Here is a 112,696-nt window from a genome sequence, read left to right on the forward strand (position 1 = left end):
TGGGGGGTCTCTAACCCACCCCCTCCCCGCGCTCCTCTCCGCGGCTCCCCGCGCTTCGGGGAGTCCCCCACCCCGCCCAGTATTGCCCCGCCCCCGCGAGGTAGTGGACTGGTCCACTACCTCGCGGGGGTCTGGGCTACCTCGCGGGGGTGAGGCCGTCGACGAAGGCGACGGCGGCCGCGGAGATCTGCGCGCGGGCGTCGTCGTGGGAGATGGTCGGGGTGCCGTCGCCGGGCTGCGGGCCGTAGTCCCCGAAGAACGCGTGCCCGGCGCCCTCGACGACGGTGAAGACCGCGTCGGCGGGCAGGTCGGCCCGCGAGGCGTCGATCTTCGCCGGCGTCGCGAGGCCGTCCTCGCTGCCGGAGACGGACGCGACGGCGGCCGTGAGCGTCCCGCTCATGTCGTCCGCCGGGTAGGAGGCGAACAGCAGCAGCCCGGCCGCGGGCGCCTCGGCGTCGTCGTCCGCGGCGTCCGCCGCCATGGCCGCGACGGTGCCGCCGAGCGAGTGGCCGCCCACGACCCAGCGGTCCGCGTCCAACGCCGCGCGGGCGTCGTCGAACGCCCCCGTGGCGAGGAAGGCGATGCCGAGCGGCTGCTTCGCGACGACGACGGTGTGCCCCGCCTCGGCCAGCGGCCGCAGCACCGCCGCGTACGCGCGGGCGTCGACCCGCGCGCCCGGCTGAAAGAACACGGCCGTGCCGTCCCCGCCGTCCGCCGGGGCCAGCGTGTACCGGGTGGCGCCCTCGGTCACCGTCACCGTGTCGTCCGAGCGCATCGCCGCGAGCGCCGGCTCGACCGCGCCGAAGGGGCGCAGCCACGCGACCAGCACGACCCCCACGGCCCCGAGGACGAGCAGCGCCACCCGTCCCGCGCGCCGCCAGCCGGGTCGCGAGGGGCGACGGCGCAGCGCCCGCACCCCGACGCCGACCGCGCCGACCAGGGTCAGTGCCAGCAGCACCGCGTACGCCGGGTGCCCGTGCACCACCGCCCCCCACGCCGTCGCGCACGCCCACACGACGACGACCGTGGCGGCAGCCGCGACGGCGAGCGTCGTGACGCGCAGCCAGGCGGGGGCGGGATCCGGGGTGTTCGGCACGTGAGGAGTCTGGCATCCGCGCGGGGCTCCGCAGGTATCGTCTGACCGCCACCTGCAACGTTGGAGGATTCCCCCGTGACCGACCTGTCCGCGACCACGCCCGACCTCGCCCTCGACGCCGTCGTCGACCTCGACGTCCCCGGCCCCACGATCAGCCGCCACCTGTACGGCCACTTCGCCGAGCACCTCGGCCGGTGCGTCTACGAGGGCTTCTGGGTGGGCGAGGACTCCGACATCCCGAACGTCGGCGGCATCCGCACCGACGTGGTGGAGGCGCTGCGCGAGCTGGCGATCCCGAACCTGCGCTGGCCCGGCGGCTGCTTCGCCGACACGTACCACTGGCGCGACGGCGTGGGCCCGGCGGCCGACCGCCCCCGCATCGTCAACACGCACTGGGGCGACGTCGTCGAGGACAACGCGTTCGGCACGCACGAGTTCATGGCGCTGTGCGACCTGCTGGGCACGGCCCCGTACATCTCGGGGAACGTCGGCTCCGGCACGGTGCAGGAGACGGCGGACTGGGTCGAGTACCTGACCCGCGGCGACGACTCGCCGATGGCACGCCTGCGCCGCGAGCACGGTCGTGACGAGCCGTGGGGCGTGTCGTTCTTCGGCATCGGCAACGAGCCGTGGGGCTGCGGCGGCAACCTGCGCGCCGACCAGTTCGCGTCGCTCGCCCGCCAGCACGCGACGTACGCCCGCGACCACGGCGGCAACCGCCTCGTGCGGGTGGCGGCGGGCGCGTCGGACGACGACTACGCGTGGACCGAGACGCTCATGCAGCAGGTGGCGAAGCTCGGCGACGCGGAGCCGCGCGACCTGTGGCAGATGGTCTCGTTCCACTTCTACACGTTCGCCGGGACGTGGGGGGACAAGGGCGCCGCCACCGAGTTCACGCGCGACGAGTACTGGGCCACGATGCGCAAGGCGCTCGACGTGCGCCGCATCATCGCCGGCCACTCGGCCGTGATGGACGCCTACGACCCGGAGGCCAGGCTCGGGCTCGCGCTCGACGAGTGGGGCACCTGGTGGAACGTGGAGCGGGACACCAACCCCGGCTTCCTGTACCAGCAGAACGCCATGCGCGACGCCCTCGTCGCGTCGGTGCACTTCGACGCCTTCCACGACCACGCCCGCCGGCTGCGCCTGGCGAACATCGCCCAGACGGTCAACGTGCTGCAGTCCATGCTCCTCACGGACGGCGCGAAGATGATCAAGACGCCCACGTTCCACGCCTTCGCGATGAGCGCGGGCCACCACGACGCCGCGAGCCTCCCGGTGCGCGAGCGCGTCGCGCGCGCCACGCACGACGTCGACGGCACACCCGTCGGCACGGTGTCGGCCTCGGCGTCCACGAAGGACGGCGCGGTGCTGGTCTCGCTGACCAACCTCGACCCGGACGCCCCGGCCACGGTGCGCGTCGACCTGCGCGGGCGGGCGGTGAGCGACCCCGTCGCCACCGTGCTCGCCGCCGACGACCCGGCCGCGCACAACACCTTCGACGCGCCCGACGCCGTCGCGCCGCGCCCGCTCGACGGGGTGACGGTGACCGACGGCGTGCTCACGGCGGAGCTGCCGCCGGCGGCGTTCGCGACGGTGCGCCTCACGCTCGCGTCGTAGCGCGTGCCACTATCTGAGACAGACGGTCCCACTGACCGGACGCCGGGTGTAGACCTGGGGCATGACCAGCCCTGACGTCGAGGACCCCGCCGTCGCCGACCCCGAGCACCGGTACTGGCGGCGCAACCTCGCCGTCGGCACGGTCGGGTCGTTCACCACGCTCGTGGCGATGACCCTGCTGGTGCCGTTCCTGCCGGAGTACGTGCGGCAGCTCGGCGTGGACGACCCGGCCGCCGTCGTGCGCTGGTCGGGGGTCGCGTACGGGGCCACGTTCCTCACGGCGGCGCTCACCGCGCCGCTGTGGGGAGCGCTCGGCGACCGGTTCGGCCGCAAGTCGATGCTGGTGCGCGCCAGCCTGGGGATGGCGGTCGCGATGACGCTGCTCGGGTTCGTGCAGAGCGTCGAGCAGCTCGTCGCGGTCCGGCTGCTGGTGGGCCTGCTCGGCGGCTACTCCTCGGGGGCGACCATCCTCGTGGCCGCGCAGACGCCGAAGGACCGCAGCGCGTGGGCGCTCGGGGTGCTGTCGTCCGGCATCCTCGCGGGCAACGTCGTCGGGCCGCTGGTCGGCGGCTTCGTGCCCGCCTGGGTGGGCATCCGGGCGACGTTCGTCGTGTGCGGGGCGGTGATCTTCCTGGCGTTCCTCGCCACGACGCTCCTGCTCCGCGAGCCGCGGACCGGGCCGCGGCCGCCCCGGGCCGCCGCACGGCGTCGCGGCGTGTGGTCGCAGGTGCAGCGCCCGGGCGCGGTCGTCGCCCTGCTGGCGACGTCGAGCCTGCTGCTGTTCTCGACGATGTCGATCGAGCCGATCGTCACGGTGTACGTGGAGGACCTGGGCCAGCTCTCGCACGCCGCGGGCGTCGCGGGGATCCTCGTCGCGCTGACCGCCCTGGGCAGCGTCGTCGCGGCGCCGCGGGTCGGCCGGCTCGCCGACCGGGTCGGGCACACGCGCGTGGTCGTCGCCTGTCTCGCCGCAGCGGGCGTGCTGGCGCTGGCGCAGGCGCTCGTGACGAACGTCTGGCAGCTCGGCGTGCTGCGCGTGCTGCTCGGCCTCAGCCTCGGCGGCCTGCTGCCGTCGATCACGGCGGCGGTGCGCCACCTCGCCCCGCCGGACGCCGTCGGCCGGGTGCTGGGGCTCGGCGTCTCCGCGCAGTACGTGGGGCAGGTCGCGGGGCCCGTGCTCGGCGGCCTGGTGGCCGCCCAGGCCGGCCTGCGCGCCGTCTTCGTCGCCACCGCCGTCGTCCTGCTCGCCGCGGCGGCGCTCAACCTCGTCGTGCTGCGCCGCGGCGCGCGAAATCCGTCGACCGAGGCGCGGGAGGCCGTGACACTCGGGGCATGACGATCACGCGGCTCGACCCCGCCGGCCTGCACGCGACCCCGGGCTACCACCACGTCACGGTCGTCGAGGCGGGGCGGACGGCGTACCTGGCGGGCCAGTGCCCGCTGGACGCCGACGGCCGGCTGGTGGGGCCCGGCGACCTGGCGGCCCAGGTCGACCAGGTGGTCGCCAACGCGCTCCTCGCGCTCGACGGCGCGGGCGCCGCGCCCGGCGACGTCGTGCGGTCCGTCGTCTACGTCCGCAGCGCCGACCGGGCGGATCTCGCGGCGGCCTGGCAGCGCCTGCTCGACTCGCCGCTGGCCCCCGCGTTCACCACCGCCAGCACGCTGCTCGGGGTGGCCCAGCTCGGCTTTTCCGGCCAGCTCGTCGAGGTGGACCTGACCGCCGCGCTCCCGCCCGCGGTCTGAACTCGATACCCCAGTCGTCCGATGAATCCTTCCAATCGACGATTGAATCGTGCTAATTTCCCGTGGCATGACCACATCGGCCGCAATGACGCGGCGCACGTTCGGGAAGCTGGCCGGGTTCACCGCAACAGCGTTGCTGCCGTGGGCGCAGGCCCCACGCGCCGCCGCCTCGGGCCCGCCTGAGGTCGTCGAGACGGACACGCACGTCGTGGTGGACAACGGCCTCGTCCGCCTGACCGTCGACAAGTCGAATGGTCGGACCACCTCGCTCGTCTACGACGGCGTGAACCTGGTCGGCCGCGGGAACTACGACATGAACACCGTCCGCGAGGGCGGGGGCCTGCCGCTCCCGCCGGCGGACAACCACCTCACCGTCCGGGTCGAGCAGGACTTCGTCGACGTCGCCTACCACCACAGCCCGTCGGGCGACATGCCGTGCTGGCTCGTGCGGCACCACGTCGTGCGCTCCGGCGAGGCCGGCATCCACCTGGCCTACAGCTACGACCACCCGGCGGAGCTGCACGGCTTCCGCACCGACCAGCACCGGTACGTCTTCTACACCGCGGGCGGCGTCTTCACGCACGCCTCCGTGCCCGACGAGGCCGACGCGGTCCCGTGGCGCGAGGCCGCGGCGCGCATGCCCACCGGGGCCGAGATCTCGCGGGCCGAGATGGTGATGGACGCGACCTACGACCTCGAGGGCACCGGCTCCACCTACCCCCGCCGCTACTACACGAAGTACGACTGGGCCGTGTCCATGAAGGACCACAGCCTGCACGGGCTGTACGGCAGCGGCTACGGCATGTGGGCCGCCCTGCCGAACCTCGAGGGGTTCAGCGGCGGCCCGGTGCGCCAGGACCTGATCCTGCACCAGACCGGCGACACCCCCGTGCTGCTCGTGGAGCCGCAGGCCACCCACTACGGCGCGCCGCCGGTGCGCGTCGCCGCCGGGCAGGCCTGGCAGAAGACCTACGGCCCGTACTTCGTCTACCTCAACAAGGGCGACGACCCGCGGGCCCTGCGCCGCGACGCCGCCCGCCAGGCGCGGTTCGAGTCGCACGCCGAGTTCTACGACCGCCTGGCGATCGAGGGCTGGACGCCCACCACCGAGCGGTCGCGCGTGCGCGGCACGGTCCGGGTCCCCGGGGTGCCGAAGCTGGACGGCGCCGTCGTCGTGCTGTCGGACAACGGCACGCCCATGCAGGACTCCGTGCTCGGGCACAACTACTGGGCCGACGCCGGGCCGGGCGGCCAGTTCACGCTCGACCACGTGCGCCCCGGCACCTACCGCCTCACGGTCTACGGCGGCGGCCTGTGGGGCGAGTACGTGATCGACGACGTCGAGGTCGGCGCCGGCCAGGAGGTCACGCTGGGCCGCATGCTGTGGGAGCCCACGAGCCACGGGCGAACGGTGTTCCAGCTCGGCACGCCCAGCCGCGACTCGGGCGAGTTCCGCCACGGCCGGGAGTTCCGGCGCTACGGCCTGTTCGAGTCGTTCCACGACGACTTCCCCGACGGCGTCACCTTCACGGTCGGCAAGAGCACCCCGCAGGACTGGAACTACATCCAGTACCAGCGGTCGTACCCGGTGCAGGCGCCGGAGGGCACGGTGCTCCCCGAGGACGCCGACGGCGTCTGGCTGTTCGACTTCGGCACCGCGTCCAGCCCCGTCGCCGCCGGGTACCAGCGGGTCGCGCAGAACACGCTGTACTCCGCCGGGGCGGGCTTCGGCCTCGACCGTACGGTCGACTCCCGGGACCGAGGGTCGGACGGAGACCTGCAGCGCGACTTCGTCGTCGGCTCCGGCTACACGTTCGCGGTGGACCTGCCCGACGGCGAGTACGAGGTCACCGTGCTCTCCGGCGACGACATCGCGGCCAACAAGACGCAGGTCTCGTTCGGCGGCGGCGCGCCGGTGGCCCTCGACTCGGGCCGCGGCGAGTACGCCGTGCACACCGCGACGGTGACCGTTACCGGGGGCCGGCTCGACCTGCTCGCCGGCGGCGACGGCCGCCTCAACGCCGTCGAGATCCTCGCGGCGGACGCCGCGCTCCCCGTGCTCGGGAGCCTCGAGGTCGACGGCGCGGACCTGGTGCCGGGCTTCAGCACGTTCCGCTCCGACTTCGCCGCCGACCTGCCCTGGGACCAGGAGTCGGTGACGGTCCGGGCCACCGGCCGGGGCGGCGCACGCGTGACGATCGCGGGCGACGTCGTGCCCGAGGCCGGGCTCGCCGTGCCCCTGCACGCGCAGCGCACCGTGCTCGAGGTCGTGGTGAACGACGACGACGCCGGGTCGACGGCGCCGACGACGTACCGGCTGCACGTCACCCGGCAGGAGAGCCCGTGGCGCATCCTGTTCGACCTCGGTCGCGCGCCGGCGGCGGGCGCGCGGGCCACCCTGACGGTCGCGCTGGCGGCGTGGGCCATGGGCTCCGCGCTGCCCGTGCCGCCGGAGAACAGCAACCTCACGATCAGGGTCAACGGAGAGCCGTTCGTCTGGACCTTCGGGCCCGAGGACGCGAAGGGGGCCACGTACCGCAGCGCACGGGGCGGGCGGAGCTACACCCGCGAGATCGCCTTCGACGCGGCCCTGCTCAAGCCGGCCGGGAACGAGATCACGCTGCAGATCAACGCCGGCGCCGAGCACCTGTGGAACGAGGCGGCCTACGACGCCGTCCGGCTCGAGATCGCCTGAGCCGAGTGCGGTCCTCCGGTGCGAGATCGGTCGACATCCCGACCGATCTCGCACCGGAGGACTGAGCTCAGGGCCCCGCCGTCAGCGGTCCAGCACCCCCCGGGTGGCGACGTCGGGCCGCAGGTCCAGCCGTCGCAGCAGCTGCGCGTTGAGCGCCACCACCACGGTGGACAGCGACATCAGCAGCGCGCCGACGGACATCGGTAGCACGAACCCGACGGGGGCGAGCACGCCCGCCGCCAGCGGCACGGACAGCAGGTTGTAGCCCGCCGCCCACCACAGGTTCTGCTTCATCTTGCGGTAGCTGGCCCGCGACAGCTCGATCACGGACAGCACGGACCGGGGGTCGTCGCTGGCGAGGATGACGCCCGCCGACGCGATGGCGACGTCCGTGCCGGCGCCGATCGCGATGCCGACGTCCGCCTGCGCGAGCGCGGGGGCGTCGTTGACGCCGTCGCCGACCATCGCGACCCGGTGGCCCTCGGCCTGCAGCCCGGCCACGCGCGCCGACTTGTCCTCCGGCCGCACGCCGGCGAAGTACCGGTCGACGCCGAGCTCGTCGGCGACCGAGCGGGCCACCGCCTCGGCATCTCCCGTGATCATCACGACCTGCACGCCCCGCCGGTGCAGGGCCGCGACCGCCTCGGCGGACTCCGGCCGCACCTCGTCCGCGAGCTTCAGCCCGCCGACGACGGCGCCGTCGCGCAGCACGTGCAGGATGATCGCGCCGTCCGCGCGCCAGGCGTCCGCCTGCGGGACCTCGCCGGCGCCCTGCTCCCCGAGCTGCTCCTCGAGGAGGCGCGGGCCCCCGACGCACACCTCGTGCCCGTCGACCGTCGCGACCACGCCGACGGCGGGCGACGACGCGAAGTCCGTCGCGCGCGGGACGTCGAGGCCGCGGGCCCCGGCCGCCCGGACGATCGCCCGGGCGAGCGGGTGCTCGCTGTCCGCCTCGGCGGACGCCGCGAGCGCGAGGACCGTGTCGGCGTCCACGTCGCCGACCGCCGCGACGTCCGCGACCGTCGGCTCGCCCTTGGTCAGCGTGCCGGTCTTGTCGAACAGGACGGCGTCCACGGTGCGCATGCTCTCCAGCGCCAGGCGGTCCTTGACGAGCACGCCCCCGCGGGCGGCCCGCTCGGTCGCGATGGAGACCACCAGCGGGATGGCCAGGCCCAGCGCGTGGGGGCAGGCGATGACGAGGACGGTGATGGTGCGGACCACGGCGTCGTCCGGCAGCCCGAGAGCCGTCCAGGCGAGGGCGGTGACGACCGCGGCGCCCAGCGCGAACCAGAAGAGCCAGCCCGCCGCGCGGTCGGCGAGCCGCTGGGCCCGCGACGACGACGCCTGCGCCTCGGCCACCAGCCGCTGGATGCCGGCGAGCGCGGTGTCGTCGCCGGTCGCGGTGACCTCGACGCGCAGGCCGGAGTCGGTCGCGACCGTGCCGGCGGTGACGGCGTCGCCCACGGTGCGGCCCACGGTGCGCGACTCGCCCGTCACCATCGACTCGTCCATCTCGGCGCGGCCGTCGACCACGCGACCGTCGGCGGGGACGCTGCCGCCCGGCCGCACCAGGACGACGTCGCCCACGCGGAGGTCCGACGGCGACACCGTGACGACCTGCTCGCCCGCCGTGCCCTGCTCGACGCGCTCCGCCTCGTCCGGCAGCAGCGCCGCCAGCGAGTCGAGCGCGGAGGTGGTCTGCGCCAGGGACCGCATCTCGATCCAGTGGCCCAGCAGCATGATGACGACCAGCAGCGCGAGCTCCCACCAGAAGTCGAGCTGGTGGTCGAGCACGCCGACGCTGGCGCCCAGCGACGCGACGAAGGCGACCGTGATCGCCAGGCCGATGAGCAGCATCATCCCGGGCTTGCGGGCCCTGAGCTCCGACACCGCGCCCGTGAGGAACGGCCGACCGCCCCACACGTAGATCACCGTGCCGAGCACCGGCGAGACCCAGTCGACCCACGCCGCGTCCGGGAGCTCGTAGCCGAGCACCATCGCGAACATCGGCGACAGTGCGACGGTCGGCACCGCCAGCGCCAGCATGATCCAGAACAGCCGGCGGAACTGGCCCACGTGATCGCCGTGGCCCGCGTGGCCGCCGTGGCCGGACATGTCATGGCCAGACATGTCGTGGCCAGACATGTCGTGGCCAGACATGTCGTGGCCGGACATGTCGTGGCCCTCGTGCGCGTGGTGGTCGTGCTCCAGGACGCGTGCGGCGTCGGGGCCCCGGTGCCCCGTGTGCTGGTCGTGAGAGGAGTGGTCCACAGCTCGATCCTTGCCTCGGACGGACGGGTTCGCGATCTCGACTGATACCCCCTAGGGGTACTGTCCTGCCGCCAACCATATACCCCCCGCCCGTATTCCGCGACCCCTGACGAGCCGACGTCGCCCCTCCGACCTGCACCGTCACCCTTGCGGCGCTTCTACAACGATGGAAACATTCCCCGGGCACGCGAACGCTCACTGAGATCCCTCGACGAAGAGGAGCACCATGAACGCCCGCACCGCCTGGACCAGGCTCGCCGCCAGCGCGACCACCGCCGTCACCGCGGCCGCGCTGGTGTTCGGATCCGCCGCCGTCACCACGACCGCCGCCGCCGCCGACTATCCCGGCCCCGGCGTCGTCACCGGCGACACCGGGGTGCACGACCCCGACGTCGTGCGGAAGCCCGACGGCACCTACCTCGTCGCCAGCACCGGCGAGGGCGTCCGCCTCAAGACGTCCACGGACCGCACGCGCTGGACTGAGGTCGGCGCCGCGTTCCCCGGCGGCACGCCCTGGGCCGACCCGTACACCGGCGGCGGCACGCACCTGTGGGCGCCGGAGATCCACCACGCGAACGGGCAGTACTACCTCTGGTACTCGGCGTCGTCGTTCGGCGTGAACCGGTCCGCGATCTTCCTGGCCACGAGCCCCACCGGCGACCCGGGCACCTGGACGCACCGCGGCAAGGTCGTCGAGTCGAGCACCTCCGACGACTTCAACGCGATCGACCCCGCGCTCGTCGTGGACGGCGACGGCCGGTGGTGGCTGAGCTTCGGCTCGTTCTGGTCGGGCATCAAGATGATCCGCCTCGACCCGGAGTCGGGCCTGCGCTCGGGCTCCGCGTTCCACGCGCTCGCCGGACGCGGCGGCGGCGCGATCGAGGCGCCCACCATCCACCGCCGCGGCGACCACTACTACCTCTACGTGTCGTTCGACGCGTGCTGCCAGGGCGCCGACTCCACCTACCGCGTCATGGTCGGGCGCTCGACGTCGGTCACCGGCCCGTACGTCGACCGCGCCGGCGTCCCCATGACCCAGGGTGGCGGCACGCAGGTGCTCGCCGGGCACGGGTCGATCCACGGGCCCGGCCACCAGACCGTCTTCTCCGACGTCGACGCCGACGTGCTGATGTACCACTACTACGCCGACTCGGGAGCGTCGTTCCTCGGCATCAACCTGCTCGGCTACGACGACGCCGGGTGGCCGTACGTCTACTGACAGCGCCGCCCTCCCCTGCCGAACAGGCCGTTGCGCACGTTCTGACGCCTGAGAACGTGCGCAACCGCCTGTTCGGCGCTGCGGTTCGGGCGCGCGGGGAACAATCGCGGGAGGCGGCGCGTTGGGGCAGGGCCCCGTACACCGTACGAAAGAGGTCTCGTGCCCCAGCCCGCCACCCCGTACCCCTCCGTCACCACCGTCGATGCCAGCTCCGACACGACCTCCGACACGACCTCCGCCACGACCTCCGACGCCGTCGACGACGCCGTCGCGGGCGCGCTCGAGGAGGAGCAGGCCGCCCTCGACGCCGCATGGTCACGACGCGCCACGGTGCTCGACGAGCTGGAGGTCACGCTGACGGCCGCGCGCCCCGAGGACGCCGCCGCCCGCGCCCGGGTCGCGCGGCTGCGGGCGCGGCGCGCGGAGCTCCGGGCGGCGGACCACGGCCTGGTCTTCGGCCGGCTCGACGGCGACGACGGCTCGGTGCGGCGGCTCGGCCGCGTCGGGCTGCCCGGAGCCACCGAGGACGACGAGCCGCTGGTCGTGGACTGGCGCGCCGCCGTCTCCCGGCCGTTCTACACGGCGACGCCGGTGGACCCGCAGGGCGTGCGCCGCCGCCGGCACGTGCGCACGCGCGGGCCGGAGGTGGTCGGCGTCGACGACGAGCCCCTCGACGGCGGGCTGGACGACTCCGGCCTGGTCGGCGAGGGAGCGCTGCTCGCCGCGCTGGACGAGCGGCGCACCGGCCGGATGGGCACCGCCGTCGCCACCCTGCAGCGCGAGCAGGACGACGTCGTGCGCGCCGATGCCCGCACCCCGCTGGTGGTGCAGGGCGGCCCGGGCACGGGCAAGACGGTCGTGGCGCTGCACCGCGTCGCCTACCTGCTGTTCGCGCAGCCGCACCTGGCGGAGCGCGGCGTGCTCGTGCTGGGGCCGTCGACGCGCTTCCTCGACTACATCGCCCAGGTGCTCCCGGCGCTCGGGGAGACGGCGGTCGTCTCCGCCACGTGCGACACGCTGGTGCCGGGCGTGCGGCCCACGCGCGCCGAGGGGCGCGACGTCGCGGAGCTCAAGGGTCGGTCGTCGTGGCTCCCCGCGTTGCGCCGGTTCGTCGCGTCGCTCGAGCCGGACGACGGGCCGCTCGCGCTGGCGCTCGACGGCGAGGAGCACGTGCTGTCCGCGGCGCAGCTGGCGGCCGCGCGCCGCGGTGCGGTGGGTGCGGGCTCGTACCACCAGGCCCGCGAGCGCGTGACCGAGCGGGTGCACGAGCTCCTCGTCGACGCCGTCGCCGACCGCCAGGCCGAGCTGCTCGCCCGCGCCGAGGAGGGCTTCGAGGACGTGCTGGGCCAGCTCGACGCCCGCCTGGCCGCCGCCGACGACCGGGCCGTGCCCACCGGTGCGACCGGTTCCGACGTCGACGGCGTGCTGTCCGAGTCCGACCTCGAGGCGCTGCGGGTGCGCGCCGCGGCCGACCGCGGCGTCGCCGCGGCGCTCGACGCGTGGTGGCCGCGCCGCGACCTGGCCGCCGAGCTCGCCCGCCTGCTGCACGACGCCGACCTCCTGGCCGCGCACGCCACCGACCTCACCGCCGCGGACGTCGCCCGCGTGGTCGCCGAGCCGGCCGGCGGCGAGGACGGCTGGTCGAGCAGCGACGTGCCGCTCCTCGACGCCCTCGCCGACCTGCTCGGCGACCCGCTCGACGGCGCCGGCGACGAGACCGGCGAGGACACCCGCGACGGCGTGTTCGTCGCCGCGCGCGCCGCCGCCCGCCGCGACTGGGCGTACGGCCACGTGGTGGTGGACGAGGCGCAGGAGCTGTCCGGCATGCAGTGGCACATGGTGGTGCGCCGCTGCCCCACCCGGTCCGTCACCGCCGTCGGCGACATCGACCAGGCCTCGTCCGCGCACCGGCAGACCGACTGGGCCGAGGCCGTCGGAGACGCCCTCGGCGACCGCTGGCGGCGGGCCGACCTGACGATCTGCTACCGCACCCCGCGCGAGGTCATGGAGCTGACCGTCCCGGTGCTGCGCCGCGCGGGGAGCCGCAACGCCCCGCCGCGCGCCGTCCGCTCCGCCCCGGTCGCGCCCTGGCGGGCCGAGACCGACGAGCGCACGTGGCCGGCGGTCGTCTCCGACGCCGTCGCCGGGATGGCCGGGCGCTACGCGGGGGGCACGGTCGGCGTCGTCGCGCCCACGACCCGGCTCGCCGCGCTGCGCGACACGCTGCCGGACGGCGTGCCCGTGCTGTCCGCGACCGACGCGAAGGGCCTCGAGTGGGACGCCGCCGTCGTGGTCGACCCGGACGGCATCACGGCCGAGCCGCGCGGCTGGAACGGGCTCTACGTGGCGCTCACCCGGTGCACGCAGGAGCTGGGCCAGATCGCCGTGCTGTGACGGTTCGATGCCGGTTTGCACCCTCTGACCTTCCTCAAATCGCCTGCGTGCGCCCGCGCCCGGCCACGAGGATGACGACGCGACATCAACCGCCGTGAGCCGTGAAGCGAGGAACCCCCATGCGCGTCCTGGTGACCGGAGGCGCCGGGTACGTCGGGTCTCACACGGTGCTCCGGCTGCTCGGGGCCGGGCACGACGTCGTCGTGGTGGACGACTTCTCCCGGGGTGTCCCGGCGGCGCTGGAGCGGGTCGAGATCCTCGCGGGCCGGCCCGTGCCGGTGCACGTCTTCGACGGGGCGGACATCGACGCCCTCGAGCGCCTCTTCGACACCGAGGGCTTCGACGCCGTGCTGCACCTCGCGGGCATCAAGAGCCCGAGCGCCCGCGGCGTCCGCCCGCTGGACAGCTACGAGACCAACCTCGGCACCACCTTCACGCTGCTGCGCTGCATGGCCTGGTACGGCGTCGACCGCCTCGTCGTGTCGTCGTCGGCCGCCGTGTACGGCGAAGGTCGCGACCTGCCGCACGCCGAGGACGCGCCGCTCTCCCCCACCGGCCCGGTCGGCCGCAGCCACGCGATGAACGAGCAGATCCTGCGCGACGTCGTGGCCGACGCCGGCCCCGCCCTGCGCGTGGGCGTCGTGCGGCACTTCTCCGCGGCGGGCGCGCACCCCTCGGGGTCGCTCGGGCCCGACCGGACGGGGGCGTCGGCGAGCCTGCTCACCGCCGTCGCGGAGGCCGCGGCCGGGCTGCGCGACGGGCTCGAGGTGCACGGCGTCGACCACCCGACCCCCGACGGCACGGCCATGCGCGACTACGTGCACGTGGACGACCTCGCCGCCGGGCACGTCGCCGCCCTGGCGGCGCTCGGCGACGCCGAGGAGCAGCTGTCCACCTGGAACCTCGGCAGCGGTCGCCCCACCAGCGTGCTCGAGCTGGTCCGGGCCTTCGAGGCCGCCACCGGCCGCACCGTGCCGTACCGCGTCGCCGCCCGCCGGGAGGGCGACGTCTCCGTGTCGTACGCCGACCCCGCCCGCGCGGAGGCCGAGCTCGGCTGGCGTGCCACCCGCGGCGTCGAGGACATCTGCCTCGACCTGTGGCGGTGGCACCAGCGCAACCCCACCGGGTACCCGACGTCCCTCGCGCCGTCCGCCCCGTGGCGCGGCGGCGTCGGCCACCGCCTGCGGCTCGTCTCCGCCGTGCCGGCCGCCGCGGCCTGGTAGCCGTCAGTCCTTCGTGTCGCGGTAGTACCGCAGCGCGCCGGGGTGCAGCTCGACCGGGTCGGTGAAGATCGCCCGCACCCGGTCGAGGTTCGCCGCCGACGGCACCTGCGCCGCGATCTGCGCCCGCGCGTCGAACAGCGTGGACACCAGGGTCTGCGCCTCGGCGTCGGGCATGTCGGCGCGCACCATGAGGAAGTTCGGCACCGCGAGCGTCTCGACCACCCGCGACGACCCGTACATGCCCTCGGGGACGATGCCGTGCCGGTAGCCGCTGCCGTACCGGGAGCGCACCTCCTCGACCAGGTCGCCCAGAGGCACGAGCCGCACCGGCACGTCGTCGGCGAGCGCCGTCAGGCCCGGGGTCCGCAGCCCGCCCGACCAGAAGAACGCGTCGATCTCGCCCGCGCGCAGCGCCTCGATCGAGCCGTCGAGGCCGAGCCTCGCGTCGGTGAGGTCCTCGGTGGGCACGTCCGCCGCCGCGAGCAGCCGGTGGGCGATGAGGGCCGTGCCCGACTGCGGCGCCCCGAGGGAGACGTCCTTGCCCCGGAGGTCGTCGATGCTGCGGATCCGGGAGCTCGCCGGCACCACGAGGTGCAGGAAGTCGTCGTACACGCGGGCCAGGGCACGGACGTCGAGCGGCTCGTCGAACTCGCCCCCGCCCGCGACGGCGTCCCGCGCGGCGTCGGCGGCGCTGAACGCCACCTGCGCCGTGCCGGCGTCGAGGCTCTCGAGGTTCTCCACCGACCCGCCCGACTCGTCGACCGCGACCGGCACGTCGTAACGGTCCTCGAGCACCTGCGCCAGCGCCGTGCCGTACGCGTGGTAGATGCCGGTCGAGCCGCCGGTCGCCACGGTGAGCGCGTCGGGGCGCTGCCCGTCCCAGGGGTCGCCGGCGGTGTCGTCGCCCACGCACCCGGCGAGCACCGGCAGCGCCACCAGCGCCGCGACGACCAGCGCCACGAGGCGCGCCGCCGGGGAACGCCCCGCCCTCACGACGTCACCTCCGCGTCGACGGGCGCGCCGCCGACCGCCGTCAGCGCGGGCACGCGCAGCCGCACCTCCAGGCCCCCACCGTCCGGCAGGCCCAGCCGCAGCCCGCCGCCGCCCGTGGCGAGCAGCTCCGACGCGATGGCGAGGCCCAGCCCCGAGCCGCGCACCGTGCTGTGACCGGGCGAGCGCCAGAACCGTTCGGCGAGGCGGTCCAGCTCCTCGGGCGGCACGCCCGCGCCGTGGTCGCGCACCACCACCTCGACGGCCCCGCCGCCCGGCGCCCCGCCGGTCACCGTGACCTCGACGCGGCCGCCGTCGGGCGAGAACTTCACCGCGTTGTCCAGGACGGCGTCGAACGCGCACTCGAGCACGATCGGGTTCAGCTCGGCCCACGCGCCGTCACCCGGGTCGTCGAAGGTCAGCTCGCGCCCGACGGCGAGCAGCCGCCAGCTGTCCACGCGCCGCGCGACGAGGTCGGCGACGTCCAGCGGGTGGGCGCCCGCGGCCAGGTTCGCGTCGTCGGCCAGGAGCAGCAGGGCGTCGAGGATGTGCGCCATGCGGACCGCCTCCGCACGCACGTGCGCCACCTCGGTGGCGTGCTCGGGCGGCGTGGACAGGGCGAGGTCCTCGACGCGCAGCATCAGCGCGTTGAGGGGGTTGCGCAGCTCGTGCGACGCGTTCGAGACGAACTCCTGCTGGCGGTGCATGGAGTGCTCCACCTGGGCGGCCATCGCGTTGAACCGGGTGATCACCTCGCGCAGCTCGGGCGGCCCGGTGGACGGCGGGATGCGGGCGTCGAGCCGCCCCCGGCCGATCTCGCCCATCGCGGTGTCGACGGCGCGCACCGGCCGCAGCACCCAGCCCGCGGTGCGGTGCGCGATGACGACCGCCAGCACGCACATGGCCAGCCCGGCCGCGACGAGGATGCCCCAGCTCGACCAGATGCTGCGGGAGATCTCCTCCGCGTCGGACACGGTGACGACGGCGCCCACGAGGTCACCGCCGTCGTACACGGGCTCGGCCACCACCACCCGGTCGGCCTTCCACGGCAGCGAGCTGAGGTCCGCCTCGCCGCGGCGGCCCGCGAGCGCCGCCTGCCGCTCGTCCACCTCCTGCAGGTCGAGCCCGTTGCTGGCCCACGTGGCGCCCGACTGGTCCACGACCGCGGCCGCCACCCCGTACACCTCGCGGTAGCGGTCCAGGTCGCCCTCGACGATCGTCGGGTCGTCGGCGGTCAGCGACTGCCGGGCCGTGATGACCAGGTAGCCCGCGTCCGCGAGCCGGTCGAGGTAGACCTCCTGCTGGTTCGCCCGCGCGACGTTGCCCGCGTACGCGGTGCCGAGCAGCGCCAGCACCAGCACGCAGGGCACGAACAGGATGATCGCCAGGCGGGTCCGCATCGGCCTCTACGCCCCCGTGCCCGCGGGCCCACCGCCGTCGGGCGCCGCCACCCGGTAGCCCACGCCGCGCACGGTCTCCACGACGTCGGGCTCGCCGAGCTTGCGGCGCAGCGACGCGACGTGCACCTCGAGGGTGCGGCCGAGACCCTTCCAGCTGGAGCCCCACACGTCGCGCAGGATCCGTTCGCGCGTGAGCACCGAGCCCTGCTGGCGCACCAGCAGCGCGAGCAGGTCGAACTCCTTGCGGGTCAGCTCGACGACGGTGCCCACGGCCTCGCCCACCCGGTCGCCCACCGCGCCGGCCGTGCGCCGCACCTCGCGCCGCGCGAGGTCCACCACCAGGCCGCGGACGCGCACGCGCGCGTCGGCGGCCTCGGCGCGGGCGCCGTCCCACTCGCGGCCGCGGCCGCGGCGCATGACGGCGTCGATGCGGGCGAGCACCTCGCGCACGTCGTACGGCTTGGTCACGTAGTCGTCCGCGCCGAGCTCGAGGCCGCGGATGCGCGCGTCGAGCCGGGTGCGCGCCGTGACCATGATGATCGGGGTGTCCGAGACGCGGCGGATGCGACGGCAGACCTCGAAGCCGTCGATGTCGGGCAGCGACAGGTCGAGCAGCACCATGTCGGTGCGCGGGCTCAGCTCGCGCAGGGCGGAGGCGCCGTCGCGGGCGCGGACCACCTCGTAGCCGTGCCGTCCGAGCACGGACACGAGCGCGCCGGCGACATGGTCGTCGTCCTCGACCACGAGCAGCTGCACGGGACCGTCCCTCCGTCGGGCGCCTGGAGCGCACAGGGTAGCGGAGCACCCGCCGGTCGGTCAGAGCCAGCCCACGCGACGGAAGACGCGGTAGAGCACCACGCAACCGACGGCCATGAGCACGAGCGCGAACGGGTAGCCGAGCAGCCAGTGCAGCTCCGGCATGTGGCGGAAGTTCATGCCGTAGATCCCGGCGACCACCGTGGGGTACACGAGGATCGCCGCCCACGCCGAGATCTTGCGCATGTCCTCGTTCTGCCGCACCGACACCTGGGACAGGTGCACCTGCAGCATGTCGGAGAGCAGGTCGTCGTGCGCGTCGAGGTGCCGGTCGATGCGCTCGACCGTCGACGCCACCCGCTCCAGCGTGCGCCGGTCGGCGACGACGCGGCGCTCGTCGGTGGTGAGCTCCGGCAGCTCCGCCGACACGGGCAGCAGCGCCCGCCGCGCCTCGGTGATCTCCCGCTTGAGGTCGTAGAGGCGCTGCACCGGGTCCGCCGTCGTGCGGTCGAAGACGACGCGCTCGGTGTCCGCGACGGCGTCCCCGAGCGCCACCTCCACCTCGGACGCCACGCCCACCAGGCCCAGCACGACGGCGAGCGCCACCCGCTGCGCGCCCGACCCGTGCGTGGGGCCCGGCCCGCGGAGCCGGTCCATCGCGTGCTCGCGCACGCCCGCGCCACCCGCCTCGAACGTCAGCACCGCGTCCGGGCCGGCGAGCACGCCCAGCTCGCCCGTGTGCACCTGCCGGTCGTCCTCCGTGAACCAGACCGTCGGGGTCAGCACCGCCACCCAGTCGTCGTCGAGCCAGCGCACCGCGGCCGCCGGCCGCCTCGGCACGTCCCTCGCGACCACGTGCACCTGCGCGAGCCGCTCCCGCAGCGCCGGGTCGATCTCCTGCGCCGCGGCGAGGAACGCCTCCTTGTCCGTGACGTGCAGCCAGCGCGCCGGGTGGTCGTCGTCCGCGGTCGTCACCGGCGCGCCGTGCGTCCCGACGAACCACTCGCCCGCCCGCGTCCCCTCGTCCGTCACACCCGCATTCTCGGACGAACCGGCCCGAAGGGCGCGGTGGGCGCGTGCCCGGGGCGATCCACGGGCCGCCGACCCGATCGTCAGGCGGCGGCGGGGACCCCGTCGTCGACCGGACGGGCGGCAGCGGCTCGCGACGCGACGAGCGCCGCGCCGGCTCCGGCGGCGACGAAGATCGCGCCCAGCGCGAGCCAGCCGGGGGTGCCGAACCGGATGGGCAGCGCGGTGACGACGACGGGCGCGGCCATGCCGGCGAGCGCGTAGCCGGTCTGCGACAGGCCCTGGTAGGCGCCGGCGCGGCGCGGGTCGGCGAGCTCGAACGCCATGCCCCAGCCGCCGGCCTCGGACAGCACCTCGCCGAGCGAGTGCGCGACGGCGGCGAGCAGCAGCAGCGCGGTCGCGGCGACGAGGCTGCCGTGCCCGGCCGCCGCGTACAGCACGCAGGCGCCGGCCAGCAGGAGGGTGCCGCGACGCACGGCCCGGCCGGCCGCCCGCACCTCGTGCGTGCCGCGGGACGCGCGGACCTGCAGCAGGGCCACCAGCGCCGTGTTGACCACCAGCAGCGCGGACACGACGGCGGTCGGGGCGTCGGTGGTCGCGACCCACAGCGGCACGCCCACGGTCATGACGCCGAACTGCATGGCCACGACGGCGTTGAGCACGACGCTGGCCACGTACGTGCGGTCGCGCAGCGGGTGCATCCCGGGCGCGGCCCGGTGCACGGGGTCGGCGGCCGCGGCGGCGTCCGGGGTGCCGGCGACGGGCGGGTCGGCGAGCATCCGCGCGGCCAGCTCGGGCACGCGGCGCGGCAGCCGGACGAGCGGCACGACGGCGCCGAGCAGCAGCACCGCCGTCGCGACCATCGCGGTGCGGTACGCGGCCGCGGTGTCCACCAGGAGCGCGACGGCGGCGGCGAGCGTGCCGAGCCCGATGAGCACGTTCGTCACGACGCGCAGCCGCGCGCGGACGTCGACGCGCTCGGGGCCGGTGAACCACCGGGCCAGCAGCGCCTGCCGGGCGGTGGACTGCACCCCGCGTCCGGCGCTGACGACGACGGCGACGACGGTGAAGCTCACCGCGTCGGAGGTGAACGAGTACGCCGCCAGCGCCAGCGCCTGTGCGAGCAGGCCCCACACCTGCACGCGGTGCGCGCCGCGCCGGTCCGACCAGCGCCCGGCGAGGTACGACCCGAGCACGCCCGCGCCGCCGGCGATGCCGAGGCCCAGCCCGACGGTGGTCGCGGGCAGCCCGACCACGCGCGTGAAGTACAGGACGGAGACGGTGTAGAAGATCCCCGTCGACGCGGCGAACGCCATGGTCGAGACGGTGAGGGCGCGCGCCACGGGGTCCCGCGGCAGGAGGGTCTGGATCACGGCACCAGTAGGGACCCGTCCGTCCGTACCCGGAACGGATGTAGCGCTGGCCTACATCTATGCTCACACCGTGGGACGGAGCCGCTGATGGGCTGGATGCACTACGAGCTGGCGGGCATGGACCTCGCCGACGTCCGGTTCGCCGTCTCCCCGCTGAACGAGCTGGTGCTGTCGCTGCGCGCGTGGCGCGACCCCGGCCGCTTCCCCGTGCACCTGCCGTGGCTGCGCCGCGTGCAGGAGGCCCGGCCGACCCTCGACGGCGAGATGCTGCTCGCGCTGACCAACGAGGTGATGTGGACGCCGGACTTCCTCACGCCGCGCCCGGGCAGCCCGCTCACCCGCCTCGACGACGAGCTCGCCGGCGTGGCCGGCGTCGACGACGCCGTGGTCGCGCACGACCTCGCCGCGGTGCACCCGGGCGGCCTGCCCGCTCCGCTGCGCGGCCCGCTCCCCCGCGTGCGGCGCCGGATGCTCGACGCGCTCACAGGCTACTGGGACGCCTGCTTCGCGCCCGTCTGGCCGCGGATGCGTGCCGTGCTGCAGGCCGACGTCGTGCACCGCGGCACCGTGATCTCGGCGCGCGGCGCGGGCGCGATGTTCGCCGACCTCTCCCCTCGGGTCTCGTTCGCCGAGGGCGTGGTGAGCGTCCGCCTGGGGACGCTCAGCGGCGAGCACCGCCGCTCCACCACCGGGGCGGGGCTCACGCTCGTGCCCACGCTGTTCACCCGGGCGGCGTCCGCTCCGATCTCGCCGGCCGAGCCACCGATGATCATGTACGGCGCGCGCGGCACGGGCACGCTGTGGCAGGCGGAGCGGCACGTGGCGGACCGCGCCCTCGTCGCCGTCCTGGGCCGCGCGCGGGCGGGCCTGCTCACCGCGCTGGAGCACCCGGCGTCGTCCACCGAGCTGGCCCGCCGCCTCGACGTAACGACCAGCGCCGTCAACCAGCACCTGCGCGTCCTGCGCGACGCCGGCCTGCTGACGTCGGCCCGCGCCGGCCGCTCCGTGCTGTACCTGCGCTCCGAGGTGGGCGACGCCCTGGCGGGCGGCGGCCGCGAGGCCCGGTGACCCACCCCACAGCCTGAGCTCCCGCATCCCGACAGTTTCCCGACGCCGCGTTGGTATCGTTCCCGACATGACGTCGGCAACTGGTGCCGGCGCGGAAGGGAGCACGATGTTTCTGGCGTGGCGCGAGCTGGTGTTCGCGCGGGCACGGTTCGGCCTGATGGGGGGTGTCGTCGCCCTCGTCGCGATCCTCGTCGTCATCCTCTCGGGGCTCTCCTCGGGGCTGGTGAACGACGGCGTCTCCGGGCTCAAGAAGCTGCCCGTGACGGCGTTCGCCTTCGACGAGGGCACCCCCGTCGACTCGGCGTTCTCCCGCAGCACGGTGGAGCGGGACCAGGCCGCACGGTGGGCCGAGGAGGACGGCGTCGCCGACGCCGCGCTGTTCGGCAACCAGCTCGTCAACGCGGAGGGCCCGGACGGCGAGGCGGTCGACCTGGCCCTCTTCGGCGTCGACCCCGACTCGTTCCTCGCGCCCGCGCCCGACCTCGTCACGCAGGGCGAGGGTCTCGCGCAGGACGACGGGATCGTCGTCAGCGAGACCGTCACCGACCTCGGGCTCGGGGTGGGCGACACGGTGACGGTCGACCGGCTCGGCACCGAGCTGACGATCGTCGGCGTGCTCGACGGCCAGCACACCTACGGGCACGTGGACGTCGCGTACGTCCCCCTCGCCACCTGGCAGGAGATCCACGCCGGCGCCGGACCCGGCGACGAGGTGCGCCCCGAGGCCTACGACGAGGCGACCGCCGTCGCGCTCGCGGAGTCCGACGGGGCGGACCTCGACCTCGCGGCCGCCGGTGCCGGCACCGGGACCGCCGCCGTGCCCCTCGAGGACTCGTTCGAGGGCTCGCCGGGGTACGCGGCCGAGACCCTCACGCTCGACCTCATCCAGACGTTCCTGTACGCCATCTCCGCCCTCGTGGTCGGCGCGTTCTTCACGGTGTGGACCATCCAGCGCCGGCACGAGATCGCCGTCGCGCGCGCCATGGGCGCCCGCTCGGGCTACCTGGTGCGCGACGCCCTGGGGCAGGCCGCGGTCGTCCTCGTCGGCTCGACCGCGGTGGGCGTCGCCGTCGGCGTCGGGTTCGGCGCGCTCCTGACGTCCACCCCCATGCCGTTCTCGCTCGAGCCCGTGCCGGTGGCGGCCGCCGCCGCGCTGCTGGTCGTGCTCGGCCTCCTCGGCGCGGCCGCCGCCGTCGGCCGCATCGCCCGCGTCGACCCGCTCACCGCCCTCGGAGGACAGCGATGACCCAGCCCGCACCCACCACGACGACCACCGCCACCGCGCGGCCCTCCGCCGCAGGCGACGGCCTCCGCCTGACCGACGTCGTGCTCACCCTCGGCGACGGCGACACCACCGTCGTCGCGCTCGACCACGTCGACCTCGCCGTCCCGGCGGGCGAGCTGCTCGCCGTCGTCGGCCCGTCCGGCGCCGGGAAGTCGAGCCTGCTCGCCGTCGCCGGGGCGCTGACCCGGCCCGACTCCGGCACCGTCCAGGTGGACGGCGTGGACGTCGGCCCCCTCTCCGGCTCCGGTCAGGCCCGGCTGCGGCGCGAGCGGATCGGCTTCGTGTTCCAGTCCGGCAACCTCCTGCCCGCGCTCACCGCCGTCGACCAGCTGCGGTTCGCCCTGCACGCCACGGGGCGCAAGGTCGCAGGCTCCGCGCGGTCGCCGCTCGAGCTCCTGGAGCAGGTCGGCATGGCGCACAAGGCCGGCCGCCGGCCGCACGAGCTGTCCGGCGGCGAGCGCCAGCGCGTCGGCATCGCCCGCGCGCTGGTGACGGCCCCGGCCCTCCTCCTCGTCGACGAGCCGACCGCGGCGCTCGACCGGGCGCGCAGCCACGACGTCGTCGAGCTCCTCGCGGCCGAGACGCACGACCACGGCGTCGCAACCGTGATGGTCACCCACGACCACGACGTCCTGGAGCACTGCGACCGGGTGGTGCGGATGGAGGATGGGAGACTGGTCGACTGACCGTCACGCCCCGGGCCCGCGGGCCCGGGGCACCCGCGAGGAGGAGTGCCCGTGCCGCGCATCAGCGCCCCCACCGTCGTCGAGCACCGCGCGGCGCAGCAGCGGGCGCTCCTCGACGCCGCGCGCGCCCTCCTCGCCGAGACCGGCCGCCCGCCCACGTTCGCGGCGCTCGCCGAGCGCTCCGGCCTCGCGCGGCCGAGCATCTACCAGTACTTCCGCTCCGCCGACGACCTCCTGCGCGCGATGGTGGAGGACGTCTTCCCCCGCTGGGCGGCGACGGTCGCGAGGGCCATGGACGACGCCGACGACGACGCCGGCCGGGTCCTCGCCTACGCGCGGACCAACCTCGAGCTCGTGGCCGAGGGCGAGCACGCGCTCGCGACCGCCCTGGCGAGCGCCGGCCCCGCCCCCGCGGTGGCGCAGGGCACGAAGGCCATGCACGGCGAGCTCCTGCGCCCCCTGGTCGACACCCTGCACGCGCTCGAGGTGCCGCACCCCGGCCGCACCGCCGAGCTGGTCAACGCCGTCGTCAACGCCGCGTCGCGGATGCTCGAGTCCGGCGCCCCGTTCGACGAGGTCTGGGGCAGCGTCGAGGAGCTCCTGACGCCGTTCGTCGCCCGGCACGGGCACGGTGGCGCCGCGACCTCCTGAGCCTCAGCCGGTCACGCGCGCCAGGTGCGCGTCGAGCACGTCGAGCGCCCAGCCGGCGTCGGCGTCGGGCTCCTGGCGCACGACGTGCAGCGCGAGGCCGTCGACGAGCGCGTGCAGCTCGCGCACCTCGACGTCGGACGGCGGGCCCCCGGCGAGGGTGGCGAGCGCCCGCGCGCACACGTCGCGGATAGCGTCCTGCGCGGCGCGGTGCCCGTCGCGCAGGGCGGGGTCGGTCATGGCCGCGGTCCCGAGGGCCAGGTAGGCCTCCATCTCGGTGCGCCGCTCGGCGTCGAGCGGGAGGAGCTGCGCGAGCACCGCGCGCGACCAGCCGTCGCCCTCCTCGACGGCGTCCACCCGCTCCTGCAACCGTTCCAGCACCAGCGCGACGGCGCGCTCGCGCACGCTGGCCACGGTGGGGAACGTGTAGCGCAGGGAGCTCTGCGGCAGGCCGGCCTCGGCGGCCACGTTGCGGACGGAGAGGGCCTCGAGGCCGTCGCGTACGAGGACGCGCCACGCGGCCTCGGACACCTGGCGGCGGCGTTCGTCACGGTCGAGCTTCTGGGGCACCCGCCCATGTTCGCACAGTCGTGCGAAGTGTGCTAGAACTGTCTTCGCACGATCGTGCGACAACCTTCCAGCAGATCCCGACCGAGGGGAAGTGAGAGCCGTGGACTGGCTGATCCTCATCGCCGCCGGCGTGATGGAGGCCGTGTGGGCGACCGCGCTGGCCGCGTCGCGCGGCTTCAAGCGCCCGGTGCCGACGACGGTGTTCGTCGTCGGACTGGCCCTGAGCATGTGGGGCCTCGCGCACGCGATGCTCACGATCCCGGTGGGCACCGCCTACGCGGTGTGGGTGGGCATCGGCGCGGTGCTCACGGTGCTGGTCGCCATCGTGCGCGGCGACGAGCGGCTGACGGTCGCGCGCGCCCTGCTGCTGGTCGGCCTGGTCGGGTCGGTCGTGGGACTCAAGGTGGTGAGCTGACATGAGCGCGAAGAACACGAGCACCATCGCCTGGGGCGTGCTGCTGGCCAGCGCCGTCCTCGAGGCGGTCTGGGCCACCGCCCTGCACGCCAGCCGCGGGTTCACCGTGCCCGCCGACACGATCGTCTTCGTCGTCGCCCTGTCGCTGAGCATGCTCGGCCTGGGCTACGCCGCGAAGCACATCCCGATCGGCACCGCCTACGCCATCTGGACGGGCGTCGGCGCCGCGCTGACCGTCGCGTGGGCGATGGTCAGCGGCACGGAGACCGCGTCGCTGCTCAAGGCGCTGTTCCTCGTCGGCATCATCGGCTGCGCCATCGGCCTCAAGGTGGTCGGGCACGACGACGAGGGCGCGGAGGAGCGCGAGGTCAGCGCCGGTGGACCACCTGAGCCGCGGCCTGGTCGCGGGGCATGAGCAGCACCTGGTCGACGTTGACGTGCGCCGGGCGGGTGGCGATCCACGCCACCGTCTCGGCGACGTCCTCGGCCGTGAGCGGCTCGACCCCGGCGTAGACGGCGTCGGCCTTCTCCTGGTCGCCCTTGAAGCGGACCAGGGAGAAGTCGGTGTGCACCATGCCGGGGTCGATCTCGCTGACGCGCACCGGCTGGCCCAGCAGCTCCAGGCGCAGCACCCGGGTCAGCGCGGCCTCGGCGTGCTTGGCCGCGTTGTACCCGGCGCCGCCCTTGTAGGGCTCGCGCCCCGCGATGGAGCCGATGGTGATGACCTGCCCGTCGCCGCTGGCGACCAGGCTCGGCAGCAGCGCCTTCGTGACGCGGACGGTGCCGAGCACGTTGATGTCGTACATGCGCTGCCAGTCGGCGAGGTCGGCGTCGGCCACCGACTCCGTCCCCAGCGCGCCGCCCGCGTTGTTGACGAGCAGGTCGCAGCGTCCGAGGCGCTCGTCGACGGTGGCGGCGAACGCCGCGACGGACGCGTCGTCCGTCACGTCGAGCGGGATCGCCGTGCCGCCGGTCTCGGCCGCCACCTGCTCGAGCCGGTCCATGCGGCGGGCGCCGAGGACCACGTGGAAGCCCGCCGCCGCGAGGGCGCGGGCGCTGGCGGCGCCGATCCCGCTGCTGGCTCCGGTGACGACGGCGACGCGGGTGGGGACAGGCATGAGGGAGTCTCCTCGGAGCGGGGATGCCGGTCGGCACGGCGTCGACCTCGGGCTCCCCCGATCGTAGTGGCCGACGCCGTGCCGTTCCGTGCCGCGAGCGGACGTCTCAGCCGTTGAACGCAGCCGGGTGCGGCCCGGTGCGACCGTCGCGCTCCAGCCCGTCGATGGCGGCGAGCTCGGCGTCCGTCAGGTCGAAGCCGAAGACGTCGAGGTTCGCGGCGATGCGCGCGGGTGTCACGGACTTGGGGATGACGACACGCCCCTGCTGCAGGTGCCAGCGCAGCACCACCTGGGCGGGCGTCACGCCGTGCGCGCGGGCGGCGTCGACCACGGGCGCGTCGCCCAGGACGGCGCCCTGCGCCAGCGGGCTCCACGCCTCGGTCACCGCGCCGTGGCGGGCGTTCGCGGCGACGGTCGCGCGGTTCTGCAGCGCGGGGTGCAGCTCCACCTGGTTCACGACCGGGGTGCTGCCGCCCAGCGCGGCCACGCGGTCGAGGTGCTCGGGCAGGAAGTTGGAGACCCCGATCGACGTCGTGAGGCCGGCGTCGCGCAGGTCCTCCAGGCCCTGCCAGGCGTCGAGGTAGTCGTCCGTGGCGGGGGTGGGCCAGTGGACGAGGTACAGGTCCACGTGGTCGAGGCCGAGCTTCTCGAGGCTCTCCTCGAGGCCCTCGCGGGCCGCAGCGCGGCCGAGCCTGTCGATCCACAGCTTGGTGGTGACGAACAGCTCGTCGCGGGCGACGCCCGATTCGGCCAGGGCGCGGCCCACGCCGCGCTCGTTGCCGTAGACGGCGGCCGTGTCGATGCTGCGGTAGCCCGCCTGGAGCGCGGCGCTCACCGCGGCCGTGGTCTCGGCGTCGGGCACCTGGAAGACGCCGAAGCCGAGCTGGGGCATGGTGCGGCCGTCGGAGAGCGTGACGGTGGGGACTTTCGCGGTCATGGGAGAGGTCCTTCCGGTGGTGCGGGGCTGAGGTTCAGGAGGGTGGGTCAGACGGCGGCGGGCGCGAGCTCGCGGTCGGCGTCGCGCGCCGGGGCGAGCTCGCCGCCCCGGGTGCGCACGGCGACCAGGAGGACGCCGAGCCCGGCGACCGTGACGACCGCGCCCACCCAGAGGGGCGAGGTGTAGCCGGCGCCGGCGGCGAGGGCGAGGCCCGCGGCCCACGCGCCGAACGCGTTGCCGACGTTGAACGCGGCGATGTTGGCGCCGGATCCGAGCGTCGGCGCCGCGTCCGTGTACCGCATGATGCGCGTCTGCAGCGCGGGCACGGTGGCGAAGCCGAAGCCGCCCATGAGCAGCAGGCCGACGACGGTCGCGACCTGGCTCTGCGCCGTGAGCGCGAAGAGGACGAGGACGACGGCGAGCACGGCGATGACGGTGACGAGCGACCGGACGAGGTTGCGGTCGGCGGCCCGGCCGCCCAGCACGTTGCCCGTGACGGTGCCGACGCCGAAGACGACGAGAAGCCACGGGACGGCGGCGCTGCTGAAGCCGCTCACCCCCGTGAGCGTGAACGCGATGTAGCTGAAGGCGCCGAACATGCCGCCGTAGCCGAGCACCGTCACCGCCATGGACAGCCAGACCTGGCGGCCGCGGAAGATGCGGAACTCCGTGAGGACCGACCCGGTGGAGCGGTGCTCCGTGCGCGGCACGAGCACGGCGATGCCGATCAGACCGAGCACGCCGACCGCGGTGACGGCCCAGAACGTGGCCCGCCAGCCCGCCGCCTGGCCGAGAAACGTGCCGAGCGGCACCCCGGCGACGTTCGCGACGGTGAGACCGGCGAACATGATCGAGATGGCGGCCGCGCGACGGTTCGCGGGCACGAGGTCGGCCGCGACGACCGCGCCGATCCCGAAGAACGCGCCGTGGCACAGTGCCGCGACGACCCGGCCGACCATCGTCATGCCGTACGTGGGGGCGACGGCGCACAGCAGGTTGCCGACGATGAACAGGACCATGAGCAGCAGGAGGGCCCGCTTGCGCGGCGTGCGGGACAGCGCCGCGGTCATGGCGATGGCTCCGACGGCGACGGACAGGGCGTAGCCGGAGATGAGGTAGCCGGCCACCGGCTCGGTGACGCCGAAGTCGGCGGACACCTCCGGCAGCAGGCCCATGATGACGAACTCGGTGAGTCCGATGCCGAAGCCCCCGAGGGCGAGGGCGTACAGCGCGGCAGGCATCGAGGCCTCCAGGGTGGGGAGCGGGGAACGTTGCGCGTGCACTAGTTGCACGCGCAACGTTCTAGATAGTTGCACACGCGCTATATCGGCGCAAGGCGCTATGCTGTGACCCGGACGACGGGTCGCCACGGGCCCGCGAGGAGGCCGACATGGGAATCGCCGACGACGCCGTCGAGATCCGCGCGCGCGGCTGGCGCACGCTCGCCGCGCTGCACGGGCTGATCGAGACGGACCTGGAGCGCGCGCTGCAGAAGGAGCACCAGCTCTCCGTCGTGGAGTTCACCGTGCTCGACGCGCTGAGCCGCCAGGACGGCTGGCACATGCGCATGCAGCAGCTCGCGCGTGCCGCCGCGCTGTCCAGCAGCGCCACGACGCGCCTCGTCACCCGCCTCGAGGACCGCGGCCTGCTCACGCGCATCCTGTGCGCCGACGACCGCCGCGGCATCTACACCGAGCTCACGCCCGCCGGCCGGGCCCTGCTGACGAAGGCCCGGCCCACGCACGACCGCGCGCTCGAGGACGCCCTCACGCGCGCCGAGGACATCCCGGAGATCGCGCCGCTCGCGTCGTCGCTGCACGAGGTCGCCGCGGTCTGATGGCCCACGGCCCGGGCGTCAGCCCTGCGGCCCGTACAGCCGCACGTCGACGCCGTCGAGCTCCCCGAGCACGGCCACGATCCGCGGGCGCACCACGCCCCAGTCGAGCCCGCCGAGCCCGGCACCGAGGGCGGGCACAGCGACCGACCGGATCCCGTGCCGCCGGATCACCGCGGCGAGGTCGACGAGGCCGTCGTCGACGAAGGCCAGGCGCGACGCGGAGCGCCAGTGCTCCTTGGTCGGGAAGCTCACGACGAACCGCGGGCCGGAGTCCGCGCCGGTCTCCCACACGTGCATCCGCCCCACACGCACCTCACCGGAGCGGCAGGCCTCGCGGTAGTCGTCGAACATCGCCGGGTAGACGCGGCGGAACTGCAGGGCGAGCCCCTTGCCCATCACGCCGACCGTGTTCACCGCGTTGACCAGCGCGTCGACGTCCGCCGCGAGCAGGTCGCCGCTCGCCTCGCTGATCACTGCCCGTCCCGTCACCCGCCCAGGGTGCCAGCAGGGACCGACAGCGATCTCAGGCGCCGCGCGGGAGTCCCGCGGTGGCGAGCAGGTCCTCGTGCAGCTCCATCCACACCCCGTGGACGGAGGCCGTGCCCAGGCCGACCACGCGCGCGCCGTCGCCGGCCCGCGCCGCGGCCAGGGCGTCGTCGAGCCGCAGGTCGTAGCCGGCGAAGCGGGCGAGCTCGCCCGCGAGCCCGGCGAGCACCGGGCGCACGCCGTCGACGACGTCGGCGAGCTCGGCGAGCACGCGGCCGTCCCACGACGCGTCCCGGTGGTCGTTGACGTCGAGCCGGCCGCCGTCCGCGGGCCGCAGCTGCCAGTCGGTGCACGCCCTGAGCAGCCGGGCGTTCAGCGGGTCGAACGCGGTGACCGCCTCGCGCACGACGGCGGCGGCACGGCCGGTCGGGTCGGCGGCCAGCTCGGCGGCGAGGCGGCGCTCGTCCTCGGCCCGCCCGCGCCCGGTGAGGGACCAGCCGCCGGTCCCGGCGAACTCCGCCCAGGTCACGTGCCCGAACGCCTCGAGGTCCAGCAGCAGCTCGCGGGCGACCTCCGCCGCGAGCCCCGACCGCTCGGCCACGGCCCCGTCGTCCGCCGTGCCCCGCACGCGGACGGCGTGCAGCACGAGGAGCTCGGGCTCCGACGCACGGCTCACGGCGACTCCCCCGCACCGGCGGACCGTGCGACGAGCCGGTCGAGCCGCTGCTGCACGGCCTGCGGAGAGCCGAGACCCAGCGCCGACGCCATCCGCCCCCACGTGTGCCCGGCGGCGCGGGCGGAGAAGAGCGCCGCCGTCTCGAGCTGTTCCGCCTCGGCGCGCGCGGCGGGCACGAGCGCCAGGGCGGCGAGCGCCCCGGCGGCGTCCTGCTCGGGCGTGAGCTCCCCGCGCGCGGACCGCCACAGGTAGTGGCGCACGAGGTCCGTCGCCGACGGCGGCACGGACGCCGGCTGCCACGGCCGCGGCGCGAGCGCGTCGGCACCCAGGTCGAGCAGCACGCGGCGGGCGCCGGCCTCGGCGCGCGCGGCGCCCTCGTCGGCGTCGTGAGGCTTGCGGTCCATGCGGAGACTGTGCACCATCAACGAACTGTTGTCAACGACATGTTGAGCAGCGCCGACGTCGGTCCCTGCGTGCCGCCGTCGGCGAGCTCGCGAACGACGTCCAGGGACGGAGGTGCGGCGTGGAGCCTGTCGTGCCGCTCGACGACGCGGCCCCGGCGCACGGCGGCAAGGCCGCCGCGCTCGGCGTGCTCCGGCGGGCCGGGCTGCCGGTGCCGGACGGCTTCGTCGTCCCGGCCTCCCTCGACGGTGACGGCCTCGTCGCCGCCGTCGACGGTGCGCTCGACACGCTCGGGCGACACGCGCCCGTGGCGGTGCGGTCGTCGGCGTCGGACGAGGACGGCGCCCGCGCGTCGGCTGCCGGGCAGTACGCCACGGTGCTCGGCGCCGTCGGCACGGACCGCGTCGTCGAGGCGGTCCGAGCCTGTCGCGCGTCGGCGGCGGGCCCGCGCGCCATGGCCTACCGGTCCGCGACGTCCGGCCTGCACACCCCTGCCGACGTCTCGGTCGTCGTGCAGCGGCTGGTCGACGCGCGTGTGGCGGGCGTGCTGTTCACGGGCGACGGGCGCGCCGTCGTCGAGGCCTCGTGGGGGCTGGGCGAGAGCGTGGCGCAGGGCGCCGTCGGCCCCGACCGCTGGACCGTCGCCGACGGCCGCGTCGTCGAGCACCGCACCGGCGACAAGCGCACCCGCGTCGACCGCGCGCGTACCGGACCGGGCGCCGGCACGACCACCCGCGACGTCCCGGCGTCGGAGCGTGACCGCCCCTGCCTCGACGACGACACCGTGCTGCGCCTCGCCGCGCTCGGACAGCGGGTCGCCGACCTGCGCGGCGGGCCGCAGGACGTCGAGTGGGCGGTGGACGACGCGGGCACGGTCTGGCTCCTCCAGGCCCGACCCGTCACCGCGGCCCTCCCCGACCCGCCCGCGGAGCGTGGTGGGCGCGCAGACGTGCTGCGGGGCACGGGGGCCAGCGGCGGCCGGGCGAGCGGGCCGGCGCGGGTGGTGCACGGACCGGACGGCTTCGCCGCCGTGCGGCCCGGCGACGTGCTCGTGTGCCGCGAGACGGACCCCGCGTGGACGCCGCTGTTCGGCGTCGTCGCCGCCGTCGTCACGGAGACGGGCGGGCTGCTGTCGCACGCGGCGATCGTCGCGCGCGAGCTGCGGCTGCCCGCCGTGCTCGGCGTGCCCGCCGCGACCGACGTCTTGCGCGACGCCCCGGAGGTGACGGTCGACGGCGACGCGGGCACGGTCGCGACCCCCTGACCTGGACACGGGCTGGACGCCCCGTGGACGCGCTCGCCCGCTCGTGGAAGCATCCGGCCATGACGACGACGGCGTCCCCTCGGGGCACCTCCACGGGGGCAGGGCGGCCCGTCGAGCACGCCCTCGGCCCGTTCCCGCCCGACCGCCCGCCGGCGGCGTGGGGACTGCGCGTGCTGGCGACGCTGCTCGACTCCGCGATCGTGGCGGCGGTGGTCTTCCTCGCGACGGGCGCCGCGCCGACGCTCGCCGCGCTCCCCGGCCTGGGCAAGCCCGGCGGGACCGGCGGCGCGGCCTGGACGGCCGGCACCCTGCTGGCGCTCGGGATCCTCCAGGCGTACACGGGCGCGACGCCGGGCAAGCGGGTGGCGCACGTCGCGGTGGTCGACGACCGCACCGGCCGCCCGATCGGGCTGCTCGGAACGGTGCTGCGCTGGTTCGCGCACATGCTCGACGCGATCCTGCTGATCGGCTACCTGCGCTCCGCGTTCCGGAAGGACGGCCGCACCTTCGCCGACTCGCTGCTCGGCACCGTCGCCGTCCGCACCACGGCGCCCCCGGCGCATCCGCTCGTGGCCCGGCTGCGGGCCTCCCGCGACCGGCACGCGCCCTGGCTGCGCTGGCCGCGACCCGTCACCGGCGGCGTCGCACTCGTGCTGTGCGCGGCGGCCGCGGCGGCGAGCGTCACCGCGAGCTCCGGCGGCGGGCAGCAGATGTCCGAGCAGCAGTCGTCGTGCATGAGCACCGGGGACTTCGCCGCGACGGCAATGATCGGCAGCGCCCGGTCGTTCGACATGGACTCCCGGCTCGGCATCACACGCGTCGACGTCACACGCTGGCAGGTCGCGGTCGCGTGGACCACCGGGCTCAGCGTGGACTCGAGCGACAACCCGGAGGTCGGAGACCTCGACGCCCGCCTCACCGTGACCTCGCCGGACGGGAGGTACCTGTACTGGGCCGAGTCCCCGGGCACGACCGGCCCCGACGAGGCCGGCGACGGGATCGACGAGGCCGCCGACGCCGCATGGTTCTCCCCCGCCGACGAGGTCGCGTCCACCGTGGTCACCGTGCCCGTGGAGCCCACGGGCTGGTCGGCGCGCGCGGAGCTGTTGGACGGCGGCGCGGTCGTGGCGGAGTGCTCCGCTCCCGTCCCGACCATCGACGCCGACCCCGCGAGCCTGTTCGACTGAACGACGTCAGGGCCGGAAGGTCGTCTGTCCGTGCGGCGACTTGGCGAACGCGAGCACCTTGTCGACCACCACGCGGTAGACGAGCGCGCGCTGGCCGTGCGGGTCGAAGGACTCGTCGTCGTTCTCGAAGTCCCAGGCGTCGCCGTACTTGGCGCGGAAGCCGTCGGCCAGCCGACGCAGCTCGGGGCCGCCGGTGGCGCGGACGACGACGCCCTCCACGACGACGTCGAGGCCGGCGTCCCACTCCGGGGTCCCGATCGTCACGGCGACGTGCGGGCTGTGTGCGAGGTTGTGGGCCTTCTGCTCGCCGGGACCGGTGCAGAAGACGAAGCCGTCGTCGGTCCACAGCCCGACGAGGGGCGTGACGTGCGGGCGGCCGTCCGCCCGGATGGTGACGAGCTGGTAGACGGTCGCGGCCGTCAGAGCGCCCTCGACCTCGGGCCAGGGCGTGGGATCGGTGGCCTCGCTGAAGCGGGCGTCGAGCGTTCCGGAGGGTGTCATGACAGGGCAGACCCGCCGGGCCGACGGAACTCGTCGGCCCGGCGGGTCCGGGATCTGCGGGTGCGGGCGGCTCAGCGGCTGTGCGCCGACACGTCGCCCAGCGTGGTGGTGGCGCGGATCTCCACCTGGACGTCGCCGCCGCTGCTGGTGATCGCGTTGCTGATCCGGCCGAGCGTCGTGCCGGCGTCGAGCGACGCCGTGACGCCGGACGCGACGCCCACGGTCACGTCGCCGGCCTGGGTGCGCAGGTCGAGCGCGCCCTGCACGGCCTCCTCCACGCGGAGGTCGCCCTTCGCGGTGCTCAGCGAGCCGGGGCCGGTCAGCCGACCGACGGTGATGTCGCCGGCCTGCGTGACGAGGCGGGCGCTCGCGGCCTCGTCGACCTTGATGTCGCCGTGCGCGGTCTCGACGACGACGGCGCCGAGGCGCCCGACGCCGCGCAGCGGGGCGCTCGCGGCCGTGACCTCGACCGCGGACCCGGCGGGCAGCTGGACCGTGACCTCGACGGAGCCGGAGGGCCCGAAGGCCCGGTGCCCGTCGGGGGCCGTGACGCGCAGGACGCCGTCGGCGTACTCGACGGTGGTCTGCTCGGCGGCCTCGACGTCGCGGCGCTTCGAGGCGTCGGCGGGCCGCACCTCGACCGTGGTGTCGGACCGGTCGGCGGCGACGAAGGTGAGGCGCCCGGCCGGGACGTCGACGACGGCGGAGACGGGGGCGGGGGTGGTGAAGTTCTGCATCGTGCTCAGCTCCTGCGGTGGTCGGTGCGGTGGTTTCTGACATGAGAAACGCTACGTTGCGTTCGCAGGTTCGACAAGAGCAATGTTGCATCAGAAATACGTTTACGCAGGTCATGATGCACATATCGTTGCATCAGAGAGAAACATCAACGCAATCGCGCGCTATGGGCTCGTTGCACCCGGTCGGAAGTGAACGTAACGTGGGCGCGACCGACCCAGGTCCGACCCAGGAGGACGCCATGCCGGGAGGCCGGCTCACCGCCCAGGAGCGCCAGCAGATCGCGCTGGGGCTCGCCGACGACCTCGCGTACGCCGAGATCGCCCGCCGCCTCGACCGCCCGACGTCGACCGTCACGCGCGAGGTGATGCGCAACGGCGGCCCGGGCGGCTACCGCGCCGACCTCGCGCAGCGCGCCACCCAGCAGCGCGCGCACCGTCGTCGTCCCGCCACGCCGCGCGCGCCGTCCGGCACGGGGGCCACGCCCGACGACGCGGCCCTGCGGGAGTACGAGGAGACCTTCACGACGCTGCTCATGCAGTCGGGCCTCCCCCGCATGGCCGCGGCGGTGCTCACAAGGCTGTACGTGGCGGACTCGGGCAGCCTCACGGCGGCGGAGCTGGTCGAGAGGCTCCGGGTGAGCCCGGCGTCGGTGTCCAAGGCGGTCGCGCTCCTGGAGAGCCTGGGGCTGATCCGCCGCGAGCGCGAGGACGGCCGCCGCGAGCGCTACGCCGCCGACGGCGACGCCTGGTACCAGTCGATGATCGCCGCCGCGCGCGCCAACGCCGCGCTCGCCGCCACCGCCCGGCAGGGGGTCGACGTCCTGGGCCGCGACTCGGCCGCGGGCGCGCGTCTGGAGAACATGGCGCGCTTCATCGACTTCGTCGCCGACAGCATCACCCGTGCGGCCGAGCAGGCACGCGACCTGCTCCACACCCCGGGGAGCGCCGCCCCACCGGCGGCCGTCACCCCCGAGGACTGACCGCCGCGGCGCGGACGGCGCGCGCCAGCACGAGCACCCCGGCGGCCGCGCCCGCGCCCACGAGGGTCAGGAGGATCCGCTCCCCCGCCCCCGCGACGGCCGGGCCGCCGGGCGCCACCGCGATCACCGTGACGGTGAGCAGCGCGGCGAACACCCACAGCGGGGCGGCGAGGTAGGCGACCACCGTCGCGACGGCGCCGACGGCCACGACGACAGTGACGACGACGTCGGGCGGCTGCAGCAGCGCCAGCCCCGCCGCGACGCACCCGCCGAGCACCGTCCCTCCGGCGCGGGCCAGCGCGCGCGAGGAGATCTCGCCGGTGCGGGGCACGAGCACCGCGTAGAACGTCAGCAGCAGCCACCACGAGTGCGTGTCCGGGTAGTAGGTCATGGCCCACCACGTGCCGACGCCGGTCAGGAGCACGAGCGCCGCGGTGTAGAACGCGGTCTCCAGCCGCGCGGCGGGTACGTGCGGCTTGCGGCGCACCCCGCCGGTCAGCGCCGCGACGAGCACGGCCGTCCACAGCCCGCCCGCCAGCACCGTGAGGGCCACCGGCCACGACCCCGCGAGGGTGCGCGGGTCGGCGTCGGTGAGCGCGACCGGCGCCACCGTGAGGATCGCGACCGTGGTCGCGGCCGGGGCCCCGCCCGAGGTCCACCCCTTCGCCGCCGCCAGCCCCAGCGCGGCGGAGGTGACGGCGATCAGCAGCACCGCCGTCCACACCCCGCTCCCGGCGAGGGGAGCGACGAGGCAGAGCAGCGCGGTGAGGACGGCGAGCACCAGCGGGCGGCGCGGTGACGCCAGCGCCGCCGTCGTGGCGGGGAGCATCCCGAGGTAGTACGGCATGGCGTAGTCGGGGGCGACCACGGCGAGGACGACGACCGGGGCCACCGCCGGCAGGGCGGCGGCGAGGAGGCGACGGCGCGACGAGCCGGGCCGAGGCGGCTCGGTCCCGTCGTCCGGCGCGGTCAGCGCCCCCTCCGGTGCCATGCGCCCCAGGATGCCCGGCGCTACTTGATGGCGCCCATCGACAGCCCGCGCACCAGCTGTTTCTGCGCGATCCACCCGGCGAGGATCACCGGCAGCGACGCGAGCAGCGCCGCCGCGCAGAGCCGTGCGAGGAACAGGCCCTCGCTCGTCATCGTCGACACGATGAAGATCGGCACGGTGGCGGCGCGCGACGCCGTGAGGTTGAGGGCGAAGAAGAACTCGTTCCACGCGAAGATCACGCAGATGAGCGCCGTCGCGGCGATGCCGGGCGCGACCATCGGGATGAGCACGGAGCGCAGCGTCTTCATCAGCCCCGCGCCGTCGACCGCCGCGGCCTCCAGCACCTCCGCCGGGATCTCCTGGAAGAACGACCGCATCATCCACACCGCGATCGGCAGGTTCATCGCCGTGTACAGGACGACGAGCGTCCAGATGTTGTCGAGCACCTTGAGCTGCCCGGCGATGACGTAGATCGGCACGATGACGGCCACGACGGGCAGCATCTTGGTGGAGATGAAGAAGAACAGCACGTCGCTGACCTTCTCCACCGGCCGGATCGACAGCGCGTACGCCGCCGGGATGCCGAGCAGCAGCACGAGGACGGTCGAGACGCCGGTGGCGATCGCCGAGTTCGCCACGTACGTCCCGGACTCCCCGATCACGGCCCGGAACTGGTCGAGCGTCGGGCTGAAGAACCACGTGGGCGGGTCGGACGACGCCTGGTTCTCCTGCTTGAAGGCGGTCATCGCCATCCACGCCACGGGGAAGAAGAACCCGAGGGCGAGGATCCAGGTCAGCGTGGTGAGCAGGCCGCCCGTGACGCGGCCGCGGCGGGCCTCGCGGCGGACGGGCGGGGCCGCCGTCGTGCGCGGGGCCGTGGTGGTGGCGGTCATGCTCACTCCTTGACGTCGAAGCTGCGGAAGATGAGCCGCAGCGCGGCGGAGGCGACGATGATCGTGGCGATGACGACGACGACGCCCATCGCGGCGGCCTGCCCGACGTCGAAGCCGAGGAAGGCGCGCTGGTAGATGTAGAACGGCAGGTTCGCGCTCGCCGTCCCGGGGCCGCCGGCGGTCATGAGGTAGATCTGGTCGAACGTGTTGACCACGTAGATGATCCCGAGCAGCACGCCCAGCTCGATGTACCGGCGCAGCTGCGGCAGCGTGATCGACCCGAACGTGCGCCACCAGCCGGCGCCGTCCATCGCGGCGGCCTCGAGCACGTCCTTCGGCTGCGCCTGGAGCCCGGCGAGCACGAGCAGCATCATGAACGGCGTCCACTGCCACACGAGGGCCATGAGGATCGCGACGATCGGGTACGTCGAGGTCCAGTCGACGGGGTCGATGCCGACCAGCCCGAGCGTCCAGTTGAACAGCCCGTACGTGGGGTTGAGCATCGCCATCGACCACAGCACCGAGCTGGCCACCGGCATGATGAGGAACGGCGTGATGAGCAGCGTGCGGGCCACGCCGCGGCCGCGGAACGGCCGGTCGAGCAGGATGGCGAGCACGATGCCCAGCACCATCGCGACGAGCACGCAGCCCAGCGTGATGATCACCGAGTTGAGCGCCGTCTGGCGGAACACCGAGTCCCGCGCGATGTCGACGTAGTTGGCCAGCCCGACGAAGAGGTCGGAGTCGGGGCGCAGGAGGTTCCGCGAGTGCAGCGAGTACCAGATCGTCACCAGGAACGGGATCTGCGTGACGACGATCGTGAAGATCAGCGCGGGCAGCAGCGGCCCGCGACGGCGCCACCGCTCGGCGCGCGGGTACCGGTGCTTGTCGGCGCGGGCGGCGCGCTGGGCCTGCGCGCGCCGCAGGTTCCCGGCCTGCGTGGTGACGGCGGTCATCGCTCGTTCTCCTTGCGGTACGTCTCGGCGACGGTCTCGGCGTACTGCTGCGACTGCTCGAGCGCGGCGTCCACGGACTTCTGGCCCGCGATCGCGGCCGACATCTGCTGCCCCACGCGGGTGCCGAGGTCCTGGAACTCGGGGATGCCGACGAACTGGATGCCCGGGTACGGCACGGGCGCCACCATCGTCTTCTCCTGCGTCGCCTCGCTCATCGCCGTGAGGGTCGCGTCGGCGTACGCCTCCGAGACCTCCGCGTACTGCGGCAGCTCGTAGGTGGACAGCCGGCTGCCGGGCGGCACCCGCTCCCAGGAGAGCCGCTCGCCGACGAGCTCGATGTAGTCCTTGTCGGTCATCCAGGAGACGAAGTCCCAGGCGGCGTCCTTGTGCTCGCTGGTGGACGGGATGGCGAGCGACCAGGAGTACAGCCAGCCCGCCGCGTCGGTCTCGCTCACCGGCGCGGGCACGTAGCCGGTCTTGCCGGCCACGGTCGACGACGCCGGGTCCTCGACCGAGGAGACCATCGAGGTCGCGTCGTACCACATGGCCGCCTGGCCCTGCGCGAACCGGGTGAGGCAGTCGCCGAAGCCGGAGGTCGCGGCGCCCGGCTGCCCGTACCGCTGCACGGTGTCGACGTACGTCTCGACGGCCTCGCGCACCTCGGGCGAGTCGAGGCGGGCGTTCCAGCCCTCGTCGAACCACTGCCCGCCGTAGGTGTTCAGCACGGTCGTCATGGGGGCCATGACCTCGCCCCACCCGGCCAGGCCGCGCAGGCAGATGCCCGCGAAGTCCTGCGACGGGTCGTTCAGCTCGGCGGCCAGCTCGCGGACGTCGTCCCAGGTGGGGCGGTCCGGCATGGTGAGGCCGGCCTGCTGGAAGAGGTCCTTGCGGTAGGCGAGGAACGAGGACTCGCCGTAGAACGGCACCGAGTAGAGGTCGCCGTCCACCGACAGCGCCTCCCGCACGCTGGGCACGAAGTCGTCCGGGTCGTACCCCTCGGTGGCGTCGGCGTACGGCTGCAGGTTCTCGATCCAGCCGTTCTCGGCCCACATCGGCGTCTCGTAGTTGGAGATCATCACGACGTCGAACTCCCCGCCGCCGGTGGCGACGGACGCGGTGATCTTGGCGCGGGCCTCGTTCTCCGGCAGGGACACGAAGCGCACGTCGATCCCGGGGTGCTCCTTGCGGAACTCGTCCTGGAGGGAGATCGCGTCCTGCATCTGCGGGTTGGAGACGATCGCGACGACGATCTGCTCGCCGTCTCCCCCGCCGACGGCTCCCGCCCCCGCGCACGCGGCCAGGGAGAGCCCGAGGACGGCGGCACCGCCCGCGGCGGCGAGCCTCCGGGTTCGTGGTCGGAACATCGCTGTCCTCACGTCGTCGGTTCGATCGGTGGTCCCTCGACGAGCGCCGACGCGCACAGATGAGATGCGGCGCTGCGCTCATCTGTCGGGACAGTAGTGGGTGATGCTCAGGCGAGCAAGGCCCGAGCGCTCAGAGTGGCGCGGCGGCCCGACCAGCGAGGAGGATGATCCCGTGACCGACGCCGAGCACGCCCGCCTCCTCGTCGAGGTGAGCCGCGACTACTACCTCGACAACCGTTCCAAGGTGGACATCGCCTCCGCCCGCGGGATCTCCCGCTTCCAGGTGGCCCGGCTGCTCGCCGAGGCGCGCGAGAGCGGCGTCGTGCGGATCGAGATCTCCCCGCCCGCCCACCTGGACACCGGCCGCGCCCGACGCCTGGCGGAGCGGCTCGGCGCACGCGAGGTCGTGATCGCCGGCGCGGCCGGCACCCCCGCCGCGACGCGGGAGTCGGTCGCCCGCGCGCTCGCCGGCGTCGTCTCCGCGCACGTGCGCGAGGGCGCCACCCTCGGCGTCTCCTGGTCGCGCACCATCGAGATCGCGGTGCGCCACCTCGCCCCTCTGCCCGCGTGCGACGTCGTCCAGCTGGTCGGCGCCCTGCCGGTGGACGGGTCGGGCGACTCGCTCGACATGATCCAGGGCTTCCGCCGGATGCCGGGCGTGCGCACCTGGCCGGTCTGGTCACCCTTGCTCGTGGCCGACCCCGGCACCGCCGCCGGCATGCGGCGGCAGCCGGAGATCGCCGCCGCCCTCGACCGCGCCGACGACCTCGACCTCGCCGTCGTCGCGATCGGCGCGTGGACGGCCACCGGGTCCACCGTGTTCCCCCGGGTCACGGGCGACGAGCGGCGCGCCGCCACCGCCGCGGGCACCGTCGCCGAGTGCTCCGGACGGCTCTTCGACGCCGAGGGCCGCCGCGTCGTCACGCCGCTCGACGCCCGCGTCGTGGGCGTGACCTTCGACCAGCTGGTGCGCACCCCCGAGGTCGTCACCGCCGGCTACGGGCGCGAGGCCGCGCCGGGCCTGCGCGCCGCCGTCGCGGGCGGCATCGCCACGACCGTCGTGTGCGACGACGCCGCCGCGGGCGCGCTCGAGGAGCTGCTGGACGCCGCGACCACGTGACGCCCGATTGCGGGCATCCGCGGACGCATCGAGCCTGGTGGTGACCCTGGCGGAACCCGCCGCCGCGCCCGAGGAGGTCCCGTGACCGACACGCACGAGCCCCGCACCGAGCCGGCTCCCGACGACCCGCGCAAGCCCGAGTCTCCGCCGGACCTCAAGAAGCCGTCGTGGAAGCTGGCCTTCAAGAGCACCGTGCGGGAGTTCTCCGACGACGACTGCACCGACCTCGCGGCCGGCCTGACGTACTACGCGGTGATGGCGTCCGCGCCCGCCCTGCTGGCGCTCGTGTCGCTGCTCGGCTTCGTCGGCGACGCCGAGGCGGCGATCGACTCGATCATGTCGACGGTGGAGGGCTTCCTCCCCGAGGAGACGCTGACCATCGTCGAGCCCTTGGTCACCAATGCCGTCGGGTCCACGGGTGCGGGCCTGGCCCTGGTCGTCGGCCTCGTCATCGCCCTGTGGTCCGCGTCGGGGTACGTCAACGCGTTCGGCCGGGCCATGAACCGGGTGTACGAGGTCGAGGAGGGGCGCCCGGTCTGGAAGCTGCGCCCGATGATGCTGCTCGTCACCCTGGTGGTGGTCGTGCTCGCGGCCGTCGTCGTCGCGAGCCTCGTGCTGTCCGGGCCGGTGGCACGGGCGGTCGGCGAGGCGATCGGCCTGGGCGACGTCGCCCTGACCGTGTGGAGCATCGCCAAGTGGCCCGTCGCGCTGTTCCTCGTGGTGGTCGTCGTCGCGCTGCTGTACCACCTGACGCCCAACGTGAAGCAGCCCAAGTTCCGCTGGATCAGCATCGGGGCCCTGCTCGCGATCGTGGTGTGGGTCATCGCCTCCGCGGCGTTCGGCTTCTACGTGGCGGAGTTCGGCAGCTACGGCTCCACGTACGGCACGCTCGGCACCGTCATCGTGTTCCTGCTGTGGCTGTGGATCACCAACCTGGCGCTGCTGTTCGGCGCGGAGCTGGACGCCGAGCTCGAGCGCAGCCGGCAGCTGCAGGGCGGCATCGCCGCGGAGGAGAACATCCAGCTCCCGCCGCGCGACACCAAGGCCAGCGACAAGAAGGCCGGCAAGCGGCGCGACGCCGTCGCCGAGGCCCGCAAGATCCGGGAGGCCGCGGCCCGCGACGACGCGTGACGGCTTATCCGGCGACCAGCGACTCCACCGTCGCCCGGGCGCCGAGCGTGTGCAGCGAGTCCAGCGCGGCGGTGTAGGCCTCGACGAACCGCGGCTCGGACGCCAGGTCGCCGAACAGCTCCTCGTCGCGGACGAACACCAGCGGGTCCTCCCGGTTCCGCGCCGCCGCGGCCTTCAGGCGGTCCGCGAGGCGGTCGACGATCGCGATGGGCTCGCCCTGCTCGTCCACGGCCTCGTCGTACCGCGCCCAGGCCGCGACGACGGCGGCCGAGCGGTGCACCTCGCCGCCGGCGGCGAGGTTCGCCCGGATCACGGGGACCAGCCACTTGGGGATGCGGTCCGACGACTCGGCGCACAGCCGGGCGAGGGTGTCGCGCACGTGCGGGTTGGCGAACCGCTCGATCAGCGTGGCCTGGTACTCCTCGAGGTCCACCCCCGGCACGGGCAGCAGCGTCGGGGCGCCCTCGCGGGCCATGTAGTCGCGCAGGAAGCGCACGAACGTCTCGTCCGCGCAGACCTCGTGGGCGTACCGGTACCCGGCGAGGTAGCCGAGGTAGCACAGGGCCTGGTGGCTGGCGTTGAGCAGGCGCAGCTTCATCAGCTCGTACGGCTCGACGTCGTCGACGAGCTGCGCGCCCACCTTCTCGTACGGCGGGCGCCCGTCGGCGAACCGGTCCTCGACCACCCACTGTGTGAACGGCTCCGCCACCACCGGCCACGCGTCGTCGACGCCGAACCGCTCGGCCACCATGGCGCGGTCGTCGTCCGTGGTGACGGGCGTGATGCGGTCGACCATCGAGTTGGGGAACGGGACGTGCTCCTCGATCCACGCCGCGAGCTCCGGGTCCTTGAGCCGGGCGAACGCGGTGAACATCCGGTGCGCGACGTCGCCGTTGCCCTGGATGTTGTCGCAGCTCTGCACGGTGAACGGCGGCACGCCCCGGTCGCGACGGCGGCGCAGCGCCTCCGTGACCAGGCCGAACGTCGTGGCGGGCACGGCGCCGGGCTCCAGGTCGGCACGCACGGCCGGGTCCTCGGCGTCGAACTCCCCCGTGACCGGGTTGACGTTGTAGCCGCCCTCCGTGACGGTCAGCGACACGATCCGGATCTCCGGCGACGCCATCCTCTCCAGCACCGCCTCCGGGTCGTCCGGGGCCAGCAGGAACTCCACGATCGAGCCGATCACGCGGCCCTCGAGCGTGCCGTCGGGGTGCTTGAGCACCAGCGTGTACAGCCCGTCCTGCGCGGTGAGCGCGTCGCGCATGCGGGCGTCGTGCGGCAGCACGCCGACGCCGCAGATCGCCCAGTCGAGCGCCTCGCCGGCGTTCATCAGCCGGTCCAGGTACATCGCCTGGTGCGCCCGGTGGAACCCGCCGACGCCCAGGTGCACGATGCCGGCGCGCAGCCGGGTGCGGTCGTAGGAGGGCACGGCGAGCGGCAGGTCGCCGCCCGCCAGCGACGACACGGTCTCTGCGCTGAGTGCGGTCATGGTGGGTCCTTGCTCCGTCGGGTGCGAGAGCCACCAACGTAGCAAACGAGCAGGCATCGCGGCACAGATGAGCACCGGTGTCGAGGGAGGGTGAGACCGCGTCGCAGACCTGGTCCTTGCCCGTGACACGGAGGCTCTACGGTGTGCCCATGAATCAGCCCGTCGTGACCCCGGTCACTCCCCGCCCGGGTGCTGACGAGCGCCTGTCGCGCCTGATCCAGCTGCCCACGGTCTCCGCCGAGCTCGAGACCCGTGGCCTCGGCCCCTTCCAGGAGCTCGTCGCCCTGCTCCCCGAGCTGTACCCGCTCGTGCACGAGCGGCTCGAGCTCGAGCGCCACGGTGACCTCGGGCTCGTGTACCGGTGGCGGGGCCGGACCGAGGCCCCCGACGGTCCCCTGGTCCTCATGGCGCACTTCGACGTCGTCCCCGTCGACGAGTCCGACGCCTGGACCTACCCGCCCTTCGAGGGCCGGGTGGAGGACGGCTGGGTCTACGGCCGCGGGGCCCTCGACGACAAGGGACCGCTGGTCGTCGTGCTCGAGGCCGTCGAGAACCTGCTGGCCGCCGGCTTCACCCCGGCCCGCGACGTCTACCTCTCCTTCGGCGGCAACGAGGAGTCGCACGGCGCCGCCGCCGCCGCGATCGCCGCCACGTTCCGCGAGCGCGGCGTCGTGCCCTGGATGGTGGTGGACGAGGGCGGCGCCGTCGTCGACTCCCCTCTCCCGTTCGTGCCCGGCAGGGCCGCCATGGTCGGCGTCGGCGAGAAGGGCGTCATGAACGTGCGGCTCAAGGCCCGCGGCGACGGCGGCCACGCGTCCATGCCGCCGACCACCACGGCGGTGCGCCGGGTCGCGCGCGCCGTGGACCGGATCGGCCCCCGCACGTTCCCCGCCCGCACCCCGCGCGCCATCTCCCAGATGCTGCGCATCTTCGCCGGCCGCGCCGAGGGGCCCGCCAGGGCCGCCCTGACCACCATGGCCGGCGTCCCCGCGGCGACGGCCCAGGCCTTCGTCGCCCGTGGCGGCGAGACGGCGGCGCTCGTGCGCACCACCGTCGCACCCACGATGCTCGCGGGCGGCACCGCGGCGAACGTCCTGCCGTCGCAGGCGTCGGCCACCGTCAACCTGCGCATCGCCCTCGGCGAGACCGTCGCCTCGACCGTCGAACGCCTGCGACGGCGCATCCGCGACCCCCTCGTCGAGATCGAGGTCATCGAGTCCAGCGAGCCGTCGCCCGAGTCGCCCACCGACGACGACCGCTTCGCCCTGCTGGCCGAAGCCGTCGGCGTCTCCCACCCGGACGCGCTCACCGTGCCGTACGTCGTCATGGCCGCGACGGACTCCCGGTACTTCCACGAGTTCTCGCCGGCCGTCTACCGCTTCGCCCCGCTCGCGATGTCCACCGCGCAGCGCAAGTCCATCCACGGCGTCGACGAGCGGGTCGAGGTCGGCGAGCTCGCGCGCGGCGAGCTGTTCCACCGCACCCTGCTGGAGCGTCTGCCGTGACCAGCCTGCGCCGTGCGCCCCGGGCCGTGAGCGCGGCCGGCGGGACGATGGCGGCCGTCGTCGGCTTCCTCGCCTTCGTCGAGCTCACCAGCGGCGTCATCCAGGGCTACTACACGCCCATGCTCACCGACATCGCCCGCCACCTCGGCGTGCACGACGCCGACGTGAACTGGCTCGAGGGCACGCAGCTCATGGTGTCCGCTCTCGTCGTCCCCGTGCTGGCCAAGCTCGGCGACATGGTCGGCCACCGGCGCATGCTCCTCGTGTCGTCGGGGGTCACGGCCGTCGCGACGCTCGCGCTGCCGTTCATGCCGTCGTTCGGGCTGTTCCTCGCCGCCTGGGCGGTCCAGGGCTTCTACTCGGCGTGGCTGCCGCTCGAGATCGCCCTGGTGTGGAGCCGCTCGCGCGGGCTCCCGAACAGCGCGGCGCTCACGGCGCAGGCCGCCGGGATCCTGGTCGCCGCGCTCGAGGTCGGCGCCATCACGGGCGCCCTCGCCGGGGGTGCGCTCGTCGACGCGCTCCCGCTCCAGGTGGTGCTGCTCGTCCCCGGCGTCCTCGTGGCGGCGTGCTTCGTCGTCGTCTGGTTCGGCGTCGCCGAGACCCCCCGGCCCGCGGGCGGGCGTCTCGACCTGCGCGGCCTCGTGCTGCTGTCCCTCGCGCTGCTCGCCTTCACCGGCGGGCTGAGCATGCTCCGGCTGAACGGCGTCGGGTCCACGCTCGCGTGGGCGATGGTCGCCCTCGGGCTCCTGCTCCTGTGGCCGTTCGCCCGCTGGGAGCTGCGCCACCCCGACCCCCTCGTCGACGTGCGGATGTTCCGCTCCCCCGCGCTCGGCCCGGTGTTCCTCACGGCGGGGCTGTTCGGGGTGTCCGTGCTCGGCGCCCAGGCGCCGCTGTCGACGTTCGCCCGCACCGACCCGGCGCTGCACGGCTACGGCCTCGGCACCACGGGCTTCCAGACGTCGTTGCTCATCGGCGTCTACCTGGTCGCGATGATCGTCGGCGCGCTCACCTTCCCCCGCGTGGCACGCCTCGTGACGCCGCGCATCACGCTGGTCGGGGCCGCCACGTGCGTGGGGATCGGGTTCCTGCTGTTCGTGCCGCTCCACGCCACGTACCTGCAGGTCGTGGTGAACATGGTGGTCGTCGGCATCGGGTCCGGCGCCCTCGTGGCGGCGCTCCCGTCGGCCGCCGCCGCGGCGGCCCCGCCCCAGCAGACGGGCGTCGCGACGGGACTCACCAACTCGGTGAAGACGCTCGGCGGGGCGGTGGCGTCGTGCGTCTTCGGGATCGCGCTGCTCGGTGCCGCGGGGGCCGGCACGGCCGGGGCCGCGGAGAGCACGGCCGGCTCGTTCGCCGGCTACGTCACCGTGTGGGTGGTGTGCGGCGGGACGGCCCTGGTCGCGGCGGCGCTCCTGGTCGTCGTGCCGAAGCAGGCGTTCACCGACCGGCCGGTGACGACGCACGTCTGACGGGCTCGGCGGGCGCGCGGGAGTCGACCATCCGCGCGCCCGTCAGCACGCAGGCGAGGCCGCGCCGGTCGCCGGTCGCGACGACGCCGACCAGGGCCGCGAGCGCCACCACGTTCTGCAGCGCCCCCGCCCACGCGTTCGACGCGTCGCCGGGCGGCACCGCCTCCACGATCCCCAGCACCCCGTACAGACCGAGCAGGAGGTACCCGCGGGCGAGACGGCGCGCGAGCGAGCCACGTCGTAGGACGCCCGCGCCGTCTCGCCAGCGCGGCTCCAGCCACACCGCCCGCTGCCCCAGCGACGCGCCCGAGCGGACCCACGGCGGCAGGAGGAACACGACGACGGCCGGCACCACCGTGCCCAGCAGCACGTCCGGCCAGGTCGTCGCCGACGGGACGTCGTGGCCCGACGCCAGCACGGCCACCCGGTAGGCGAGCTGCAGCGCCGCCCCCAGCACGAACGCGGCGAGCAGGTCGGTGACCATCCCCAGGAAGCGGCGCCAGAACGTCACCGGCCGCGGCTCCAGACGCGCGGCGGCGAGCTCGCGCGCCTGCGGCATCCAGCGCAGCACCACCGGCGCGACGAGCGCGCCGAGGAGACCGCCGAGGGTGTTGGTGAGGACGTCGTCGACGTCGGCCACGCGGTAGGAGCACGGGACGAGCCCGAGGATGCCCGTGTACTGCACGGTCTCGATCGCGACCGACGCGACGAGCGCGCTCAGGGTGGACGCGGCCACGCCCCATCCGAGGTACCTCCGCGCCAGCACGCCCCAGGGCACGAAGAGCAGCACGTTGAACGCCACCTGGAGGACGGCGGCGCTGCGCAGCGTGGCGAGGGTGCCGAGGCCGGCGGTGTCCCGGCGGATGTCGTCCAGCGAGTGCAGCGGCACCAGCTCCGCGCCGGACACCCCGTGCGCGGCGCACCACGCGGTCAGGTCCCCCGAGGGCAGGGGCAGCAGCGTGTACGCGAGCAGCGTCACGACGTACACCGCGAGCGCCGCGGCGCCGAGCACCCTCCGCGCGTCGAGCCGCCCGTACCGCCGCTGCTGCACCAGCAGCACGGGGATCAGCACCCCGAGGAAGGCCAGCACCCCGAAGCCGACGCCCACCACGGCCGGCCATGTCCATCGATCGATCACGCCGCCGACGGTATGCGGCTATGGCTGGGTCAGCGCGCTCAGGTCGCCGATCGTGCCGTCGAACACGTTCATGTCGATGTGATCCTCCTCGCCGACGTAGCCGGGGAGCGTGTCGCGGTCGGAGTACTGCCAGAACTCCCAGTCGCGGCGCGGCAGGTCAGGGGTGGAGGCGACCGACCGGATCCACAGCGGGTACCGGTCGTAGTCGTCGCCCAGGTAGTCCGCCCGGATCTGCTGGGTCGTGTAGAGGATCGGCGGCACGCCGTAGTGCTCCTCGAGCGCGTCGAGCATCGGGTCGAGGATGCCCCGCAGCTCGTCGACGGTCGGCGGGTCGGCGGCGAACTCGCCGTAGTGCTCGACGTCGACGACGGGCGGCAGGGTGCCGCTCTCGGCGGGCACCACGTCGATCAGGTGTGCCGCCTGGTCCGCCCCGGGGCTCTCGAAGCTGAGGAAGTGGTAGGCGCCGACCAGCAGGTCGGTGGACCGGGCGCCCTCCCAGTTGGCCGCGAACCGCTCGTCCACGTGGGCGGAGCCCTCCGTGGCCTTGACGAACGCGAAGTCCAGGTCCTGCGCCGCCAGCACGGGCCAGTCGATCGTGCCCTGGTAGGCGGACACGTCGACGCCGCGCACGGCGTACCGGTCGGCGGCCAGGCGGTTGGGCCAGAGCACCCCGTTCCACACCAGCAGCGCCAGCACGCCCAGCAGCACGACGACGGACCCGGCGACCACCGCCAGCGCACGCCGACGCCGGCCTCGTCCTGCCCGCTCGCCGCTCATCCCGCCGATGATCCCCGATCGCCCCCGCTCCGGGCCACCACCGCCGCGACCGGACGGCGCGCGCCCGGGCGCCGCCCGCGGAATGATTCCCTCAACCGAGGTGAGGAGTCACGCGTGACCGGCGCCACCGACGAGGCAGCGACCCCCTCGACCGCCTCTCCGACGCTGCGGCTGCTCCGCACGGCGAGGCATGTCCCGTTCACGCTCGGGGTCGTCGCGCTGATGCTCGTGCTCGGCGTCGTCACCGGCGCGCTGTGGTCCCCGTTCGAGGACCACCCGTGGTTCGACGACGTCGCGTTCGGCGCCCCGGCGTTCGCCGACGGACGGTGGTGGACGCCCGCCACGGGCTCGCTCTTCGCCCTCGAGCCGTGGGAGTACGTGTCCGTCGCCGGGGTCTTCCTCCTGCTCGTCGGCTGGACGGAGCTCCGGCTCGGGACCCGGCGCGCGGTGGTCACGGCGGTGACCTGCCAGCTCGTCGGCGTCGTCGGGACCGCCGGCGGCCTCGCCCTCCTGGCCCGGACGGGCTGGGGCTGGGCGGAGCACCTGGCCCGGGTGCTCGACGTCGGCTTCAGCGCGGGGGTCGTCGGGGCGGTGACCGTGACGGCGCTGAGCATGGCGCCACCGTGGCGGTTCCGGGCGAGCGCCCTGATCGCGATCTACGTCCTGGCCGCGCTCGTGATCTGGGGCGGCATCGCGGACGTCGAGCACGTCGTCGGGTGGATCGCCGGCCTCGTCGTCGCCCGTCCCGTGCTGGGCGCGAGGCTGGGACGCCGCACGCGCGCCGGGCGTCTGCAGCGCGACCGGGCGACGGCCGCGGGGTACTTCGCGATCTCGGCCCTGCTCGTGGTGCTCACGAGCTTCGCCGCCGGTCCCCGCGAGGGGCCGCTGGGCGAGGTCGGCAGCGGCAGCTGGCCGACGGGTGTCCTCGCCGTCGCGGTCGACCTGGTCCTCGCCGTCGGCCTCCTGCGGGGCAGGCGCTCCTGGTGGTGGCTGGCCGTGGTGCTCACGCTGCTCGGGGTGGTCGGCGAGGCGCTCTTCGCGCTGGCCGCGTCCCTCGTGCTGCCGGACGAGCTGCCGCTCGTGCTCCTCATGCTCCTGCTCGACCTCGGTGCGCTGGCCCTGCTGGTCGTCCGGCGGTCGTCGTTCCGCGCTCGCCGCCACGCGAGGCCGTCGACCGGGGCCCGGCTGGACCAGGACGACGCGCGCGCGACGCTCCGCCGGCTCGGGGCGGGGCAGCGGCTGGCCTGGATGACGACCTGGGACGGCCTCGAACGATGGGCGCCCGAGGGCCAGGACGGGTACGTCGCCTACCAGGCGCACGCCGGCGTCGTCGTCGTCCTCACGGACCCGGTCGGCGACGGACCGGACGGCCGCGCGGAGCTGGTGGACGCCTTCGTCGGGGCGGCGTCGACGGCGGGCTCCGGGTCGTGCTTCTTCTCCGCGAGCGAGGAGGTCGCGTCGATCGGGCGGGCGCGCGGCTGGACCCTCGTGCCGGTGGCGCAGGAGGCCGTGATCGACCTGCCGGGGCTGGAGTTCCGGGGCAAGAAGTGGCAGGACGTGCGCACGGCGCTCAACCAGGCCGCGAAGCAGGGCATGGAGCACCGGCTGGTGCGGCTGGTCGACGAACCGCCCGAGACGCTCGCACAGGTGCGGGCGATCTCCGAGGCGTGGCTCGGCGACAGCGACCTGCCGGAGATGGCCTTCACGCTGGGCGGGGTCCGCGAGGCCCTCGACCCGGAGGTACGCGTGGGCCTCGCGGTGGACGGCGACGGGCGGGTGCACGGGGTGACGAGCTGGCTCCCCGTGCACGCCCCGGACGGGCAGGTCGTCGGGTGGACCCTCGACGTCATGCGGCGCGCGCCGGACTCGTTCCGCTACACGATGGAGCTGCTCATCGCGTCCGCCCTCACGACGTTCCGGGACGAGGGCGCCCTGGAGGCCTCGCTGTCCGGCAGCCCGCTCGCCCGCGGCGAGCACCCCTCTCCCGGGGGTCTCGACGCCGTCCTCGACCGCCTCGCGGAGCGGCTCGAGCCCCTGTACGGCTTCGAGTCGCTGCACCGCTTCAAGATGAAGTTCCAGCCGCGGGACGCGCCGCTCTACCTCGTGGTGACCGAGCCCGCGACCCTCCCTCTGGTAGGGCTCGCCCTCGTCAGGTGCTACCTGCCCGACGTGCACGCGCGCGAGCTGGTCGCGGCCGCCCGGTCGTCCCGCCGCTGACGCCGCGACACCCCGCGTCGCCCGGCCGTCGGGAACACCAGGCGCCGCTTGCGCGTTATGTCACAAGATTCACCCGCACCATGAGGAGCACTCTTGCGACGCATCCCCCGAAAGGTCGAGGTCGAGCACGAGCCGGGGAAGTTCACCCGGTACCTCCGGCACGACAACGGCGAAGGCTTCGTCTCGCCGCACGCGGGCGTCCACCCCGACGCCACCATCAGGCCCGGCGCGTACGTCGAGGCCGGCGCCCGTGTGGGCGCGCACGCCAAGGTCGGCCGGTTCAGCTGGGTCGACGTCGACGCCGTCGTCGGGCGCGGAGCCCGCGTGGACGAGAACGTGCACGTCGGCGTCCGCGGCGTCGTCGGCGACGACGCCCGGGTCGGTTCCGGCTCCCGCCTCGGCACCGACAGCCGCGTGCCGTCCGGCGTCGTCGTGCCGCCCGACGCGATCGTGCCCGACGGCGAGACGGCCCACGGCGAACGCCGCCGGAAGGACTTCGGCACGGCCGCCTGACCCCGCGCACGGCATCACTCACGACACCCCGACGTCCCGCCGACCGGCCTCACCCGGCCCCGGCGGGACGTTGCTATGGTGGCCGGTTCATCGACCCACCTGGAGGCGAGTGGAGGTGAACTCCCGTGACCAAGAACTCGAAGAAGCAGCCGGCGCTCACCCTCAAGGAGAAGCGCGCGCAGAAGCGCGAGAGAACTGCCGAGACCACCGTCAAGGCGCGTAAGCGATAGACCGTTCGCGAACGGGCCGGCCGTCCAGGGACGGCCGGCCCGTTCGCGCTCCCGGCGGCGGCACCCGCGCGGGATGCCGCCCGGGCAGGGTCAGGGGGTCGTCTGCTTGCGGCCGCCCATCCCAGCGACGATCGAGACACCGATCGCGGCCAGCACGATCTGGAAGATCAGCTCGATCCAGTCGATGCCACCGGTGTCGCTGACGTCGATCAGGCTCGCGATCCACGTGCCCAGCAGTGCGGCGACGATCCCGATGATGATCGTCACGAGGATCGAGATGTTCTGCTTGCCCCGGACGACCAGGCGCCCGAGGGCCCCGATGATCGCGCCGATGATGATCGCGGTGATGATTCCCGTGGCGGTCACGGTGCTGCTCCCCTCCTCGACGACGGCGCAGGTCGCGCCCGCAACGAACGTACGGCGGACTGCCGCTGCACGCCCCCTGGACGCCGGCGGCGCCGACCCCGTGACCAGGGTCGGCGCCGTCGTGGGGCCCGGTCAGTGCTGCTGGCGGCGCCGGATCCCGACGGCGACCACACCTGCCGCGATCAACAGGACGGCGATGCCGACCCAGAGGCCGATGTCCGCGCCGGTGGTCGGGAGCCAACCGCCCCCGCCGGTATCGGTCCCGTCGCCGCCCGCGGGAGGCGGGGGCGGAGCGAACGTGTTCGTCACCGTGACCGACGCCGGGTCCGCCGCGACGGTGACCGCGCCCGGGTCGCCGTCGCCCACGGTCGAGACCGTGGAGGACGCCGCGCCCCCGTCGTCCGTCTCCGTCACGACGCACTCCGCGCCGATCGGGAGCCCGTCGTACGTGACGGTGTCGCCCGCCGCGATCTCGCGTGCCGCGCCGCCCGGGATCTCGATGTCCTCGCGCTGGAACGTGCAGGCGAGGGTCACCTCGAACGGGCCCACGTCGTAGGAGCTGCCCTCGAAGTCGACCACCTTCTCCACCGCGACCGACCCCACGTCGAACGTGTTGGTCACGGTGACCACCGCGGCGTCGGCGTCCGCGCCCGGCACGACCACCTGGCCCGGGTCGCCCCCCTCGACGGTCGTCGAGACCGTGGATGACGACGCACCGGCGGAGTCCGTCTCGGTGACGACGCACTCCGTCCCGATCGGCAGGTCGCCGTAGGTGACGGTGCCGCCCGCCTCGAGCGTGCGGGTCGCCCCGCCCGGGACGTCGATCTCCTCGCCCCGCAGCGTGCACTGCGCGGACACCTCGAACGGCCCTACGCCGAAGTCCGCGGCGTCGCCGTCCACCACCTTCTCCACGGTGAACCCGCCCAGGTCGTAGGTGTTCGTGACCGTCATCTCGACCGGGGCGAAGACGGTGGCCTCACCGTCGATCGTCACCGGGTTCGGGTCCAGCGTCACCTGGTCGGCGTTGCCCGTGCGTGTCTCCGTCGCCGTGCACTCCGCACCGTCGGGCAGCCCGAAGTACAGCCCGGGGAAGCCCGGGCCGAACGGGCGCACGCTGCCGCCCGGGATCGGCACCGGGTCACCCTGCGAGGTGGTGCACTCGAGCGTGACCTCGTAGGGGAACTCGTCGAACGGCACGTCGTCGAGGTACTGCTCCACCTGCGCCAACAACTCGGCGAGTACCTCGGGCGTGATCGGGCCGTCCGGGATCTCCGGCAGCGGCGGCAGGTCCGGCATCGTCGGGGCGTAGGCCCCCCCGTCGCCGTCCACCACCTTGCGCACCACGAGCGGCGCGGTGAGGAACGTGTTCGTGGCCGTCACCGTCACGGTGGTCGGCTCGCCGCCGTCGGCCGGCGGCACGACGACGTCGACGGTCGTGCCTTCGACCGGCTCACCGTCGTCGACCGTCATGGTGGAGGACGACGCCCCGAACGTGTTCGTCTCGGTCACGGTGCACTCCGCGCCGACCGGCAGGCCCTCGTACAGGACCGGCTCGCCGGGCACGAGCTCGCGGACCGCGCCGCCGGGGATCGGGAGGTCGACGCCCAGGTAGGAGCACTCCAACGTCACCTCGAACGGACCCGGGCCATAGAGGGCGCCGAGGCCATCGAGGTCCTTGTCCACCTCGATGGTGCCGACGTCGAACGTGTTGGTGATAACCACCTCGACGGGCTGGTCGGAGCCGACGGTCACCGTATCGGGCACGACGACCGCTCCGGTGGCTCCGCCGTCGTCCGTCTCGGTGATCGTGCACTCCGCACCTGTGGGCAGGTTCGGGATCTGCGCCTCCAGCGGGCCCGCCCCACCGAGCACCACGGTGCCGTCGTAAACGGTGCCCGCCTCGCCCGGACCGTCGCCGTCGGCGTCGTAGGTGCACACCACCTGGATCGTGAACGGGCCGGCACCGTACGCGGGGCCGCCCTCGCCGTCGACCACCTTCTGCAGGTCGATCGCGCCGACGGTGAACTCGTTGGTCATCGCGACCTGCACCGCTGCCGCACCGTCGTCGTCCGGCACGATCGTGACGTCGGCAGACGTGCCGTCGGTCTCGACCGGGTCCTCGCCCGGCGTGGTGACCGTGATGGTCGTGCCCGCCGCGTTCGCGGCGTTGGTCTCGGTGACGGTGCACTCGGAGTTCACGGGCAGGCCGGTCAGGGTGACGGGCGTGCCGTCCTCGGTCAGCTCCACGACCATCGGGGTGTCCGCGTCGTAGCCGTCGGCGAAGACGGGCTCGCCGAGGAACGTGCACTCCACGGTCGCCTCGAACGGGCCGTAGGAGACCGGGTTCCCGTCCTGGTCGACGGCGTCGCTCTCGACCGTCTTGGAGAGCTCCAGGCTCGACAGGTCGTACCGGTTCATGGCCGCGATCGTCGTGGGGTCCTCGTCGACGCTCTCGCTGTCGATCGTCACCGTGCCGACGATCAGCTCGGTCTCGCCGTTGCTGCCGTCCTCCGTGATCGTGCACTCGGCGCCGTACGGCAGGTCCGGCACCACCGTGGGCGTGCCGGGCACCACCGTGATCGGGATGGGGTCCATCTCGGTCTCGACCCAGGTCCCCGGTGCGGACGTGCACTGTACGAAGAGCTGGAACTCGTCCGGCGCGTACTCCGCCCCGTCACCGCTGACCAGCTTGTTCACCTCGAGCGGGCCGCTCGCGGTGGCGACGCCCACCTTCGTGCCCTCGGTCGGCAGCAGGTTGAACGACGACCCGTTCTGCGCCTCCACGACCGCGGACGCGGCCGCCGAGTTCCAGGCGATGGACCGGTCGCCGGCCTCCGGTACGAGTGGCGGCGTGGTCGTCGTGCCCTCGAGCGCCACGAACTCGCCGGGCTGGAACAGCGCGTCCCCCGGGAACGTGACGACGACCTTCAGCGCGGCGATCTGCTCGTAGACGTCCTCGCCCGTCGACGACGTCAGCGGGGCCCACCCCGCGTCGGGGTCGGTCGGGCAGACGGGCTCGTTCATCGGGTCGTTGATGTCGTCCATGCAGTAGTCGTCGGCCGTCGTGTAGTAGAACGTCGCCCGGGCGCCGTCCGGCGCGTTCACGAGCTGCGGCGGCGGGTCGTTCGTGAGGATCGCGGCCCAGGCCGACCCGCGTGCGGAATCGGCGTACGAGCCTGTGTCACCCGGCGTCGGCAGGCGGTCGTAGAGCACCACCTTGCTCATGGGCAGGTTGCCGACGTTGTCGACCCGGATCCGCCAGGTCTCGTCGTGACCCGGGGCGACGACCGGCGTGCACGGGTAGGAGTAGAAGCCGTCCGCGTCGGGCGTGCACTCGACGGTGGGGTCGGGTGCGGCCGGGTCCACGATGACGTCGAGCTCGTCGTCGTCCGTCGCCTTGACCTGCTTCGACTGGCGGAGCACGCCTGAGGGGATGGTCACGACGTCGGAGTCTGCCTCGCAGGCGCCCGTCTCGTCGTCCAGCCGCGCCTCACACTCGTCCCACGGACGGTCGCCGGTCACCCCGGCGGTGTTGCGCACGACCGTCCCCGCGGTGAGCCCCACCCGGAACTGCACCATGACGGTGATCGTGTACGTCTGCCCCACCTCGAGCACCGTGCCCTCGGGGAAGCTGAACGTCAGCGACTCGATGTCGCCGGACTGGTCGACCGTCACGTCTGCGGGGTCGGTGGGCAGCGGGTCGCCGTTGGCCGGGTCCGGAGCCGCACCGTCGAGCGCGTAGGTGAACGGATCGTCGACGTCCGCCAGCCGCAGCTGGGGACCGGTGGAGTCGGCCGGCATCGGGTCGTCGACGACGAGCTCGGAGATGGGGCGGTTGCCCGTGTTCGTCACGGCGATGTTCAGGGGGAACACCGCGTCGGGGGACTCGCTGCCGCCCGTGACCACGCCGTCGAAGTCCTTGACGACCTCGACGCCGTTGGTGGCGTGCACGTAGACGATGTCCTCGGTGGCCTCGTCCGCGTCCGACACCGGCACGAGGTCCCCGTCCGGCCCGACGACGAGGTCGGCGCCGGTGACCTCCCCCTGCACGGTGTTCGTCGCAACGCCGGGGTCGGTCTCGCCGGGCGCCGGCGGGTTCGCGGCGAGGTCGGGCAGGACGTCGCCGCCGGTCCGCAGCGTGTCGCGGCGCAAGATCTGGATCGGCACGGGCTGCGTAGGAGTCGCCGGGTTCTCCCAGATCGAGCCGTCCGTGCGGGTGAAGGTGAAGCGCAGGCCCTGCACGTCCGCGGGGTCGACGCCCGGGGGCAGAGTGAACGTGCTCGACGGCGTGCCCGGTTCCCAGTCACCGCCGGTCACGGTGACGCCGTCGTCGTCGCCCGTGAACGTGCCGCCGGTGTAGGCGTCCACCTGCACCTGTTGGATGGGCGTCACCAGCGCGGCGCTCGGGGCGAAGCCGACGAAGTCGTACTGGTTCCAGAACTGCGGGTCGTCGTCGGTGAGCACCATCTCGACCGCACGCGACGGCCCCTGCGGGGTCCCGGTGAGGGTCATGACGACGGGGGTGTCCGCGCCGTCGGCGCCGTGGTTCGGCTCCACCACCTGGCCGGGCGAGAACGACTTGCCGACCTGCACACCGATCGCGGCTTCCTGCAGCGTCATGTCGTCCGTGGCGTTGTCGAGCCGGTCGTCCTCCGACGTGCCGCCCGGGTCGGTGATCGTCGCGGCGGCCGTGTTGGGCACGGGGCTGTACTGCGCGACCGTGACCGGGTCGCCCGTGTACCGGTCCGTCTCCCGGAGCTGGAGCGTGAGAGCCATGCTGCCCTCGGCCCCCGGCATCACCAGCCCGTCGTACGCGACCTCGACGCCGATCACGTCGGCCAGGTCCGCGGCTGCGAGGTCCTCCGGGTTCGACGGGGTCCAGGTGCCGAGGGGGTTCTCCGTGTAGACGGTGGTGCCGCCGCCCTCCGCCGTCAGCGTCACCGTGGTCGACGTCGCGCCGGCGGGCGGGGTGAGGTCGATCGCCGTGAGGGTGAACGCGTCGAACGGCGACGTGCCCCCATCGGTGACGACGTCGCCTGAGCCGGGAGCCGTCGGGTCCGCGAGCCGCAGTCGCTCCACCTTGGCGTTCGACTCGTTCGTCCCGGTGACCGTCACGGTCGTCGACGGATAGAACTCGTCCGGGGTCTCGGCAGGGGGCACGGAGATGGGGCCGCCGTCCCAGTCCTTGGCCACCGACACGTTGAGCGGCCGGTCGAGGATGAGCACGTCGGCGTCGTCGGTGTCCGTGTACTCGTCGCCGTCGAACGTGGCCGTCCCGCGGGCCGTGTCGTTCACCAGCCCGGGCTCGTCCGGCACGTTGTACTGCGTGCCGTGCACGGCGCCGAGCACCGGGTCGCCGTCGCTGCGCTTGTAGTCGCGCACCTGGAACGTGAGGTTGAGGTGGCGGGCGTCGGCCCGCGTGGAACGCGCGACGCCGTCACCGGCGGCGGGTGTGGTCGGGTCGGCAGGGTCGTCGGTCCGGGTGGACGACTCGGTGTAGACGACCCGCACCGAGAGGGTGGACTCCTGCTCGACCTCGGTGAGGAGGACCTCCGGCATCCCGCCGTCGCAGGGGGTGGCCGTGGTGCAACCCGAGTTCGTCGCCTGCACCCAGGCCGTGCCGTTCCACAGCTCGACTCCCACGATTGCGTCGTACTGGATGAGCGGGTCGAGGCTGCTGCCGATGGCGGGGATGCTCACCAGGTTGAAGGCATCGTAGAAGGAGCCCGCGACCGCCGTGGACTCCGGGTCGGCGATGTCTGAGATGACCATCGGGTCGACGCCCGAGAAGCCGTTGGTCGACCAGGTGATCTGGGCCGTCACCTGGTCGTCCGTGCGGGCGAGCACCGTCGCCGGGTCACCCTCGAGGAACGTCTTGTCGACGAAGTCGAGGTCGCCCGTGCCGTCCACCGGGAACGGGTCGACGGTGGCGCATCCCTCGGCCGGCTCCGTCGGCCCCACGGCGCTCGACGACGCGCTGGAGGCGCCGCAGTTGGTCAGCGGCTCGTCCTGGTCCGGGTCGCCCGTGTACTCGGCGACGAAGTTCGGCTGGAACTGCGTGCCGGGCGGGAACCCGTCGGCCGTGGAGTCGTAGACGAACTGCACGCCCTGGGCGTCGGCCGGCAGGTCGCAGCTCACCGTGTTCGGGCCGGTGTACGGCCCGCAGCCGGGCGCCGGCACCCACGCCGTGCCATTCCAGTAGTTGATGGTGAGCGTCGAGCCCGCCGGGACGTCGGTGCTGCGCACCTGGGTCGCGGTGAAGCTGCCCCAGAAGTCGCCCGGGTCCGTCGGGTCGGTGGGGTCCTGGATGACCACCTGGTCGGCGTTCGTCGTCGAGCCGTCCGGGCCGAAGGGCAGCAGCTGGGTGGGAAGCTGCACCACGACGTTCTGCCCCGGCACGGCCGGGATCGTCGAGGGCGAGATGACCTTGGAGGTCTCGGTCGCGAGCCGGTCCACGAGGGTCACCAGGTCGGCGGACGCGGTGTCGTCGGCGTTGGGGACCTCGGCGTGGACCGTGTTGGAGTGGGTGAGGTCGTCGACGTCCTGGTCGGGGTCGGTGTCAGCCGTGAACGGGATGCTTGCCTCACCGCCGGTGACGATGTCGCCGGTGAACTCCACGCTGAACTGGGTGACGACGCAGTCCGCCGGTGGGTTCGGCAGGGTGTCGACAGTGGTCGTGCCCTCGCTGGCCGTGGAGCCGTCGGCGCAGGTGAACGTCACGGACGCGGCATCCGCGTCGGCGGGCCAGGTGACCCCGGTGCCGTCGCCGTCGGGCCCGAAGCCGGTGAAGGTCAGGGGCGAGTCGCCCTCGAACGGGCTGTCGGTGCCGGGCGCGGGCTCGGTAATCGTCATCGTGTCGACCGGGGTGCCGGTGTTCGTGGCGCCGAGCGTCACCGTCGTCGGGTCGCCGGCGCTCACGGTGGCCGGGTCGAACGACTTCGATGCCTCGACGCTGTTGTTCGGCGGTGTGATGACGTAGTCGTCGTCGGCCGTGACCTCGTCGGACTGGTCGTCGTCGTGCGTCACGTAGGACGACGAGTCGTTCTCGACGGTCGTCGTGTCCGTGAGCTCGGTGACCGCGTCGCTCTGCTGCACCTCGACGGGGATCGTGGCCGTGGCACCCGGCTGGATGTCGCCGCTGAAGGTGTACCGCACGCCCTGCACGGTCGCCGGGTCGACGGAGTCGTCGAGCGGCAGCCACTGCGTGCCGTCCCAGTACTCCTCCTCGACGGTGTCGGCGTTCGGCGGCAGGGTGATGTCGCCGGTGCCCGTGTACTCGAGGTAGGTGAAGGGGTTCGGGTCGGCCGTCGGGTCGACCGGGTCCTGGACCACGAGGGTGTCGACCGGGTCGTTGGACGTGTTGGTGGCGCCGAGCGTGATCGTCGCCGCGGTGCCGGGGCTCGCGAGCGCCCCGCCGGGTTCGATCGTCTTCGTCGTCTCGGAGTCGAGGACGAGCGGCACGTCGGGCGTGATGTCGTCGCTGGCGGACTGCTCGGTCGCGTTGTCCGCCACGACCGTGGCCGTGTTCGTGATCGGCACGCCGTCCTGGCTGTACGGCAGGTCGGGGTCCACCTGGGCGGTGATGAGGATCTGCACCTGGCCGCCGTTGTTCACCTGGTCGGCGGTGTAGGTGACCGTGTCGGTGTCGGTGTCCGCGTCGATCGTGCCGCCGGTCGCGCCGGTCTGGCTCTGGATCGACGCGCTGACCAGCTGCATGCCGTCGGGGAGCTCGTCGGTGATGACGGCGTTGGTGCACGGGTCGGCGTTGGGGTCGGAGCAGGAGACCGTGACGACCCACTGGACGTTCTGACCCGGCTGGTACGGCCCGGAGCTGACCTCCTGCTTGCTGATGCCCCACGTCGCGGCCGACGCCGTCGTCGCCGGGATGACCGCGCCCGCGAGCGCGAGCACGAAGGCGCCGAGCACGGAGGCGGCGCGACGCACGCGCCGTCGCGCGCGCAAGCGCGCGCTGCGGCGCTGTCGTTCCCCCGCTGACCTACGACCATCCACCATCAGTGCCCCTCCACACATCGGTGCAAACCGCCCGCGCGCGACGCTGTGCGCGGACACCACTCCGAAGGTGTCAGATATCGGTGGACTAGGCCTGCTGAACGGCGGTACATCCGAATGATCGGGAACGCCCGGAAACCTCCGCGATCGCGCCGTGCGCTCGCGAGCGCGGCCGAGGACGACGAAGGTCGAGGTGAGGGCGTCGGAGCGCGACGAGGGAGTCGACCATGAGCCGGACGAGGGCACGACAGGGGTACGCGGTGCTGGGTACGACGGCGCTGGGCGCGACGGCGCTGCTGCTCGCGGGGTGCGGCGAGTCCAGCACCGACGCCATGGGCGACGACACGACGCAGACGTGCGAGGACCTCTCCGCCTACACGGACGCGCTGCGGAACCTCGCGGGCACGCTGGGCCCGGACTCCTCCGTCGAGGACGTGCAGGCCGCACGCGACCAGGCCGCGGAGGCGCAGCGCACGCTGCACGAGAGCCTCGCCGAGGTGTCGGACGACCGCACGGACGACGTCGAGCAGGCCTGGGACGCCCTCGTGACCGCGTTCGGCCAGGTCGACGACGACGCCACCCTCGCGGAGGCCGCCGACTCGCTCAGGGACGAGGCCCAGGGCGTCGTCGACGCGACGGCGTCGGTGCGGGAGGACCTGGACTGCGGCTGAGCCGGCGTGCGGCCGGGTCGCGGCGTCCCGGGCCGTGGGGCACTGTGCTGGGGTGCGAGTGTCGAGGCCCACCCCGCGTGACGTCGTCTCCGGCTTCGTGACCGGCCTGTTCTCCATCCCGGAGGGCATGGCGTACGCGACCGTGGGCGGGTTCTCCGCGCCGATGGGCCTCTGGTCGGGCGCCGTGCCGACGATCGTCGGCTCGTTCTTCTCCCGCACGGTGCTCATGGTCACGACGCTCACCAGCGCCATCGCCCTGTCGGCGAAGAGCGTGCTCACGGACGCCGGGCTGGACCCGTCGGACCTGGGCTCGGTCGCCGCGCTCACGCTGGTCGTCGGCCTGTGGATGGCGCTGCTGGGCGTGCTGAAGCTCGGCTCGGTGATGTCGTTCGTCTCGACGGCGGTCATGACGGGCTTCACCGCCGGCATCGCGGTGCAGATCGTGGCCGGCGTGGTGAAGGACGCGACCGGGTACGAGCCGCAGTCGCACAACACGGTGGGCAAGCTCGTCGAGGCCGTCGCGCACGTCGGCGACTGGGACGGCCCGACGGTCGCCGTGGCCGTCGCGACCGTCGCCGCGTGGGCGGCGCTGAGCCTGGTGCCGCGGTTGCGCAAGACGGCGACCCTGCTGGCGCTCGTCGTCGTCACCGTCGTCGTCGCGCTGCTGGGCACCGACGTCGAGCTGGTCTCCGACATCGCCGCCATCCCCCGGTCCCTGCCGCCGCTCACGCTGCCCGACGTCGGCGCGCTGCCGGACCTCGTGTCCGGCGGCCTCGCCATCGCGCTCGTCGCACTCGCGCAGGCGGCGGGCATCGGCGCGGCCGTGCCGAACCCGGACGGGTCACGTACCGACGTCTCGAAGGACTTCACGGCACAGGGCCTCGCGAACGTGGCGGGCGGCTTCTTCGGCGCGCTGCCGACCGGCGGGTCGCTGTCCCGCACGGGCGTCGCGACCAGCGGCGGCGGGCAGACCCGCTGGGCGGGCATCTTCTCCGGCGTCTGGCTGATCGTCATCGTGCTGGCCGTGGGGCCGCTGGCCGGGACGATCCCGATGGCCGTCATCGGCGGCCTGCTGCTCGTCATCGGCGGCGAGCTGGTCGTGGGCCGGTGGGCCGACATCGTGCTGGTCTTCCGCACGTCGTGGCTGTCCGCCGCGGCGCTGGTCGTGACGTTCGCGGCCACCACGCAGCTGCCGCTGCAGCAGGCCATCTTCCTCGGCGCCGGCCTGTCGATCGTGCTGTTCGCGGTGCAGGCGGCCAAGCGCGGGCGCCTGGTGCGATTCGTGCCGACCGACGACGGCGACTTCCGCGTCGAGGACGCCCCCGCCGTCCTGCCCAGCGGCCGCACCACCGTGCTGCACTACGTGGGCACCGGGTTCTTCGCCGAGGTGAACCGGCTCGAGGAGGAGTGGCCGCACACCGCCGGCACGCACGACGCCGCCCTGGTGATCTCGCTGCGCGGTTCGGCGGGCATCCCGTCCACCACGTTCCTCAAGTCCCTCGACCGGCTGCTGGACCGCTGGCACGAGCACGGCGTCGAGGTGGTCGTCTGCGGCGTGCCCGAGGACCTGCGGCGGCGTTTCGAGACCGGCGGCGTGAGCGCGCGCCTGCGCGACTCCGTCGTCCCCAGCAGCGACACGCTGCTCGGCTCCGTGCGCGAGGCGTACGACCTGGCGGAGCGCCGACGCACCCGCCGGGCGGCGTCCGCCGGCGGCTGATCCTCGCCGCGCGCTGCCGCAGGAGCAGTGCCATCGTGGCGCCATGCCTACCGCACCGAAGCCGGCCACGCCCACGATCACCGCACAGCAGCGTGCCCTGCTGGACAGTCTTCCGTTCTCCGACCGGCAGGACTTCGAGGACGCGACGCGCGGCCTGGTCGCCCGGCGGACGCCCAACGCGATCACCGCCGCGGACGGTCGCGTGGTGTGGGACAACGACACGTACTCCTTCCTCTCCGGCGACGCGCCGGACACCGTGAACCCGAGCCTGTGGCGGCAGTCGCAGCTCGTGGCGGAGCAGGGGCTCTTCGAGGTGGCCGAGGGCATCTACCAGGTGCGCGGCTTCGACCTCTCCAACGTCACGTTCATCGAGGGCGAGACGGGCGTCATCGTGCTCGACCCGCTCATCGCCACCGAGACCGCCGCCGCCGCGCTCGCCCTGTACCGCGAGCACCGGGGCGACCGCCCGGTCACCGGCGTCATCTACACGCACTGCCACGTGGACCACTTCGGCGGCGTCAAGGGCGTCACCACGCAGGAGGACGTCGACGCCGGGCGCGTCCCCGTCGTCGCGCCCGCGGAGTTCACGGAGCACGCGGTGGCCGAGAACGTCTACGCCGGCACGGCGATGGCCAGGCGTGCCGGCTACATGTACGGGGCGGCGCTCGCCCGCGGGCCGCAGGGTCAGGTGGGGGCGGGGCTCGGGCAGACGACGTCGACCGGCTCGGTCTCGCTCATCACCCCGACCCTCGACATCACGCACACCGGTCAGGAGGAGACGGTCGACGGCGTGCGCATGGTGTTCCAGATGGCGCCCGGCACCGAGGCACCGGCCGAGTTCCTCGTGTACTTCCCGGACCACCGCGCCCTGTGCGCGGCCGAGGACGCCACCCACACGCTGCACAACCTGCTGACCCTGCGGGGAGCCGTCGTCCGCGACCCGCACGCCTGGGCCAACTACCTCACCGAGACGATCGACCTGTTCGGCGCCGACGTCGAGACCGCATTCGCGTCGCACCACTGGCCCACCTGGGGCAACGAGCGGATCGTCGAGTACCTGGCGCTCCAGCGCGACCTGTACGCCTACCTGCACGACCAGACCCTCCGGCTCCTGAACAAGGGCTTGGTCGGCTCCGAGATCGCGGAGCAGCTGCAGCTGCCGCCGGCCCTGGAGAACGCCTGGCACGCCCGGGGGTACTACGGGTCCGTGAGCCACAACGTCAAGGCGATCTACCAGCGCTACATGGGCTGGTACGACGGCAACCCCGCCCACCTGTGGCAGCACCCGCCGGTGGAGCAGGGCAAGCGGTACGTGGAGTTCATGGGCGGCGCGGACGCCGTCGTGGAGAAGGCTCGCGCGTCGTTCGACGCCGGGGACTTCCGCTGGGTCGCCGAGGTGCTGACCCACGTCGTGTTCGCCCAGCCCGACCACGCCGGGGGGAAGGAGCTCCTCGCCGACACGTTCGAGCAGCTCGGCTACGGCGCCGAGAACGGGACCTGGCGCTCGGTCTACCTGTCGGGCGCGACCGAGCTGCGCGACGGCAGCTTCGGTACCCCGACGGCGACCGCCGCGCCGGACATCATCTCCGCGCTCACGCCGGCCATGCTGTTCGACGCCATCGCCATCCAGGTGGACGGGCCGCGCGCCTGGGACGAGCGGCTCACCATCGACGTCGTGCTCACCGACTCCGGCGAGCGCTACCGGCTGTGGCTCCGCAACGGCGTGCTCACGTACAGCGCCGCGACGCAGGCCGGTGACGCCGACCTGACGCTCACCACGACGACGCGCGCGCTGCCCGCGCTCGCCCTCGGCGGCGTGACGCCCGACGGGCTCGCGGACGCCGGCATCCAGGTCGACGGCGACGCGGCCGTCCTGGGCCGGCTCACCGCCGTCCTCGACCCCGGCGACCCGGACTTCGCCATCGTCACGCCCTGACGCCGCCGAGGAGGGGGCGGGCGGGGAGCACCCGGTCTGCGGCGACGATGAGCAGCCCCAGCAGGTAGAACGCGCCGCCGTAGAGCACCAGGTTGAGCCCCAGCCCGCCCCACCCGAGGGCGTCCAGGTCGATGAACCCGTACGGGTACTCGCTGCCCGGGCTGAGCTGTCCCCGCAGCAGGATCGCGCCGAAGTAGAGCACCGGGAAGAGCATCCACAGGCCCGCGTCGCGCAGGCGGGCGCGGCGGTGCGGGTCGAGCAGCAGGAAGTCGAGCACGACGGCGAGCGGCAGCGCCCGGTGCTCGACCTGCCCGTCCGTGAGCCCCAGGAACACGGCGGGGGCGTCCGGGGCCTCCGGCTCGAGGACCAGCCACGCGACCAGCCCGGTGATGGCGGCGGCGAGGGTCACCAGCCCCTTCGCCCAGACGGGCGGCGGCTCCCGGCGCCGCAGCGTCGTGACCGCCGCCCAGCCGAACACCGCCACCGTCAGGAAGCTGGTGAGGTTGGTGAAGTAGACGAAGCCCTCGACGTCGCCGTCGCGCCAGATGGCGCGCGTGCCGACGAGACCGAGCGCGACGACGAGGAGCCGGAACAGGCCCACGAGCACGAACATGGGCACAGTGAACCGCATCCGTCGGCATGCGGCCGTCACTCCCGTCGGCGCCGTCAGAACCAGACGACGGCCACCAGCCCGGCCAGCCCGAGCAGCGCCGTGCCCGCGCACATCAGCACGATCCGCCGGCCGTGCCGGAGGCGCGGCTCCGCGGTGTCGAGGTGCCGGTGCGTGTGCCCGGCGTGCCGCTTGGCGAACCACCACAGCGGAGGGGTGAGCACCAGCGCGACCGCCGCGGTGAGGAGGAACGACGTCGCGCCGTCCACCCCGGGCAGCGTCTGCCACGCCACCGCGCACGCCGCCGTGAACGACAGCAGCGTGCGGCGCCAGGCCAGCGCGGTGCGCTCGGCCTGGAGGCCGCGGTCGCGCTCGGGCCCGACGAGGGGCGGGGGACGGTCCGTCATGTCGGCGTGGCCCTCAGTGCAGCAGCAGGGCGAGCAGCACGAGGATGCCCACGACGGTGATGGTCACGACCAGCACGAACCCCGTGATCGCCCCCGGCAGCGGCCCGTGCTCGCGCATGGCGCGCTCCGAGCGGGCCCACTCGACCGCCGCCGCGACCGGGACGACGGCACCCGCCACCAGGAGCACGATCGCGGACGTGAGGCGCAGGTGCGGCTCCATGGGCAGGTCCAGCGCCTCGAGCGCGGTGCCGCCCGCGATGAGCCCCAGGGCCGTGCGGAGCCACGCGAGGATGGTGCGCTCGTTGGCCAGCGAGAACCGCGGGTCGGGCTCCGTGCCCCTCTCGTAGACCCAGCGCGGGAAACGCTCGCGGCTCACGTCGACGTGCCTCCTTCGTCTCTGCGGGTGCTGCCGACATCCTCCCGCAGCAGGCGCGGGAGCGCTCAGGGCGGGTCGTTGACGAACCGGAGCTTCACGCGGACGTCGTCGAGCGGCACGACCAGCGTCGACCCGTGCGGCGACCACCTCTCCGGGACGAGGAAGAGGGAGCCCCCGCCCTCGACCAGCAGCCGCAGGCCGCGGTAGCGGTACCGGTACGCGCCGTCCCCGGCCGCGAGGTCCTCCTCCACCACGGCCGGGTCGCCCACCTCCAGCTGCTGCGGGGTGTCGACGACGACGGCGGGCAGGCCGCCCAGGTCGCGGGCGAGCGCCTTGGCCTGGCCCCGTCCCGTCCACTCCGCCACCGTGCCGGTGGCCCAGAAGAGCGAGGCGACCACCGTGAGCACCAGCAGCAGGACGGCGGTGCGCGCGGGGTCGGTGCCCGGCGTCGGCCCCTGCGTCCCGTCGGCGCCGGCGGCGTGCGCTGCCGTAGCCCGCCGCCGGTGGGACCACGTGAGGCCGTACGCGAGGCCCGCCGACCCGACGCCGATCACCAGCGGGGTCACCAACGGGTACGGGGCCCAGGCCGCGAGCGCCGGGTAGGCCACGATCAGCGCCACGCCGACCGCCAGCACGACGGCGCCGCCGACCGTCGACGCGAGCGTCCACCGGCGCACCACCGGCTCCGGTGCCCCCGTGAGCCGCCGCCGCAGCGCCGCGTCCGCGAGCACCAGCGCCGCCCCCACGAGCAGCACCGCGAGCATCGGCACCAGGAGCGGCTGCGGGCTGCGCATGACGAACTCCTGCGTGCTGTAGCCGAGCAGGTCGACGTCCACGCCGAAGTACAGGTACTGCGCGCGCGTCGTGACGTAGCCGAAGTAGAACAAGATCGCGGTGACGAACGTCGCCGGGGCGACCACCGTGCCCAGCACCGACCAGACGCGCGTCAGGACGCTCGGCTCGTGCGCGGCCGGTGACGGCTGCTGGGTCACGGCAGCCCCTGTTCCTCGGTGGGCTTTTCGGTGGCCTGGTCTGTGGGCTCGTCGGTGGGCTCGTCGTTGGGCTCGTCGGCCGGTCCCGGCGTGACCTCGTCCTCCGGTGTCTCGGTCACCTCGTTCTCCGGCGCCTCGCTCGGCTCCCCGGTCCCCGTCTCGCCCGGTTCGTCCGTCGCCGCTCCGGAGGACTCGACGGTCGCCGGGTCGCAGTCGTACCCGACGTCACCGGGCGGATGGCACATCGACCAGACGCTCCCGACCTCCAGGTCCTGTCGGAGCTGGTCGCACTCTTCCTGGGTGCTGCAGGTGGCGGTCGCGTCGAACGAGACGTCGACCAGCTCGGTCCCCGGATCGGGCGGCAGCACGGCGACCCCGCACGAGAGGTTGCCCGGCTCGAGCGTCACGCCGGCGCACGGCTCCCCGCACTCCGCACCGGCCAGCGCGGCGCCCGCGGTCCGCACCGTCACCTGCACGATCTCCACGGTCACACCGGCGGGCAACCCGTCCGTCTGGATCGAGGCGAGCCCGCACCACGCGTCGCCGACGAGCACGAAGTCCTGGCCACCCATGAGGAGGCCGGGGAGGTCGGCCTGGGCCTTGCCGCCCGCCTGCGGCAGCGGTTCCTCGAGGTCCTCCCCCGCGTCGGCGCCGACGGTGTCGTCGTCGCCCTCGTCGCTGCCGCTGTCGCCCCCGTCGCCGGGCACCGTCGCCTCGGACGTCGTCGCGCCCGTCGCCGTGCCGCCGCCGTCGTCGACCGACGGCTCCCCGCCGTCCCCGCACGCTGCCGTCACCAGGACCAGCAGGACCGTCAGCGCACCCAGTCCTCGTCTCATCTCGCCCTCCCGGGAGCACCGGGCCGCGTCGTCGCGGTCAGAGGGCTCCGCGCGGTGCCGCGCGTCGTCCTACCCGTGGAGAGCGCGCGCGATCCCGCACTGATACCCGCCCCTCGACCGCACCCCGTGTCGGCGCCCGTCGGTAGCGTGCCCGGCATGCGCGCCGACTTCCTCGCCCTGCACCGCCCCGGCGACCCGCTGCTGCTGCCGAACGCGTGGGACGCCGGGTCGGCACGGATCCTCGCCGCCCTCGGCTTCGCCGCCGTCGCGACGACGAGCAGCGGGTTCGCCGCGACGCTCGGCCGGCCCGACGGCGCCGTCACCCGGGACGAGGCCCTCGCGCACGCCGCCGCGCTCGCGGCCGCCGTCGACGTCCCCGTGAGCGCGGACCTGGAGAACGGGTTCGCCGACTCCCCCGCCGACGTCGCCCGCACGGTCGCGGAGGCCCGCGCCGCCGGCCTTGCCGGGGGCTCCGTCGAGGACGCGACCGGGCGCGACGACGAGCCCCTCTACGACCGCGCCCTCGCCGTCGAGCGCGTGGCCGCCGCGGCCGAGGCGGCCGGCGACCTGGTGCTCACGGCCCGCTGCGAGAACCACCTGTACGGCCGGGACGACCTCGCCGACACGATCGCGCGGCTGCAGGCCTACCAGGAGGCCGGCGCCCACGTGCTGTACGCCCCCGGGCTGCGCGACGCCGCAGCGATCGCGACCGTCTGCCGCGAGGTCGACCGGCCCGTCAACGCCCTGCTCGTCGCGGGCGGGCCCACGCCCCAGGAGCTGGCCGACGCCGGGGTCGCGCGGATCTCCGTCGGCGGCACGTTCGCCTGGAACGCCCTGACCGCGCTGGTCGACGCCGCCCGCGAGCTCCAGGCCGGCGGGGTCGGGTTCCTCGACCGCACCGGCCCGGCGCGCGACGTGATGCCGCAGGCGTTCCGGGGCTGACCGCCCGCGGCCTCCAGGCCGCGACCGCCAGGAGGCGGCGAGCGGTCAGGGCACGAGGCGCTGGGTGATCGCCGACTCCTCGGGCCCGTGCTGGACGCGGGCGAGCGCACCGTTCACCAGCGCGAGGTACGGCGGCACGTGCCCGCACTCGACGTCCGCGAGGAGCGGGATCCCCAGGTCTCCCAGCGCGTCCCGGACGGCGTCGTGCTGGGAGAAGCCGTCCCCGTCGGGCGCGTGCGTGCGGCTCACCAGCACCGCGTTCGCCGCGTCGAACCAGCCCGCGTGGCGCATCGCCCACAGGGCCCGGCCGACCGCGAACGCGTCCCACTCCAGGATGTCGAGGTAGACGACCAGGCCCTCCGGCGCGTGCTCCGCGGCGAACCGGGCCACGTCGCCGTAGGGCGTGCCCGCGAGGAGCGAGACCGTCTCCAGGCAGCCGCCGATCACCCGCCCCTGGACATCGACCGGCGCGGCCGGGTCCTCGCCGTCGAGCCGCAGCCAGGAGCCGGCGGCGTCGAGCGTCCACGTCGACACCTGGGGCTCGTTCTCGTAGTCGTCCCAGCCGGACGAGCGGTACCGCCGCGGCGAGCGCTGCACCAGCTCCTCGCCCTCCTGCGCCGCCGAGGCGACCTCCCACCAGCCGAGCAGGCCGGCGGGCACGTCGTACGGCGTGTCCATGAGGTTCTGGCCGTGCAGCGTGGCGACGCCGGTGCGCAGCGTGAGGGGCAGCTGGACCGTCGAGATGTCGGAGTACCCCACCAGCCACGTCGGGTCCGCGGCGAGCGCGTCCCAGTCGAGTCGTCCCAGCAGGTCCGTCGCCAGCTCCCCGCCCCACGGCGGCACGACGGCGCGCACGGCCGGGTCCGTGAGCATCGTCGTGAGTTCCGCCGCGCGCACGTCCGCCGGGGCGCTGACGATCCCCTCGCCCGTGGGCGTCTCGCCGAGACGGACGTCGTAGCCCTTCGCGCGCACGACGTCGGCGGCGTGCAGCAGTCGCCGGTGGAGCGGGGTCGCGACACCCGCCGACGGCGCGGTGACGCCGATCGTGTCGCCGGGGCGCAGGGGGCGGGGGTAGCGGATCGTCATGGCCGGACTCTGCCCGAGCGCCGGACACCGGGGCAACGGGATTCGCGGGCCTCGACGGTTTTCCACAGGTGCGTATCGGGCCTGGTGCGGGGTCGGGTTCCTCGCTAGGCTCGAACACATGTTCGAGTCATGGCACGAACACAGGCTCTGACTCTCGCTCGACGTCGAGGAGGTGACGCGGGGATGTCTGCCGCAGTGCTCGAGCAAGCGCTCGACGACCTGCCGGTCGTCACCACGCCGTGGGACGACGTGCTCTCCCCGGTCGGCCCGACGACGGTCCACGACGTCTCGGTCGCCCTGGACGACCTGGCGCGGATCCAGGCGCGACTCGACGCCCTGGAAGGTGAGAAGCTCCTGGCCGTCGAGCGAGCGCGCCGGGCCGCCGCGCGGTGCGAGCCCGACCTGCTGGCGGGCGAGCAGCTGCGGGTGCTGCGTGCGGGTACGGCGCGTCAGCACGAGCTGGCCCGCCGCGCGTTCGTGGCGGACGTCGCGACCACGCTGCGGGTCGGCGAGCGGCAGGCGGACCACCTCGTCGAGACCGCACGGACCCTGACCTCGTCCGGTTCCGCCACGCTCGCCGAGCTGTGCCGCGGCCGTATCGGCGCCCGCCACGCGACGGCGATGGCCGACGTCCTCGCCGACCTCCCCGACGCCCAGGCTCGAGCCGCCGTCCAGGCCGAGGCGCTCCCGCGGGCGGCGACGGCGACGCCGGCCCAGTTCCGTGCCTTCCTGCGCCGTGCCCGGGACCGTGCGCACCCTGAGCCGTTCGAGCGACGGCACCAGAGGGCGTCCGCGAAGCGCGCCGTGTTCGTCGACCCCGCGACCGACGGCATGGCCTGGCTCAGCGCCTACCTCCCCGCCACGACCGCCCACGCGGCCCACGACCGCCTGACCACCGCAGCACGCACCGCCCGAGAGGCCGGAGACGATCGCACCGTGGGCCAGCTCCGCGCCGACGCGTATGCCGCTCTCCTGCTGGCCGGAACCGAGGCCTCGCCCGGTCCCCACCCCGACACGGTGACGCGCTCTGGTACGCAGGTGTCCGGCACCGGTGCGGCGCGGCCCGGAGAAGGGCTGGCGGCAGAGCTGGTCGCAGGTCTCGTACCGGACCTTGCCGACCATGCCCGCAGAATCACGCCGCGGGTACGGGTCACTGTGCCGGTGCTGACGTTGCTCGGCCGCTCGGGCGAGCCGGCCGAGCTGACGGGTCACGGCGCGATCGACCCGGGGGTCGCGGCGTTCCTCACAGCCCGGGCGCCCTCGTTGCGCCGCCTGCTCGTCGACCCGGTGTCGGGCACGCTGCTGTCCGCCGACCCCGGCACGTACGCCGTCCCTGCGGCACTGCGCACCTACCTCGAGGCGCGCGACGGCACCTGCCGCTTCCCGGGCTGCACCCGCCCGGCCGCCCGCTGCGACGTCGACCACACGGTCGCGTGGGCCGACGGCGGGCGCACCACGGTCGACAATCTCGCCCACCTGTGCCGGCGCCACCACGTGCTCAAGCACGAGACGCAGTGGCAGGCACGGCAAGAGGCCGACGGCACGCTCGTCTGGACGTCACCGACGGGACGCATGTCCCGCGACCCGGTCGCCGATCCTGTCGATCTCACCGGGCGCGAGCTCATCCCACCGGAGCCCGTGGACCTGACGGACCCGCCGTTCTGACGTGCTCGGCGCGCACCCTCAACCGCGCGCCCCATCAACCCTGCGCACCCTCAACCCTCGGGGAACGTGTCCGTGCTCCGGTGTCCCGGCCAGGATCGTGTGGTGTTCAGCCGCATCTTTGCGGCCGCGGCGACCGTCAGGTCGACGCCGGTGGTGTTCGCGAGGGCGCACAGGTTCCAGATCACGTCGAACATCTCCAGCCCGAGGGCAGCCTTCGCATCCTCGACCTCGGCTGCCCCCGCGGCCTGCAGGGCGCGCACGGCGTCGGCGACCTCCCCGACCTCGGACACGAGGTGCAGCATCCGGGCCGCCGGATCGCTCTGGTCCCAGCCGTGGGTGGTGCTGAGCCGCCGGGCGTTCTCGCAGATCTCGTCGAGCGTCATGGCACTGGACGCTAGACCCGGCCACGCTCAGAGCATCCCGCGCTCGCGGGCGACGGCGGCGGCCTCGGTGCGCGACTGGGTGCCCAGCTTGGTGTTGATGTGCGCCAGGTGGGACTTCACGGTGGCGACGGAGACGAAGAGCTCGCGCGCGATGGCGTCGTTCGACCGGCCGGCGGCGACGAGACGCAGCACCTCGAGCTCGCGGGCGCTGAGGGTCACTCCCGGCGAGCGCATGCGGCCGAGGAGCCGACGCTGCACGTCGGCGCCGAGGGTGACCTCGCCGGCGGCGGCGGAGCGGATGGCGCGGGCCAGCTCCTCGGTGGGCGCGTCCTTGAGGAGGTAGCCCGTCGCCCCGGCCTCGACGGCGGCGAGGATGTCGGCGTCGGTGCCGTAGGTGGTGACGACGAGCACGGGCGTCGCGTGCCGGTGCACCACGGTGCCGGTCGCCTCCGCACCGCCGAGCCTCGACCGCCCCGGGCCGGCGTCGCCGAACCGCAGGTCGAGCAGGACGACGTCGGCCCGGCCGCCGGCGTCGAGCCAGGCGAGGAGGTCCTCGGCGGTGCCGGTCTCGTGCACGACGCGCATGTCCGGCTGCCCGTCGACCACGGCCCGCAGCCCGGCCCGCACCACGGGGTGGTCGTCGGCGAGCACGACGTCGATCATGGCTCCTCCACCTCCACGGGCAGCGTGACCGCCAGGGCGGTACCCGCGCCGGGCGACGACTCGAGCGCGACGCTGCCACCCAGCTCCTGGGCCCGCGACCGGACGGACGGCAGCCCGAAGCCGCGACCGGTGGCCCCCGCGGCGCCCGCGACGGCCTCCGGGTCGAACCCGCGCCCGTCGTCGACGACGTCGAGGGTGACGGTGTCCCGCTCGTAGGTGAGCGTGAGCCGGGCGCGGCCGGCCTCGGCGTGCTGCACCACGTTGGCGAGGGCGGACTGGGCGATGCGCAGCAGCGCCGTCTCGACGGGCACGGGCAGGGGCCGCACGTCGCCGGCGGTGTGCACGGAGACGTCCAGGGGCTGCCGCGCCGCCACGCCGCGCAGCGCGGCGACGAGGGTGGTGCGGTCCAGGTCGCGCGGCGTGAGGTCCTGCACGACGCGGCGCGCCTCGGCGAGGCTGTCGCGGGCGGCGCCGCGTGCCTGGCCGACGAGGTCGCGGGCCCTGTCGTCGTCGGTGCCGACCGCGTCGTCGGCGGCGCGCAGCAGCAGCTCGATGGCGGACAGGGACTGGGCCAGGGTGTCGTGGATGTCGCGCGCCAGGCGGGCCCGCTCCTCGGTGACGGCCCGCTCCCGCTCGGCCTGCGCGAGGTGCTGGCGCACCTGGGTCAGCTCGTCGACGGTCCGCTGCCGCGTCTGCGACTCGCGGACGAACGCCTCGATCCCGAGCACGACCCCGATGGCGACCGCCGCACCGAGCACGGGGCCCAGCACGAACCCGGTCCACGGGTCGTCGGCGTCGGCCTGCACCAGCAGCCCCTCCGCGACGGCGAGCACCGTCGTGGCGGCCACCGCGACGACGCCGCGGTGCGGCCCGAGCACGTGCATCTGCAGGATCATCAGCGGGAACGCGAGCCAGAGGGCCGCGGGCGAGAGCCACAGCAGCACCACCCACGGGACCACGAGGGCGGCGATCCACGCGGTGTCGGGCCACCAGGCGCCGCGCGGGGTGTCGACGGAACGGTCGTGCACCCGCACCGCCCGGCGCCCCGCGACGTAGACCGCGACGAGCACGGCCGCGACAGCCGCCGACGCCCACGTCCGCCCCGGCGGGGCCTGCAGCACGGCGACCACGGCGAGCGCCGCGAGCAGGACGTCGAGCCCCAGGATGAGGGCGCGCGTCGCCGACGGCTGGGGGCGGTGGATCACCCCGTCCACGGTAGCCGCGCCGCGGCGCGGCGCATCGTCCAAAAGGTGGAGCGGCCCGGCCACCCTTCGGCGCCGCAGGATCCCCCCGGCTCCCGATGATCGCGGGCCGCCCGGCGCGGAGGCTGGAGGCATCCCCGTCCCCGTCGACCCGTGGAGGTCCTCCCGTGTTCGTCGCCCTGCGCGATCTCCAGCATGCCCGCGGCCGCTTCGTCCTCATGTCCGTGGTGATCGTGCTGATCACGTTCCTCGTCACGTTCCTCGCGTCCCTGACGGCGGGCCTTGCCCGTGAGTCGACGTCGGCGGTCACCGACCTGCCCGCCGACCACCTCGCGTTCTCCATGCCCGCCGCCGGCGACTCCCCCGAGTTCACGGCGTCGCGCGTGACGAGCGACCAGTGGGAGGGCTGGGCGCAGGTGCCGGGCGTGGAGTCCGCCGAGCCGCTGGGCCTGGCCACGACGCGCGCCGGCTCGGACAGCACGACGGCGTCGGTCACCGCGCTGGGCGTGGCCGACGGCTCCCACCTGGTGCCGGGCACGGGCGACGTCGCGTCGGGCACGGTCGTGCTCACGCCGGGCGCCGCCGACGCCCTGGACGCGCGGGCCGGCGACTCGGTCACCCTCGGCGGCGCCGAGCTCACGGTCGCGACGACCGTCGACGCCGACGAGTCGTTCTCGCACACCCCGGTCGTGTGGACCACGCTCGACGACTGGCAGGCGGTCGGCGCACGCGGGGCCGGCGGCGACGACGTCGCGACGGTCGTGGCGCTCAGCGCCTCCGACGACGGCCCGACGGACGCCGCCCTGGCCGACGCGGACGCCTCGCTCGGCACGACGACGGTCACGACGTCGGACGCGCGCTCGGCGGTGGCGTCGTTCGCCGGGGAGAACACGTCGCTCACGACGATGCAGGCGTTCCTGCTGGCCATCTCCGCGCTGGTGGTGGGCGCGTTCTTCACCGTGTGGACCATCGGCCGGTCCGGGGACGTCGCGGTGCTCAAGGCGCTCGGCGCCTCCACCCGCTACCTGCTGCGCGACGCGCTCGGGCAGGCCGCCGTGCTGCTGGTCGGCGGCGTGGCGGTGGGCACGGGGCTCACGGTCGCGGGCGCCTCGTTGCTGCCCGACGTCGTCCCGGTGGTCGTGACGGCCGGGACGACGCTCGTGCCCGCCGCCGCCCTGGTGCTGCTCGGCCTGGCGGGAGCCGCCGTCTCGATCGCGCGCATCACCCGCATCGACCCGCACGCCGCGCTCGCGGCGCGCTGACCCGCTGACACCCCGACGACCCGGAGGACCTCATGGACCTGCACCTCGACCACGTCACCCTCGTCTACCCCGACGGCGACGGCACGCTCACCGCCGTGGACGACGTCGACCTCGCCGTCCCGGCCGGCACGACGACGGCCCTGCTCGGCCCGTCCGGGGCGGGCAAGTCCAGCCTGCTGGCCGTGGCCGCCGGGCTGACCAACCCGACCCGCGGCACGGTCCGGTTCGGCGAGGACGTCGTGTTCACGCCCACGACGACGGTGGCCGACGCGACCCGCGCGCGCCTGGACCGCATCGGCATGGTGTTCCAGTCGCCGCAGCTGCTGGGCTCGCTCACCGCGCTGGAGCAGCTGGAGCTGCACGCGCACCTGCGGGGCCGCCGCCCCTCGAGCGTGCGGGCGCGGGCCCTCGAGCTGCTCGACGCCGTCGGCGTGGCCGACCACGCGGGCAAGCGGCCCGCGCAGCTGTCGGGCGGGCAGCGGCAGCGCGTCGCGATCGCGCGCGCCCTGGTCGGGCGTCCCGAGGTGCTGCTGGTCGACGAGCCGACGTCGGCCCTCGACCACGAGCGCGGCACCCGCGTGGTCGAGCTGATCACGGGCCTGGCCCGCGAGACCGGCGCGGCCACGCTGCTGGTGTCGCACGACGCGTCCACCCTGGCCTCCGTCGACGCCACGGCCCGGATGCTCGACGCGCGGCTCGAGCCGGCCGAGGTCGGCGCCGTCTAGCAGCTCGGGCAGGGCTCCTGCGCACGCCGCGGGCGCAGGGCGAGGCGCGCGGCGGCCGCGGCCCCCGCGACCCGCTCGCCCCAGGTCGCCCGCCGGAGCCGCACGCGGAACGTGCTCGCGGCGGCGGCGTCGGAGGTGACCGCGCCGATCTTCTCCGGCGCGCACCGGCCGTACTTCGCCAGGTACGCGTCGTCGAGCAGCGCGTGCAGCTCGGGCGCCACCTCGGCGAGCACCACCGGCTGGCGGGTGCCGTCGACCTGGAGGTGCGCCCGCCCGCCGCCGGCCCGCCGCGCGGCGTCGGGCGCGGAGCGCACGTACAGGTCGTGGCCCAGCTGCACCACCCAGCCGCGCCAGGGCCGGCCGGGTTCGCGGGCGACGTCCACCTGCACGGCGGTCGCGGCCTCGAGGGCCTCGAGGACGTCCAGCTCGTGGAGGAAGGCGGCGGCGCGCGTCGGGAGGGTCACGACGGGTCGAACAGTGACCTGGGCCACGGGTATTCCGGCGGGCGTCACCAGTCCAGCGGGTCCCGCGAGATCGGGCAGGTCATGCAGTGCCCGCCGCCGCGCCCGCGGCCGAGCTCCGCGCCGACGATGGTGATGACCTCGACGCCGGCGCGGCGCAGCGCCGCGTTGGTCAGCGTGTTGCGGTCGTAGGTGAAGACGACGCCGGGCTCGAGGGCGACGGCGTTGTTGCCGGAGTCCCACTGCTGGCGCTCGGAGGCGTACGCGTCGCCCGCCGTCTCCACGACGCGCAGCTTCGGCAGCCCGAGCGACCGGGCGACGACGTCGACGAACGGGGTGTCGCCCTCGTCCGTGACCTCCACGCCGGGCGACGCGTCCGACGGCCGGAGCGTGAAGGCGTGGATGCCGTCGACGATCGTGGGGTGCACGGTGACGAGGTCGCGGTCGGCGAACGTGAACACGGTGTCCAGGTGCATCGCGGCGCGCAGCCGCGGCATCCCCGCGACGACGACCTGCTCCACGTCGCCGCCCTCGAACAGCGCCTTGGCGAACTGGGTGATGCCCTGGCGAGACGTCCGCTCGCTCATGCCCACGAGCACCGTGCCGTTCCCGACGGGCATGACGTCGCCGCCCTCGATCGTGGCCTGCGCCCAGTCCTGCTCCGGGTCGCCCCACCACACCCGCGAGCCGACGTACTCGGGGTGGAAGGAGTAGATCGCCTTCATCAGCAGCGTCTCGTCCTTGCGCGCCGGCCAGTACAGCGGGTTGAGCGTGAGGCCGCCGTAGATCCAGCAGGTCGTGTCGCGCGTGTACAGGGTGTTGGGCAGCGGCGGCAGCAGGTACTCGGGGGTGCCGGTGGACTCGCGGGCCAGGTTCACGTAGTCGCTGCGGAAGTCCTCGGGCAGGTCGTGCGTCGAGAGCCCGCCGATGAGGAAGCGCGACAGCTCCCGGTCGGTCAGGGACTCGAGGTATCCCCGCGTGCCCTCCACCAGGCCGAGCCCCACCTGGTTCGGCACCACCTTGCGGTCCAGCAGCCAGGACCGCGCCTGCGGGATCGCCATCGTCTGCGCCAGCAGGTCGTGCAGCTCGACCACCTCGACGCCCCGGTTGGTGAGCTTGTTGACGAAGTCCAGGTGGTCGCGCTGCGCGGACTCCACCCACATGACGTCGTCGAACAGCAGGTCGTCGGAGTTCGTGGGGGTGAGCCGCTCGTGGGCGAGCCCGGGCGAGCAGACCAGCACCTTGCGCAGCCGGCCGACCTCCGAATGGACGCCGTGGGCCGGGGCGGCGGGCTGCGCGGACGGTGCGGTGGTCATGGGGAGAACCTTTCGGTCGGACGACGGACGGTGCGGTCGGTGGTGACGGTCAGATCGAGATCCAGCCGGCGGCGAGACCGATCACCGCGAGGACGGCGATCGCGACCACGACGACGAACAGCGCCAGCTCGGCGGGGTTGAAGACCCGGCGCCCCTGCTCGCGCCGCGTCATGACGAACAGGACGGTCGCGGGCGCGTAGAAGAGGAACGAGACCAGCACGAGGCTCAGGCCGGCCGCGAAGACGAGGAAGGCCGTGTAGACCGTCGCCAGGACCGTGACGACCAGGTCCCCGCGCAGCGTGGACGGCGGCGCGCCGTCGTAGGTCTCGCGCGTGGCGCGCAGCTTCACCGCGTAGAGCGCGGCGAGCAGGAACGGGATGAGCGTCATGACGGCGGTCATGTCGAGCGCGAAGTCGAACGCGTCCTCGGAGAAGTACGTGAGGATCAGCACGACCTGCGACAGGGACGTGCTCAGCAGCAGCGCGTTGACGGGCACGTCGCGGTCGGTCGACCGGGTGAGGAAGCGCGGCATGTCGCGGTCCTTGGCGGCGACGAACAGCACTTCCGCCGCCATGAGCGTCCACGCCAGGTACGCCCCCAGCACCGAGATGATGAGGCCGACGCCGACGAAGACGCTGCCCCACTCGCCGACGGCCGCCTCGAGCACCCCCGCCATCGACGGCTGTCGCAGCTCGGCGATCTCGCTCATCGGCATGATGCCGTAGGACACGATCGTCACCGACGCGAAGATGGCGAACACGCTGACGAAGCCGAGGATGGTGGCACGGCCGACGTCCTCGCGGCGCTTCGCGTGCCGGGAGTAGACGCTCGCGCCCTCGACGCCGAGGAACACGAAGACCGTGACCAGCATCGTGCCGCGCACCTGGTCGAACAGGGAGCCCGCGTAGTCGGCGCCGCCCCAGTTCTCCGCGAACGCGCTGGGGTCGAAGACGAACAGCGCCAGCAGGACGAAGACGATGATGGGGATGATCTTGGCGACGGTGACGATCCGGTTGATCGCCGTCGCCTCCTTGATCCCCCGCCGCACCAGCAGGAAGAACAGCCACAGGCCGACGGTGGACAGCGCGAGCGCGAGCACCGTGTCGCCGGCGCCGAGGGCGGGGATCCACTGCCCCAGCGTCGACATGATGAGCACCCAGTAGGTGACGTTCCCGACGCACGCGCTGGCCCAGTAGCCGGCGGCCGCGAAGAAGCCCGTGTACTCGCCGAAGCCCGCCTTCGCGTACGCGTAGACGCCGGCGTCGAGGTCGGGCTTGCGCATCGCGAGCCGCTGGAACACGAACGCGAGCATCAGCATGCCCGCGCCCGCGACGACCCACGCGATGAGGGCGCCCATGACGCCCGTCTCCTGGGCGAACCGGCGCGGCAGCGAGAACACCCCGGCGCCGACCATGGACCCGACGACCATCGCGGTGAGGGTCAGCAGCGACACCTTCGCCGTCGTGCCGGTCCCCGACGTCGTCTCCTGGTGCGCCATCTGTCGTGTCCTCCTGAGGTCGGACCTACCGGGTGCTGCGGCCGATCGTTCCACCGTCGCGCCTGGTCCGCGCGTCGGCCGTGCGATCCACCTTGCGTGCGACGGCGTCCAGGAGGTCGCCGGCGGGGATGCGCAGGGTGCCGGTCCAGGAGGGCAGGACGCCGGCCCTGGCCGCGCCGAGGACGAGCCCTGCGACGGCCAGCCCGAGCAGGACCGGCCAGACCGCGCCCCAGGCCGTCACGGCGTCGAGCCCGGGCACCTTCTCCGGCGGCAGCCAGAGCCACGCCAGCACCCAGGTGCCGACCGTGCCGCCGACGGCGAGCACGACCCACGACCACAGCCCGCCGTCGGGCGCGGCCGGGCCGGGGTGGCCCGACGCCCGCAGCAGCACGAGGGCACGAAGGAGCAGCAGCGTCGACACGGTCGCGACGAACGGGAGCACCGCGGTGACGTCGACGAGGAACGGCGCCTCCCCCACGGCCCGCTTGGCGGCGTACTTGGCCACGGCGCCGCTGCCCAGGGGCGCGCCGGTGATCGCGAGGGCGAGCACGAACGCGCCGCCCAGCACCACGGCTCGGGCGCGGCCGGCGCCGTAGCGTTCCCAGACCTCCACCGCCATGATCAGCCCGCCCTTCGCCATGCCGTGGTGCACCGCGTAGACGACGGCGGTGAGCACGCACGCCTCGGCCAGGTCGGGGGCCCCGAGGGCCACCCCGACGACCATGGCGAGGAACCCCATCTGGCCCACGGTGCTGTAGGCGAGGGAGACCTCGGGGTCGTCGGTGAGGACGCCCGGCACGAGCACGCTGAACGCTCCGACGAGCGCTGCGACCACCAGCAGGGTGCCCCAGCCGGGCATCGCCTCCTGCCCCAGCGGGAGGAAGCGGAGCCAGCCCACCAGGCCGACCTTCACCACGGTGCCGCTCAGCACGGCCCCGACCGGCACGGACGCGGCCGCCTCGTCGATCGGCAGCCACCCGTGCAGCGGGAAGGTGGCGGCCTTGATGCCGAACCCGAGCAGGAGGAGACCCACGACCACCCCGCCCGTGGGGGCGGCGGCGACGGCCGCAGGGGCGTCGGCCAGGTGCAGCCCGCCGGCCGCGACCACGAGCACGACGGCGGCCGCGAGGACGACGTCGCTGGCCACCGCCAGGACGAGGTAGAGCCGGCCCGCGCGCCGCGCCGTCGCCGTGCGGGGGTGCAGGATCAGCCGGTGCGCGGCGACCGTCGTCACCACGCACCCGGCGAGGAACGTCACCGCGTCGGCGGCGACGAGCACCGTCGCGGTGCCGACGAACGCGGCGAGCAGCAGCCCGCTGCGCGACGCCGTCCGCGCGTCCGCGGACCGCGCCGTGAGGGCGAGCGCCGCGGCGTACAGCACGCCGACGAACAGGAGCAGCGGCCTCCCCACGACGTCCAGCTGGAGGGCCGCGCCGCGGACGGGGCCGAGCAGGTCCACCACCACGACCGGGACGAGGGCGAGCGGCGCCGCCCGGACCAGGCGGTCCGGCCCGAGGTCGGGTCCGTGCGACGACCGCACGAGGAGCACGACGGCCGTCACCGCCGGCACCGCGAGCGCGACGAGCAGCAGCCAGGTCATGGCGCCAGGGTGGTCAGGCGCCCGGCAGCGTGAGCGCCCCCGAGCGGACGGCCGCGACGACGCCGCCGTCGACGAGGAGGTCCGTGCCGGTGACGAAGGACGAGTCGGGCCCGAGCAGAAAGGCGACGGCCGCGGCGATGTCGTCGGGGCGCCCGAGGCGGCCGGTGCCGGACGCCTCGACCATCGCGCGCATCCCCGCCCCGGACTCGCCCTGGAGCTCCTGCTCCCCCATCGGGGTGACGATCACGCCGGGGCTCACGGAGTTCACGCGGGCGCCGCGCCGCCCCCAGGCGAGGCTGGCCGTCTGCACGCGCAGCTGGTTGGCGCGCTTCGCGATGCCGTAGGCCGCGCCTGGGTCGGCGACCGCGTCCCCGCGGAGGAACGGGAGGTCGAGCAGCGCGTCGGTGGGGGTGCGCGCGAGCGCCGCCTCCAGCTCGGCGGGGAGGCGGCCGACCGCCATCGACCCCGCCATGGACGCGATGACCACGCCGGCGCCGCCGTGCGCGACCACGGCGCCGAACTCGTCGAGGCTGTGCGCGACGCCCAGCAGGTCGACGGCCAGGATCGGGCCCACCGCCGCCTGCGTCGGCGAGAGCCCCGCGGTGTGCACGACGGACGTCACGGGCCCGAGCGACGCGGCCTCCGCGGCGAGCTCCGCCACCGACTCGCGCTCGGACACGTCGACGACCCGCGCCCGCACGTCGTGGGTGCCGCCGAGCGCGTCGGCCACGCGGGTCACCGCCTCGTCGGAGAAGTCGGCGAGCAGCAGCGTCCGGCCCGGCGGCGTGCGGCGCGCGATCTCCTCCCCCATCCCGCCGACCCCGACGACGACCGTCACCTCGCTGCTCGCCATGCGCCGCTCCCTCGCTCGCCCTCGTCGGCACGGTCCCCGTGCCGTCGTCCGCCATCCTCCCCCGGTGGGGTCAGCCGTGCGCGAGCACCTCGAGGGCCACGACCGCCACCCCGAGCACCACCTCGGCCAGCAGGAGGAGCCACTTCTGCCAGGTGGGGATCGCCGCGCGCCGCACGGCCACGTACCCGACGAGGCCGAGGCTCGCGACCAGCGCGACGGTCGAGGCGGTGAGCGCGCCGGCCGTCGTCCACGTCCCGCGCCCGGCCAGCCACAGGAACACGAGCGGCAGCACGACGACGCCGCCGGCGCTGGAGACCACGCCCACCATGTGGCGGCTCTCGGCGCGCGTCGGGAGGTGGTTGTGCACCACGACGTGCGACACGAGGTCGGCGAGGAAGACGGCGAGGAGCGTGCCGCCGACGGTGATGACCAGGGTGGTCGCCGCCCGGCCTGGCGTGAGGCCCTCGACGTGCCCCCGGAGCGCCAGCACCACCGCCAGCGCCGCGAAGGTGACGTACACGCGTTCCTTGAGGCGGTCGGCCCGCTGGTCCGGCGTGAGCTGGTCGCGACGGCGCCTGCGGCGCTCGCGACGGTCGGTCGCTCGGCTCATGCGTGCACGGTAGGCCCCGTGGTCGGATGTTGACACGCGGGCGCGGTCCGGGCATCCTCGTGAAACGACTCAATTTGAAGCGCTTCAAAGTAGAAGTGGGAGAACGATGACGACCTCGACGGCACCGGGAAAGATCCCGGGCAGGACCTGGTACCGCACCACGGTGGCGGGCATGGCGTCGTACCTCGACGCCGGCGCGATCATCACCACCGGCACGGCGCTGGTGCTGTACAAGGAGCCGCTGGGCATCAGCGACGCGCAGTTCGGCCAGTACTCGGCCCTGCTGACGTTCATGATCGCGGCCGGCGCCCTGGTCGGCGGCCGCCTGGCCGACCTGTTCGGCCGCAAGCGCGTCTTCCTCGCCACGATGGCGGTGTACGTCGCCGGCGCGGCGGTCCTCGTGGCCGCGCCGGGCACCGGGGCGCTGTACGCCGGCGTCGTCCTGCTCGGCCTCGCGGTCGGCGCGGACCTGCCCGCGTCGCTCGCGATGATCGCCGAGGAGGCGCCGCCGGAGCACCGCGGCAAGCTGATCTCGTTCTCCCACATCCTGTGGCTCGTCGGCATCATCGCCGCGCAGCTGTTCGGCATCGTCGTCGGCGGCATGGGCATGACGGGCGGCCGGATCATGTACGGGCAGCTCCTGGTGCTGGCCCTCGTGGTGCTGGTGCTGCGGGCCGGGATGCCGGAGTCGTCGCGCTGGCAGGCCGCGCACGCCGGCGCCGCGGCCAGCGACCCGGGCGCAGAGGCCGTCGACCTCGGGACGCTCAAGCGGCTGCTGCGCGGCCCGTACCTCATGCCGATGGTCGCCGTCGCGCTCTTCTACGCCCTGGTCAACGTCGGCGCGAACACCGGCGGCCAGTTCTCCACCCTCATGTACACGGAGATGGCGGGCTCCACGGTGCGGTTCGCGTCCACGGTCGGGTTCGTCACCTTCGCCATCGCGTTCGCGGCCACCTACGGGCTGATGCGGATCGTCGACGGCGCGCACCGCATGCGCTGGTTCGCCGTGATGGCCGTGTTCTACACCCTCGGCTACCTGGTCCCCGTGGTCTTCGGCGTCGAGGTCTGGACGCTCGTGACCATGGGCGTGGTCGGCTCCATCGCGGGCGCCGTCGCGGGCGAGCCGATGTTCAAGGTGTGGGCGCAGGAGCTCATCCCCACCACCTACCGCAGCACCGCGCAGGGCGTGATGATCGCGTTCACCCGCGTGGTCGCCGCCGTCGTCGCGCTGTGGACACCCACCCTGCTCGCGGCCAGCCCGAACGTGCTGTTCGTGTTCGTGGCGGCGTGCATCGCCGTGGGCGGCGTGATCGGGTACTTCTGGATCACCCGGTACCCGCGCGTCGCCGACGACGAGCCCGCCGCCCCGGCGACCACCACCCCCACCCCGATCGAGGGAGCCCGATGACCGTCCCCGCGCCCGTCCTGCGCGTCGAGCACCACCCGCAGCCCGCCCTCGGCGTCGGCGAGGACCGGCCCCGCCTGTCCTGGCACCTCGACGCCGCGCACGCGGCCTACCGGCAGGGCGCGTACGAGGTCGCGTGGCGCACGACGGCGCCGGACGGCACGGTCCTCGACGAGGCGACCGCCGTCGTCGACGGCGCCGCGCAGGTCCTCGTGCCCTGGCCGGGCGCGCCGCTCGCCCCCCGTGCCCGCGCCGAGGTGCGCGTGCGCACCCGGGACGGCGGCGCCGACGAGGAAGCGGGCGAGGCGGGCTGGGGACCGTGGAGCGAGCCCGTCGTCGTGGAGCGCGGGCTGACGGCCGCCGGCTGGACCGCCGAGCTCGTCGGGCCCGGGTACGACGAGGGCCCGGTCGAGAGCCGGCGCGCCCCGCTGCTGCGCCGCGGGTTCGACGTCCCCGGTGACGCCGTGCGGTCCGCGCGCCTGCACCTCACCGCGCACGGCCTGGTCGAGGCGGAGCTCAACGGGCGGCGCGTGGGCGCCGACGAGCTGGTGCCCGGCTGGACCCCCTACGACGACCGCCTGCGCGTGTCCGTCTACGACGTCACCGACCTCGTGCGCCCGGGCGAGAACGCCCTCGGCGCGTGGCTGGCCGACGGCTGGTTCCGCGGCCGGTACGGCTTCGAGGGCGGCCACCGCGACCTGTACGGCGACCACGTGGGCGTGCTCGCCCAGCTCGAGGTGGTCACCGACACGGGCACGGTCGTGCTGGGCAGCGACGCGTCGTGGCGCAGCGCCCCGGGCCCGCTCACGCGCGCCTCCCTGTACGACGGCGAGACCTTCGACGCGCGCCTGCTGCCCGCGGGCTGGTCGGAGCCCGGCTTCGACGACGCCGCATGGGCGCCCGTCGTCGTGCACCCCCTGGACCGCGCCGTGCTCGCGGCCCCCGACGGCCCGCCGGTGCGCTGCACGGGCGAGCTCGCGCCCGTGAGCGTGACCCGCGCGCCCGGACCGGACGGCGAGGACGGCTGGCTCGTCGACTACGGGCAGAACCACTCCGGCCGTCCCCGCCTCGTCGTGCCGGCCGCCCCCGCCGGGACCGTGGTGCGCGTGCGGCACGCCGAGGTGCTGCAGGACGGCACCCTCTACACGCGCACGCTGCGGGAGGCCGCCGCCACCGACGAGGTCGTGCTCGACGGGGAGGCCCTCACCTGGGAGCCGCGGTTCACCGTGCACGGCTACCGGTACGCGCACGTCACGGGCTGGCCGGGCGAGGACGCCCCGGCGATCGTCTCCCGCGTGCTGCACAGCGACATGGCCCGCACGGGCTGGTTCGCCAGCAGCGACCCGGCGCTGGACCGCCTGCACGAGAACGTCGTCTGGAGCCTGCGCTCCAACTTCGTCGACATCCCCACCGACTGCCCGCAGCGCGACGAGCGCCTCGGCTGGACCGGCGACATCCAGGCGTTCGCGCCCACCGCCGCGTTCCTCTACGACGTGCACGGGATGCTCGCCGACTGGCTGCGGTCGCTGTCGGCCGAGCAGCGGCGGTTCGACGGCACCGTGCCCGTGTACGTGCCGTGGATCCCCGGCGGCACGTACTGGCAGCCGTCGCAGGACATCGCCGGGTGGGGCGACGCCGCCACCCTCGTGCCCGAGGCGCTGCACCGCGACTCCGCCGACCGCGACCTGCTCGCGCGGCAGTACGCGAGCGCCGTCGCCTGGGTGGACAAGGTGGCCGGCCTCGCCGGGCCCGACCGGCTGTGGGACACCGGGATGCAGCTCGGCGACTGGCTCGACCCGACCGCCCCGCCCGAGGACCCGCTGCGCGCGCAGACCGACCCGTACCTCGTGGCCACGGCCTACGTCGCCCGCTCGGCGCGGGCCGTCGCGGACACGGCCCGCGCGCTCGGGCGCGACGCCGACGCCGCCCGCTACGAGGCGCTCGCCGAGGAGGTCGCCGCCGCGTACCGCAAGCGCTACGTCGACAGCGGCGACGCGATGCACGACACCCAGACCGCGCACGCGCTGTCGATCGTCTTCGACCTGCTGGACGGCGACGACGCCCGCCGCCGCGCGGGCGAGCGGCTCGCGGCCCTGGTGCGCGACGGCGGGAACACCGTCGGCACCGGGTTCGCCGGTACGCCGCTCGTCGCCGACGCCCTGAGCGGCACCGGGCAGCTCGACGCCGCGTACGCGCTGCTGCTCAGCCACGCGTCGCCGTCGTGGCTCGCCATGGTGGACCTCGGCGCCACGACCATCTGGGAGCGCTGGGACAGCATGCTCACGGACGGCACGGTGAACCCGGGCGAGATGACGTCGTTCAACCACTACGCCCTCGGGTCCGTGGCCGACTGGCTGCACCGCGTGGTCGCCGGCCTCGCCCCGCTCGAGCCGGGGTACCGCACCTTCCGGGTGGCCCCGCGGCCCGGCGGCGGGCTGACCCACGCCTCGGCCCGGCACGTCACGCCGTACGGCACCGCCGAGGTCGCGTGGCGGATCGAGGACGGCGCCGACGGCGAGGAGCTCGTGGTGCGCTGCGTGGTGCCCGTCGGCACCACCGCCGAGCTGGACGTCCCGGGCGCCCCGCCCGCCGTCGTCGGGCACGGGGAGCACGAGGTGCGCGTGCGCCGCGGCTGATCAGGCGCGGGCCCGCCGCTCGCGCGCCCGGCCCACCGCCTTGACCACCTCGACGAGCAGGAAGACGACGACGGCCAGGCCGAGGGTCTTGCCCCACTCCTCGAGGCCGATGGGGGCGGCGTCGAACCAGTCGTGCATGAACGGCGTGTACACGAACACGCACTGCAGGCCGATCAGCGCGACCGCGGAGATCCAGATGACGCGGTTGCCCCGCAGCACGTCGACCGTGAGGCTCGACCGGTCCAGGAACCGGCAGTTGAACAGGTACGCCAGCTGGCCCAGCGCGAGCATGGTCACGGCCGTGGTCTGCGCCTCGGCGAGCGGCGCGCCCTGCGCCCGCTCGGCGTAGAAGACGAACAGCGTGGCGCCGCCGATGAGCAGGGACACGATGAGGATGCGGCGCACGAACACGGCGTCGAGGATCGACGCCTTCGGGTCGCGCGGGGGCCGGGACATGACGTCGGGCTCCGCCTTCTCGTACGCGAGGCCGAGGGACAGCGTGACCGCGGTGATCATGTTGATCCACAGCACCTGCACCGGCGCGAGCGGCAGCACCAGGCCGAACAGCACGGCCACGAGGATGACCAGCGACTGCGCGCCGTTGGTGGGCAGCAGGAAGAGCACGGACTTGCGGATGTTGTCGTAGATCCGCCGCCCCTCCTCCACGGCCCGCTCGATGGTCGCGAAGTTGTCGTCGGCGAGCACCACCTCGGCCGCGTCCTTCGTCGCCTCCGTGCCCTTGATGCCCATCGCGACGCCGACGTCCGCCTGCGTGAGCGCGGGGGCGTCGTTGACGCCGTCGCCCGTCATCGCGACCACCTCGCCGTGCGCCTGCAGCGCCGACACGATGCGGATCTTGTGCTCCGGGCTGGTGCGGGCGTACACGTGCACGTCCTGGACGACGGCGCGCAGCTGCGCGGTGCTCATCGCCTCCAGCTCGGCACCCGTGAGGACGGCGGGTCCCGCGCCGTCGGGGCCGACCTCGTCGTGCACGATGCCCATCTCACGGCCGATCGCCACCGCGGTCCCCGCGTGGTCGCCCGTGATCATCGTGACCGCGATGCCGGCGTCACGGCACTGCGCGATGGCGTCGATCGCCTCCGGGCGCGGCGGGTCGACGATGCCGACCAGGCCGCACAGCTCCAGGTCGACGAGGGTGTCGGCGAGCGGGGTGGACGGCTCGGCGGACGGGTCGACGCGGCGGCGGGCCGCGGCCAGCACCCGCAGGCCCCGGCCTCCGATCTCGTCGATCTGCGCCTCCCAGAACGCGCGGTCGACCGGCTGCGCCGTGCCGTCGGGCGCGGTCTGCGTGACGCAGCGGTCCAGCACCCGGTCGGGCGCGCCCTTGAGGTGCACGACCTGCCCGCCGTCCGCGTCCCGGTCGAGGGTGGCCATGTACTTGTTCTCCGACTCGAACGGCACCAGGTCCTGCCGCGACCAGCCCGCGGTGTCGAAGCCGGCCTTCATGCCGAGGCTGCGCAGCGCGCCCTCCGTCGGCTCGCCCACCAGCCGCCAGTCCTCGCCCTGCTCGCCGGGCTCCCCCGGCACCACGCGGGCGTCGTTGCAGAGCATCATCGCGGCGACGACGGCGGTGAGGTCGCGGTCGTCGGCGAGGTCGGCGTGCCGCGACCCCTCGCCCTCGAGCGTGAGCTCGCCGACGGGCGCGTACCCGGCGCCCGCGACGTCGAACGACCGGCCCGCGGTGCGCACCAGCCGCGCGGTCATCTCGTTCTTGGTCAGCGTGCCGGTCTTGTCGGAGCAGATCGTCGTGACGGAGCCGAGGGTCTCGACGGCGGGCAGCTTGCGGGTGATGGCGCGGCGGCGGGCCATCTGCTGCACGCCGAGCGCCAGGGTGATCGTCACCAGGGCGGGCAGGCCCTCCGGGACGGCGGCGACGGCGAACCCGATGGACGCGGACACCAGCTCCGGCACCGAGAAGTCGTGCACCACGCGCCCGATGACGACCATCACGACGGCCATGCCGAGGATGAGCACCGCGAGCAGCTTGCCGAACCGGTCGAGCTGCTTGGTCAGCGGGGTCTCCAGGCTGGTGACCTCGGAGATCATCGTCTGGATGCGGCCGATCTCGGTGCGCTCGCCGGTGGCCGTGACCACGCCGACGCCCTGGCCCGCGGCCACGAGGGTGCCGGAGAACAGCATGCTGGTGCGGTCGCCCACCCCGGCGTCGGCGTCGACGGCGTCGACACGCTTGCTCGCCGCGACCGACTCCCCCGTGAGCGCCGACTCCTCGACGCGCAGGTTGGTCGCCTGCAGCAGGCGCACGTCGGCGGGCACCCGGTCGCCCGAGCGCACGCGCACGACGTCGCCCGGCACGACGTCGTCGGCGTCGATCTTCGCCCAGGCGCCGTCGCGGCGGGCTTCGGCGTGCACGGAGAGCATCTGGCGGATGCCGTTCAGCGCGCTCTCGGCCCGCCCTTCCTGGATGAAGCCGATCGCCGCGTTCACCACCGCGACCAGCAGGATCACGGTGAAGTCGACCCAGTCGCCGAGGATCGCCTTGAGCACGGCGGAGACCAGCAGGATGTAGATGAGCACGTCGTCGAAGTGCACCAGGACCCGCTTCCACAGCGGGTCCTTCTCCGGCGGCGGCAGCCGGTTGGGGCCGACCTCCGCGAGCCGTTCCCTCGCGTCGGCGGCGCTCAGCCCGCCGTCGTCCGTGCGCAGCGCGGAGAGCACCTCGGCGGGCGGTCGTGACCAGGGGGTCGCTTCCGTGGCGACGTCCTGCGCAGATCCCATGCCGCCCATTCGACCGCGGTTCGTCCCGTGCCGCGCGGCGGGTCAGCGACCTGTGTCGTACGGCACCAGCTCGAACACCGGGTGCCGGTCCGCCTCGGCGACGAGCTCCTCCACCGCGGAGTCGACGGTCGCCGTGAAGTACGGCCGCGTGGGCCGGGACCGGCGCAGATACTGCCGCAGCACCGGGCCGGCCTCCTGGGCCGACGCCGCCCGGACCACGAACACGTGCCGGGAGAGGCCGCGCCGCACCAGCACCCGCGGGTCGGCGCGGACGTTGTGCACCCACGACACGACGCCGTACGGGGCCACCAGCCAGCGTCGCCCGTCGAGCGTGACGAGGGTCGCGGGGTTGGTGCGGGGCAGCCCGGAACGCCGGCCCCGGGTGGTCAGCAGGGACGTGCCCGGCACCACCCCGAGCCGGACGAACACGCTGATCACCGCGTCGCCGACGTCGCGGGCGCGACTGCGCCGGAACGTGCGCGGCTCCTGCGGGCCGCCCTCGTGAGGACCGTCGGTCACGCCGGGCTCCCTCCCCCGAACTCCTGCGCCCGCAACCAGGCGAGGTGCGAGTGCACCAGCGGCAGCACGGACGCCCCCTCGCCGCTGGCCGAGGCGACGCGCTTCATCGAGCCGGCCCGCACGTCGCCCACGGCGAACACGCCGCGCAGCGTCGTCTCCAGGCTCGCGGGCGGTCGGCCGTCCACCCAGCGCTCCTGCGGCACGTCGCGGCCGGTGAGGACGAAGCCGTGGTCGTCGAGCGCGACGCCACCCGGCAGCCACGAGCAGTCGGGCTCGGCCCCGAGCAGGCAGAACAGGCCGTCGGCGTGCGTCTTGGAGCGCTCCCCGGTGTCCAGGTCCTGGGTGATCAGCCACTGCAGGCGGCCGTCCCCGCCGCCGTCGACCACCGCCGTGCGCGGCAGCACGGCGACGTTCGGCGTCACGGCGATCTCGCGGACCAGGTAGTCCGACATCGTCTCGGCGATGCTTCCGCGCCGCACCAGGACCGTCACCGACCCGGCGAACTTCGCCAGGTGCACGGCGGCCTGGCCCGCGGAGTTGCCGCCGCCCACCACGACGACGTCCCGGTCCGTCATCTCGCGCGCCATCGAGCTCGCGGCGCCGTAGTGCACGCCCGCACCGACGAGGTCGTCGACCCCGGGCACGCCCAGGCGCCGGTACGAGACGCCCGTCGCGAGCACGACCGTGCGGGCGCACAGCTGCGCGCCGTCCACGTGCACGTGGTGGTGCTCCGGCTCGTCCGCCGGGCCGGGCTCGATCCGCGCCACGGCGCGGCCCGTGTAGAAACGGGCGCCGAACCGCCCCGCCTGGATGCGCGAGCGCAACGCCAGGCGCATCCCGGAGATGCCGCGCGGGAAGCCGAGGTAGTTGCGGATCATCGAGCTCGACCCGGCCTGCCCGCCGATCGCGTCGCGCTCCAGCACCACGGTCGACAGGCCCTCGGACGCCGCGTACACCGCGGCCGCCAGCCCCGCGGGCCCCGCGCCGACCACGGCCACGTCCGCGATCTCGCCCGGCGGGATGGAGTCGTAGCCGCCGTACATCGCCTCCGCGACGGCGGACGCCGTCGCCCCCGACAGCACCCGGCCGGCGAACGTGCGGACCACGGGCAGGACGGCGCCCGGACCGGCCTCCGCGAGGATCTCGCGCGCCGCGGCGTCGTCCGGCCCGAGCACACGGTTCGGGACGCCGAGCCGCTCGAGCAGGTCGCGGACGGCGGCCGCGTCGCGATCGCCGGGGGCCGCGACGATCTCGGTGGACGTCACGGTGGGCCGGTCCACCGACCATCCCCACTCCGACAGCAGCTCCACCAGCGCCGTGTGGAACTCCTCGTCGCGCGCGCCGCGCGGGATGCCGACGAACGTGTCCATGTCGCGGCGCAGCAGCGCGGCCCGCATCTCGTCGAGCGCGCCGGAGAACTCGTCGCCCGGGATCAGCGCAACCCGCCGCGCCGTGGACACGACGGCCGGCACCTGGTGCAGCAGCTCGATGCCGGCGGCGTCGGGGAGCCGACGCTCCGCCGCGATCATCGCGACCGGTTCCCGCGCGGACACGAGGTCGCGCAGCCGGTCCATGGCGGCGTCGGCGGTGCGCACGAGCTCGACGCGGTAGTCGCGGTCGTAGCGGGCCCGGAACTCCTCCTCCACCTGCGGCGCGTGGGCGTCGGCGACGAGCAGGATCACGGGGCTGCCGACGGCAGGTTCGGACATGCGGTCAGCGTAGGGCCGTGCGCCGCGTCGCGCGGCACGCAGGCGCCGTCGCTACTGTCGACGGATGCGAGCTGACGCCGAGGCACGTCGCGCGGAGCCGCTGCCCGTCCGGCGGTCCGGTGTGCTCGTCGTCCACCTCCCGTTCCTGGCGACGGCCGCCCTCGCGACGGTCGGGCTCACCGTCTACGACCGCTCCACCGTGACCGAGGGCTGGTACGTCGCCGGCGTGGTGGTCCTGGTCGTGGCGCTGGCGGCGACGCTCCTCGTCCCGTGGCACCGACTCGGCCGTCGGGCCGAGATCGCGGTGCCGCTGCTGGACCTGACGGCCACCGCCCTGCTCGTCTCCGCCGACGCGCCCGTGTCCCTCCTGGCCGTCTTCCCCGTGCTGTGGCTCGCCCAGCGGCAGGGCCGGGTCGGCGTCGGGCTCGCCGTCGCGGGGGCGTTCGCCGTCACCTGGTTGCCCACCGTCGCGACGGGCACGGTCACGACGTCGAGCCAGCTCGCCAGGGTCGCGCTCGTGCCCGTGGTCCTCTCCGCCGTCGCCCTGTCCGTGGGCGCCATCCAGCGCCGGTCCGACGCCCGCAACCTCCTGCTGCGACGCCAGGGCGCGCAGCTGCGTCGGGCCGCCGCGGAGCTCGGCGCCGAGCGGCGCCTGCTGGAGGCCGTGGTGGGCACCGCGGGGGTGGGCATCCTCCTGCTCGACGCCGACGGCCGCATCGTGCTCGTGAACCGCCTGGCCGTCGACGCCACGGACGGCATGCTCCGTCCCGGCCTCCACGTCCAGGACCTGCCCGACCTGCGGCCCACCGCGCTGGACGGCTCCTGGTCCGCGGCCGGGCCGGTCGAGCGCGCCGTGTCCGGCGACTCGCTGACCGGCGACGTGGCCTGGTGGCCGCTGCCCACCGGACGCCGGGCGCTGCGCACGTCCGTCGTGCAGCTGGCACGGGCCGACCCGGGCACCGGCGGACGGCTCGCCGTCGTCACGTTCGAGGACCTCACCGAGCAGGTCAGCGCGCTCGAGCTCAAGGAGGACTTCGTCGCCGCCGCGTCGCACGAGCTGCGGACGCCGCTGACCTCGATCGTCGGCCATCTCGAGCTCGCCGCGGACGTCCCGGGGGCGCTCCCGGAGGTCGTGCGCCACGTCGACGTGGCGGCACGCAACGCCGACCGGCTCCTCGCTCTCGTGAACGGTCTGCTGACGGCCGCCGCGACGCGCGGCGGTGAGCTGGACCCAGCACGCGAGGAGGTGGACCTCGCCGCCGTGGTCGACGAGGCCGTCACCACCATCGGTCCCCTCGCCGCGAGCGCCGGCCTGCGGGTGGTGGTGCACCGCGGCCCTGCGGGCGGCGCGCGCGTGCGGGGCGACGCGGCGATGCTGCGCCAGGTGGTGGACAACGTGCTGTCGAACGCCGTGAAGTACTCCGACGCGGGCGGCGCCGTGTCGGCCGCGGTCGACAACGACGGGGCGACCGTCGTCCTCGAGGTCCGGGACGAGGGCGTCGGCATCGCACCCGACGACGTCGAACGCGTCTTCGCCCGCTTCTACCGCGCGCCCGCCGTGCGGCAGGGCACCCGACACGGCACCGGCCTCGGCCTGCACATCTGCCGTCAGGTGGTCGAGGCGCACGGCGGGACGATCGGCCTGACGAGCGAGCCCGGGGTCGGCACGACGGTCGCGGTCCGGCTCCCGGCCGCCACGGGCCGCCCGACCGGCACGGCGGGAGGCGCGGGATGAGCGGGCTGGACGAGACGACCCTGCTGGTGGTCACGCCGGTGGTCCTGCTGGTGGTGTCCACGCTCTACGTCGTGGGCGTGGTCCGGCGGACGCGCACCGACGTCGTCGACCGGTGCTGGACCCTCACCTTCCTCGCCGCGATCGTCACGACCTTCGCCTACCTGGCGGGCGGTGCGTCCTCCGCCACCTGGTGGGCCACCGGCCTCGGCAACGGCGCCTTCGTCCTGTCCCTCGGCGCGATCTGGGCGGGGGCGCGTGCCCGGGCGGGCCGCCGCTCGCTGCTCTGGGTCGTCGCGACGTCGGCCGTCGTCGTCGCGCTCGCCGCCCTCGTCGACGGGCCGGACGGGGGCGCGTGGGCGGGCGGCATCGCCTACCTGCTCGGGGTGGCGGCGTGGTCGATGCTCGCCGCGGTCGAGCTCCTCGGCCGTGCCGGTCCCGCGGCACGCCGGGCGCCGGAGGCCGCGGCGCTGGGGTTCACCTGCGCCGTCGCGAGCGCGTTCTACGCGGCCCGGGCGGTGGTGTTCGCGGCGGGGGGCCCCACGTCCCCCACCTTCGAGCGCTGGTTCCCGACCACGACCACCACGCTCGTCAACCTCGTCCTCGTCCTCGTGGGCGCGTTCGCGATGATGGCGCTCCGCACCCGCGAGACCACCGTGGCGGCGGCCGTCCGCTTCGACCCGGTGCTCGGCACGCGGACGCTGGCGCACCTCGGCCGGACCGTCACCGACCCGGGGGGCAGGCCGGCGGTCACACCGGTGCGCGTGGTGGCCCTGCGCTGCCGGGACGGCGCCGCCGTCCGGGACGCGTTCGGCCCCGAGGGGCGTGAGCAGGCGTGGGCGCACCTGGCGGACGTCGTGCTGAGGCTGCTCCCCGCCGGGGGCGCGGCCGGGTCGGACCGGGCCGCGCGTGACGAGGTGCTGGTGGTGCTCCCCGACGGCGTCGACGACGCCGGCTGGGTGTCGGACGTCCGTCGCGAGCTGCTCGACCGCCCGGTCGAGCTCGACGGCGACACGATCGTCCTGGAGGTCGCCGAGGGCCGGGCGGCGGGCGGCGCGGACGCGCTCGCGGAGCTGGTGCGCACGGCCCGCGCGGACCTCGTCGCGCGATCCTGAGCCGATCCTGAGGATTCCTTGCGGCGACCCCGACGGTCCACGCGGGTTCGGTCCGGAGGATGGCGGTCGTTGAATCTCGAACGACCTCGATCCCGGAACACGACGGAGCCCGCCATGACCGCCACCCTCACCGAGCCCGGCACGTCGCCCGTGCTCGATCTGCCCCTCGCGCTCGGCACCGAGCTCGACCGGTACGAGTTCACGCCGTCCGAGCTCGTCGTCGCCGAGGCCCCGCGGCGGGCCACCATCGGCGCGGTCGTCCCCGCGTACAACGAGGGGACCACGATCAAGGCCGTCCTCAAGGGGCTGCTCCGCCAGACGCGCCTGCCCGACGTGATCCACGTCGTCGTGAACAACACGACGGACAAGACGTTCCGGAAGGCGTCCCGGCTGGCCGGCGAGCACACGGTCGTGCGGCGGGGCCGCGAGCAGACGACCCGCGTCTACGTGCACGACATGGGGCAGGTGCCCGACAAGAAGGTCGGCGCCCTCAACTACGGCTACCGACTCGTGCGCGGCGCCGACTACCTGCTCGGCGTGGACGGCGACACCGTCCTGGCGAAGACCGCCCTCGAGCAGCTCGAGGCCGAGATGGAGGCGGACCCGCGCATCGGCGGCATCTCCGCGATCTACACGGTCGACACCACCCCCCGGGGCCCCTTCGCCCGCTTCCTGCTCACCGGTCAGCGCGCGCAGTTCGCGGCCTTCACCATGCAGAACCTGCTGCGCGGCCGGAACATGGCCGTCCTCGGCGGGCAGGCCTCGCTGTTCCGCATGTCGGCGCTCGAGGACGTCATGCTGGCCCACCACCAGCGCGCGCCCTGGGTGAGCGACTCGGAGGTCGAGGACTCGCTGCTGAGCCTGCAGATCAAGTCGCTCGGGTACTCCACGAAGATCAGCGCCACGGCACGTGCCGTGGTGGGTGGCATGACCACCCTGCGGGCGCTCGACGGCCAGCAGGTCAAGTGGAACTACGGCGCGATCGACCTCATGTGGCCCGGACAGCGCGGCGACACGCGCGGCCAGCCGTTCCACCCGAACCTGCGGCTGCGCTGGACGGAGAACATCGGCATGGTCGTCAACGCCGCCACGCGCCTGCTGTTCGGCCTGCTCCTCGCCGGCGCGCTGAGCATCGGCGCCTTCGAGTTCTCCCCCGTCTGGCTGGTGCCGCCGGTCGTCGCCGTCGCGCTCAACGTGCGCATCGCGCTGACCATGCGCGACCGCACGTGGCGCGACGTCCTGTTCGCCGCCACGCTCGTGCCCGCCGAGCTGTACATGTGGATCCGCATCGGGCACTTCGTCCGCGCCTGGTCGAAGTTCCTGTCGAGGTCCCGCACGGACAACTGGGCGGCGCAGGCCAAGGCCGAGCGCGGCGCCGGCTGGGCGTACCTCACCCCGCTCGTCGTCGCGGCCGTCGCGCTCGCCGGTGTCGTGTGGGCGTGGACGCTCCTCCCGACGGCGGCGCAGTCCGCCGCGCTCGCGGTCGGCTGGCCGGTCCTCGGCGTGATCACCGTGCTGCAGACGGTGGTCATGGTGCGCCGGCTGCTGCGCCGCCACCACGGGCTGCGGGCGTGAGCGCGCCCGTACCCCCCGACCCCTCGGAGGCCGCCGCCCTCGACGCCGCCTGGTCCTCCCTCGCCGACGAGCTGGACGGCGACCGTGCCGCCGTGGCCCGGTTCGCGGCGTCGTGGGTCGGGCTCCTGGCGGGGCGGGTCGGCGCGCTGGACCGGGCCCTGCACCGCGGCGACCACGAGGCGGTCCGGGACGCCCTGCTCTCCTTCGGCTGCACCTCGACCATGCTGGGCGTCGAGGGCCTCGCGGGCGCGGCCGACCGAGCCCTGGAGGCGCTGGCACACGACGGTGTGCCGGGCGCGCGTCGCCACCTGGACGACGTGTCCGCACAGTCGCGGTCCGCGACGCTGCTCGTCGTGTCGACCCTCGCTCAGGGACGGTGGTCGAACCGGTAGCCGACGCCACGCACGGTGCGGATCCACCGTGGTGCGGCCGGGTCGTCGCCGAGCTTGCGGCGCAGGTTGGCGAGGTGGACCTCGACGCTGCGCCGGTCGGCGTCCGTCACCGGGGTCCCGACGTCGTACGCGTCGCCCCACAGGACACGCACGAGCGCGTCCTTGGCGAGCACCCGGCCCGGGGCGCCGGCGAGCGCGGCCAGGAGGTCGAACTCGCTGCGCGTGAGGGGGACCTCCGCACCGTCGACGTCGACGACGCGCCCCGGGACGTCGACGACGAGGCCGCCCGCGACGACCGTCGCGGCGTCGTGCCCGAGGTCGGGTCCCGGCACCACCGGCGGCGTCGCGGCCGGAGGCTCGGCACGACGAGGGCGGCGGAGCATCGCCTCGATCCGCGCCCGCAGCTCGCGCGGGCGGAACGGCTTGGTCTGATAGTCGTCGGCGCCGGCGTCCAGGCCCATGAGGGCGTCGATCTCGTCGGTGCGCGCCGTCAGCATGACCACGTAGGTGTCCGAGACGGCCCGGATGCGCCGGCAGACCTCGAAGCCGTCGATGTCGGGCAGGCTCACGTCGAGCGTCGTGACCAGCGGGTCGACCTGGTGGACCAGCTCCACGCCCGGACGGCCGGCGGCGGCCGTGTACGTGGCGAACCCGGCCTGGGTGAGCACCGCGTCGAGCAGCTCGCGGATGTCCGGATCGTCCTCCACGATGACGGCCGTGCGTTCGCGGGCGTCGTCGGAACCGCTCGGGAGCGGAGTGCCTGCGGGCATGTCGACACGCTAGCCGGTTGCCCGGAGCGCAGCGCGCCGGACGTCACCGTCGTCCGGAGGTCTCCCTAGACTCGCAGTCGCGGCGTACGCCGCCCCACGGCGACACCCGACGAGAGGGACGCGACATGACGACCACGTGCGAGCACCTCGACCAGATCGCCCCCGTCCCGCCCGAGACCACCGGCGAGTGCCCCGAGTGCGTGGCCGCCGGCGGCACGTGGGTGCACCTGCGGGCCTGCCTGGAGTGCGGGCACGTGGGCTGCTGCGACTCGTCGCCGTCGAAGCACGCGACGGCGCACTTCCACGCCAGCGCGCACCCCGTGATGCGGTCCCTCGAGCCCGGAGAGTACTGGGGCTACTGCTTCCCGGAGGAGCTCCTCATCTCGGGGCGGGACATGCCCGCGACGGCGTGACCCGGTTCCGCCGATCTGACACCGGGGTGTGAACGACCCCACTCGTCGGAGGCTTACGCGACCATCGGGCAACTGTTTAGGGTTGCCTTGCCTTAGTCGCTGCCGGGTTCTCGCCCGGCCCGTCCACCAGGAGCCCCCGTGCGCACCCGGTCCCGTCTCGCTCCCTCCCTCGCCGTCGCCGCGCTGGCTCTCGGTCTCGCCGCCTGCTCGCCCGCCGACGCCGACACCCCCGGGAACGCGCCCGACACCTCCGCCTCCGGTGCCGCCACCGACGTCGCGGCACCGGAGAACCTGCCCGACGGCTGGACCTTCGCCGCCGGGTCGGACGTGCCGTCGGTCGAGGCCGAGCCCGCGCTGCCCGTCGACGTGGTGGACGGCACCGGCACGGAGGTCACCGTGACCGACGCGAGCAGGATCATCGTGGGCGGCGACGACGTCGCGGAGATCCTCGGCGGCCTCGGCCTCGCCGACCTCGTGTACGCGGCCCCGACCAACAGCGCGTCCGAGATCTCCCTCGCCGCGCCCGAGCAGTACGAGTTCAGCCAGGAGACCGGCACCGAGGGCCTGCTCTCGGTGGGCGGCACGCTGTTCATCGGCAACAACACCGCCCGCCACGGCGACGTCGCGGCCCAGTTCCGCAAGGCCGGGGTCGATGCCGTCGTCGTGGACGACCAGCAGAGCACCGGCGACAAGATCCGCGCCGTCGCGTCCTACCTCGGCGTCGACGAGGCGGGCGAGGAGCTCGCCGCGGACGTCGACGCGCAGCTCTCCGAGGCGTCCGAGACCGCGTCCGGGCTCGGCGACCTGCGCGTGCTCCAGGTGACGTCGTCCGGCGCGGGCGGCGCGAACGCCGTCGTCGGCACGGGCACCGCCGGGGCCGACGTCGCCGAGGCGCTCGGCGTGACCAGCGTGGGCGTCGAGGCGAAGCTGCGCGGCTTCTCGCGCGACTACAGCGACGAGGGCCTGCTCGGCACCGACCCCGACGTCATCCTGCTGGGCACCGCCGACCTCGAGGAGTGGGGCGGGCTCGAGGGCTTCGCCGCCGCCTTCCCGACCCTGCTCGACACCCCCGCCGGCCAGGCGGACCGCGTGATCGTCATGCCGGACGACCAGATCAAGGTGAGCGGGCCCGCCTCCGGCGCCGGCGCCCTCGCCCTCGCGCGGGCGCTCGCCGAGACGGCGGAGTGAGCCTCCGCACCGGGTCCGTCCGCCGCGCACCTCTCGCCGCCGGCGTGGCCGTCGGAGGCGTGCTGCTGCTCGCCGCCGTCGTGCTGTCGATCGGCGTCGGCCCGATCGCGCTCGCGCCCCGCGACGTCGTCGCCGTCGTCGCCCACGAGCTGTTCGGCGCGGGCGACGGCGGCGAGCGCCTCGCCACGACCGTCGTCATGGACCTGCGCATGCCGCGCGTGCTCTTCGGCGCGCTGGCCGGTGCGGCGCTGGCGGCGTCGGGCGCGGCGCTGCAGAGCCTGTTCAACAACCCGCTCGCCGACCCGGGCGTCATCGGCGTGAGCGGCGGCGCGTCCGCCGGGGCGGTGCTCGCGATCGTCGCGCTGCCCGCGGCGGGCGGCTCCGCGTGGGCGGTGCCCGCGGCGGCGTTCGCCGGCGGCCTGCTCGCCACCGGCCTCATCTATGCGCTCGCCCGGCCCGGCCGCGGCACCGGCACGTCCCGGCTGCTGCTGGTGGGCATCGCGGTCGGCGCCGCGTGCGCATCGATCACCGGCTTCTGCACCTTCATGGCCGACGACGACCAGCTCCGCGACATCGTCTTCTGGCAGATGGGCTCGCTCGCCTCCGTGGACTGGACGGAGCTCGCGATCGGGGCCGTGGTGGTGGCCGCCGGCGTCGCGGTGCTGGTCGCCATGCACCGCCGCCTCGACATGCTGACCCTCGGCGAGCGACAGGCCCGGCACCTGGGGCTCGACGTGACGCGGGCGCGGGCGGTGCTGGTCGTCGTGACCGCGCTGCTCACCGCCGTCACCGTGGCGTTCGCGGGGATCATCGGGTTCGTCGGGCTGGTCGTGCCGCACATCGTGCGGATGGCGTTCGGGCCCGCGCACCGCGCGCTGATCCCGATGTCCGCGCTGGTGGGCGGCCTGCTCATCGTGCTCGCCGACACCGCCGCGCGGACCGTCGCGCCGCCGTCGGAGGTGCCGATCGGGCTGTTCACGTCCGCCCTCGGCGCGCCGTTCTTCCTGTGGCTCGTGCTGCGCGAGCGGCCGGGGGCCGGGGCATGAGCGCACCGGTCGTCCAGGCGCCCGTCGTCCAGGCGCCCGTCGTCCAGGCGCAGGGCGTGGGGTTCCGCGTCGGGGAGCACACCCTGCTCGACGACGTGTCCCTGGAGCTGCACGGCGGCAGCGTCGTGGCGCTCGTCGGGCCCAACGGGGCGGGCAAGTCCACGATGCTCGGCCTCGTGTCCGGCGACCGGGCGCCGACGTCGGGCCGGCTGCTCGTCGCGGGCCGCGCGCCGCAGGACTGGCGGGCCGCGGACCTCGCCCGGGAGCGGTCGGTCATGGTGCAGCAGCACGACGTGCGGTTCTCGTTCAGCGTCCGCGAGATCGTCGCGATGGGCCGCATCCCGCACCGCGCGTCCGACCGTGACGAGCCCGTGGTCGACTCCGCCCTGGCCGACGCCGACCTGGAGCCGCTGGCCGGCCGCGACGCCACCACGCTGTCGGGCGGCGAGCTGGCGCGCACCGTCTTCGCGCGCGTGCTGGCGCAGGAGACGCCGCTGGTGCTGCTCGACGAGCCGACCGCGGCCCTCGACCTGCGCCACCAGGAGGCGGTGATGCGCACGTCGCGTCGGCTCGCCGACGCGGGCGCGTGCGTCGTCGTCGTCCTGCACGACCTCACCCTCGCCGCCCGGTACGCCGACCGCGTCGCCGTGTTCCACGGCGGCCGCCTGGTGGCGGACGGCGACCCGCGCGCCGTGATCACCGAGGAGCGCGTCGCCGAGGTGTACGGGCAGAAGGTGTGCGTGCTCGACCACCCGGTGTCCGGGCTGCCGCTGGTGGTGCCGGTGTGACGGGCTGGGACGGCTGGACGCCGCTCCCCCGGCCCGGCGCGCGGACGACGGTCGAGGTGCTCCGCGCGCCGGAGCCGCCGCTGCCAGCCCCGCCGGACCGCCGCAGCCCGGACGTCGTGCTGCGCCCGGGCGGGCGCGCGCACGTGACGTTCCGGCTGCACGCCCCCAGGGCGCAGGCGGTGGCGCTGGCCGCGAGCGGCTGGTGGCAGCCGCAGCGCCCCGAGGCCTGCGACCTCTCGCCGCGGCCGGACGGCTGGTGGCAGGGCACGTTCGACGTCCCGGACGACTGGGAGGCGAGCTACCGCTTCCTGGTGCACGACGGCGGCCACGACGGACGCCAGGAGCCCGGCTGGTGGACCCACGGCCTGCGCGACCCAGGCGCCCCGGGCCGCGCCGACCCGCTGAACCCGCACGGTCACGGCGCGGGCCGCGGCCTGGCGAGCTCGGCCCTGTGGCTGCCGGGCGCCGGCGAGCGGCCCTGGCTGGCCGGATTCGGCGACACCGACGCCGTCCCGCCGCGCCTGGCCGGCCATGAGACCGAGACCCGCGACGACGAGCCGCGCGCCTGGTGGTGGGCGCCCGAGCGACCCGCCGGGGAGCCGCTGCCGCTGCTCGTGCTGCTCGACGGCGAGGCGCACGCGGAGCGGCTCGGCACCGCGCGCGTGCTCGCGGACGCCGTCGCCGCCGGGGTGCTGCCGCCCGTCGCCGTCGTCCTGGTCGCGTCCGGCCCCGACCGGGCGGGGGTGCTGGGCGTGCCCGGCGGCGTCGCCCGCTGGGTGGGCGAGGTGCTGGTGCCGCGGGTGCGACGCGAGGGCGTGGGCGGGCGCGGGATCGAGGCCGACCCGCGTCGTGTCGTCGTCGCCGGCTCCAGCTTCGGCGGGCTGTCCGCGCTGTTCGCCGCGGCACGCTTCCCCGATGCCGTCGGGGCCGCCGTCGCGCAGTCGCCGTCGCTGTGGCGCTACCCGGCCGGGGCGCTCGTGGAGCCGCTCGCGCGCGTCGCGCCGCGGGTGCGGCTGCGCCTGCAGGCGGGCCGGTACGAGGGGCCCGCCGCGTCCGAGGAGCTGGCCCGCGCGCTGGTGCTGCGCGGGGCGGACGTGTCGTCCCAGGTCGTGACCGGCGGCCACGACTGGGCGTGGTGGGTGCCGCGCACCGTGGAGGCCGTGGCCGACCTGCTGGCCTGAAACCCCCGGCCCGGCGGCGCCGTTGACACCCGCTGACAACCTCTCTAACTTTGGTATACCGCGTTCAGCGGAAGACGTCTTCCATTCCATGAAAGTCACCGCTCGGCCCACGTTTCTCGACGAGGAGAACACGCACCATGGCGACGACAGCACCCCGGGGCGAGGCCCCGACCACCTCGATCCCGGACCAGATCGAGAACACCTACCAGCGGATCGGCGTGACCGCCGCGCACCGGCAGATCGTGGTGATGATCCTGCTCGGCGTCTTCTTCGACGCGCTCGAGCAGAACGCGGTGGGCATCACCGGCCCCGTGCTGCAGGAGAGCTGGGGGCTCGGCGGCGCCGAGATCGGCTTCCTCAACACGATGACGTTCACGGCGACGGCGCTGGGACGCATCGCGACCGGCCTCATCGTCGACCGGTTCGGCCGCCGCAACATGCTGACGATCAACCTGATCGTCTTCGCGCTCGGCTCGCTGCTCTGCGCGCTGGCGCCGAGCTACGCCGTGCTCGCGATCGGCCGGTTCATCGTCGGCTTCGGGCTCGGCGGCGAGATCGCCGTGGCCGTCATCATGATGGCCGAGTTCTTCTCCGCCCGGCACCGCGGCACCGCCGTCGGGCTCATCAACGTCACCGCCGGCGGCCTCGGCAACATGCTCGCCCCCGCGTTCGGCGTGCTCGTCTTCACCGTCTTCGACGGCCCCGACAAGTGGCGCTGGGTGTTCGGCCTGCTCTTCCTGCCGGCCCTGCTGGTGCTGTGGTTCCGCCGCTACGTGCCCGAGACGCCCCGCTACCTCGCCGCCACCGGTCGGCTGCGGGAGGCCAACGAGGTGCTCACCCGCATGGCCCGCGGCCGGCTCGCGGGGCGCGTCGAGACCGAGGAGTTCCTCGTCGAGCCCGCCGTGCAGGCCGCCGCCCTCGCCCCGACGTCGCGCGGCGCCTGGCGGATGGTGTTCCGCGCCCCGTACCGCCGGCGCACGGTGCTGCTGGTCGTCGCCGTCGCCATGTCGTACGCGGCGCAGATCTCGATGCTCACCCTCATGCCGACCGTCCTGGTCGCCACCGGCTACGCGCTCAACCAGAGCCTGTGGTTCACGCTCCTCATGCAGAGCGGGTCGCTGCTCGGCGCCGCCACCGCGGCGTTCCTCGCCAGGCGCCTCGCGCGCAAGAAGGTGCTCACGGCTGCCGCCGTCATCGGCTGCGGCTCCGGGCTCGCCATCGCGCTGCTCGGGGAGGACATCGTCTTCGTGCTGCTGTTCGGCGTCGCGTTCAACTTCGCGATCATCGTGCTCAACACGACGATCTGGCTGTTCGCCCCCGAGCTCTACCCGACGCGCGTGCGCGGCTTCGGCACGTCGATCATCCTCGCGGCCGGCTCGCTGTCGGGCGGGCTGTTCCCGCTGGTCAGCGGCGCAGTCTTCGACCGGTACGGCATCGTCGGGATGTTCGGCGTGCTCGCCGCGCTGTTCGTGGTGCTCGCCGTCGTGGTCCAGTTCCCGCCGGAGACCTTCGGCAAGCCCATGGAAGAGGAGGAGACCGCCGATGCCGACGTCGACCACAAGACCCCGTGACCGCCGCCCGCTCGTGGCGCTCGTCAACCCGAACACCAACCGACGCACCACGACGATGATGGCCGACCTCGCCCGGGCGGAGCTCGCGGCGGTCGGGGCCGACGTCGTCGAGGTCACGGCGGCGCACGGCCCCGCCATGATCGTCGAGCCCGACGCGCTCGTCGCGGCCGAGGCCGCCGTGCTCGACGTGGTGCGCGAGGTGGTCGCGCGCGACCGGCCCGACGCCGTCGTCGTCGCCGCGATCGGCGACCCGGGCCGGGCCGCGCTCGCGGCCGAGCTCGACGTCCCCGTGGTGGGCATCGGGCAGGCGTCGGTGCTCGCCGCCGCGGCGGGCGGGCGCCGCTTCGGCATGGTGACGACGACGGACCGGCTGGCCGGCGCGCTCGGCGACCTCGTCGCCGCGCACGGCTGCTCCGCGGGGTTCACCGGCGTGGAGCTCACCCGCGACGGTCCGCTCGAGCTCGCCGCCGACCCCGAGGAGCAGTACCGCCAGCTCCTCGACGCGGTCCGGGCGGCCGAGCGTCGCGGGGCGGAGGCGGTGATCGTGGCCGGCGGGCCGCTCAGCGAGACCGCGCGACGCCTGCGCGAGACCGTCGCCGTCACGATCGTCGAGCCCGTCCCCGCCGCGTGCGGCCTCCTCCGGGGCCTGGATGCTGTATTGTGAAGACATTCACAAGCGTCCGTACCGGGAGCGAGGGAGACCATGAAGGCCTGGCAGTTCACCACCACGCACGAGCCGCTCGAGCTGCGGGAGATCGCCGAGCCCACCCCCGGTCCCGGTGAGGTGGTCCTCGACGTCCGCGTCGCCGGGCTGTGCCACTCCGACGTCGGCGTGCTCGACGACGAGACCTGGCTCGCGATCATCCCGAACCGCCCGATCACGATGGGCCACGAGATCGCGGGCGTCGTGTCCGCGGTCGGCGAGGGCGTCACGGACTGGGCCGTCGGGGACCGCGTCGGCGTCTGCCCGACCGGCGACTCGGGCGTCTCCCCCGGCTACGGCCGCGACGGCGGCTTCGCCCCGAAGCACCGCGTCGCCGCGGGCGACCTGGTCCGCATGCCCGACGACCTCTCCTTCGGGCTCGCCGCCCTCGGCACCGACGCCGGCATGACCGCCTACCACGCGATCACGACGATCGGCGCCCTGGAGGCCGGCCAGAAGGTCGGCGTCATCGGGCTGGGCGGGCTCGGTCAGATCGGCGCCCAGGTGGCCGTCGTCCGCGGCGCGGAGCTGCACGTCGCGGAGCCCAACGAGGCCCTGTGGGAGCAGGCCCGGGCGATCGGCGCGGAGGGCGTCGTCAAGGACGCCGCCGAGTGGGCGGGCCAGGACTTCGACCTCGTCGTCGACTACGCGGGCTTCGGCACCACGACGACGAACGCGGTCAAGGCGATCCGCCGGGACGGCACCGTGGTCCTGGTCGGCATGGCCCGGCTCCAGTTCACGCTCGACACCATGGACGTCATCCTCAAGCAGGCGCGGGTGCTCGGCTCGAACGGCGGCACCAAGGCCGACGTCGCCGAGGTCTACGAGCTGCTCGCGTCGGGCGCCGTCGTGCCCCAGGTCACGACGATCGCCTTCGAGGAGATCCCCGCGTACCTCGACAAGCTCCGCGCCCACGAGGTCACCGGGCGCGTCGTCGCCGAGGTGACGACCGACTGACTCATGGGCTCGCCGGGACCACGAGGTCCCGCGTGAGGGCCGCGACGTCGCGCGCGCCGGTGAGCGCCATCGTGAGGTCCAGCTCGGCGAGCACGTTGCGGATCACCTCCTCGACCCCGGCCTGCCCGGCCACCGCGTACCCGTAGAGGTACGGCCGCCCGAGCAGGACGGCGTCGGCCCCCAGGGCGAGGGCGACCAGCACGTCGGCCCCGGTCCGCACCCCGCTGTCGAGCAGCACGGTGGGGCCGGGGCCGACGGCGTCGCGCACGGCGACGAGCGCGTCGAGCGACGCGACGGCGTTGTCCACCTGCCGCCCGCCGTGGTTGGACACGACGATCCCGTCGACGCCGAGGTCGAACGCCCGGCGCGCGTCGTCCGGGTGCAGGATCCCCTTGAGCACGACCGGCAGCCGGGTGCGGTCGCGCAGCGTGGCCAGGTGCTCCCACGACAGGCCGGGGTTGGAGTACACGTCGAGGAACGTCTCGACGGCGGCGCGCGGCTCGGGCGAGCGCAGGTTGTCGCGGAACCGCCCGGGGTAGGCGCGCGTCATGGCGAGCAGCGAGCGCACCGCGCCGGCGGTGACCTGCACCGCCTCGCGCGCCCCGGACGCCGCGGCCCGCGCGACCCGCTCGCGCACCAGCTCGGAGAAGCGCGGGTCGCTCGTGTACTGCGCGATGCCGAGGCCGCGGGCGAACGGCAGCGAGCCGAGGTCGAGGTCCTGGGGGCGCCACCCGAGCACGGTCGTGTCGAGCGTGACGACGAGCGCGCCGGCGCCCGCCGCCTCGGCCCGCGCGATCAGCGAGTCGACGAGGTCCTCGTCGGTGCTCCAGTAGAGCTGGAACCAGCGCCCCGCGTCGCCCATCTCGGCGGCGCACGCCTCCATGGGGTGGCAGGCCTGGTTGGACAGCACGTACGGGACGCCGGTCGCGGCGGCCGCGCGCGCGACGGCGAGGTCGGCGTCGGCGCCCAGCAGCGCCGCCGCCCCCACCGGAGCGAGCAGCAGGGGGCTCGCGTGCCGGGTGCCGAACAGCTCGACCGACGCGTCCCGCTCCACGGCCCCGGCGGCCATGCGCGGCACGATCGCCCACCGGTCGAACGCCTCCCGGTTGCGCCGCATCGTGCGTCCCTCGCCCGCGCCGCCCGCCACGTACGCCCAGGCCCGCGCGCTGGAGGCCCGGCGAGCGGCCCGCTCCAGGGCCGCGGAGCTCGTCGGGACGCAGGGGCGCCGGCCCAGCACCCCCGCACGGTAGATCGCGGACTGCCGGGCCAGCCCCGCCCCGGGTGCGCTCATCCCACCGGACGCACGCGCAGGATCTCGGTCCGCGCGATCGCGCGGTCGCGCACGTCGAGCCGCGCCTCGCGGTCGGGGTCCGCCATGAAGTCCGCGAGCGCCTCCTCGTCGGGCATCTCGATGAGCTGCACCTCGGTCGGCTGGACGGCGCCGTGCGCGGCGTCGTCCGTGTGCGCCACGTTGGTCACGCGGTGCAGCACCCGCCCACCGTGCCGCGGCACGAGCGCCAGCACCTGGGTCTCGTAGTCCGCCAGCGCCTGGGCCTCGCCGTCGGCTGCCCACAGCAGCACGCACAGGGTGATCGCCATCGTCCACCTTCTCTCTCGCGGTCGTCCGGACGATCCTGTCAGGCCAGCGGCACTCCCCGGCGCACGGCGCGCGCGAGCCGCGGCGGGACCTGCACCACGCCGTCGGACGTGGTGACGGGCACGAGGGCCGTCGGTGCGGCCTTCCAGCGGGCCCGCCTGCTGCGGGTGCGCGAGCGGGAGGTCTTGCGCTTGGGGACGGCCACGGCCGCTCCTCTCGTCGGTATCGGTGGTCTCGGGGGAACCCCCGGTTCAGCCCTGGCGGGCCTTGAACCGGGGGTTCTGCTTGTTGATGACGAACGTCCTGCCGCGGCGGCGGACGACCTTGGCGCCCGGCAGCCGCTTCAGCGACCGCAGCGAGGCGCGGACCTTCATCGGGCGCCCTGCCCGTAGCGGCGGCGGAACTTCTCGACGCGGCCCGCGGTGTCGACGACGCGCGCGGCCCCCGTCCAGAACGGGTGGCTGGCGCTCGAGATCTCGACGTCGACCACCGGGTAGGTGTTCCCGTCCTCCCACTCGATCGTGCGGGTGGGACGGCCGGGCCCGGAGGCGGCGTCCCCCGCCAGCGTGGAGCGCGTGAGGAACGCGGTGCCCGCGCTGGTGTCGCGGAAGACGACGGGGCCGTAGGTGGGGTGGATGCTCTGCTTCATGGTGGTGTCTCCTCTACCAGCTGGACTTGGTGACGCCGGGCAGCTCGCCCCGCAGCGCCAGCTCGCGCAGGCGGATGCGGGACAGGCCGAAGCGGCGCAGGTAGCCGCGGGGGCGGCCGTCGACGACGTCGCGGTGGCGCAGGCGGGTGCGGCTCGCGTCGCGGGGCTGACGCTGCAGCTCCATGACGGCCGTGGCCCGCTCCTCCGCCGTGGACGACGGCGACGCGACGACGCGCTTCAGGTCGGCCCGCCGGGCGGCGTACCGCTCGACGACGTCGCGGCGCCGCGCGTCGGCGGCGATCTTCGACGTCTTGGCCATCAGCGCTCCTCGCGGAAGTCGACGTGCCGGCGCACGACCGGGTCGTACTTGCGCAGCACGACACGGTCGGGGTCGTTGCGACGGTTCTTGCGGGTGACGTACGTGAAGCCCGTGCCCGCCGTCGAGCGGAGCTTGACGACCGGGCGCAGGTCGGTGCGGGTTGCCATCAGACCTTCTCTCCTCGTGCCTGGATCCTGGCGACCACGACGTCGATGCCGTCGCGGTCGATGGTCTTGATGCCCCGGGCGCTCACCCGCAGCGTGACGGTGCGGCCGAGCGAGGGCACCCAGTAGCGCTTCTTCTGGACGTTGGGGTCCCACCGGCGCTTGGTCCGCACGTGCGAGTGCGAGATCGCGTGGCCGAACCCCGGCACGGTGCCGAGCACCTGGCAGCGGGCGGACATCAATGCCTCCTTCATGAGAACGGTTCTCATCAGGGCGCTAGAGTGACAGACTTGAGAACTGTTCTCAAGTACCGTCATCCCCAACCCGCCGGAGGTGCCCGTGATTCCCGACCGCCCGCACGCCCCCGTCCCGCCCGCGCTGAGCGTGCTCGTCGCCGTCGACCCCGTGCTGCGTGACGCCGCCGCCGCGAGCCTCACGCTCGGCGCCCCCGACGTCGTCGTCGTGCGGCACGACCTGCTCCCGGACGACGGGGCGCTGCGCCGCGTCGTCGTCGACGCGACCGGCGTCCTGGAGGACGAGACCGTGGCGCTGGAGCACGCGTGCGTCTCGTGCAGCGTGCGCGAGGACGCCGTGCCGGCGCTCGCCCGCCTCGCCGACGACGGCCGCTGGGCCCACCTCGTGCTCGCCCTGCCCGTCACCGCCGAGCCGCTCCCTGTCGCCCGGGCCCTGGCCGCCCAGGCCGAGCCGGGAGGCGCGCTCGAGGACCTGCGGCTCGCCGCGACGGTCGGCGTCGTCGACCTCGACGACCTGGAGGCCGACCTCCTCGGCGACGAGCTGGTCGACGAGCGCGGGCTCGCGCTCACCGACGACGACCAGCGGCCCGTCGGCGAGGCCCTCGCGGCCCAGTTCGAACAGGTGGACGTGGTCGTCACGACCGGCGGCTCGGCCACGGGCGGCGGCCTCGTCGACCGGCTGCGCGCGGTCGACAGCCACCGCGTCGACGGCCTGCACGACCTCGACCCGGTCGCGCTCGCCGCCCGCTCGCACGCGCCCGCCGCGGCCGAGCGCCGCGCCCACCCCCTCGGCGCGCGCGGGGCCCGCACGCGCGCCAAGGACCCCCGCGACCGGAGCTGGAGCCTCCTGCTGCGCAGCGACCGGCCGTTCCACCCGGAGCGGCTGCTGGCCCACGTCGAGGACCTCGGCACCGGGCCGGTCCGCAGCCGCGGCGTCTTCCACGTGCCGAACCGGCCCGACTCCGCGTGCCTGTGGGACGGCGCGGGCGGCGCCCTGTGCGTCGCCGACCTCGGCACGTGGGACGAGGTCGCGGCCGGGCACCCGCCCGTCACCCGCATCCTCGTGGTGGGGGCGGGCGAGCCGCGCGACGCGCGCGGGGTGCACGACCGCATCCTCGACGCCTTCGGCGAGGCCCTGGCCACCGGCGACGAGGTGGCGGACGGCGGGCTGCGCTGGCTGGGGCGCGAGGACGTCCTGGCGCCGTGGCTGGGAACACGGACCGGCTGAGCGCTGTTCCTCCCCGCGCGGGCCACGGCGCCGGTCCACGCGACCGACGGCCGCGAGCGTCATAGGCTCCTCGCGGACCCGCATCCACGACGGACGGGAGACACACGCATGGCCGCACGCGCGCTCGCCGAACGGCTGCGCACCGAGTCCGGTGCGGCGCTGCTGCTCGTGGGCGTGACGCTGCTGGCCCTGGTGTGGGCGAACTCGCCCCTGTCGGGCTGGTACGAGCACCTGTGGGAGCTGCCGATCCACGTCGACGTCGGCGACCTGCGCTTCGACATGGACCTGCACCACTGGGTCAACGACGGCCTCATGGTGCTGTTCTTCTTCGTCGTCGGCCTCGAGGTCCGCCAGGAGCTCGCAATCGGGTCGCTGCGGCAGCGCAGCCAGCGCCTGGTGCCCCTCGTGGCGGGCACGCTCGGCGTCATCGTCCCCGCCCTGGTCTTCCTCGCCGTCGCCGGGCACGCCGACCCGCACGGCTGGGGCGTCGTCGTCGGCACGGACACGGCGTTCCTGCTGGGCGTGCTCGCCCTGGTCGGGCCGGCGATGTCGAGCCAGCTGCGCGTCTTCCTGCTCACGCTGTCCGTGGTGGACGACTTCCTCGCCGTCGGCATCATCGGCGTCGTCTACTCCGAGGACGTGCGGCTCGCCCCGCTCCTCGTGGCCCTCGCCGCGCTCGGCGTCCTGTGGCTGCTGGGCCGCATGCGGGAGTGGCGCAGCTCGCCGTACGTCCTCGTCGTCGTGGTGCTGTGGGGCGCGACCGTGCAGGCGGGCATCCACCCGTCGATCGCGGGGATGCTCGCCGGGCTGCTGGTGCCGGCGGTCGCGACGCGCCGCGACGACGTGCTCCAGGCCAAGAGCCTGTTCCGCGACTACTGGCAGTCGCCCAGCGCCAGCGTGGCGCGCAACGCCCGCGTCGGCCTGGCCCGGTCCATCTCGGTCAACCACCGCCTGCACGACGTGCTGCGCGGGCCCGTGTCCCTCGTCGTCGTGCCGCTGTTCGCGCTGGCCAACGCGGGGATCGACCTGCGGGGCGGCGCGCTCGGCGCGGCGCTCGGGTCGGTGATCACCTGGGGCGTCGTGGCGGGGCTGGTCGTGGGCAAGCTCGTGGGCATCGGGCTCGGCACCTGGGGCGCCGTCCGCGCGGGTCTCGGCCGGCTGCCCGACGGCGTGGGCCCGGGCAGCGTGCTCGGCGGTGCGGCCCTGTCCGGCATCGGGTTCACCGTGTCGCTGCTGGTCGTGGACCTGGCGTTCGACGGCACGCCCGCCGGGCAGGCCGCGACGGTCGGCATCCTCATCGCGATGGCGCTGTCCACCCTGCTGGGGTGGGCGATCTTCACCGTCGCCCGCGTGCGGTACGGCGAGGCGAGCGCCGACCTGCCCGTCACCCTCACCCCCGCCGTCGACCCCGAGCGCGACCACGCGAAGGGCGACCCCGACGCCGCGCACACCGTCGTCGAGTACCTCGACTTCGAGTGCCCGTTCTGCGCCCGCGCGACCGGGATGGGGGCCGAGCTGCGCGAGCACTTCGGCGACCGCGTGCGGTACGTCGTGCGGCACCTGCCGCTGGAGGACGTGCACCCGCACGCCTACCTGGCCGCCGTCGCGGCGGAGGCCGCGCACCGGCAGGGGAAGTTCTGGGAGATGCACGACCGGCTGTTCACGCACCAGTCCCGCCTGGAGCCCGACGACCTGCGCGAGCACGCCGCCGAGATCGGCCTCGACCTCGGGCGGTTCGACGACGACATGACCGACGAGGCCCTGCACGCACGCGTCCGCGACGACGCGGCGAGCGCGGCGGCCAGCGGTGCGCGAGGCACGCCGACGTTCTTCCTCGACGGCGACCGGCACCGCGGACCGCACGACGCGCGCACGCTCATCGCCGCGCTCGAGGCGAACGAGGACGACCCCGCCCTGCGCCGGCGGTCGTGAGGCGGGTCAGGTGAGGTCGAGCCCCCAGGTCTGGCCGACGAGGTCGTGCCCGAAGCTGTGGTGCGGCTGCTCGTCGACCAGCGCGAACCCGGCCGCCTGGTAGAGGTGCCGGGCGGACGCGAGCACGTCGTTGGTCCACAGCACGACGCGCCGGTAGCCGGCCTCCCGGGCGAATCGCAGGCACTCCTGGACGAGGCGGCCACCGACTCCGTGGCCGCGCGCCTCCGGCACGACGAGCAGGATGCGCAGCCGCGCCACGCCGTCCTCCTGGTCGGCCGCCAGGAGGACGCAGCCCGCGCGCCGGCCGTCCACCTCAGCGATCCACGCGGCCTCGCGCGCGGGGTCGTGGGCGCTCGCGTAGTCGGCCACGATCCGGGCCACGAGCACCTCGAAGTCCGCGTCCCAGCCGAACTGGCGGTGGTACACCTCGCCGTGGGTCTGCACGATCCACCCGAGGTCACCCGGCCGGTCCGCGGGCCGGACGACGACGGCATGCCGGACGACCGTCCCGGTCATGGCCCCTCCTTCCGTCAGGCCGGCGACCGACCGGCCACCGGACTGAAACGACTGTTTCACTCGTCCGCTAGGGTAGCCCCATGACGCGGCAGGCACCACCCCCCTCCCCCCGCCGCACCGAGCTGCTCGAGGCGGCGTACCGGTACGCGCTGGAGCACGGGCTGACGGACCTCTCGCTGCGCCCCCTCGCGGCGGCGGTCGGGTCGAGCCCGCGGGTGCTGATCCTGCTGTTCGGGAGCAAGGAGGGCCTGCTCCGGGCCGTGCTCGCCCGGGCCCGCGAGGACGAGACCGCCCTCCTCGACCGCCGGGGCGACGGGCGGGGACTCGCCGACGCGGGCCGGCACGTGTGGGAGTGGCTGGCGGACCCGGAGCACCGGCCCCTCCTGCGGCTGTGGGCCGAGTCCTACACCCGGTCGCTCGGCGCGGCCGACGGGCCGTGGCACGGCTTCGCCCGCGGCACGGTGGACGACTGGCTCGCCCTGCTCGCGGCCCACCAGCCCGCCGGCGAGCGGGAGTCGGAGGCCGGCGCCCGCCGCCGCACGGCGATCCTCGCCCTGCTGCGCGGCGCCCTGCTCGACCTGCTCGCCACCGACGACGTCGCGCGTGTCGACGCCGCCGTCCAGGCCCAGCTGGCGCTGTTCGACGACGCTCCCGCACCGCCCGCCGGCGACGCCCGCGGCGAGGCATGATGGGCCGCATGGGATACCAGAAGCCGTCCGCGACGACCGACGCCGACCTGCCGTTCCTCCGCCGCTGCGTGGAGCTCGCGCGCGAGGCGCTGGACGACGGCGACGAGCCGTTCGGCTCGCTGCTCGTCGACGCGACCGGCGCCGTCGTGTTCGAGGACCGCAACCGCGTGCAGGGCGGCGACCAGACCCGCCATCCCGAGTTCGAGATCGCCCGCTGGGCCGCCGCGCACCTCACGCCCGAGGAGCGGGCGGGCGCCACCGCGTACACGTCGGGCGAGCACTGCGCGATGTGCAGCGCGGCGCACGCCTGGGTCGGTCTCGGCCCCATCGTGTACGCCACCAGCACGGCCCAGCTCACCGCGTGGCTCCAGGAGTGGGGCGTGGCACCCGGGCCGGTGACCCCGCTGCCCGTGGGCGACGTCGCGCCCGGGATCCCCACGCGCGGGCCCGCGCCCGAGCTCGCCGACGAGGTGCGCGACCTGCACGCCCGCCTGCACGGGGCTCACGAGGTGCACGACCCCGCCTGACGGTGTTTGCCTGGGGAACATGAGCGACTCTCCCGACCCCGCCCCCGCCCGCAACCCCTGGACCTGGCGGGTGATCGTGCTCGCCGCGGTCGTGGTGGTCGCCGTCGTCGTCTGGCTGGTCGTGCGGGACGACGGCGGCGACGGCGCGACGGCCGCGTCGCCGCCCCCCACCGCGACCGCGACCCAGGACGCCTCCCCCGACCCCTCCGCCTCGCCCACGACGACCGGCGCCGCGGGCTGCGCCGAGACCGACGAGGGCACCCCTGAGGGCGCCGACATGCACGAGACGGTCGACGTGGACGGCGACGGCGAGGCCGACACCGCATGGCTCACCGGGGGCGCCGACCGCCGGTTCGGGATCACGACGGCGTCGGGCGCCACCTTCTCGGTCGCGGTCGACTCCGCAAGCCCGCAGCGCGCGTCCGCCGTCGTGAACGTCGTGGCGGCGGGCGACGACACCGCGCCGATCGCGCTCGTCGACACGGGCCGCGAGGTGCTGCTGTTCTCCGCCGCCGACTGCGACCTCGCCGCGACGCAGAACCTCGCGGGCGCACCCTACACGTTCGACAAGGGCTTCACGGGCCAGGGCACGGGGGTCGGCTGCACCGAGGTCGACGGGGCGCTGCACCTCGCCGGCCTGAACGCGACGTCCGCCGACGGCGGCTCCTTCACCGTCGAGCGCACGTTCGTGGACCTGGACGACGGTGCGCTGGCGGCGTCCAACGGCGAGGCGTCGACGGTCGCGGAGGGCGCCGGTGCCGACGACCCCGTGGTCGTCACGGCGCAGGGGACGAGCTGCGGCGAGCTCGCCGTGGGCCAGGACGGGCCGGTGGAGCCGGAGTCCTGAGCCCGGTGCGCCGCGCCCTTGCGCCGCGCATCGACGTCGATCAATATGAGGGCATGTCCACCCTCCCCGACGACGACGCCCGGCCGGCCGCCCTGTTCGTCTGCGTGCACAACGCCGGCCGCTCCCAGATGGCCGCGGGCTACCTGCGCGCCCTGTCCGGCGGCGCCGTCGAGGTGCGATCGGCCGGCTCCATGCCCGCCGACCGCATCAACCCCGTCGCCGTCGAGGCCATGGCCGAGGCCGGCATCGACATCACCGCCGAGCAGCCCAAGGTGCTCACGACCGACGCCGTCCAGGCGTCCGACGTCGTGATCACCATGGGCTGCGGCGACGCCTGCCCGATCTTCCCCGGCAAGCGGTACGAGGACTGGGAGCTCGACGACCCCGCCGGCCAGGGCATCGAGGCCGTCCGCCCCATCCGCGACGAGATCCGGCGCCGGGTGCTCGGGCTGCTCGCGTCCCTCGGCGTCGACCCCGTCGCCCACTGACCCCGCCGCCGCCGTCAGGCGTCCTCGCCGTCGCCGGATCGGCCGTGCACGACGCCGGAGGCGAAGCCGACCCCGGCCGGCGCGCCGACGCCCAGCGTGACGAGCTGCGGCTCCGCCGGGGCGGTGCCGCAGCACGACCCGGCCGACGACTCGCCGTCGGCCGCCAGCGCCAGGTCGCTGGAGCAGACGCCGGTGGCGGGCAGGTCCAGCTCGACGGCCTCGGCGGCGGCCCGGTCGCCGGCCAGCGCGGCGGCGACGGAGCGCACCTGCTCGTACCCGGTGGCCAGGAGGAACGTCGGGGCCCGGCCGTACGACTTCATGCCGACGAGGTAGAACCCGTCGTCGGGGTGGCGCAGCACCGCCTCGCCGTGCGGCGGCACCGTGCCGCAGGAGTGCTGGTTCGGGTCGATGAGCGGCGCGAGCGCGCTCGGGGCCTCGACGAC

The 112,696-nt window shown here is 74.5% G+C and carries 104 protein-coding genes (1 of these 104 only partly in view); 50 read left to right on the top strand and 54 right to left on the bottom strand.

Annotated features, from left to right (window positions below; genetic code table 11):
• Positions 1-136 precede the first annotated feature (136 nt).
• A complete protein-coding gene (locus ACFQ8E_RS03575; RefSeq protein ID WP_430549205.1) occupies positions 137-1,096 on the bottom strand; it encodes an alpha/beta hydrolase in 960 nt (319 codons plus the stop codon).
• A 75-nt stretch (positions 1,097-1,171) separates the two neighbouring features.
• Between ACFQ8E_RS03575 and ACFQ8E_RS03580 the strand changes: the two genes are divergently transcribed.
• From ACFQ8E_RS03580 to ACFQ8E_RS03595, 4 genes are all read left to right on the top strand, one after another.
• Positions 1,172-2,716: an alpha-N-arabinofuranosidase gene (locus ACFQ8E_RS03580; protein ID WP_430549206.1), complete on the top strand. Its 1,545-nt coding sequence runs from the start codon at positions 1,172-1,174 to the stop codon at positions 2,714-2,716.
• 61 nt (positions 2,717-2,777) lie between these two features.
• The gene (locus ACFQ8E_RS03585) at positions 2,778-4,052 is read left to right on the top strand and encodes an MFS transporter (RefSeq protein WP_430549207.1); all 1,275 of its coding nucleotides are present in this window, start codon (positions 2,778-2,780) and stop codon (positions 4,050-4,052) included.
• On the top strand, positions 4,049-4,459 hold the full coding sequence (locus ACFQ8E_RS03590) for a RidA family protein (protein ID WP_430549208.1): 411 nt from the start codon (positions 4,049-4,051) through the stop codon (positions 4,457-4,459). The genes ACFQ8E_RS03585 and ACFQ8E_RS03590 overlap by 4 nt, the downstream gene beginning before the upstream one ends.
• 67 nt (positions 4,460-4,526) lie before the next feature.
• Entirely contained in the window at positions 4,527-7,154 is a 2,628-nt protein-coding gene (locus ACFQ8E_RS03595; protein WP_430549209.1) for a polysaccharide lyase family protein, read from the top strand.
• 81 nt (positions 7,155-7,235) lie between these two features.
• Here ACFQ8E_RS03595 and ACFQ8E_RS03600 read toward each other — a convergent pair whose 3' ends face one another.
• Positions 7,236-9,314, bottom strand: coding sequence for a heavy metal translocating P-type ATPase (locus ACFQ8E_RS03600; RefSeq protein WP_430549496.1), 2,079 nt, complete (start codon positions 9,312-9,314; stop codon positions 7,236-7,238).
• Positions 9,315-9,651: 337 nt separating this feature from the next.
• Between ACFQ8E_RS03600 and ACFQ8E_RS03605 the strand changes: the two genes are divergently transcribed.
• The 3 genes from ACFQ8E_RS03605 (at position 9,652) to galE (ending at position 14,261) form a co-directional block, all read left to right on the top strand.
• The gene (locus ACFQ8E_RS03605) at positions 9,652-10,644 is read left to right on the top strand and encodes an arabinan endo-1,5-alpha-L-arabinosidase (RefSeq protein WP_430549210.1); all 993 of its coding nucleotides are present in this window, start codon (positions 9,652-9,654) and stop codon (positions 10,642-10,644) included.
• A 159-nt stretch (positions 10,645-10,803) separates the two neighbouring features.
• Entirely contained in the window at positions 10,804-13,038 is a 2,235-nt protein-coding gene (locus tag ACFQ8E_RS03610) for a HelD family protein (protein ID WP_430549211.1), read from the top strand.
• Positions 13,039-13,157: 119 nt separating this feature from the next.
• On the top strand, positions 13,158-14,261 hold the full coding sequence (gene galE, locus ACFQ8E_RS03615; protein WP_430549212.1) for a UDP-glucose 4-epimerase GalE: 1,104 nt from the start codon (positions 13,158-13,160) through the stop codon (positions 14,259-14,261).
• A gap of 3 nt (positions 14,262-14,264) precedes the next feature.
• Here the strand turns inward: galE and ACFQ8E_RS03620 are convergent, their stop codons facing one another.
• The 5 genes from ACFQ8E_RS03620 to ACFQ8E_RS03640 all read right to left on the bottom strand — a co-directional run bounded on the left by ACFQ8E_RS03620 (position 14,265) and on the right by ACFQ8E_RS03640 (position 19,809).
• A complete protein-coding gene (locus ACFQ8E_RS03620; RefSeq protein WP_430549213.1) occupies positions 14,265-15,254 on the bottom strand; it encodes a TAXI family TRAP transporter solute-binding subunit in 990 nt (329 codons plus the stop codon).
• Entirely contained in the window at positions 15,251-16,651 is a 1,401-nt protein-coding gene (locus ACFQ8E_RS03625) for an ATP-binding protein (RefSeq protein ID WP_430549214.1), read from the bottom strand. Before ACFQ8E_RS03625 ends, ACFQ8E_RS03620 begins: the two co-directional genes overlap by 4 nt.
• A 6-nt stretch (positions 16,652-16,657) precedes the next feature.
• Positions 16,658-17,407 (bottom strand): response regulator transcription factor, encoded by a 750-nt coding sequence (locus tag ACFQ8E_RS03630; protein ID WP_430549215.1) that lies wholly within the window; start codon positions 17,405-17,407, stop codon positions 16,658-16,660.
• A gap of 60 nt (positions 17,408-17,467) precedes the next feature.
• Positions 17,468-18,439, bottom strand: coding sequence for a CorA family divalent cation transporter (locus tag ACFQ8E_RS03635; RefSeq protein WP_430549216.1), 972 nt, complete (start codon positions 18,437-18,439; stop codon positions 17,468-17,470).
• Between the two features lie 80 nt (positions 18,440-18,519).
• A complete protein-coding gene (locus ACFQ8E_RS03640) occupies positions 18,520-19,809 on the bottom strand; it encodes an MFS transporter (protein ID WP_430549217.1) in 1,290 nt (429 codons plus the stop codon).
• 87 nt (positions 19,810-19,896) lie between these two features.
• Here ACFQ8E_RS03640 and ACFQ8E_RS03645 point away from each other — a divergent pair, with 87 nt between their 5' ends.
• The 4 genes from ACFQ8E_RS03645 to ACFQ8E_RS03660 all read left to right on the top strand — a co-directional run bounded on the left by ACFQ8E_RS03645 (position 19,897) and on the right by ACFQ8E_RS03660 (position 23,499).
• On the top strand, positions 19,897-20,877 hold the full coding sequence (locus tag ACFQ8E_RS03645; protein ID WP_430549218.1) for a DUF5937 family protein: 981 nt from the start codon (positions 19,897-19,899) through the stop codon (positions 20,875-20,877).
• Positions 20,878-20,944: 67 nt separating this feature from the next.
• On the top strand, positions 20,945-22,123 hold the full coding sequence (locus tag ACFQ8E_RS03650) for an ABC transporter permease (RefSeq protein WP_430549219.1): 1,179 nt from the start codon (positions 20,945-20,947) through the stop codon (positions 22,121-22,123).
• Positions 22,120-22,848, top strand: a complete 729-nt coding sequence (locus tag ACFQ8E_RS03655) for an ABC transporter ATP-binding protein (RefSeq protein ID WP_430549220.1) — start codon at positions 22,120-22,122, stop codon at positions 22,846-22,848. The genes ACFQ8E_RS03650 and ACFQ8E_RS03655 overlap by 4 nt, the downstream gene beginning before the upstream one ends.
• A gap of 51 nt (positions 22,849-22,899) precedes the next feature.
• Positions 22,900-23,499 carry a TetR/AcrR family transcriptional regulator gene (locus ACFQ8E_RS03660; protein WP_430549221.1) on the top strand — a complete coding sequence of 200 codons (600 nt, stop codon included), beginning with the start codon at positions 22,900-22,902 and terminating at the stop codon, positions 23,497-23,499.
• Between the two features lie 3 nt (positions 23,500-23,502).
• Here the strand turns inward: ACFQ8E_RS03660 and ACFQ8E_RS03665 are convergent, their stop codons facing one another.
• Positions 23,503-24,066, bottom strand: coding sequence for a TetR/AcrR family transcriptional regulator (locus ACFQ8E_RS03665; RefSeq protein WP_430549222.1), 564 nt, complete (start codon positions 24,064-24,066; stop codon positions 23,503-23,505).
• A gap of 100 nt (positions 24,067-24,166) precedes the next feature.
• Between ACFQ8E_RS03665 and ACFQ8E_RS03670 the strand changes: the two genes are divergently transcribed.
• Entirely contained in the window at positions 24,167-24,481 is a 315-nt protein-coding gene (locus ACFQ8E_RS03670) for a DMT family transporter (protein WP_430549223.1), read from the top strand.
• Between the two features lies 1 nt (position 24,482).
• The gene (locus ACFQ8E_RS03675; protein ID WP_430549224.1) at positions 24,483-24,896 is read left to right on the top strand and encodes a DMT family transporter; all 414 of its coding nucleotides are present in this window, start codon (positions 24,483-24,485) and stop codon (positions 24,894-24,896) included.
• Here ACFQ8E_RS03675 and ACFQ8E_RS03680 read toward each other — a convergent pair.
• The 3 genes from ACFQ8E_RS03680 to ACFQ8E_RS03690 form a co-directional block, all read right to left on the bottom strand.
• Positions 24,850-25,599 (bottom strand): SDR family NAD(P)-dependent oxidoreductase, encoded by a 750-nt coding sequence (locus ACFQ8E_RS03680; RefSeq protein ID WP_430549225.1) that lies wholly within the window; start codon positions 25,597-25,599, stop codon positions 24,850-24,852. The genes ACFQ8E_RS03675 and ACFQ8E_RS03680 overlap by 47 nt on opposite strands.
• Positions 25,600-25,705: 106 nt before the next feature.
• Positions 25,706-26,536, bottom strand: a complete 831-nt coding sequence (locus ACFQ8E_RS03685) for an aldo/keto reductase (protein ID WP_430549226.1) — start codon at positions 26,534-26,536, stop codon at positions 25,706-25,708.
• 47 nt (positions 26,537-26,583) lie between these two features.
• Entirely contained in the window at positions 26,584-27,777 is a 1,194-nt protein-coding gene (locus ACFQ8E_RS03690) for an MFS transporter (protein ID WP_430549227.1), read from the bottom strand.
• Between the two features lie 149 nt (positions 27,778-27,926).
• On the opposite strand from ACFQ8E_RS03690, the gene ACFQ8E_RS03695 reads away from it, so the two are divergent.
• The gene (locus tag ACFQ8E_RS03695) at positions 27,927-28,373 is read left to right on the top strand and encodes a MarR family winged helix-turn-helix transcriptional regulator (protein ID WP_430549228.1); all 447 of its coding nucleotides are present in this window, start codon (positions 27,927-27,929) and stop codon (positions 28,371-28,373) included.
• An 18-nt stretch (positions 28,374-28,391) separates the two neighbouring features.
• Here ACFQ8E_RS03695 and ACFQ8E_RS03700 read toward each other — a convergent pair whose 3' ends face one another.
• Genes ACFQ8E_RS03700 through ACFQ8E_RS03710 form a run of 3 tightly spaced genes read right to left on the bottom strand, consistent with a single transcriptional unit; the run spans position 28,392 to position 29,939 of the window.
• The gene (locus ACFQ8E_RS03700; protein WP_430549229.1) at positions 28,392-28,862 is read right to left on the bottom strand and encodes a macro domain-containing protein; all 471 of its coding nucleotides are present in this window, start codon (positions 28,860-28,862) and stop codon (positions 28,392-28,394) included.
• A gap of 34 nt (positions 28,863-28,896) precedes the next feature.
• Positions 28,897-29,535, bottom strand: coding sequence for a transcriptional regulator (locus ACFQ8E_RS03705; protein WP_430549230.1), 639 nt, complete (start codon positions 29,533-29,535; stop codon positions 28,897-28,899).
• Positions 29,532-29,939: a DNA-binding protein gene (locus tag ACFQ8E_RS03710; protein WP_430549231.1), complete on the bottom strand. Its 408-nt coding sequence runs from the start codon at positions 29,937-29,939 to the stop codon at positions 29,532-29,534. Before ACFQ8E_RS03710 ends, ACFQ8E_RS03705 begins: the two co-directional genes overlap by 4 nt.
• 119 nt (positions 29,940-30,058) lie before the next feature.
• Between ACFQ8E_RS03710 and ACFQ8E_RS03715 the strand changes: the two genes are divergently transcribed.
• Positions 30,059-31,201, top strand: coding sequence for a PEP/pyruvate-binding domain-containing protein (locus ACFQ8E_RS03715; RefSeq protein WP_430549232.1), 1,143 nt, complete (start codon positions 30,059-30,061; stop codon positions 31,199-31,201).
• A 59-nt stretch (positions 31,202-31,260) separates the two neighbouring features.
• Complete coding sequence (locus ACFQ8E_RS03720) at positions 31,261-32,388, top strand: RDD family protein (protein WP_430549233.1); 1,128 nt, start codon at positions 31,261-31,263, stop codon at positions 32,386-32,388.
• 6 nt (positions 32,389-32,394) lie between these two features.
• Here ACFQ8E_RS03720 and ACFQ8E_RS03725 read toward each other — a convergent pair whose 3' ends face one another.
• Positions 32,395-32,889 (bottom strand): pyridoxamine 5'-phosphate oxidase family protein, encoded by a 495-nt coding sequence (locus ACFQ8E_RS03725; protein WP_430549234.1) that lies wholly within the window; start codon positions 32,887-32,889, stop codon positions 32,395-32,397.
• A 71-nt stretch (positions 32,890-32,960) separates the two neighbouring features.
• The gene (locus tag ACFQ8E_RS03730) at positions 32,961-33,626 is read right to left on the bottom strand and encodes a DUF4097 family beta strand repeat-containing protein (protein WP_430549235.1); all 666 of its coding nucleotides are present in this window, start codon (positions 33,624-33,626) and stop codon (positions 32,961-32,963) included.
• A 239-nt stretch (positions 33,627-33,865) separates the two neighbouring features.
• Here ACFQ8E_RS03730 and ACFQ8E_RS03735 point away from each other — a divergent pair, with 239 nt between their 5' ends.
• Positions 33,866-34,606, top strand: a complete 741-nt coding sequence (locus ACFQ8E_RS03735; protein ID WP_430549236.1) for a MarR family transcriptional regulator — start codon at positions 33,866-33,868, stop codon at positions 34,604-34,606.
• On the opposite strand, the gene ACFQ8E_RS03740 is transcribed toward ACFQ8E_RS03735, so the two are convergent.
• Genes ACFQ8E_RS03740 through ACFQ8E_RS03755 form a run of 4 tightly spaced genes read right to left on the bottom strand, consistent with a single transcriptional unit; the run spans position 34,590 to position 38,810 of the window.
• On the bottom strand, positions 34,590-35,597 hold the full coding sequence (locus ACFQ8E_RS03740) for an FUSC family protein (RefSeq protein WP_430549237.1): 1,008 nt from the start codon (positions 35,595-35,597) through the stop codon (positions 34,590-34,592). The two genes, ACFQ8E_RS03735 and ACFQ8E_RS03740, sit on opposite strands and share 17 nt — an antisense overlap.
• 20 nt (positions 35,598-35,617) lie before the next feature.
• Positions 35,618-36,490 (bottom strand): carbohydrate ABC transporter permease, encoded by an 873-nt coding sequence (locus ACFQ8E_RS03745; RefSeq protein ID WP_430549238.1) that lies wholly within the window; start codon positions 36,488-36,490, stop codon positions 35,618-35,620.
• Positions 36,491-36,492: 2 nt separating this feature from the next.
• Positions 36,493-37,446, bottom strand: coding sequence for a carbohydrate ABC transporter permease (locus ACFQ8E_RS03750; RefSeq protein ID WP_430549239.1), 954 nt, complete (start codon positions 37,444-37,446; stop codon positions 36,493-36,495).
• Entirely contained in the window at positions 37,443-38,810 is a 1,368-nt protein-coding gene (locus ACFQ8E_RS03755) for an ABC transporter substrate-binding protein (protein ID WP_430549240.1), read from the bottom strand. Before ACFQ8E_RS03755 ends, ACFQ8E_RS03750 begins: the two co-directional genes overlap by 4 nt.
• Before the next feature lie 172 nt (positions 38,811-38,982).
• Between ACFQ8E_RS03755 and ACFQ8E_RS03760 the strand changes: the two genes are divergently transcribed.
• Complete coding sequence (locus tag ACFQ8E_RS03760) at positions 38,983-39,930, top strand: sugar-binding transcriptional regulator (protein WP_430549241.1); 948 nt, start codon at positions 38,983-38,985, stop codon at positions 39,928-39,930.
• 81 nt (positions 39,931-40,011) lie between these two features.
• Complete coding sequence (locus ACFQ8E_RS03765) at positions 40,012-41,061, top strand: YihY/virulence factor BrkB family protein (RefSeq protein WP_430549242.1); 1,050 nt, start codon at positions 40,012-40,014, stop codon at positions 41,059-41,061.
• Between the two features lie 4 nt (positions 41,062-41,065).
• Here ACFQ8E_RS03765 and ACFQ8E_RS03770 read toward each other — a convergent pair whose 3' ends face one another.
• Positions 41,066-42,550, bottom strand: a complete 1,485-nt coding sequence (locus tag ACFQ8E_RS03770) for a mannitol dehydrogenase family protein (protein WP_430549243.1) — start codon at positions 42,548-42,550, stop codon at positions 41,066-41,068.
• Positions 42,551-42,699: 149 nt separating this feature from the next.
• Between ACFQ8E_RS03770 and ACFQ8E_RS03775 the strand changes: the two genes are divergently transcribed.
• Both ACFQ8E_RS03775 and ACFQ8E_RS03780 read left to right on the top strand, forming a co-directional pair.
• Positions 42,700-44,055 (top strand): M20/M25/M40 family metallo-hydrolase, encoded by a 1,356-nt coding sequence (locus tag ACFQ8E_RS03775; RefSeq protein WP_430549244.1) that lies wholly within the window; start codon positions 42,700-42,702, stop codon positions 44,053-44,055.
• Between the two features lie 47 nt (positions 44,056-44,102).
• Entirely contained in the window at positions 44,103-45,524 is a 1,422-nt protein-coding gene (locus tag ACFQ8E_RS03780) for an MFS transporter (RefSeq protein WP_430549497.1), read from the top strand.
• On the opposite strand, the gene ACFQ8E_RS03785 is transcribed toward ACFQ8E_RS03780, so the two are convergent.
• Complete coding sequence (locus ACFQ8E_RS03785; RefSeq protein WP_430549245.1) at positions 45,493-46,662, bottom strand: VanZ family protein; 1,170 nt, start codon at positions 46,660-46,662, stop codon at positions 45,493-45,495. The two genes, ACFQ8E_RS03780 and ACFQ8E_RS03785, sit on opposite strands and share 32 nt — an antisense overlap.
• 18 nt (positions 46,663-46,680) lie before the next feature.
• Entirely contained in the window at positions 46,681-47,439 is a 759-nt protein-coding gene (locus ACFQ8E_RS03790) for a GH25 family lysozyme (protein WP_430549246.1), read from the bottom strand.
• Between the two features lie 114 nt (positions 47,440-47,553).
• On the opposite strand from ACFQ8E_RS03790, the gene ACFQ8E_RS03795 reads away from it, so the two are divergent.
• On the top strand, positions 47,554-49,656 hold the full coding sequence (locus ACFQ8E_RS03795; protein ID WP_430549247.1) for a bifunctional lysylphosphatidylglycerol flippase/synthetase MprF: 2,103 nt from the start codon (positions 47,554-47,556) through the stop codon (positions 49,654-49,656).
• Between the two features lie 93 nt (positions 49,657-49,749).
• Entirely contained in the window at positions 49,750-50,169 is a 420-nt protein-coding gene (locus ACFQ8E_RS03800; RefSeq protein WP_430549248.1) for a transferase, read from the top strand.
• Between the two features lie 320 nt (positions 50,170-50,489).
• On the opposite strand, the gene ACFQ8E_RS03805 is transcribed toward ACFQ8E_RS03800, so the two are convergent.
• Together ACFQ8E_RS03805 and ACFQ8E_RS03810 are read right to left on the bottom strand one after the other, a co-directional pair.
• Complete coding sequence (locus tag ACFQ8E_RS03805) at positions 50,490-50,765, bottom strand: GlsB/YeaQ/YmgE family stress response membrane protein (protein WP_430549249.1); 276 nt, start codon at positions 50,763-50,765, stop codon at positions 50,490-50,492.
• Positions 50,766-50,897: 132 nt separating this feature from the next.
• Positions 50,898-58,709, bottom strand: coding sequence for a DUF5979 domain-containing protein (locus ACFQ8E_RS03810; RefSeq protein WP_430549250.1), 7,812 nt, complete (start codon positions 58,707-58,709; stop codon positions 50,898-50,900).
• A 293-nt stretch (positions 58,710-59,002) separates the two neighbouring features.
• On the opposite strand from ACFQ8E_RS03810, the gene ACFQ8E_RS03815 reads away from it, so the two are divergent.
• From ACFQ8E_RS03815 to ACFQ8E_RS03825, 3 genes are read left to right on the top strand one after another with little or no spacing between them, the layout of a single operon-like run.
• A complete protein-coding gene (locus ACFQ8E_RS03815) occupies positions 59,003-59,446 on the top strand; it encodes a hypothetical protein (RefSeq protein ID WP_430549251.1) in 444 nt (147 codons plus the stop codon).
• Positions 59,447-59,498: 52 nt separating this feature from the next.
• A complete protein-coding gene (locus ACFQ8E_RS03820; RefSeq protein ID WP_430549252.1) occupies positions 59,499-61,163 on the top strand; it encodes a SulP family inorganic anion transporter in 1,665 nt (554 codons plus the stop codon).
• A 43-nt stretch (positions 61,164-61,206) separates the two neighbouring features.
• Entirely contained in the window at positions 61,207-63,099 is a 1,893-nt protein-coding gene (locus ACFQ8E_RS03825; RefSeq protein WP_430549253.1) for an alkyl/aryl-sulfatase, read from the top strand.
• On the opposite strand, the gene ACFQ8E_RS03830 is transcribed toward ACFQ8E_RS03825, so the two are convergent.
• From ACFQ8E_RS03830 to ACFQ8E_RS03850, 5 genes are all read right to left on the bottom strand, one after another.
• Complete coding sequence (locus ACFQ8E_RS03830; RefSeq protein ID WP_430549254.1) at positions 63,089-63,712, bottom strand: Pr6Pr family membrane protein; 624 nt, start codon at positions 63,710-63,712, stop codon at positions 63,089-63,091. The genes ACFQ8E_RS03825 and ACFQ8E_RS03830 overlap by 11 nt on opposite strands.
• Positions 63,713-63,765: 53 nt before the next feature.
• The gene (locus ACFQ8E_RS03835) at positions 63,766-64,116 is read right to left on the bottom strand and encodes a hypothetical protein (protein ID WP_430549255.1); all 351 of its coding nucleotides are present in this window, start codon (positions 64,114-64,116) and stop codon (positions 63,766-63,768) included.
• Between the two features lie 13 nt (positions 64,117-64,129).
• Positions 64,130-64,492 (bottom strand): YidH family protein, encoded by a 363-nt coding sequence (locus ACFQ8E_RS03840; RefSeq protein ID WP_429730731.1) that lies wholly within the window; start codon positions 64,490-64,492, stop codon positions 64,130-64,132.
• 65 nt (positions 64,493-64,557) lie between these two features.
• Positions 64,558-65,484 (bottom strand): hypothetical protein, encoded by a 927-nt coding sequence (locus ACFQ8E_RS03845; protein ID WP_430549256.1) that lies wholly within the window; start codon positions 65,482-65,484, stop codon positions 64,558-64,560.
• Entirely contained in the window at positions 65,481-66,320 is an 840-nt protein-coding gene (locus tag ACFQ8E_RS03850; protein WP_430549257.1) for a hypothetical protein, read from the bottom strand. The genes ACFQ8E_RS03845 and ACFQ8E_RS03850 overlap by 4 nt, the downstream gene beginning before the upstream one ends.
• A 156-nt stretch (positions 66,321-66,476) precedes the next feature.
• On the opposite strand from ACFQ8E_RS03850, the gene ACFQ8E_RS03855 reads away from it, so the two are divergent.
• Positions 66,477-67,262 carry an isocitrate lyase/phosphoenolpyruvate mutase family protein gene (locus ACFQ8E_RS03855; protein WP_430549258.1) on the top strand — a complete coding sequence of 262 codons (786 nt, stop codon included), beginning with the start codon at positions 66,477-66,479 and terminating at the stop codon, positions 67,260-67,262.
• A 45-nt stretch (positions 67,263-67,307) separates the two neighbouring features.
• Here ACFQ8E_RS03855 and ACFQ8E_RS03860 read toward each other — a convergent pair whose 3' ends face one another.
• Positions 67,308-68,348: a S66 peptidase family protein gene (locus ACFQ8E_RS03860; RefSeq protein WP_430549259.1), complete on the bottom strand. Its 1,041-nt coding sequence runs from the start codon at positions 68,346-68,348 to the stop codon at positions 67,308-67,310.
• Positions 68,349-68,531: 183 nt separating this feature from the next.
• On the opposite strand from ACFQ8E_RS03860, the gene ACFQ8E_RS03865 reads away from it, so the two are divergent.
• Entirely contained in the window at positions 68,532-70,013 is a 1,482-nt protein-coding gene (locus ACFQ8E_RS03865) for a DUF222 domain-containing protein (protein ID WP_430549260.1), read from the top strand.
• A 50-nt stretch (positions 70,014-70,063) separates the two neighbouring features.
• On the opposite strand, the gene ACFQ8E_RS03870 is transcribed toward ACFQ8E_RS03865, so the two are convergent.
• Genes ACFQ8E_RS03870 through ACFQ8E_RS03880 form a run of 3 tightly spaced genes read right to left on the bottom strand, consistent with a single transcriptional unit; the run spans position 70,064 to position 72,264 of the window.
• Positions 70,064-70,396: a MazG nucleotide pyrophosphohydrolase domain-containing protein gene (locus ACFQ8E_RS03870; protein ID WP_430549261.1), complete on the bottom strand. Its 333-nt coding sequence runs from the start codon at positions 70,394-70,396 to the stop codon at positions 70,064-70,066.
• A 27-nt stretch (positions 70,397-70,423) separates the two neighbouring features.
• Positions 70,424-71,059, bottom strand: a complete 636-nt coding sequence (locus tag ACFQ8E_RS03875; RefSeq protein WP_430549262.1) for a LuxR C-terminal-related transcriptional regulator — start codon at positions 71,057-71,059, stop codon at positions 70,424-70,426.
• Positions 71,056-72,264: a sensor histidine kinase gene (locus ACFQ8E_RS03880; RefSeq protein ID WP_430549263.1), complete on the bottom strand. Its 1,209-nt coding sequence runs from the start codon at positions 72,262-72,264 to the stop codon at positions 71,056-71,058. The genes ACFQ8E_RS03875 and ACFQ8E_RS03880 overlap by 4 nt, the downstream gene beginning before the upstream one ends.
• A gap of 164 nt (positions 72,265-72,428) precedes the next feature.
• On the opposite strand from ACFQ8E_RS03880, the gene ACFQ8E_RS03885 reads away from it, so the two are divergent.
• Positions 72,429-73,523, top strand: a complete 1,095-nt coding sequence (locus tag ACFQ8E_RS03885) for an ABC transporter permease (protein WP_430549264.1) — start codon at positions 72,429-72,431, stop codon at positions 73,521-73,523.
• Positions 73,524-73,555: 32 nt separating this feature from the next.
• Complete coding sequence (locus ACFQ8E_RS03890; protein ID WP_430549265.1) at positions 73,556-74,248, top strand: ABC transporter ATP-binding protein; 693 nt, start codon at positions 73,556-73,558, stop codon at positions 74,246-74,248.
• On the opposite strand, the gene ACFQ8E_RS03895 is transcribed toward ACFQ8E_RS03890, so the two are convergent.
• From ACFQ8E_RS03895 to ACFQ8E_RS03920, 6 genes are all read right to left on the bottom strand, one after another.
• A complete protein-coding gene (locus tag ACFQ8E_RS03895; RefSeq protein WP_430549266.1) occupies positions 74,245-74,712 on the bottom strand; it encodes a DUF2255 family protein in 468 nt (155 codons plus the stop codon). The two genes, ACFQ8E_RS03890 and ACFQ8E_RS03895, sit on opposite strands and share 4 nt — an antisense overlap.
• 44 nt (positions 74,713-74,756) lie before the next feature.
• Positions 74,757-76,025 carry an arginine deiminase gene (locus ACFQ8E_RS03900; protein WP_430549267.1) on the bottom strand — a complete coding sequence of 423 codons (1,269 nt, stop codon included), beginning with the start codon at positions 76,023-76,025 and terminating at the stop codon, positions 74,757-74,759.
• A gap of 49 nt (positions 76,026-76,074) precedes the next feature.
• Positions 76,075-77,523 carry a basic amino acid/polyamine antiporter gene (locus ACFQ8E_RS03905; protein WP_430549268.1) on the bottom strand — a complete coding sequence of 483 codons (1,449 nt, stop codon included), beginning with the start codon at positions 77,521-77,523 and terminating at the stop codon, positions 76,075-76,077.
• Positions 77,524-77,548: 25 nt separating this feature from the next.
• Complete coding sequence (locus ACFQ8E_RS03910) at positions 77,549-79,123, bottom strand: proton-conducting transporter membrane subunit (protein WP_430549269.1); 1,575 nt, start codon at positions 79,121-79,123, stop codon at positions 77,549-77,551.
• A 13-nt stretch (positions 79,124-79,136) separates the two neighbouring features.
• Positions 79,137-79,976, bottom strand: coding sequence for an SDR family oxidoreductase (locus ACFQ8E_RS03915; protein ID WP_430549270.1), 840 nt, complete (start codon positions 79,974-79,976; stop codon positions 79,137-79,139).
• Between the two features lie 70 nt (positions 79,977-80,046).
• Positions 80,047-80,586, bottom strand: a complete 540-nt coding sequence (locus ACFQ8E_RS03920; protein ID WP_430549271.1) for a hypothetical protein — start codon at positions 80,584-80,586, stop codon at positions 80,047-80,049.
• A 106-nt stretch (positions 80,587-80,692) separates the two neighbouring features.
• Between ACFQ8E_RS03920 and ACFQ8E_RS03925 the strand changes: the two genes are divergently transcribed.
• Both ACFQ8E_RS03925 and ACFQ8E_RS03930 read left to right on the top strand, forming a co-directional pair.
• A complete protein-coding gene (locus ACFQ8E_RS03925; protein ID WP_430549272.1) occupies positions 80,693-81,994 on the top strand; it encodes an MFS transporter in 1,302 nt (433 codons plus the stop codon).
• Positions 81,991-84,627 (top strand): glycoside hydrolase family 78 protein, encoded by a 2,637-nt coding sequence (locus tag ACFQ8E_RS03930; RefSeq protein WP_430549273.1) that lies wholly within the window; start codon positions 81,991-81,993, stop codon positions 84,625-84,627. Before ACFQ8E_RS03925 ends, ACFQ8E_RS03930 begins: the two co-directional genes overlap by 4 nt.
• On the opposite strand, the gene ACFQ8E_RS03935 is transcribed toward ACFQ8E_RS03930, so the two are convergent.
• From ACFQ8E_RS03935 to ACFQ8E_RS03945, 3 genes are read right to left on the bottom strand one after another with little or no spacing between them, the layout of a single operon-like run.
• On the bottom strand, positions 84,628-87,384 hold the full coding sequence (locus tag ACFQ8E_RS03935; protein WP_430549274.1) for a cation-translocating P-type ATPase: 2,757 nt from the start codon (positions 87,382-87,384) through the stop codon (positions 84,628-84,630).
• A gap of 42 nt (positions 87,385-87,426) precedes the next feature.
• Entirely contained in the window at positions 87,427-87,903 is a 477-nt protein-coding gene (locus ACFQ8E_RS03940) for a nitroreductase family deazaflavin-dependent oxidoreductase (RefSeq protein WP_430549275.1), read from the bottom strand.
• Positions 87,900-89,612: an FAD-dependent oxidoreductase gene (locus ACFQ8E_RS03945; RefSeq protein ID WP_430549276.1), complete on the bottom strand. Its 1,713-nt coding sequence runs from the start codon at positions 89,610-89,612 to the stop codon at positions 87,900-87,902. The genes ACFQ8E_RS03940 and ACFQ8E_RS03945 overlap by 4 nt, the downstream gene beginning before the upstream one ends.
• Before the next feature lie 64 nt (positions 89,613-89,676).
• Between ACFQ8E_RS03945 and ACFQ8E_RS03950 the strand changes: the two genes are divergently transcribed.
• The 4 genes from ACFQ8E_RS03950 to ACFQ8E_RS03965 all read left to right on the top strand — a co-directional run bounded on the left by ACFQ8E_RS03950 (position 89,677) and on the right by ACFQ8E_RS03965 (position 94,426).
• Entirely contained in the window at positions 89,677-91,347 is a 1,671-nt protein-coding gene (locus ACFQ8E_RS03950) for a sensor histidine kinase (protein WP_430549277.1), read from the top strand.
• Positions 91,344-92,459, top strand: a complete 1,116-nt coding sequence (locus tag ACFQ8E_RS03955) for a hypothetical protein (RefSeq protein ID WP_430549278.1) — start codon at positions 91,344-91,346, stop codon at positions 92,457-92,459. Before ACFQ8E_RS03950 ends, ACFQ8E_RS03955 begins: the two co-directional genes overlap by 4 nt.
• Positions 92,460-92,573: 114 nt before the next feature.
• Positions 92,574-94,034 carry a glycosyltransferase family 2 protein gene (locus tag ACFQ8E_RS03960; RefSeq protein ID WP_430549279.1) on the top strand — a complete coding sequence of 487 codons (1,461 nt, stop codon included), beginning with the start codon at positions 92,574-92,576 and terminating at the stop codon, positions 94,032-94,034.
• Positions 94,031-94,426 (top strand): hypothetical protein, encoded by a 396-nt coding sequence (locus ACFQ8E_RS03965; RefSeq protein ID WP_430549280.1) that lies wholly within the window; start codon positions 94,031-94,033, stop codon positions 94,424-94,426. The genes ACFQ8E_RS03960 and ACFQ8E_RS03965 overlap by 4 nt, the downstream gene beginning before the upstream one ends.
• Here the strand turns inward: ACFQ8E_RS03965 and ACFQ8E_RS03970 are convergent.
• Positions 94,402-95,196, bottom strand: a complete 795-nt coding sequence (locus ACFQ8E_RS03970; protein WP_430549281.1) for a response regulator — start codon at positions 95,194-95,196, stop codon at positions 94,402-94,404. The two genes, ACFQ8E_RS03965 and ACFQ8E_RS03970, sit on opposite strands and share 25 nt — an antisense overlap.
• A gap of 125 nt (positions 95,197-95,321) precedes the next feature.
• Between ACFQ8E_RS03970 and ACFQ8E_RS03975 the strand changes: the two genes are divergently transcribed.
• The 8 genes from ACFQ8E_RS03975 to ACFQ8E_RS04010 all read left to right on the top strand — a co-directional run bounded on the left by ACFQ8E_RS03975 (position 95,322) and on the right by ACFQ8E_RS04010 (position 103,043).
• A complete protein-coding gene (locus ACFQ8E_RS03975; protein WP_430549282.1) occupies positions 95,322-95,609 on the top strand; it encodes a UBP-type zinc finger domain-containing protein in 288 nt (95 codons plus the stop codon).
• A gap of 138 nt (positions 95,610-95,747) precedes the next feature.
• A complete protein-coding gene (locus ACFQ8E_RS03980; protein WP_430549283.1) occupies positions 95,748-96,797 on the top strand; it encodes an ABC transporter substrate-binding protein in 1,050 nt (349 codons plus the stop codon).
• Positions 96,794-97,843, top strand: coding sequence for a FecCD family ABC transporter permease (locus ACFQ8E_RS03985; RefSeq protein ID WP_430549284.1), 1,050 nt, complete (start codon positions 96,794-96,796; stop codon positions 97,841-97,843). The genes ACFQ8E_RS03980 and ACFQ8E_RS03985 overlap by 4 nt, the downstream gene beginning before the upstream one ends.
• Positions 97,840-98,631, top strand: coding sequence for a heme ABC transporter ATP-binding protein (locus tag ACFQ8E_RS03990; RefSeq protein WP_430549285.1), 792 nt, complete (start codon positions 97,840-97,842; stop codon positions 98,629-98,631). The genes ACFQ8E_RS03985 and ACFQ8E_RS03990 overlap by 4 nt, the downstream gene beginning before the upstream one ends.
• Positions 98,628-99,812 carry an alpha/beta hydrolase-fold protein gene (locus ACFQ8E_RS03995; RefSeq protein WP_430549286.1) on the top strand — a complete coding sequence of 395 codons (1,185 nt, stop codon included), beginning with the start codon at positions 98,628-98,630 and terminating at the stop codon, positions 99,810-99,812. The genes ACFQ8E_RS03990 and ACFQ8E_RS03995 overlap by 4 nt, the downstream gene beginning before the upstream one ends.
• A gap of 137 nt (positions 99,813-99,949) precedes the next feature.
• Entirely contained in the window at positions 99,950-101,383 is a 1,434-nt protein-coding gene (locus ACFQ8E_RS04000; RefSeq protein ID WP_430549287.1) for an MFS transporter, read from the top strand.
• Positions 101,355-102,047, top strand: coding sequence for an aspartate/glutamate racemase family protein (locus tag ACFQ8E_RS04005; protein WP_430549288.1), 693 nt, complete (start codon positions 101,355-101,357; stop codon positions 102,045-102,047). The genes ACFQ8E_RS04000 and ACFQ8E_RS04005 overlap by 29 nt, the downstream gene beginning before the upstream one ends.
• Before the next feature lie 39 nt (positions 102,048-102,086).
• Positions 102,087-103,043: a zinc-binding dehydrogenase gene (locus ACFQ8E_RS04010; RefSeq protein ID WP_430549289.1), complete on the top strand. Its 957-nt coding sequence runs from the start codon at positions 102,087-102,089 to the stop codon at positions 103,041-103,043.
• 1 nt (position 103,044) lies between these two features.
• Here the strand turns inward: ACFQ8E_RS04010 and ACFQ8E_RS04015 are convergent, their stop codons facing one another.
• The 8 genes from ACFQ8E_RS04015 to rpmB are packed head-to-tail and all read right to left on the bottom strand — an operon-like array spanning position 103,045 to position 106,011.
• The gene (locus ACFQ8E_RS04015) at positions 103,045-104,334 is read right to left on the bottom strand and encodes an alpha-hydroxy-acid oxidizing protein (protein WP_430549290.1); all 1,290 of its coding nucleotides are present in this window, start codon (positions 104,332-104,334) and stop codon (positions 103,045-103,047) included.
• Entirely contained in the window at positions 104,331-104,642 is a 312-nt protein-coding gene (locus ACFQ8E_RS04020) for a DUF1330 domain-containing protein (protein ID WP_430549291.1), read from the bottom strand. Before ACFQ8E_RS04020 ends, ACFQ8E_RS04015 begins: the two co-directional genes overlap by 4 nt.
• A gap of 38 nt (positions 104,643-104,680) precedes the next feature.
• Positions 104,681-104,845, bottom strand: coding sequence for a 50S ribosomal protein L32 (gene rpmF, locus ACFQ8E_RS04025; protein WP_430549292.1), 165 nt, complete (start codon positions 104,843-104,845; stop codon positions 104,681-104,683).
• A gap of 46 nt (positions 104,846-104,891) precedes the next feature.
• Positions 104,892-105,014 (bottom strand): type B 50S ribosomal protein L36, encoded by a 123-nt coding sequence (ykgO, locus tag ACFQ8E_RS04030; protein WP_079573901.1) that lies wholly within the window; start codon positions 105,012-105,014, stop codon positions 104,892-104,894.
• A complete protein-coding gene (locus ACFQ8E_RS04035; RefSeq protein ID WP_429730811.1) occupies positions 105,011-105,289 on the bottom strand; it encodes a type B 50S ribosomal protein L31 in 279 nt (92 codons plus the stop codon). Before ACFQ8E_RS04035 ends, ykgO begins: the two co-directional genes overlap by 4 nt.
• 13 nt (positions 105,290-105,302) lie before the next feature.
• A complete protein-coding gene (gene rpsN, locus ACFQ8E_RS04040) occupies positions 105,303-105,608 on the bottom strand; it encodes a 30S ribosomal protein S14 (protein ID WP_430549293.1) in 306 nt (101 codons plus the stop codon).
• A complete protein-coding gene (gene rpmG, locus ACFQ8E_RS04045; RefSeq protein ID WP_430549294.1) occupies positions 105,608-105,775 on the bottom strand; it encodes a 50S ribosomal protein L33 in 168 nt (55 codons plus the stop codon). Before rpmG ends, rpsN begins: the two co-directional genes overlap by 1 nt.
• Positions 105,775-106,011, bottom strand: a complete 237-nt coding sequence (gene rpmB, locus ACFQ8E_RS04050; RefSeq protein ID WP_429730821.1) for a 50S ribosomal protein L28 — start codon at positions 106,009-106,011, stop codon at positions 105,775-105,777. The genes rpmG and rpmB overlap by 1 nt, the downstream gene beginning before the upstream one ends.
• Positions 106,012-106,111: 100 nt before the next feature.
• Between rpmB and ACFQ8E_RS04055 the strand changes: the two genes are divergently transcribed.
• On the top strand, positions 106,112-107,254 hold the full coding sequence (locus tag ACFQ8E_RS04055) for a GTP-binding protein (protein WP_430549295.1): 1,143 nt from the start codon (positions 106,112-106,114) through the stop codon (positions 107,252-107,254).
• 108 nt (positions 107,255-107,362) lie between these two features.
• Positions 107,363-109,186, top strand: coding sequence for a Na+/H+ antiporter NhaA (nhaA, locus tag ACFQ8E_RS04060; RefSeq protein WP_430549296.1), 1,824 nt, complete (start codon positions 107,363-107,365; stop codon positions 109,184-109,186).
• A 6-nt stretch (positions 109,187-109,192) separates the two neighbouring features.
• Here the strand turns inward: nhaA and ACFQ8E_RS04065 are convergent, their stop codons facing one another.
• The gene (locus ACFQ8E_RS04065; RefSeq protein ID WP_430549297.1) at positions 109,193-109,702 is read right to left on the bottom strand and encodes a GNAT family N-acetyltransferase; all 510 of its coding nucleotides are present in this window, start codon (positions 109,700-109,702) and stop codon (positions 109,193-109,195) included.
• 80 nt (positions 109,703-109,782) lie between these two features.
• Between ACFQ8E_RS04065 and ACFQ8E_RS04070 the strand changes: the two genes are divergently transcribed.
• Genes ACFQ8E_RS04070 through ACFQ8E_RS04085 form a run of 4 tightly spaced genes read left to right on the top strand, consistent with a single transcriptional unit; the run spans position 109,783 to position 112,253 of the window.
• Entirely contained in the window at positions 109,783-110,391 is a 609-nt protein-coding gene (locus ACFQ8E_RS04070) for a TetR/AcrR family transcriptional regulator (protein ID WP_430549298.1), read from the top strand.
• Between the two features lie 8 nt (positions 110,392-110,399).
• Positions 110,400-110,918, top strand: a complete 519-nt coding sequence (locus tag ACFQ8E_RS04075; RefSeq protein ID WP_430549299.1) for a nucleoside deaminase — start codon at positions 110,400-110,402, stop codon at positions 110,916-110,918.
• A gap of 19 nt (positions 110,919-110,937) precedes the next feature.
• Complete coding sequence (locus ACFQ8E_RS04080; RefSeq protein ID WP_430549300.1) at positions 110,938-111,765, top strand: hypothetical protein; 828 nt, start codon at positions 110,938-110,940, stop codon at positions 111,763-111,765.
• 53 nt (positions 111,766-111,818) lie between these two features.
• A complete protein-coding gene (locus ACFQ8E_RS04085) occupies positions 111,819-112,253 on the top strand; it encodes an arsenate reductase ArsC (RefSeq protein WP_430549301.1) in 435 nt (144 codons plus the stop codon).
• Positions 112,254-112,267: 14 nt separating this feature from the next.
• Here the strand turns inward: ACFQ8E_RS04085 and ACFQ8E_RS04090 are convergent, their stop codons facing one another.
• On the bottom strand, positions 112,268-112,696 hold the 3' end of the coding sequence (locus ACFQ8E_RS04090; RefSeq protein WP_430549302.1) for an FAD-dependent oxidoreductase. It continues 990 nt past the right edge of the window; the window shows 429 of its 1,419 coding nt (coding positions 991-1,419); the start codon falls outside the window, past its right edge — the gene reads right to left on this strand; the stop codon is at positions 112,268-112,270.

Source organism: Isoptericola sp. NPDC056573 (assembly GCF_042793335.1).
In the GTDB taxonomy this organism is placed as follows: domain Bacteria; phylum Actinomycetota; class Actinomycetes; order Actinomycetales; family Cellulomonadaceae; genus Isoptericola.

Bases quoted from the DNA above. Each gene is read 5' to 3' on its own strand.
- ACFQ8E_RS03585 (WP_430549207.1), top strand. From the start codon at position 2,778: ATGACCAGCCCTGACGTCGAGGACCCCGCCGTCGCCGACCCCGAGCAC.
- ACFQ8E_RS03590 (WP_430549208.1), top strand. From the start codon at position 4,049: ATGACGATCACGCGGCTCGACCCCGCCGGCCTGCACGCGACCCCGGGC.
- ACFQ8E_RS03595 (WP_430549209.1), top strand. From the start codon at position 4,527: ATGACCACATCGGCCGCAATGACGCGGCGCACGTTCGGGAAGCTGGCC.
- ACFQ8E_RS03600 (WP_430549496.1), bottom strand. From the start codon at position 9,314: ATGTCTGGCCACGACATGTCTGGCCACGACATGTCTGGCCATGACATG.
- ACFQ8E_RS03605 (WP_430549210.1), top strand. From the start codon at position 9,652: ATGAACGCCCGCACCGCCTGGACCAGGCTCGCCGCCAGCGCGACCACC.
- galE (WP_430549212.1), top strand. From the start codon at position 13,158: ATGCGCGTCCTGGTGACCGGAGGCGCCGGGTACGTCGGGTCTCACACG.
- ACFQ8E_RS03625 (WP_430549214.1), bottom strand. From the start codon at position 16,651: ATGCGGACCCGCCTGGCGATCATCCTGTTCGTGCCCTGCGTGCTGGTG.
- ACFQ8E_RS03645 (WP_430549218.1), top strand. From the start codon at position 19,897: ATGGGCTGGATGCACTACGAGCTGGCGGGCATGGACCTCGCCGACGTC.
- ACFQ8E_RS03650 (WP_430549219.1), top strand. From the start codon at position 20,945: ATGACGTCGGCAACTGGTGCCGGCGCGGAAGGGAGCACGATGTTTCTG.
- ACFQ8E_RS03655 (WP_430549220.1), top strand. From the start codon at position 22,120: ATGACCCAGCCCGCACCCACCACGACGACCACCGCCACCGCGCGGCCC.
- ACFQ8E_RS03675 (WP_430549224.1), top strand. From the start codon at position 24,483: ATGAGCGCGAAGAACACGAGCACCATCGCCTGGGGCGTGCTGCTGGCC.
- ACFQ8E_RS03680 (WP_430549225.1), bottom strand. From the start codon at position 25,599: ATGCCTGTCCCCACCCGCGTCGCCGTCGTCACCGGAGCCAGCAGCGGG.
- ACFQ8E_RS03685 (WP_430549226.1), bottom strand. From the start codon at position 26,536: ATGACCGCGAAAGTCCCCACCGTCACGCTCTCCGACGGCCGCACCATG.
- ACFQ8E_RS03690 (WP_430549227.1), bottom strand. From the start codon at position 27,777: ATGCCTGCCGCGCTGTACGCCCTCGCCCTCGGGGGCTTCGGCATCGGA.
- ACFQ8E_RS03695 (WP_430549228.1), top strand. From the start codon at position 27,927: ATGGGAATCGCCGACGACGCCGTCGAGATCCGCGCGCGCGGCTGGCGC.
- ACFQ8E_RS03710 (WP_430549231.1), bottom strand. From the start codon at position 29,939: ATGGACCGCAAGCCTCACGACGCCGACGAGGGCGCCGCGCGCGCCGAG.
- ACFQ8E_RS03720 (WP_430549233.1), top strand. From the start codon at position 31,261: ATGACGACGACGGCGTCCCCTCGGGGCACCTCCACGGGGGCAGGGCGG.
- ACFQ8E_RS03725 (WP_430549234.1), bottom strand. From the start codon at position 32,889: ATGACACCCTCCGGAACGCTCGACGCCCGCTTCAGCGAGGCCACCGAT.
- ACFQ8E_RS03730 (WP_430549235.1), bottom strand. From the start codon at position 33,626: ATGCAGAACTTCACCACCCCCGCCCCCGTCTCCGCCGTCGTCGACGTC.
- ACFQ8E_RS03735 (WP_430549236.1), top strand. From the start codon at position 33,866: ATGCCGGGAGGCCGGCTCACCGCCCAGGAGCGCCAGCAGATCGCGCTG.
- ACFQ8E_RS03740 (WP_430549237.1), bottom strand. From the start codon at position 35,597: ATGGCACCGGAGGGGGCGCTGACCGCGCCGGACGACGGGACCGAGCCG.
- ACFQ8E_RS03745 (WP_430549238.1), bottom strand. From the start codon at position 36,490: ATGACCGCCACCACCACGGCCCCGCGCACGACGGCGGCCCCGCCCGTC.
- ACFQ8E_RS03750 (WP_430549239.1), bottom strand. From the start codon at position 37,446: ATGACCGCCGTCACCACGCAGGCCGGGAACCTGCGGCGCGCGCAGGCC.
- ACFQ8E_RS03755 (WP_430549240.1), bottom strand. From the start codon at position 38,810: ATGTTCCGACCACGAACCCGGAGGCTCGCCGCCGCGGGCGGTGCCGCC.
- ACFQ8E_RS03770 (WP_430549243.1), bottom strand. From the start codon at position 42,550: ATGACCGCACTCAGCGCAGAGACCGTGTCGTCGCTGGCGGGCGGCGAC.
- ACFQ8E_RS03775 (WP_430549244.1), top strand. From the start codon at position 42,700: ATGAATCAGCCCGTCGTGACCCCGGTCACTCCCCGCCCGGGTGCTGAC.
- ACFQ8E_RS03780 (WP_430549497.1), top strand. From the start codon at position 44,103: ATGGCGGCCGTCGTCGGCTTCCTCGCCTTCGTCGAGCTCACCAGCGGC.
- ACFQ8E_RS03790 (WP_430549246.1), bottom strand. From the start codon at position 47,439: ATGAGCGGCGAGCGGGCAGGACGAGGCCGGCGTCGGCGTGCGCTGGCG.
- ACFQ8E_RS03815 (WP_430549251.1), top strand. From the start codon at position 59,003: ATGAGCCGGACGAGGGCACGACAGGGGTACGCGGTGCTGGGTACGACG.
- ACFQ8E_RS03825 (WP_430549253.1), top strand. From the start codon at position 61,207: ATGCCTACCGCACCGAAGCCGGCCACGCCCACGATCACCGCACAGCAG.
- ACFQ8E_RS03830 (WP_430549254.1), bottom strand. From the start codon at position 63,712: ATGTTCGTGCTCGTGGGCCTGTTCCGGCTCCTCGTCGTCGCGCTCGGT.
- ACFQ8E_RS03835 (WP_430549255.1), bottom strand. From the start codon at position 64,116: ATGACGGACCGTCCCCCGCCCCTCGTCGGGCCCGAGCGCGACCGCGGC.
- ACFQ8E_RS03850 (WP_430549257.1), bottom strand. From the start codon at position 66,320: ATGAGACGAGGACTGGGTGCGCTGACGGTCCTGCTGGTCCTGGTGACG.
- ACFQ8E_RS03855 (WP_430549258.1), top strand. From the start codon at position 66,477: ATGCGCGCCGACTTCCTCGCCCTGCACCGCCCCGGCGACCCGCTGCTG.
- ACFQ8E_RS03860 (WP_430549259.1), bottom strand. From the start codon at position 68,348: ATGACGATCCGCTACCCCCGCCCCCTGCGCCCCGGCGACACGATCGGC.
- ACFQ8E_RS03865 (WP_430549260.1), top strand. From the start codon at position 68,532: ATGTCTGCCGCAGTGCTCGAGCAAGCGCTCGACGACCTGCCGGTCGTC.
- ACFQ8E_RS03870 (WP_430549261.1), bottom strand. From the start codon at position 70,396: ATGACGCTCGACGAGATCTGCGAGAACGCCCGGCGGCTCAGCACCACC.
- ACFQ8E_RS03875 (WP_430549262.1), bottom strand. From the start codon at position 71,059: ATGATCGACGTCGTGCTCGCCGACGACCACCCCGTGGTGCGGGCCGGG.
- ACFQ8E_RS03890 (WP_430549265.1), top strand. From the start codon at position 73,556: ATGGACCTGCACCTCGACCACGTCACCCTCGTCTACCCCGACGGCGAC.
- ACFQ8E_RS03900 (WP_430549267.1), bottom strand. From the start codon at position 76,025: ATGACCACCGCACCGTCCGCGCAGCCCGCCGCCCCGGCCCACGGCGTC.
- ACFQ8E_RS03905 (WP_430549268.1), bottom strand. From the start codon at position 77,523: ATGGCGCACCAGGAGACGACGTCGGGGACCGGCACGACGGCGAAGGTG.
- ACFQ8E_RS03910 (WP_430549269.1), bottom strand. From the start codon at position 79,123: ATGACCTGGCTGCTGCTCGTCGCGCTCGCGGTGCCGGCGGTGACGGCC.
- ACFQ8E_RS03915 (WP_430549270.1), bottom strand. From the start codon at position 79,976: ATGGCGAGCAGCGAGGTGACGGTCGTCGTCGGGGTCGGCGGGATGGGG.
- ACFQ8E_RS03920 (WP_430549271.1), bottom strand. From the start codon at position 80,586: ATGAGCCGAGCGACCGACCGTCGCGAGCGCCGCAGGCGCCGTCGCGAC.
- ACFQ8E_RS03925 (WP_430549272.1), top strand. From the start codon at position 80,693: ATGACGACCTCGACGGCACCGGGAAAGATCCCGGGCAGGACCTGGTAC.
- ACFQ8E_RS03930 (WP_430549273.1), top strand. From the start codon at position 81,991: ATGACCGTCCCCGCGCCCGTCCTGCGCGTCGAGCACCACCCGCAGCCC.
- ACFQ8E_RS03935 (WP_430549274.1), bottom strand. From the start codon at position 87,384: ATGGGATCTGCGCAGGACGTCGCCACGGAAGCGACCCCCTGGTCACGA.
- ACFQ8E_RS03945 (WP_430549276.1), bottom strand. From the start codon at position 89,612: ATGTCCGAACCTGCCGTCGGCAGCCCCGTGATCCTGCTCGTCGCCGAC.
- ACFQ8E_RS03950 (WP_430549277.1), top strand. From the start codon at position 89,677: ATGCGAGCTGACGCCGAGGCACGTCGCGCGGAGCCGCTGCCCGTCCGG.
- ACFQ8E_RS03955 (WP_430549278.1), top strand. From the start codon at position 91,344: ATGAGCGGGCTGGACGAGACGACCCTGCTGGTGGTCACGCCGGTGGTC.
- ACFQ8E_RS03960 (WP_430549279.1), top strand. From the start codon at position 92,574: ATGACCGCCACCCTCACCGAGCCCGGCACGTCGCCCGTGCTCGATCTG.
- ACFQ8E_RS03970 (WP_430549281.1), bottom strand. From the start codon at position 95,196: ATGCCCGCAGGCACTCCGCTCCCGAGCGGTTCCGACGACGCCCGCGAA.
- ACFQ8E_RS03975 (WP_430549282.1), top strand. From the start codon at position 95,322: ATGACGACCACGTGCGAGCACCTCGACCAGATCGCCCCCGTCCCGCCC.
- ACFQ8E_RS03990 (WP_430549285.1), top strand. From the start codon at position 97,840: ATGAGCGCACCGGTCGTCCAGGCGCCCGTCGTCCAGGCGCCCGTCGTC.
- ACFQ8E_RS04000 (WP_430549287.1), top strand. From the start codon at position 99,950: ATGGCGACGACAGCACCCCGGGGCGAGGCCCCGACCACCTCGATCCCG.
- ACFQ8E_RS04005 (WP_430549288.1), top strand. From the start codon at position 101,355: ATGCCGACGTCGACCACAAGACCCCGTGACCGCCGCCCGCTCGTGGCG.
- ACFQ8E_RS04010 (WP_430549289.1), top strand. From the start codon at position 102,087: ATGAAGGCCTGGCAGTTCACCACCACGCACGAGCCGCTCGAGCTGCGG.
- ACFQ8E_RS04015 (WP_430549290.1), bottom strand. From the start codon at position 104,334: ATGAGCGCACCCGGGGCGGGGCTGGCCCGGCAGTCCGCGATCTACCGT.
- ACFQ8E_RS04020 (WP_430549291.1), bottom strand. From the start codon at position 104,642: ATGGCGATCACCCTGTGCGTGCTGCTGTGGGCAGCCGACGGCGAGGCC.
- ykgO (WP_079573901.1), bottom strand. From the start codon at position 105,014: ATGAAGGTCCGCGCCTCGCTGCGGTCGCTGAAGCGGCTGCCGGGCGCC.
- ACFQ8E_RS04035 (WP_429730811.1), bottom strand. From the start codon at position 105,289: ATGAAGCAGAGCATCCACCCCACCTACGGCCCCGTCGTCTTCCGCGAC.
- rpsN (WP_430549293.1), bottom strand. From the start codon at position 105,608: ATGGCCAAGACGTCGAAGATCGCCGCCGACGCGCGGCGCCGCGACGTC.
- rpmG (WP_430549294.1), bottom strand. From the start codon at position 105,775: ATGGCAACCCGCACCGACCTGCGCCCGGTCGTCAAGCTCCGCTCGACG.
- rpmB (WP_429730821.1), bottom strand. From the start codon at position 106,011: ATGTCCGCCCGCTGCCAGGTGCTCGGCACCGTGCCGGGGTTCGGCCAC.
- nhaA (WP_430549296.1), top strand. From the start codon at position 107,363: ATGGCCGCACGCGCGCTCGCCGAACGGCTGCGCACCGAGTCCGGTGCG.
- ACFQ8E_RS04065 (WP_430549297.1), bottom strand. From the start codon at position 109,702: ATGACCGGGACGGTCGTCCGGCATGCCGTCGTCGTCCGGCCCGCGGAC.
- ACFQ8E_RS04070 (WP_430549298.1), top strand. From the start codon at position 109,783: ATGACGCGGCAGGCACCACCCCCCTCCCCCCGCCGCACCGAGCTGCTC.
- ACFQ8E_RS04075 (WP_430549299.1), top strand. From the start codon at position 110,400: ATGGGATACCAGAAGCCGTCCGCGACGACCGACGCCGACCTGCCGTTC.
- ACFQ8E_RS04080 (WP_430549300.1), top strand. From the start codon at position 110,938: ATGAGCGACTCTCCCGACCCCGCCCCCGCCCGCAACCCCTGGACCTGG.
- ACFQ8E_RS04085 (WP_430549301.1), top strand. From the start codon at position 111,819: ATGTCCACCCTCCCCGACGACGACGCCCGGCCGGCCGCCCTGTTCGTC.